Annotated in this window: 94 protein-coding genes, 3 tRNA genes and 1 riboswitch; of the genes, 58 read left to right on the top strand and 39 right to left on the bottom strand. The window is 61.4% G+C overall.

What is annotated here, in order from left to right:
* Positions 1–362 precede the first annotated feature (362 nt).
* Positions 363–558, top strand: a riboswitch (cobalamin riboswitch).
* A 176-nt stretch (positions 559–734) separates the two neighbouring features.
* From DNK06_RS20110 to DNK06_RS20080, 7 genes are read left to right on the top strand one after another with little or no spacing between them, the layout of a single operon-like run.
* Positions 735–1,751: an ABC transporter substrate-binding protein gene (locus DNK06_RS20110; RefSeq protein WP_131181768.1), complete on the top strand. Its 1,017-nt coding sequence runs from the start codon at positions 735–737 to the stop codon at positions 1,749–1,751.
* Positions 1,751–2,782 carry a FecCD family ABC transporter permease gene (locus DNK06_RS20105; RefSeq protein ID WP_207390028.1) on the top strand — a complete coding sequence of 344 codons (1,032 nt, stop codon included), beginning with the start codon at positions 1,751–1,753 and terminating at the stop codon, positions 2,780–2,782. Before DNK06_RS20110 ends, DNK06_RS20105 begins: the two co-directional genes overlap by 1 nt.
* Complete coding sequence (locus DNK06_RS20100; RefSeq protein WP_131181766.1) at positions 2,779–3,546, top strand: ABC transporter ATP-binding protein; 768 nt, start codon at positions 2,779–2,781, stop codon at positions 3,544–3,546. The genes DNK06_RS20105 and DNK06_RS20100 overlap by 4 nt, the downstream gene beginning before the upstream one ends.
* A 15-nt stretch (positions 3,547–3,561) precedes the next feature.
* Positions 3,562–4,002 (top strand): pseudoazurin, encoded by a 441-nt coding sequence (locus DNK06_RS20095; RefSeq protein WP_131181765.1) that lies wholly within the window; start codon positions 3,562–3,564, stop codon positions 4,000–4,002.
* Positions 4,003–4,035: 33 nt separating this feature from the next.
* Positions 4,036–5,247: an MFS transporter gene (locus DNK06_RS20090; RefSeq protein ID WP_131181764.1), complete on the top strand. Its 1,212-nt coding sequence runs from the start codon at positions 4,036–4,038 to the stop codon at positions 5,245–5,247.
* A 9-nt stretch (positions 5,248–5,256) separates the two neighbouring features.
* Positions 5,257–6,615 carry an OprD family porin gene (locus tag DNK06_RS20085; RefSeq protein WP_131181763.1) on the top strand — a complete coding sequence of 453 codons (1,359 nt, stop codon included), beginning with the start codon at positions 5,257–5,259 and terminating at the stop codon, positions 6,613–6,615.
* A 45-nt stretch (positions 6,616–6,660) separates the two neighbouring features.
* The gene (locus DNK06_RS20080; protein WP_165493674.1) at positions 6,661–7,047 is read left to right on the top strand and encodes a hypothetical protein; all 387 of its coding nucleotides are present in this window, start codon (positions 6,661–6,663) and stop codon (positions 7,045–7,047) included.
* Between the two features lie 19 nt (positions 7,048–7,066).
* Here the strand turns inward: DNK06_RS20080 and DNK06_RS20075 are convergent, their stop codons facing one another.
* The 3 genes from DNK06_RS20075 to DNK06_RS20065 all read right to left on the bottom strand — a co-directional run bounded on the left by DNK06_RS20075 (position 7,067) and on the right by DNK06_RS20065 (position 10,088).
* Positions 7,067–8,206, bottom strand: coding sequence for a mechanosensitive ion channel family protein (locus DNK06_RS20075; RefSeq protein ID WP_131181762.1), 1,140 nt, complete (start codon positions 8,204–8,206; stop codon positions 7,067–7,069).
* A 149-nt stretch (positions 8,207–8,355) separates the two neighbouring features.
* Entirely contained in the window at positions 8,356–8,763 is a 408-nt protein-coding gene (locus DNK06_RS20070; RefSeq protein ID WP_131181761.1) for a hypothetical protein, read from the bottom strand.
* 320 nt (positions 8,764–9,083) lie between these two features.
* Positions 9,084–10,088, bottom strand: a complete 1,005-nt coding sequence (locus DNK06_RS20065) for an NADP-dependent oxidoreductase (protein WP_131181760.1) — start codon at positions 10,086–10,088, stop codon at positions 9,084–9,086.
* A 188-nt stretch (positions 10,089–10,276) separates the two neighbouring features.
* Between DNK06_RS20065 and DNK06_RS20060 the strand changes: the two genes are divergently transcribed.
* Complete coding sequence (locus DNK06_RS20060) at positions 10,277–11,176, top strand: bile acid:sodium symporter family protein (RefSeq protein WP_131181759.1); 900 nt, start codon at positions 10,277–10,279, stop codon at positions 11,174–11,176.
* Positions 11,177–11,425: 249 nt separating this feature from the next.
* On the opposite strand, the gene dapF is transcribed toward DNK06_RS20060, so the two are convergent.
* The 4 genes from dapF to DNK06_RS20040 form a co-directional block, all read right to left on the bottom strand.
* Positions 11,426–12,292 carry a diaminopimelate epimerase gene (gene dapF / locus DNK06_RS20055; protein ID WP_131181758.1) on the bottom strand — a complete coding sequence of 289 codons (867 nt, stop codon included), beginning with the start codon at positions 12,290–12,292 and terminating at the stop codon, positions 11,426–11,428.
* A 46-nt stretch (positions 12,293–12,338) separates the two neighbouring features.
* Complete coding sequence (locus tag DNK06_RS20050) at positions 12,339–13,532, bottom strand: benzoate/H(+) symporter BenE family transporter (protein WP_131181757.1); 1,194 nt, start codon at positions 13,530–13,532, stop codon at positions 12,339–12,341.
* On the bottom strand, positions 13,532–14,146 hold the full coding sequence (locus tag DNK06_RS20045) for a LysE family translocator (protein ID WP_131181756.1): 615 nt from the start codon (positions 14,144–14,146) through the stop codon (positions 13,532–13,534). Before DNK06_RS20045 ends, DNK06_RS20050 begins: the two co-directional genes overlap by 1 nt.
* A 96-nt stretch (positions 14,147–14,242) precedes the next feature.
* Positions 14,243–14,689 (bottom strand): MarR family winged helix-turn-helix transcriptional regulator, encoded by a 447-nt coding sequence (locus DNK06_RS20040; RefSeq protein WP_131181755.1) that lies wholly within the window; start codon positions 14,687–14,689, stop codon positions 14,243–14,245.
* Positions 14,690–14,769: 80 nt separating this feature from the next.
* Between DNK06_RS20040 and DNK06_RS20035 the strand changes: the two genes are divergently transcribed.
* Together DNK06_RS20035 and DNK06_RS20030 are read left to right on the top strand one after the other, a co-directional pair.
* The gene (locus DNK06_RS20035) at positions 14,770–15,936 is read left to right on the top strand and encodes an aminotransferase-like domain-containing protein (RefSeq protein ID WP_131181754.1); all 1,167 of its coding nucleotides are present in this window, start codon (positions 14,770–14,772) and stop codon (positions 15,934–15,936) included.
* A gap of 38 nt (positions 15,937–15,974) precedes the next feature.
* On the top strand, positions 15,975–16,577 hold the full coding sequence (locus tag DNK06_RS20030) for a glutathione S-transferase family protein (protein ID WP_131181753.1): 603 nt from the start codon (positions 15,975–15,977) through the stop codon (positions 16,575–16,577).
* 241 nt (positions 16,578–16,818) lie between these two features.
* Here DNK06_RS20030 and DNK06_RS20025 read toward each other — a convergent pair whose 3' ends face one another.
* Positions 16,819–18,936, bottom strand: coding sequence for a heavy metal translocating P-type ATPase (locus DNK06_RS20025; RefSeq protein WP_242674726.1), 2,118 nt, complete (start codon positions 18,934–18,936; stop codon positions 16,819–16,821).
* Between the two features lie 415 nt (positions 18,937–19,351).
* On the opposite strand from DNK06_RS20025, the gene cadR reads away from it, so the two are divergent.
* From cadR to DNK06_RS20010, 3 genes are all read left to right on the top strand, one after another.
* Complete coding sequence (gene cadR, locus DNK06_RS20020) at positions 19,352–19,798, top strand: Cd(II)/Pb(II)-responsive transcriptional regulator (RefSeq protein ID WP_131181752.1); 447 nt, start codon at positions 19,352–19,354, stop codon at positions 19,796–19,798.
* A 60-nt stretch (positions 19,799–19,858) separates the two neighbouring features.
* A complete protein-coding gene (locus tag DNK06_RS20015; protein WP_131181751.1) occupies positions 19,859–20,236 on the top strand; it encodes a hypothetical protein in 378 nt (125 codons plus the stop codon).
* Positions 20,237–20,341: 105 nt separating this feature from the next.
* A complete protein-coding gene (locus DNK06_RS20010; RefSeq protein WP_242674724.1) occupies positions 20,342–20,842 on the top strand; it encodes a cupredoxin domain-containing protein in 501 nt (166 codons plus the stop codon).
* Positions 20,843–20,893: 51 nt separating this feature from the next.
* Here DNK06_RS20010 and DNK06_RS20005 read toward each other — a convergent pair whose 3' ends face one another.
* The gene (locus DNK06_RS20005) at positions 20,894–21,271 is read right to left on the bottom strand and encodes a glutaredoxin family protein (protein WP_131181749.1); all 378 of its coding nucleotides are present in this window, start codon (positions 21,269–21,271) and stop codon (positions 20,894–20,896) included.
* 120 nt (positions 21,272–21,391) lie between these two features.
* Here DNK06_RS20005 and DNK06_RS20000 point away from each other — a divergent pair, with 120 nt between their 5' ends.
* Positions 21,392–21,625, top strand: coding sequence for a DUF3820 family protein (locus tag DNK06_RS20000; RefSeq protein ID WP_131181748.1), 234 nt, complete (start codon positions 21,392–21,394; stop codon positions 21,623–21,625).
* 21 nt (positions 21,626–21,646) lie between these two features.
* On the opposite strand, the gene DNK06_RS19995 is transcribed toward DNK06_RS20000, so the two are convergent.
* A complete protein-coding gene (locus DNK06_RS19995) occupies positions 21,647–22,510 on the bottom strand; it encodes a universal stress protein (RefSeq protein ID WP_131181747.1) in 864 nt (287 codons plus the stop codon).
* 304 nt (positions 22,511–22,814) lie between these two features.
* On the opposite strand from DNK06_RS19995, the gene DNK06_RS19990 reads away from it, so the two are divergent.
* Positions 22,815–23,414: a MiaE family protein gene (locus DNK06_RS19990; protein WP_131181773.1), complete on the top strand. Its 600-nt coding sequence runs from the start codon at positions 22,815–22,817 to the stop codon at positions 23,412–23,414.
* Between the two features lie 48 nt (positions 23,415–23,462).
* On the opposite strand, the gene lpxH is transcribed toward DNK06_RS19990, so the two are convergent.
* Both lpxH and DNK06_RS19980 read right to left on the bottom strand, forming a co-directional pair.
* Positions 23,463–24,185, bottom strand: coding sequence for a UDP-2,3-diacylglucosamine diphosphatase (gene lpxH, locus DNK06_RS19985; RefSeq protein WP_131181746.1), 723 nt, complete (start codon positions 24,183–24,185; stop codon positions 23,463–23,465).
* Entirely contained in the window at positions 24,182–24,676 is a 495-nt protein-coding gene (locus DNK06_RS19980; RefSeq protein WP_131181745.1) for a peptidylprolyl isomerase, read from the bottom strand. The genes lpxH and DNK06_RS19980 overlap by 4 nt, the downstream gene beginning before the upstream one ends.
* A gap of 183 nt (positions 24,677–24,859) precedes the next feature.
* On the opposite strand from DNK06_RS19980, the gene DNK06_RS19975 reads away from it, so the two are divergent.
* From DNK06_RS19975 to DNK06_RS19965, 3 genes are all read left to right on the top strand, one after another.
* Positions 24,860–26,527, top strand: coding sequence for a glutamine--tRNA ligase/YqeY domain fusion protein (locus DNK06_RS19975; protein ID WP_131181744.1), 1,668 nt, complete (start codon positions 24,860–24,862; stop codon positions 26,525–26,527).
* Between the two features lie 203 nt (positions 26,528–26,730).
* On the top strand, positions 26,731–28,113 hold the full coding sequence (gene cysS / locus DNK06_RS19970) for a cysteine--tRNA ligase (protein ID WP_131181743.1): 1,383 nt from the start codon (positions 26,731–26,733) through the stop codon (positions 28,111–28,113).
* A 78-nt stretch (positions 28,114–28,191) separates the two neighbouring features.
* Positions 28,192–30,198, top strand: a complete 2,007-nt coding sequence (locus DNK06_RS19965; protein ID WP_131181742.1) for a UvrD-helicase domain-containing protein — start codon at positions 28,192–28,194, stop codon at positions 30,196–30,198.
* Here the strand turns inward: DNK06_RS19965 and DNK06_RS19960 are convergent, their stop codons facing one another.
* Complete coding sequence (locus DNK06_RS19960; RefSeq protein WP_131181741.1) at positions 30,199–32,028, bottom strand: sigma-54-dependent Fis family transcriptional regulator; 1,830 nt, start codon at positions 32,026–32,028, stop codon at positions 30,199–30,201.
* Between the two features lie 264 nt (positions 32,029–32,292).
* Here DNK06_RS19960 and DNK06_RS19955 point away from each other — a divergent pair, with 264 nt between their 5' ends.
* The 6 genes from DNK06_RS19955 to DNK06_RS19930 all read left to right on the top strand — a co-directional run bounded on the left by DNK06_RS19955 (position 32,293) and on the right by DNK06_RS19930 (position 38,249).
* The gene (locus tag DNK06_RS19955) at positions 32,293–33,387 is read left to right on the top strand and encodes an ABC transporter ATP-binding protein (protein ID WP_131181772.1); all 1,095 of its coding nucleotides are present in this window, start codon (positions 32,293–32,295) and stop codon (positions 33,385–33,387) included.
* Positions 33,387–34,487 carry an ABC transporter ATP-binding protein gene (locus DNK06_RS19950; RefSeq protein WP_131181740.1) on the top strand — a complete coding sequence of 367 codons (1,101 nt, stop codon included), beginning with the start codon at positions 33,387–33,389 and terminating at the stop codon, positions 34,485–34,487. The genes DNK06_RS19955 and DNK06_RS19950 overlap by 1 nt, the downstream gene beginning before the upstream one ends.
* A complete protein-coding gene (locus tag DNK06_RS19945; protein ID WP_131181739.1) occupies positions 34,484–35,347 on the top strand; it encodes a carbohydrate ABC transporter permease in 864 nt (287 codons plus the stop codon). The genes DNK06_RS19950 and DNK06_RS19945 overlap by 4 nt, the downstream gene beginning before the upstream one ends.
* A 7-nt stretch (positions 35,348–35,354) precedes the next feature.
* Positions 35,355–36,155: a carbohydrate ABC transporter permease gene (locus DNK06_RS19940; protein WP_131181771.1), complete on the top strand. Its 801-nt coding sequence runs from the start codon at positions 35,355–35,357 to the stop codon at positions 36,153–36,155.
* Between the two features lie 11 nt (positions 36,156–36,166).
* Entirely contained in the window at positions 36,167–36,439 is a 273-nt protein-coding gene (locus DNK06_RS19935) for a DUF2160 domain-containing protein (protein WP_131181738.1), read from the top strand.
* A 67-nt stretch (positions 36,440–36,506) separates the two neighbouring features.
* Positions 36,507–38,249, top strand: coding sequence for an ABC transporter substrate-binding protein (locus tag DNK06_RS19930; RefSeq protein WP_131181737.1), 1,743 nt, complete (start codon positions 36,507–36,509; stop codon positions 38,247–38,249).
* 37 nt (positions 38,250–38,286) lie between these two features.
* Here the strand turns inward: DNK06_RS19930 and folD are convergent, their stop codons facing one another.
* Positions 38,287–39,141 carry a bifunctional methylenetetrahydrofolate dehydrogenase/methenyltetrahydrofolate cyclohydrolase FolD gene (gene folD, locus DNK06_RS19925; protein ID WP_131181736.1) on the bottom strand — a complete coding sequence of 285 codons (855 nt, stop codon included), beginning with the start codon at positions 39,139–39,141 and terminating at the stop codon, positions 38,287–38,289.
* A gap of 267 nt (positions 39,142–39,408) precedes the next feature.
* Between folD and DNK06_RS19920 the strand changes: the two genes are divergently transcribed.
* The 9 genes from DNK06_RS19920 to DNK06_RS19880 all read left to right on the top strand — a co-directional run bounded on the left by DNK06_RS19920 (position 39,409) and on the right by DNK06_RS19880 (position 48,348).
* Positions 39,409–39,485 (top strand) — tRNA-Arg (locus DNK06_RS19920).
* A gap of 39 nt (positions 39,486–39,524) precedes the next feature.
* Positions 39,525–39,600, top strand: a tRNA-His gene (locus DNK06_RS19915).
* Positions 39,601–39,666: 66 nt separating this feature from the next.
* A tRNA-Leu gene (locus DNK06_RS19910) sits at positions 39,667–39,751 on the top strand.
* A gap of 127 nt (positions 39,752–39,878) precedes the next feature.
* Positions 39,879–41,189, top strand: coding sequence for a trigger factor (gene tig, locus DNK06_RS19905; RefSeq protein ID WP_131181735.1), 1,311 nt, complete (start codon positions 39,879–39,881; stop codon positions 41,187–41,189).
* Positions 41,190–41,283: 94 nt separating this feature from the next.
* Positions 41,284–41,925: an ATP-dependent Clp endopeptidase proteolytic subunit ClpP gene (clpP, locus tag DNK06_RS19900; protein WP_070887516.1), complete on the top strand. Its 642-nt coding sequence runs from the start codon at positions 41,284–41,286 to the stop codon at positions 41,923–41,925.
* Between the two features lie 109 nt (positions 41,926–42,034).
* Positions 42,035–43,315, top strand: coding sequence for an ATP-dependent Clp protease ATP-binding subunit ClpX (clpX, locus tag DNK06_RS19895; RefSeq protein WP_131181734.1), 1,281 nt, complete (start codon positions 42,035–42,037; stop codon positions 43,313–43,315).
* Positions 43,316–43,464: 149 nt separating this feature from the next.
* Positions 43,465–45,861, top strand: coding sequence for an endopeptidase La (gene lon / locus DNK06_RS19890; RefSeq protein ID WP_131181733.1), 2,397 nt, complete (start codon positions 43,465–43,467; stop codon positions 45,859–45,861).
* Between the two features lie 136 nt (positions 45,862–45,997).
* Entirely contained in the window at positions 45,998–46,270 is a 273-nt protein-coding gene (hupB, locus tag DNK06_RS19885) for a nucleoid-associated protein HU-beta (RefSeq protein WP_003239952.1), read from the top strand.
* Between the two features lie 218 nt (positions 46,271–46,488).
* Positions 46,489–48,348 (top strand): SurA N-terminal domain-containing protein, encoded by a 1,860-nt coding sequence (locus DNK06_RS19880; protein ID WP_131181732.1) that lies wholly within the window; start codon positions 46,489–46,491, stop codon positions 48,346–48,348.
* A 132-nt stretch (positions 48,349–48,480) separates the two neighbouring features.
* On the opposite strand, the gene DNK06_RS19875 is transcribed toward DNK06_RS19880, so the two are convergent.
* From DNK06_RS19875 to gloB, 7 genes are all read right to left on the bottom strand, one after another.
* Entirely contained in the window at positions 48,481–50,094 is a 1,614-nt protein-coding gene (locus DNK06_RS19875; RefSeq protein WP_131181731.1) for an ABC transporter ATP-binding protein, read from the bottom strand.
* Position 50,095: 1 nt separating this feature from the next.
* Positions 50,096–51,115, bottom strand: coding sequence for an ABC transporter permease (locus DNK06_RS19870; protein ID WP_131181730.1), 1,020 nt, complete (start codon positions 51,113–51,115; stop codon positions 50,096–50,098).
* A gap of 1 nt (position 51,116) precedes the next feature.
* Entirely contained in the window at positions 51,117–52,205 is a 1,089-nt protein-coding gene (locus tag DNK06_RS19865) for a microcin C ABC transporter permease YejB (RefSeq protein WP_131181729.1), read from the bottom strand.
* Positions 52,206–54,056: an extracellular solute-binding protein gene (locus DNK06_RS19860; RefSeq protein WP_131181728.1), complete on the bottom strand. Its 1,851-nt coding sequence runs from the start codon at positions 54,054–54,056 to the stop codon at positions 52,206–52,208.
* Entirely contained in the window at positions 54,053–55,885 is a 1,833-nt protein-coding gene (locus DNK06_RS19855) for an extracellular solute-binding protein (protein ID WP_131181727.1), read from the bottom strand. Before DNK06_RS19855 ends, DNK06_RS19860 begins: the two co-directional genes overlap by 4 nt.
* A gap of 107 nt (positions 55,886–55,992) precedes the next feature.
* Positions 55,993–57,561: a LysM peptidoglycan-binding domain-containing protein gene (locus DNK06_RS19850; protein ID WP_131181726.1), complete on the bottom strand. Its 1,569-nt coding sequence runs from the start codon at positions 57,559–57,561 to the stop codon at positions 55,993–55,995.
* A gap of 100 nt (positions 57,562–57,661) precedes the next feature.
* Positions 57,662–58,435: a hydroxyacylglutathione hydrolase gene (gene gloB / locus DNK06_RS19845; protein WP_131181770.1), complete on the bottom strand. Its 774-nt coding sequence runs from the start codon at positions 58,433–58,435 to the stop codon at positions 57,662–57,664.
* Between the two features lie 74 nt (positions 58,436–58,509).
* On the opposite strand from gloB, the gene DNK06_RS19840 reads away from it, so the two are divergent.
* The 7 genes from DNK06_RS19840 to nudC all read left to right on the top strand — a co-directional run bounded on the left by DNK06_RS19840 (position 58,510) and on the right by nudC (position 66,405).
* On the top strand, positions 58,510–59,271 hold the full coding sequence (locus tag DNK06_RS19840; protein ID WP_131181725.1) for a class I SAM-dependent methyltransferase: 762 nt from the start codon (positions 58,510–58,512) through the stop codon (positions 59,269–59,271).
* A 30-nt stretch (positions 59,272–59,301) separates the two neighbouring features.
* Positions 59,302–59,754, top strand: a complete 453-nt coding sequence (gene rnhA, locus DNK06_RS19835) for a ribonuclease HI (protein WP_131181724.1) — start codon at positions 59,302–59,304, stop codon at positions 59,752–59,754.
* Complete coding sequence (gene dnaQ, locus DNK06_RS19830; RefSeq protein WP_131181723.1) at positions 59,747–60,490, top strand: DNA polymerase III subunit epsilon; 744 nt, start codon at positions 59,747–59,749, stop codon at positions 60,488–60,490. The genes rnhA and dnaQ overlap by 8 nt, the downstream gene beginning before the upstream one ends.
* Before the next feature lie 115 nt (positions 60,491–60,605).
* On the top strand, positions 60,606–62,876 hold the full coding sequence (locus DNK06_RS19825; protein ID WP_131181722.1) for an Orn/Lys/Arg family decarboxylase: 2,271 nt from the start codon (positions 60,606–60,608) through the stop codon (positions 62,874–62,876).
* Between the two features lie 189 nt (positions 62,877–63,065).
* Positions 63,066–63,878 (top strand): crotonase/enoyl-CoA hydratase family protein, encoded by an 813-nt coding sequence (locus DNK06_RS19820; protein ID WP_131181721.1) that lies wholly within the window; start codon positions 63,066–63,068, stop codon positions 63,876–63,878.
* Between the two features lie 38 nt (positions 63,879–63,916).
* Positions 63,917–65,575 (top strand): FimL-related protein, encoded by a 1,659-nt coding sequence (locus DNK06_RS19815; RefSeq protein WP_131181720.1) that lies wholly within the window; start codon positions 63,917–63,919, stop codon positions 65,573–65,575.
* Positions 65,575–66,405: an NAD(+) diphosphatase gene (nudC, locus tag DNK06_RS19810; RefSeq protein WP_131181719.1), complete on the top strand. Its 831-nt coding sequence runs from the start codon at positions 65,575–65,577 to the stop codon at positions 66,403–66,405. The genes DNK06_RS19815 and nudC overlap by 1 nt, the downstream gene beginning before the upstream one ends.
* On the opposite strand, the gene DNK06_RS19805 is transcribed toward nudC, so the two are convergent.
* Positions 66,373–67,158: a TSUP family transporter gene (locus DNK06_RS19805; protein WP_131181718.1), complete on the bottom strand. Its 786-nt coding sequence runs from the start codon at positions 67,156–67,158 to the stop codon at positions 66,373–66,375. The genes nudC and DNK06_RS19805 overlap by 33 nt on opposite strands.
* 98 nt (positions 67,159–67,256) lie before the next feature.
* Here DNK06_RS19805 and DNK06_RS19800 point away from each other — a divergent pair, with 98 nt between their 5' ends.
* Positions 67,257–67,904 carry a hypothetical protein gene (locus DNK06_RS19800; protein ID WP_131181717.1) on the top strand — a complete coding sequence of 216 codons (648 nt, stop codon included), beginning with the start codon at positions 67,257–67,259 and terminating at the stop codon, positions 67,902–67,904.
* Positions 67,905–67,928: 24 nt separating this feature from the next.
* Here DNK06_RS19800 and DNK06_RS19795 read toward each other — a convergent pair whose 3' ends face one another.
* The 4 genes from DNK06_RS19795 to DNK06_RS19780 form a co-directional block, all read right to left on the bottom strand.
* Positions 67,929–68,696 (bottom strand): SDR family oxidoreductase, encoded by a 768-nt coding sequence (locus DNK06_RS19795; RefSeq protein ID WP_131181716.1) that lies wholly within the window; start codon positions 68,694–68,696, stop codon positions 67,929–67,931.
* 27 nt (positions 68,697–68,723) lie between these two features.
* A complete protein-coding gene (locus tag DNK06_RS19790) occupies positions 68,724–69,791 on the bottom strand; it encodes a phosphotransferase family protein (RefSeq protein WP_131181715.1) in 1,068 nt (355 codons plus the stop codon).
* Between the two features lie 198 nt (positions 69,792–69,989).
* Positions 69,990–70,301 (bottom strand): SCP2 sterol-binding domain-containing protein, encoded by a 312-nt coding sequence (locus DNK06_RS19785; RefSeq protein ID WP_042552596.1) that lies wholly within the window; start codon positions 70,299–70,301, stop codon positions 69,990–69,992.
* Between the two features lie 58 nt (positions 70,302–70,359).
* Positions 70,360–71,058, bottom strand: a complete 699-nt coding sequence (locus DNK06_RS19780) for a histidine phosphatase family protein (protein WP_131181714.1) — start codon at positions 71,056–71,058, stop codon at positions 70,360–70,362.
* 209 nt (positions 71,059–71,267) lie between these two features.
* On the opposite strand from DNK06_RS19780, the gene sohB reads away from it, so the two are divergent.
* Both sohB and DNK06_RS19770 read left to right on the top strand, forming a co-directional pair.
* Positions 71,268–72,287 carry a protease SohB gene (gene sohB / locus DNK06_RS19775; protein WP_131181713.1) on the top strand — a complete coding sequence of 340 codons (1,020 nt, stop codon included), beginning with the start codon at positions 71,268–71,270 and terminating at the stop codon, positions 72,285–72,287.
* Positions 72,288–72,324: 37 nt separating this feature from the next.
* The gene (locus DNK06_RS19770) at positions 72,325–73,317 is read left to right on the top strand and encodes a YhdH/YhfP family quinone oxidoreductase (protein WP_131181712.1); all 993 of its coding nucleotides are present in this window, start codon (positions 72,325–72,327) and stop codon (positions 73,315–73,317) included.
* A 63-nt stretch (positions 73,318–73,380) separates the two neighbouring features.
* On the opposite strand, the gene DNK06_RS19765 is transcribed toward DNK06_RS19770, so the two are convergent.
* The 3 genes from DNK06_RS19765 to DNK06_RS19755 form a co-directional block, all read right to left on the bottom strand.
* Positions 73,381–73,878 (bottom strand): DUF934 domain-containing protein, encoded by a 498-nt coding sequence (locus tag DNK06_RS19765; RefSeq protein WP_131181711.1) that lies wholly within the window; start codon positions 73,876–73,878, stop codon positions 73,381–73,383.
* Positions 73,862–75,520: a nitrite/sulfite reductase gene (locus DNK06_RS19760; RefSeq protein ID WP_131181710.1), complete on the bottom strand. Its 1,659-nt coding sequence runs from the start codon at positions 75,518–75,520 to the stop codon at positions 73,862–73,864. The genes DNK06_RS19765 and DNK06_RS19760 overlap by 17 nt, the downstream gene beginning before the upstream one ends.
* Positions 75,521–75,978: 458 nt before the next feature.
* Positions 75,979–76,443: an OsmC family protein gene (locus tag DNK06_RS19755; RefSeq protein WP_131181709.1), complete on the bottom strand. Its 465-nt coding sequence runs from the start codon at positions 76,441–76,443 to the stop codon at positions 75,979–75,981.
* Between the two features lie 114 nt (positions 76,444–76,557).
* Between DNK06_RS19755 and DNK06_RS19750 the strand changes: the two genes are divergently transcribed.
* Genes DNK06_RS19750 through DNK06_RS19740 form a run of 3 tightly spaced genes read left to right on the top strand, consistent with a single transcriptional unit; the run spans position 76,558 to position 78,681 of the window.
* Positions 76,558–77,487, top strand: coding sequence for a ZIP family metal transporter (locus DNK06_RS19750; protein ID WP_131181708.1), 930 nt, complete (start codon positions 76,558–76,560; stop codon positions 77,485–77,487).
* 57 nt (positions 77,488–77,544) lie between these two features.
* Entirely contained in the window at positions 77,545–78,339 is a 795-nt protein-coding gene (locus DNK06_RS19745; RefSeq protein WP_131181707.1) for a substrate-binding periplasmic protein, read from the top strand.
* 39 nt (positions 78,340–78,378) lie between these two features.
* Entirely contained in the window at positions 78,379–78,681 is a 303-nt protein-coding gene (locus DNK06_RS19740; protein WP_131181706.1) for a DUF1883 domain-containing protein, read from the top strand.
* Positions 78,682–78,778: 97 nt separating this feature from the next.
* Here the strand turns inward: DNK06_RS19740 and DNK06_RS19735 are convergent, their stop codons facing one another.
* Genes DNK06_RS19735 through metH form a run of 3 tightly spaced genes read right to left on the bottom strand, consistent with a single transcriptional unit; the run spans position 78,779 to position 83,331 of the window.
* Entirely contained in the window at positions 78,779–79,291 is a 513-nt protein-coding gene (locus tag DNK06_RS19735) for a hypothetical protein (protein ID WP_131181705.1), read from the bottom strand.
* Positions 79,292–79,309: 18 nt separating this feature from the next.
* Positions 79,310–79,624 carry a DUF5629 family protein gene (locus tag DNK06_RS19730; protein ID WP_131181704.1) on the bottom strand — a complete coding sequence of 105 codons (315 nt, stop codon included), beginning with the start codon at positions 79,622–79,624 and terminating at the stop codon, positions 79,310–79,312.
* Positions 79,621–83,331: a methionine synthase gene (gene metH / locus DNK06_RS19725; RefSeq protein WP_131181769.1), complete on the bottom strand. Its 3,711-nt coding sequence runs from the start codon at positions 83,329–83,331 to the stop codon at positions 79,621–79,623. The genes DNK06_RS19730 and metH overlap by 4 nt, the downstream gene beginning before the upstream one ends.
* A gap of 207 nt (positions 83,332–83,538) precedes the next feature.
* Between metH and DNK06_RS19720 the strand changes: the two genes are divergently transcribed.
* The 5 genes from DNK06_RS19720 to DNK06_RS19700 all read left to right on the top strand — a co-directional run bounded on the left by DNK06_RS19720 (position 83,539) and on the right by DNK06_RS19700 (position 89,804).
* Positions 83,539–85,818 (top strand): fatty acid cis/trans isomerase, encoded by a 2,280-nt coding sequence (locus DNK06_RS19720; protein WP_131181703.1) that lies wholly within the window; start codon positions 83,539–83,541, stop codon positions 85,816–85,818.
* 139 nt (positions 85,819–85,957) lie between these two features.
* Positions 85,958–86,989 (top strand): acyltransferase family protein, encoded by a 1,032-nt coding sequence (locus tag DNK06_RS19715; RefSeq protein ID WP_131181702.1) that lies wholly within the window; start codon positions 85,958–85,960, stop codon positions 86,987–86,989.
* A gap of 59 nt (positions 86,990–87,048) precedes the next feature.
* A complete protein-coding gene (gene nfuA, locus DNK06_RS19710) occupies positions 87,049–87,633 on the top strand; it encodes a Fe-S biogenesis protein NfuA (RefSeq protein ID WP_070883354.1) in 585 nt (194 codons plus the stop codon).
* Positions 87,634–87,840: 207 nt separating this feature from the next.
* Complete coding sequence (locus DNK06_RS19705) at positions 87,841–88,842, top strand: response regulator (RefSeq protein WP_131181701.1); 1,002 nt, start codon at positions 87,841–87,843, stop codon at positions 88,840–88,842.
* A gap of 5 nt (positions 88,843–88,847) precedes the next feature.
* Positions 88,848–89,804, top strand: coding sequence for a sensor domain-containing diguanylate cyclase (locus DNK06_RS19700; protein ID WP_131181700.1), 957 nt, complete (start codon positions 88,848–88,850; stop codon positions 89,802–89,804).
* 4 nt (positions 89,805–89,808) lie between these two features.
* On the opposite strand, the gene DNK06_RS19695 is transcribed toward DNK06_RS19700, so the two are convergent.
* The 6 genes from DNK06_RS19695 to DNK06_RS19670 all read right to left on the bottom strand — a co-directional run bounded on the left by DNK06_RS19695 (position 89,809) and on the right by DNK06_RS19670 (position 95,342).
* Positions 89,809–90,972, bottom strand: a complete 1,164-nt coding sequence (locus DNK06_RS19695; RefSeq protein WP_242674727.1) for an MFS transporter — start codon at positions 90,970–90,972, stop codon at positions 89,809–89,811.
* Positions 90,959–91,210, bottom strand: coding sequence for a DUF1272 domain-containing protein (locus DNK06_RS19690; protein ID WP_131181698.1), 252 nt, complete (start codon positions 91,208–91,210; stop codon positions 90,959–90,961). The genes DNK06_RS19695 and DNK06_RS19690 overlap by 14 nt, the downstream gene beginning before the upstream one ends.
* A complete protein-coding gene (locus DNK06_RS19685) occupies positions 91,203–92,213 on the bottom strand; it encodes a GlxA family transcriptional regulator (RefSeq protein ID WP_131181697.1) in 1,011 nt (336 codons plus the stop codon). Before DNK06_RS19685 ends, DNK06_RS19690 begins: the two co-directional genes overlap by 8 nt.
* Positions 92,214–92,309: 96 nt before the next feature.
* Entirely contained in the window at positions 92,310–93,335 is a 1,026-nt protein-coding gene (locus tag DNK06_RS19680; protein ID WP_131181696.1) for a DNA topoisomerase IB, read from the bottom strand.
* A gap of 294 nt (positions 93,336–93,629) precedes the next feature.
* On the bottom strand, positions 93,630–93,899 hold the full coding sequence (locus DNK06_RS19675; protein WP_131181695.1) for a hypothetical protein: 270 nt from the start codon (positions 93,897–93,899) through the stop codon (positions 93,630–93,632).
* A 363-nt stretch (positions 93,900–94,262) separates the two neighbouring features.
* The gene (locus DNK06_RS19670) at positions 94,263–95,342 is read right to left on the bottom strand and encodes a patatin-like phospholipase domain-containing protein (RefSeq protein ID WP_131181694.1); all 1,080 of its coding nucleotides are present in this window, start codon (positions 95,340–95,342) and stop codon (positions 94,263–94,265) included.
* Positions 95,343–95,457: 115 nt separating this feature from the next.
* Here DNK06_RS19670 and DNK06_RS19665 point away from each other — a divergent pair, with 115 nt between their 5' ends.
* Genes DNK06_RS19665 through DNK06_RS19650 form a run of 4 tightly spaced genes read left to right on the top strand, consistent with a single transcriptional unit; the run spans position 95,458 to position 98,069 of the window.
* Positions 95,458–95,766 (top strand): PepSY domain-containing protein, encoded by a 309-nt coding sequence (locus DNK06_RS19665; RefSeq protein ID WP_131181693.1) that lies wholly within the window; start codon positions 95,458–95,460, stop codon positions 95,764–95,766.
* Entirely contained in the window at positions 95,766–96,080 is a 315-nt protein-coding gene (locus DNK06_RS19660; protein WP_131181692.1) for a PepSY domain-containing protein, read from the top strand. The genes DNK06_RS19665 and DNK06_RS19660 overlap by 1 nt, the downstream gene beginning before the upstream one ends.
* 1 nt (position 96,081) lies before the next feature.
* Complete coding sequence (locus DNK06_RS19655) at positions 96,082–96,750, top strand: response regulator transcription factor (RefSeq protein ID WP_131181691.1); 669 nt, start codon at positions 96,082–96,084, stop codon at positions 96,748–96,750.
* The gene (locus tag DNK06_RS19650; protein ID WP_131181690.1) at positions 96,747–98,069 is read left to right on the top strand and encodes a sensor histidine kinase; all 1,323 of its coding nucleotides are present in this window, start codon (positions 96,747–96,749) and stop codon (positions 98,067–98,069) included. Before DNK06_RS19655 ends, DNK06_RS19650 begins: the two co-directional genes overlap by 4 nt.
* A 21-nt stretch (positions 98,070–98,090) precedes the next feature.
* On the opposite strand, the gene DNK06_RS19645 is transcribed toward DNK06_RS19650, so the two are convergent.
* Positions 98,091–98,687, bottom strand: coding sequence for an NADPH-dependent FMN reductase (locus DNK06_RS19645; RefSeq protein ID WP_131181689.1), 597 nt, complete (start codon positions 98,685–98,687; stop codon positions 98,091–98,093).
* A 240-nt stretch (positions 98,688–98,927) separates the two neighbouring features.
* On the opposite strand from DNK06_RS19645, the gene DNK06_RS19640 reads away from it, so the two are divergent.
* The 3 genes from DNK06_RS19640 (at position 98,928) to DNK06_RS19630 (ending at position 103,274) form a co-directional block, all read left to right on the top strand.
* A complete protein-coding gene (locus DNK06_RS19640) occupies positions 98,928–100,244 on the top strand; it encodes a Na+/H+ antiporter family protein (RefSeq protein ID WP_131181688.1) in 1,317 nt (438 codons plus the stop codon).
* Between the two features lie 191 nt (positions 100,245–100,435).
* The gene (locus DNK06_RS19635) at positions 100,436–102,118 is read left to right on the top strand and encodes a methyl-accepting chemotaxis protein (protein ID WP_131181687.1); all 1,683 of its coding nucleotides are present in this window, start codon (positions 100,436–100,438) and stop codon (positions 102,116–102,118) included.
* Positions 102,119–102,209: 91 nt separating this feature from the next.
* Positions 102,210–103,274, top strand: coding sequence for an AI-2E family transporter (locus tag DNK06_RS19630; RefSeq protein ID WP_131181686.1), 1,065 nt, complete (start codon positions 102,210–102,212; stop codon positions 103,272–103,274).
* Positions 103,275–103,433: the final 159 nt, after the last annotated feature.

Genomic DNA, 103,433 nt, shown 5'->3' with positions numbered 1-103,433 from the left:
TGGTGGCCCGGAGCACCTGATGCTCCCTTGCTGAGGCCTGATACATAGATGCAACCGGGTTTCTCTGTTCAAAGCGGGTTGACAGGTAAAGGCGAGTCCATACATAGGATGGGTGAAACCCATCAATTTCCGATGGGTTTCACCCATCCTACGACCGTCCGCTTGCGCCTTATCCCGGACGGTGGCTTGTCTAGCAGTCGAGCCGGGCGCGATAAACGCGTTGCATTATTGTTATAATATAACAATAATGGCGACAAGGAGTTTCACTACGTCATCCGTCTGCTGCCCGCTATTTTTCCCGTGCTACCGGGAAAGACAGCAACAACCCGCGGCAAATGGCGCTGCCGTGACGTGACTCGATCGTTTAAGATGCCGCCGCCGGTTTCCGCGAGGAATCAATAGGGAATCCGACGCCACCTCATGTGGCGAAACGGAACTGCCCCCGCAACTGTAGGTACCGAGCATGGCTGCATTCGTGTCACTGGAAGCGATTCCGGGAAGGCCGCAGCAGTGCGTCGACGTACCAGTCAGGAGACCTGCCGGCATAGGGTCTGATCAGCTGCGACGCAGCGGTGGTCGGTCGCTGCAATCGAACCAGCCGGCGGGGTGTCCGGGAGGGGCATCCGTAATCACCTTCCGTAAGGGACAGGTGTGGCCATGGCCGCTTGGCGTGATGTGTTCTCCAGCCTGCGCACTGCCGTTTATGCGTATTCGTTGTTTTGGAGATCACCCGCATGCTCATGTCTCGTTTCGCCGTTTTCACCGCCGCCCTTGGCCTGTCTTCCATGGCGCTGGCCGCCAGCCCGACCCAATACCCGCTGACTATCGACAACTGTGGCCATGCGCTGAGCTTCGCCGCTGCGCCGAACAACACCGTGACCATCGGCCAGGCCGGCACCGAGATCCTCTATTCCCTGGGGGTTGGCGAGCGTCTGGCTGGCACTTCGCTGTGGTTCAGCAACGTGCTGCCCGAATTCAAGGCGCAGAATGACAAGGTCGAGCGCCTGGCCGACAACGACCCGAGCTTCGAGTCGGTGATCAACAAGCGCCCTGGCCTGGTGGCCGTGCAGTTCGAGTGGATGGTCGGCGAGCAGGGTGTGGTTGGCACTCGCGAGCAGTTCCACAAGCTGAAGATCCCGACCTACATCCTGCCATCCGACTGCGAAGGCAAGGACAATCTGGTCGGTGCCGACGGTACGCGTCTGCAGCCGTTTCAGATAGAAAGCCTGTACAAGGGTATTCACCAACTGGCCGAGATCTTCGACGTGCAGGGCGAAGGCGACAAGCTGGTCAGCAACCTGCAGGACAGACTCGGCAAGGCGGTTGCTGGCGTCGAACAGCGTCAGGCCAAACAAATCTCCGCCGCCTTCTGGTTCTCCAGTGCTGATCTGGATCTCGATCCCTACATGGCCGGGCAGAAGGGCGTCGCTGACTACATGATGAAATCCCTGGGCCTGCGCAATGTGGTCGAGTCCAGCGAGGAGTGGCCAACCGTGGGCTGGGAAACCCTGGCCAAGGCCAACCCGACCGTGCTGGTGCTGGCGCGCATGGATCGCCGCCGTTTCCCGGCCGACGATGTGGAGAAGAAGCTCGAGTTCCTGCGCAACGATCCGGTGGCCAAGCACATGGATGCAGTGAAGAACGGCCGTATCGTGATCCTCGATGCCGACGGCATGCAGGCTTCGCTGCGCATGATCGCCGGCATCGAAACCCTGGCCAAGGCCGTTGACGGGTTCGATATCCAGAAATGATGGCTCGCGGTACTCACCTGTTCCTGCTGACGCTCATTTGCCTGCTGTTGCTGGCCGTGGCGGTGGTCGCTGGTGTGGCGCTGGGCGAAACCCGGATTCCGTTATCGGTGGTGTTCCAGGTGCTGGCCAACAAGCTGTTCGGCACTGGCTTCGTGCTCGATCCGATCGACCAGGGCATCGTCTGGAACTACCGCCTGACCCGCGCCCTGGTCGCGGCCTGCTGTGGCGCCGGACTGGCGGTATCCGGCGTGGTGCTGCAGGCGCTGCTGCGCAATCCGCTGGCCGATCCTTATCTGCTCGGGATTTCCGCAGGGGCCTCCACCGGCGCGGTTTCGGTAGCGCTGCTGGGGCTGGGCGCGGGGATGCTGTCGCTGTCCATGGGCGCCTTTATCGGCGCCATCGCCGCCTTCAGCCTGGTCGCGCTGTTGGCCCGCGCTGCCGGTGGCGACGCCATGAATGGCACTGGGCAGATCATTCTCGCCGGTATCGCCGGTTCCCAGCTGTTCAACGCCGTGACCTCGCTGTTGATCACCAAATCAGCCAGCGCCGAGCAGGCCCGCGGCATCATGTTCTGGTTGCTCGGTAACCTCAGCGGAGTCAATTGGCACGATGTGGCGCTGGCCGTGCCCGTGGCCCTGGCCGGTGTGTTGCTGGTGGCCTGGCATACCCGGGCGCTGGATGCCTTCACCTTCGGCGCCGAATCGGCGGCATCCCTCGGTGTGCCGGTACGCCGGGTGCAGGCCACGCTGATCGCCAGCGCGGCGCTGGTCACCGCGGTGATGGTGTCGATCGTCGGCTCCATCGGCTTCGTCGGCCTGGTGATTCCCCATGCCGCGCGTTTACTGGTTGGCGTGCGTCATGGTCGGCTGGTGCCGGTCAGTGCCCTGATCGGCGCAATATTCCTGATCGCCGCCGATGTGTTGTCGCGCACCGTTATCAAGGGCCAGGTGCTGCCCATCGGCGTGGTCACCGCGCTGATCGGCGCGCCGGCCTTCGCGGTGATCCTGGTGCGTGGGAGGCGGCCGCGATGAGCACGGTGCTGCAGTGCAGCGATCTGGGCTGGTCGGTGAAAGGGCGCGCCATTGTCGCCGGCGTCGATCTGCAACTGCGTCAGGGCGAGACACTCGGCCTGATCGGCCCCAACGGTTCCGGCAAGTCGACCCTGCTCAAGCTGCTGTCCGGCATTCGCGTGCCCGGCACTGGGCAGGTGCGGCTGCAGGGCAGGCCGCTGGCGCGACTGAGTCGTCGCGAAGTGGCCCGGCAGTTGGCCTTCGTCGAGCAGCAGGCAGAGACCGGCGACGCGGTGACGGTACGCGATGCGGTCGAGCTGGGCCGCACGCCCTGGCTGTCGGCCTTGCAGCCCTGGTCGGCCGAGGACGAGCAAATCGTCCTTCAGGCGCTGGCCGATGTGGACATGGCCGAAATGCCGGAACGTGCTTGGAGCACGCTTTCCGGTGGCGAACGTCAGCGCGTGCACATTGCCCGGGCCTTGGCGCAGAAACCGCAGATCCTGCTGCTCGACGAGCCCACCAACCATTTGGATATCCAGCATCAGCTGTCGATTCTCAACCTGGTACGCACGCTGCCGGTGACCACGCTGATCGCCTTGCACGACCTCAACCAGGCGCTGGAATGCGACCGCCTCGGGGTCATGCAACGTGGTCGCCTGGTGGCGCTGGGCGCTCCGGCCGAGGTGCTGACTACCGAGCGCTTACGCGACACCTTCGGCGTACGTGCCCGCTACCTGGTCGACCCTGAAGACGGGGCCCGGGTGCTGCGCTTTCAACCTATCTGATACGAGTCGTTCGCTATGCGCGTTTCCCCGTTTTTCACTCTGCTCGCTACTCTCCTGTTCGTGATTCCGGCGCTGGCCGAAACCCATGAGGTCAAGATGCTCAACCGCGGAGAGTCCGGCTCGATGGTCTATGAGCCTGATTTCCTGGCCATCGCCCCTGGCGACAGCGTGAAGTTCATCGCCACCCACCCGACCCATAACGCTGCGAGCATCCCCGGTTTCCTGCCGCAGGGCGCCGAGCCGTTCAAGGGCAAGATCAACGAAGAGATCGAGGTGACCTTCAGCGAGGCCGGCCTGTATGGCATCCAGTGTATTCCGCACCTGGCCATGGGCATGGTGATGCTCATCCAGGTCGGCGACCAGCCAGCCAGTGAGGCGCAGATTCCGGCATCGCTGCCGGCGCGGGCCAAGCAGCGCTTCGAACGGATCGTCCAGCGTGAGACCCAGCTACCTTGAACTCGATGAGCCAGTCATGAGCGGTCAGCAACCATGAGCCGAGTGTTGAACACCTTCGCCAGCCTGTCCCCCGCGGCGCGGGTACTGGTGCTCAACAGCCTGGCCTTCAACTTCGGCTTCTACATGCTGGTGCCGTACCTCGCCGGTCACCTCAGTGACACCCTTGGGCTGGCCGGTTGGGCAGTAGGCCTGGTGCTCGGCATCCGGGTGTTCAGCCAGCAGGGGCTGTTCCTGTTCGGTGGGTTGCTGGGTGACCGGATCGGCTACCGGCGCGCCATCCTCATCGGCTGTCTGGTGCGTTGCGTGGGTTTTGCCGTGCTCGGCTTTTCGGAAAGCCTGGCGGTGCTGTTGCTGGCTGCCTGCGTCAGTGGCTTTGCCGGTGCTCTGTTCACGCCTTGCGCCCAGGCCTACCTGGCCGACGAGTGCCAGGACGTACAACAGCGTAAGCGTGCGTTTGCCTTGCAGAACATGGCCAGCACCGCCGGCATGTTGCTTGGGCCGCTGGCGGGCTTGCTGCTGATCGGCATCGACTTCGCGGTATCCGGCAGTGTGGCGGCCGGGCTGTTTCTGCTGATGACGCTGGTGCAGTGGCGCTTCCTGCCGACCAAGGAGCTGGTATCGGGCGATGAGCCGGTGACCATGCTACGCCAGTGTCTGGAGATGCTGCGGCAGGGGCCGTTCCAGCGTTTCGCCTTGCTGGCCGCGGCCTATCCGCTGCTGTTCCACCCGCTGTATCTGGCGATCCCGGCCTACAGTCACGCTCACGGCGGCGGTCAGGCGTGGATCACCCGGGTATTCGTGATCACCGCGCTGGTCGGCGTGCTGCTGCAGATGCCGATCAGCGCGCTGCGCCAGCGCTGGCTCAGCGAGGGGCAGGGCATGGGCCTCGGGTTGGCATTGATGGCCGCCAGTTACTGTCTGCTGGCCGAGCCCTTGGCGAGTCTGCTGAGCCCGCAATGGGCCGTTCTGCTGATGGCGGCCTTGCTCAGCCTTGGCAGCCTGCTGGTGTTGCCGCTGCTCTCGGCCCATGTGCCGTACTACGCACGCCGCGGCCAGTTGGCCGCCTATTACGGTTTCTTCGCCGGTGTCGGCGGCCTGGCCGCGTTGCTCGGCAACGTGCTGATCGGTCGTCTGTTACCGGCTGACCAGGCGCCCCCGCAAATATTGTGGTGGGCACTGGTCTGCATCGGTTTGGGCGCCGCGATTGGACTGTCCCGGCATATGGGGCGATTGCCCCGAGATTAAGGAGTGCCAATGAACAGGCTGTACTCGACACTGATCGCTGCAAGCGCATGCTGTCTTTCCCCGCTGGCCATGGCGGCGCCGCAGAGCGCTCAGTCGCAATCCGCCGGTTTTATCGACGATACCAGCTGGAGCTTGCTCAACCGCACGGTCTTTGAAAACCGCGATTACCGTAACGGCGGCCGCAGCAACGGTGCGCGTAATGCCTACAAGCCGCGGGCCGAGCGCAATGGCTATGCAGAGGAGTGGGGCTACGGGCTGATGGGTGAGTTCAAGTCCGGGTTCACCCAGGGCACGCTCGGCTTCGGTGTGGACGGGCACCTGTACCTCTCTCAGAAACTCGACGGTGGCGGTGGCCGCGCCGGCAAGCTGCGCCACCTGCCGGTGGACAACGAGGGCTACGATCAGAATGACGCCGCTCGTGGCGGCGCGGCGCTCAAGGCGCGGCTGTCGTCGACCTGGCTGCGCTACGGCGAGCAGCGGGTGAAGACGCCGATCTTCTCCTCGTCCGACAGCCGCCTGCTGCCCGAGACCCACACCGGCTGGTTCGTCGACAGCCGCGAGTTCGACGAGCTGACCCTGGTCGGCGGGCATTTCACCGGTTCGGCGGATCGCAACTCGCGCAGCAACGACAACCCGTTGGTGATCAACTACGCCGACCCGTCGATGCGCCTGGGCGATGCCTTCAGCTTCGTCGGTGGCAGCTACAGCGGTGTGCCGGGGCTGTCCGTCAGCCTCTACAGCGGCGAACTGGAAGACAGCTGGCGCACGCATTACCTGGGCAGCAGCTACAGCCATGCCCTGGCCGAGGACAAGGCCATCGCTGTCGACCTGCACTTGTACCGCAGCAGCGACACCGGCAAGGCACTGGCCGGCAGGGTGTCCAACACCACCGGCAGCCTGCTGCTCAGCTACAGCCAGGGTTACCACAAGGTCGGCCTGGGTTATCAGAAGGTCGATGGCGATACGCCGTTCGACTACGTCACCCGCGGCGCCATCTGGCTGGGCAACGCGGTGCAGCTGTCGGACTTCAACGCACCAAACGAGACGTCCTGGCAGTTGCGTTACGACTACGACCTGGCCGCAGTCGGCGTACCGGGACTGAGTGCCGGCGCCGCCTACATCCGCGGCAGCGGCATCGACGGCAGCGATGTCGATGTCACAGGCAGTTACGCCTGGCTGGGCTACGGCAAGGGCGGCAGGCACTGGGAGCGCGACCTCAACCTGCGCTACGTGGTGCAGTCCGGTGCGGCCAAGGATCTGACGATGCTGCTGCGTCACAGCCTGCACCGCGGCAATGCCGCCCAGGCCGAGGGCGATGTCGATCAGGTACGGCTGTCGCTGGAGTATCCGCTGAGCGGAAAGCTGTAGTGCGTTAGCATTGGTGCTATTTCCTCTGGAGGTGTTCGCGTGTCGATCCGTCTCAAGGCAGTTACAGGCGTGCTGATCGCATTGTGTTGGACGCTACCGGTGCAGGCCGCCTTCATGCTGCCCGGCGATGCCATGCGCTGTACCCGAAGCGCCACTGTGCTCAATTGCACGGATCGTTTCGGCAATCACTACGGCATCGTTCAGCAAGGCAATGACACCCTGATGCGTGGTTTCGATGCCATCAGCGGGCAGACCTGGGCACAGACCAGTACCACTTACGGGCGTCTGCAGCTATTTACCGGTGTCAGCAGCAGCGGCGAGCTGTGGGTGGGCTCCAGCCGGCGTATCGGCTGGAATGTGGTCAGCCGGCTATCCAGTTCCAAGGGCGAGCGTGATCGGGTCAATTGCAACCGCATGACAGGTTGCCGTTAGTCCACCTCGCAATCCGACTTCAGCTGAACCGTGGCAGTCGCTGATCGTGCTCTGCCGAATCATCCTGCTGCTCATGCTGAGGCAATCCGGCGACTTTCAGTGTGGGCATCTTCTCGCCAACCAGACGCAGATCACGACGGGGCAGGGCGAAGCGCACATCCAGTTCGCGCAGGGTATCGAGCAGTTGCAGGTTGATCTCCTGCTGGATGTCCATGTACTGGTTGTAGTCCGAGCTCTGCACGATGTAGACCACCTCGAAGGTCAGCTGGCTCTCGTCGAAACCGAGAAAGTGCGCACGGTCGAACTTGGTTTTAGGCGTGGCGCGGATGATGTCGCCAACTCGCTCGGATACCTGGCGCACCCTGTCGCTCGGGGTGTCGTAGCTGATGCCGAATGTGAAGACGATGCGCCGTGTATCCATGCGTTTGTAGTTGTGCACGATCTGCCGCAGCAGGTCGGCATTGGCGCATACCACCTGCTCGCCACTCAGGCTGCGAATGCGCGTGGTCTTCAGGCCGATATGTTCGATGCTCCCGGCCACTTCGCCGAAAACCACGAAATCACCGATCTCGAACGGCTTGTCGACGCCGATCGACAGCGAGGCAAATACGTCGCCGAGCACCGTCTGCACCGCCAGCGCTACGGCGATACCACCAACCCCCAGGCTGGCCACCAGCGCGGTGATATCCACGCCCAGGTTGGCGAGGATCGACAGCAGCATCACCGACCACACCACGATCAGCACCATGATGCTGATGATGGTGGTCATTACCGGGTTGAACCCCGTGCCGCCATGTTTACCGACCGACAGGCTGCGCGACCACAGACGTACACCGGTGTCCACCCACAGGGCAATCTGCAGGGCCAGGGCGACGAACCAGGTATGACTCAGGGCGGCCTGCCAACTACCGGGAAGATCCGGCACGCGCAGTGCCAGCAGCAGCGAGAAGGCGAGCAGCAGCAGGCGACTGGTACGCCCTATCACCACCGCGAGAAAGTGCGGCCAGTTGCCGTCCTGGCCTTTCGACCAGGCGACCAGGCGCTTGTGGAGGATACCGACTACAGTGCGCAGCACGGTATAGATCACCGCGGTCGCGACCACCACGATGCCGACGCCGAGCCATAAGTCGCGATCGAGCCAGATGTTCCACTGTTCCATTCGGGGTCTCCTGAAAAGGCCAATAGTTTTCTGTAGGCCTCAGGGAGGAGAAGTTCCCCCTAATGGTTCGGATGGTTGGCTGGCGCCGCGGCTGCTGATCGGTTCAGGTCGCGCTTCCAACCTGGCGGTTTTTTCGCTTATGTGGACGATCAGATGGTTGTGGATTGGCCGAGCAGCTCTTGAAAACGCAGCGGCTGGACCTGACGAATCACCATCAGGGCACCGATGGTGCGTGCTGGCGTAGTCGACAGCGAGGTGGTGGGCATGGCTGTGTGTAACTGGCTCTGCCACGTGGCGACCAGTGCGCTGGCCTCGTTTCCCGTCGCCAGCAGTTCGGCGATGCTGGCCTGCACTCCCATCTGCGCGGCCAGTCTTACGGAATGCGTCAGCAGGGCTTCAGCCATCTCATGCTGCTCGACCGGGCTGGCGGCTTCGAAGCGTAGCAACCATTCGCTCATGGATCTCCGGGACAGTGCCGCGCTACCGCGAAAGCGCTGTACAAGCAGATAAGCGGAGCCGAGAAGCACAATGGTTATTACAGTGAAAGCGAGTTCCATCAGGGCTCCGGGCACGAAGGATCAGTTTGCCCCGATGGGCGATCAGCATGGCCGCGAAACTACCCGAACAGCGTGTAGTGCCTCAAGTAGTTTCATGGCTTTTGGCCATTTTTCGTTCCGGAGTGGCGTGCGGGCACCGCCATGTGGCATGGCAGAAAATCGATATGGCTGGGGAAATAGGCCGCTGCAATGCACGTCGCGAATGAAGCTCTGGGTTGGTTCATGCTGAGCGCTTTGCGTGCGGTAGCCAAGCATTAAGGCGGATGCATGTGGCGCTTGGGCCATCAACGGGCGACGAGGTGGCCGCCCGTTGATGGATATCAGACCTTGAGCACCAGCTTGCCGAAGTTTTCCCCCTTGAACAGCTTGAGCAGGGTTTCCGGGAAGGTTTCCAGACCTTCGACGATGTGCTCCTTCGATTTGACCTTGCCGCTGGCCAGCCAGCCGCCGATTTCCGCTGCCGCGCTGCCGAAGTTGGCGGCGTGATCCGTCACCACGAAGCCTTCCATGCGTGCACGATTGACCAGCAGCGACAGGTAGTTGGCCGGCCCCTTGACCGCTTCTTTGTTGTTGTACTGGCTGATGGCACCACAGATGACGATGCGTGCTTTCGGCGCCAGTCGGGTCAGTACCGCGTCCAGGGTGTCGCCACCAACGTTGTCGAAGTACACATCGACGCCCTTGGGGCATTCGCGTTTGAGGGCTTCAGGCAGCGACTCGCTCTTGTAGTCGATGGCCGCATCGAAACCCAACTCGTCGGTCAGGTAGGCGCATTTCTCCGCGCCACCAGCGATGCCGATCACCCGGCAGCCCTTGAGCTTGGCGATCTGCCCGGCAATGCTGCCCACCGCACCGGCTGCACCAGAGAGCACCACGGTATCGCCGCTCTGCGGCGCGCCGACGTCGAGCAGGGCGAAGTAGGCGGTCATGCCCGTCATGCCGAGGGCCGACAGGTAAACCGGCAACGGCGCACGCTTCGGGTCGACCTTGTAGAAGCCCTTGGGCTCGCCGAGGAAATAGTCCTGTACGCCCAGGCCACCGTTGACGTGATCGCCGACAGCGTAGTCCGGGTGCTTGGAAGCGACCACCTCACCCACGCCCAGGGCGCGCATCACATCGCCCAGACCCACCGGGGCAATGTAGGACTTGCCTTCGTTCATCCAGCCGCGCATGGCCGGATCGAGCGACAGATAGAGGTTCTTGACCAGAATCTGTCCTTCGCCGGGTTCGCCGACCGGCTTTTCCACGTAATCGAAGGTATCGCGGCTAACCATGCCGGTTGGACGCTTGGCGAGCAGGAACTGGCGGTTGAGCTGAGTGGACATGGGAGGCCTCCGTTGAAATAAGCAGTGGTGAGTGGTGATAAGTCTCGGACTGCAATTGGGCAAGGATGTCGCAGTGGCCGAATGTCCATTGATCCACCGAAGTGATGGGCAGGGCAGCGTGATCGCGCAGATCGCTGGTTGCCCGCTACAGTGAGCAGACGGCCGATTGCCAACACGGAGATGTGACGATGACCGCGAGCCCCTTGCTGAGCCTGTTTCTCCCCCTGGCCCTGGGCATCATCATGCTCGGTCTGGGGCTGTCCCTGACCCTGGCGGATTTCGCCCGGGTGGTGAAGTACCCCAAACCGGTACTGATCGGGTTGTTCTGCCAATTGCTGCTGTTGCCGGTAGCCTGTTTCTTCATGGTGCAGGCATTCGGCCTGGCGCCCGCCCTGGCGGTGGGCATGATGTTGCTGGCCGCGTCGCCCGGCGGTACGTCCGCCAACCTCTACAGCCACCTGGCCCATGGCGATGTCGCGTTGAACATCACCCTGACCGCGGTGAACTCGGTCGTCGCGGTGCTGACCATGCCCTTTATCGTCAACCTGTCGCTGGCCTACTTCATGGAGGGGGATCAGGCGATCCCGCTGCAGTTCGCCAAGGTGGTTCAGGTGTTCGCCATCGTGCTCGGGCCGGTGGCCATCGGCATGTTCCTGCGCAGTCGCTTTCCAGGCTTCGCCATCCGCATGGAAAACCCGGTGAAGATCATCTCGGCACTGTTCCTGCTGCTGATCATCATCCTGGCACTGGTCAAGGACTGGCAGACGGTGCTCGATTACGCTCCGGTGGTCGGCGCGGCGGCTTTGGCGTTCAACCTGCTGAGCCTGGCGGTGGGCTACTTCGTGCCGCGTCTGCTCAAGCTGAGCCTGCGCCAGGCCATCGCCATCGGCATGGAAATCGGCATCCACAACGGCACCCTGGCCATCGCCCTGGCGCTCAGCCCGGTATTGCTCAACAACAGCACCATGGCCATTCCCGCTGCGCTGTACAGCATCATCATGTTCTTCACTGCTGCGGCGTTCGGCTGGTGGGTCAACGTGGCCCATGGCAAGCAATTGGCGGCGGAGGCAAGTGCCGTCGCCAAGTAGCGACTGATTCAAGGCAGAAGTGGACGTTCGATTTGGTGGGCTGAAGCCCACCCCATAGCCCACGTGCCCCGGTAGGGTAGGCTTGTAGGGTGGATGACGCTCTTTTCATCCACCATTGCGATCGCAGAGCGGTGGGCGGATCGGGCCGCGTAGGCAAGCGTCGTCCACCCTACGAACTAGCCTTGCGATAGCAAGCGATGGCATTTACATAGCGTTGCCGGTTAGATCGCTTCGCTGGCAAGCCAGCTCCTACGAGTCGTGAGGTGGATGGCGATCCGCTTCAGCCGCCGAAATAACACTGCTGTTGGCCAATACGCTGTCTGCGATCATCCCTGAAAAACTGCGTTCTACCGGCCCGGTAAGAAAGACCGATCCGGTGCCGTCCCAATGAACCGTCACCGTTCCGCCATCACATTCCACGTCGATGGTGTCGTCCAGCAAGCCGCGACGAATACCGTTAACAGCGGCACCGCACGAGCAGGAACCTGAACCGAGCGGGATACCACCCCAACGCTCCCAGATGCGCAGTCGAATGTGTTTTCGATTGAGGATCTGCACGAAGTGCACATTCGTTCTATGGAGGAATAGGGGGTTGCTTTCAATCGCTGGCCCGAGCGTCGCAATATCGAGCGCTGTCAGGTCGTCCACGAAATAGGTGCAGTGCGGATTGCCCATGCTGCAAGTCGCAGGATCGCCTTCAAGCGGTAGGGCGGCAGTATCGTGCTCCTGAGCCAGGGGGATATCTGCCCAACCGAACAGCGGCTCCCCCATGTTGACGGAAATGGTGCCGGCTGAGGTTCGTTCGCAAGTCAGCAGGCCACGGCTGGTTCGCAGCACGAGCGACGTCGTATTCGATTCACGCATCAGTAAATCCGCGGCACCTCGTGTTGCACTACCACACGCATCCAGCAGCGAGCCATCGGCATTCCAGAACATCAGGTGCGCGCTTGCATCATCGCAATCGAGTATCACGGCGAGTTGATTGAATCCGATACCACGGTACCTATCACCCAGGCGCCGAGCCAGAGTAGCTGTCATCGGATTGGCCGAGTTTCGCGAGTCGACCACGACGAAATCATCGCCGTTGGCGTGCATTTTATGAAAGCTCAACGGCATGGACAGATCCTCAGTGCGGCGCGGGTACCGGTGCGTTAACGGCCAGTCAGGCGCGTTTGCAGCCATTGAGTATCGCCAGCGTCAGCAGGCCGGCGACGATGCCCCAGAACGCCGAACCCACGCTGAACAATGTCATGCCGGAGGCGGTGACGAGGAAGGTGATCAACGCGGCTTCCCGTTCTTTCGGCTCGTTCATGGCCTGAGTCAGGCCGCCGATGATCGAGGCGAACAGCGCCAGGGCGGCGATGGACAGGATCAGCGCCTTGGGCAGCGCGGCGAACAGGGCCGCGAGGGTGGCGCCGAACAGCCCGGCGATGCCATAGAACACCCCGCACCAGATCGCCGCCGTGTAACGCTTGCGCGGATCCTCATGGGCCTCGGGGCCGGCACAGATCGCCGCGCTGATGGCCGCCATATGGATGCCGTGCGAGCCGAACGGTGCCAGCAGGATCGACACCAGGCTGGTGGTGTTGAGCAGCGGCGATGCCGGAACGTCATAGCCGTTGGCGCGTAGTACGGCCATGCCGGGCAGGTTCTGCGAAGCCATGGCGACGATGAACAGCGGGATGCCGATGCTGATCGCCGCGGCGATGGAAAAGCTCGGTGTCGTCCATTCCGGGGTCGCCAGTTGCAGTTCGAACTGGGAGAAATTCAGCAACCCCAGGGTGCCAGCCAGAACGCAACCGACCAGTAGCGCTGCCAGTACGGCGTAGCGGGGCAGCAGGCGCTTGCCGAGCAGATAGGCGAACAGCATGGCGAGCACCAGCAGTGGTTGCTGCTCGGCGGCCACGCAGATTTCCAGAGCGATCTTGAACAGCACGCCGGCCAGCAGAGCCGCGGCGATGGAGCCAGGGATGCGCCGCATGATGCGGTCGAAGCTGCCGGTCAGACCGCAGATCAGAATCAGGGCGGAGCACAGGATATAGGCGCCGATCGCTTCACTGTAAGGCACGCCGGGCAGGCTGGTGATCAGCAATGCCGCGCCGGGCGTCGACCACGCGACCATGATGGGGGCGCGGTAGCGTAGGGACAGGCCGATGCAGGTCACCGCCATGCCGATCGACAGCGCCCAGATCCACGAGGAAATCTGCCCGGCGCTGAGCCCGGCAGCCTGGCCCGCCTGGAACATCAGCACCAGGGAGCTGGTGTAGCCGGTAAGCATGCCAATGAAGCCCGCTACCACGGCGGACGTCGAGGTATCGGCCAGCGGGCGCAGGCGAGGGCGGCTGCTCTCGAGCATTACAGCACTCCTTTCATGTCGGCGAAGATCGGATACAACGAGGCCACCAGCAACACCGCCATGCCGATATTGAAGGCACGCAGCACGCGTGGGTTACGCAGCCAGTTGCGCAGCAGCGAGCCTGCCACCGTCCACAGCCCTACGCTCGGGCAGTTGACCAGCGCGAACAGCCCAGCGATCAGCAGCACGTTGACCAGGAAATTTTCCTGCGGCGTATAGGTGGTGATGGCGCCAATAGCCATGACCCAGGCCTTGGGGTTGACCCACTGAAAGGCGGCAGCCTGGAGAAAGGTGAAGGGTTTGCCGCGTTCACCGCCAGCGCTGTCCGGCGCACCGGAGCCCGCTATCTTCCAGGCCAGATAGAGCAGGTAGGCCGCTCCCAGGTAACGCAGCAGCGTGTACAGCGCCGGCACTTGCTCGAATACCTGCCCCAGGCCGAAGCCCACGCACATCACCAGTACCATGAACCCCAGGCTGATGCCGAACATGTGCGGCACGCTGCGACGCAGGCCGAAGTTCACCCCGGAGGCGAGCAGCATCATGTTGTTGGGGCCAGGCGTCACCGAGGTGACGAAGGCAAAGGCGATAAAGGCGATCAGCAGTTCCGGGGTCATGGCGAGTTCTCGTGGTTGAACCCGCACGATAAGGGCTGCCGAAGCGACCGTCGCGGTACAGAGGCCACTATAAGCAGCCATACAGTCATGCAAGGATCAGTCTGGTGTGCGACCTGTACCGCTCAGCGCCTTGTTCACCGCCAGCCAGCCATCGACCGCGTGCTTGCCGCTTTCGTCGAAGGCGCGCTGCAACAGCTTCACCTGTTCGCGGCGTAGCGCCCGTTCCAGGTTGGCGCCTTCGGCGGTAAGGCCGAGCAGGCGTTTGCGCTTGTCATCTTCGGCAGTGACGCTCTGCGCCAGATGCATCTCCAGCAATTGGCGCAGGGGAATGCTCAGCGCCTGCTTGCTCACCCCCAGATAGCCGAGCAGTTCCTTGACACTCAACCCCGGATGACGGGCGATGAAGAACAGGATGCGCTGGTGCACCCGCGACAGCCCGCGGCGCGCGAGCATTTCATCGGCCTTGGCGGTGAATGCCTGGTAGCCGAAGAAGAAGGCTTCCATGGCCGCTTGTTGAGCAGCTGAGTTTTTAAGGTCAATCATGTTGACGTATGTGTCTCGGGCATCGTACTTTCGGTCAACCAGTTTGACGTAATTTAACCGACTTATCACCCGGTGACATCATGGCCTTCTCCGAACGCATTGCCCGCCTGAAAAGCTCCCTGATCCGTGAGATTCTCGCTGCAGCGCAGCGCCCGGAGGTGATGTCGTTCGCCGGTGGCCTGCCTGCCGAGGAGATGCTGCCCAAGCTCGACTGGTCGCAGATGCCCGGCAGCATGGGGCAGTACGGCATGAGCGAGGGAGAGCCCGCGCTGCGCGAAGCCATAGCCGCCGAAGCCCGCGCATTGGGGGTGCCGTGTGAGGCGAGCCAGGTGCTGATCGTCAGCGGCTCGCAGCAAACCCTGGATCTGGCCAGCAAGCTGTTCATCGATCCGGGTACCAGGGTGCTGCTCGAAGCGCCGACCTACCTGGCCGCGCTGCAGGCTTTCCAGCTGTTCGGCGCCGACTGCGTGGCTGTGCCGCAGGAGGCCGATGGCCCGCAATTGCAGGTGCTCGAGGAGCGGCTCGAGCGCCAGCGCCCGGCGTTCGCCTACCTGATTCCGACGTTTCAGAACCCCAGTGCGGTGCGCTACAGCGAAGCCAAGCGTGACGCCGTGGCAGCCTTGCTGGATCGTTATGGGGTGACGCTGATCGAGGACGAACCTTATCGCGAGCTGGTGTTCGACGCCGGCAGCGCCACGCCCATCGTCAGCCGCCTGCGCAAGGCCAGCTGGATCTACACCGGCACCGTCTCCAAGACCCTGCTGCCCGGTTTGCGCGTCGGCTACCTGATCGCCACGCCGGATCTCTTTCCGCACCTGCTGCGCCTCAAGCAGTCGGCGGATCTGCACACCAATCGCGTGGGCCAGTGGCAGGCACTGCAGTGGCTGGGCACCGAGCGATACCGCGAGCACCTGGCCGAATTACGAGATTTCTATCGCCTGCGGCGTGATGCGATGCAGGCGGCACTCGTCGAACATTTCAGTGACCTGGCTGAGTGGCAGATTCCCCAGGGCGGTCTGTTCTTCTGGCTGCGTCTGAAGCAGCCCCAGGACACTCGTTTGCTGCTCGACGCTGCACTGGCGCAGAACGTGGCATTCATGCCGGGCGAGCCGTTTTTCATCGACCCTGATCGCGAGCCGGGTTACCTGCGGCTGAACTTCAGCCATGTGGCACCGGAGCGCCTGGGTGAAGGGCTGCGCCGGCTGGCGAGTGTGGTGCGTCAGGGATTGGCTGCGGACGCGGCGTGACTATTGGCTAAAGCATCATCGGACTTGAGGAGGCGAACATGTACAAGGTTTATGGCGACTACCGCTCCGGCAACTGCTACAAGGTCAAGCTGATGCTGACCCTGCTCGGCAAACCGTTCGAGTGGGTGCCTATCGATATTTTCAAGGGCGAGACGCAAAGCCCCGAGTTCCTGGCCAAGAACCCCAACGGCAGGATTCCGGTGCTGGAGCTGGAAGATGGCACTTACCTTTGGGAGTCCAACGCCATCCTCAATTTCCTCGCCGATGGCAGCGAGTTCCTGCAGACCGAACCACGCCTGCGCACCCAGGTGCTGCAGTGGCAGTTCTTCGAACAGTACAGCCACGAGCCTTACATTGCCGTGGCACGCCGCATTCAGTGGCTCGAAGGTATGCCGGCCGAACGCGCCGAGGAGTACAAGGTGTGCCAGGTGCGCGGCCACAAGGCGCTGCGGGTCATGGAGCGTCAGTTGCAGCAGACGCCTTATCTGGTCGGTGATCGTTATTCCATCGCCGACATCGCCCTGTATGCCTATACCCACGTGGCCCACGAGGGTGGCTTCGATCTGAGCGGTTACCCAGCGCTCAATGGCTGGCTGGATCGCGTCGCCAGCCATCCGCAGCATGTGACCATGCAGGGCTGAGCCTGGAGGGGTGGTCGTGCGGGCAAGCCACCAGGCAGATAGTAGGCGTTGCGATCATGGTGGGTTACGGTGCAGCGCCAAATATCACGCGGCTTTCAGTTTGTAACATGCACCTAACCCACCCCTACGGTTCGCCAGCGCTCACTTGCACAGCTCGTAGGATGGGTGAAACCCATCGGAAAAGTGATGGGTTGCACCTGCGCGGCCCGACCCATCCTACGGGTTTCGGTCTTCCCAGCGCCTATTTGCGCAACAGTCGCAGCCCGTTGAGCACCACCAGCAGGCTTACGCCCATATCGGCGAACACGGCCATCCACATGGTGGCGTGACCGGTAATGGTCACGGCCAGGAAGATCGCCTTGATACCCAGTGCCAGGGCGATGTTCTGCTTGAGGATCGTCGCGGTCTGCCGGGACAGGCGGATGAACGTCGGAATCTTGCGCAAGTCATCGTCCATGATCGCCACGTCGGCGGTTTCGATGGCCGTGTCGGTGCCGATCGCCGCCATGGCGAAGCCGACATCGGCGCGGGCCAGGGCAGGGGCGTCGTTGATGCCGTCGCCGACCATGGCGACCACACCTCGCTGGCCGAGCAGGCCCTCGACCGTCGCCAGCTTGTCGGCGGGCAGCAGGTCGCCGCGGGCTTCATCGATACCGACCTGAGCGGCGATGGCCTGGGCGGTGTGCTGATTGTCACCGGTGAGCATCAGGGTTTTGATGCCCATGTCATGCAGGGTGGCGATAGCCTCGCGGCTGCTGGCCTTGAGCGTATCGGCGACCGCGAACAGGGCCAGGGCGCGGTTCTCGTCACTGAGCAGAATCACCGTCTTGCCCTCGCGCTCGAGCCCATCGAGCTGGGCTTCGATTTCGGCCGAGCACAGGCCCAGCTCTTCGAGCAGGCGATGGTTGCCCAACTGGTAGCGCTGGCCGTCGATCACACCGCGTACGCCACGCCCGGGCAGGGCCTCGAATGCCTGTACTTCACTCAGCGCGACACCTTGCTCCTGCGCTGCCTTGGCCACTGCCTGCGAAACCGGGTGATCCGAGCGTGCAGCGAGGCTGGCGGCCAGTTCGCGATACGGTTCTGCGTCGCTTTCTATCAGCGCCTGGTAATCGGTCTGCAGCGGTTTGCCATGGGTGAGGGTGCCGGTCTTATCCAGTGCCAGATGGGTGATGTGCCGGCCGTTTTCCAGGTACACGCCGCCCTTGACCAGAATGCCCTTGCGCGCTGCCGCCGCCAGGCCGCTGACGATGCTTACCGGCGTGGAGATCACCAGGGCGCACGGGCAGGCGACCACCAGCAATACCAGCGCCCGGTAAACCCACTCGTACCAGCCGCCGTTGAGTAGCAGCGGTGGCACTACTGCCACGGCCAGGGAGAGCAGGAACACCAGGGGGGTATAGATGCGTGCGAAGCGGTCGACGAAGCGCTGGGTCGGCGCTCGCGCGCCCTGGGCTTCTTCCACGGCCTTGATGATGCGTGATAGAGCGCTATTGCTGGCGGCGGTGCTGACCCGGTATTCCAGGGCGCCGCTCTGGTTGATGGTGCCGGCGAACAAGGTGTCGCCCACACTTTTCTCGATGGGCAGGCTTTCACCGGTGATCGGCGACTGGTCGACCGTCGAGTGGCCCTCGAGCACCTGGCCATCCAGGCCAATGCGCTCACCGGGGCGCAGCCGAACCACGCTGCCGATGGCCACCTGCGCCACCTCCAGGGACTGCCAACTGCCGTCCGCCTGGCGTACCGTGGCCTGTTCCGGGGTCAGCGCCATCAGGCCGCGTATGGCGTTGCGCGCGCGATCCAGGGATTTCGCCTCGATCCGTTCGGCAATCGCGAACAGCACCATGACCATCGCCGCTTCCGGCCATTGGCCAATCAGGATGGCGCCGGTCACGGCGATGCTCATCAGTGCATTGATGTTCAGGTTGAGGTTCTTCAGGGCGATCCAGCCCTTCTTGTATACCTCCAGCCCGGACGCCAGCACGGCGCCCAGGGCCATAAGCGCAACCACCCATTCCGGTGCTGCATCGGTGAAGTGCACCACCTCGGCCATGAATGCCGCCACGCCAGCGAGTATCAGCCGCCACGGCAGCCCACTCTGGGGTTGCTCGGGAGCGACAGGCGGGCTTTCGCCGCCTTCCGGTTGTGGAGTGAAGCCCAACTCGCGTATGGCCTGCAGCGCAGGCTCGAGGTCGTCCGGGTTGTGGCGGATGGTCAGCACCCGCTGCATCAGGTTGAACTGCAGTGCCTCGATGCCGGGCTGCCGAGCGAGTTTGTCGGTGATCAAACGCTCCTCGGTGGGGCAATCCATCTGCTCGATGCGCACCCGGGTCTCGGCTGCCAGTGGCAGGGCCTGCATGCCCAGGCTGGCGATGGTCTCGACCAGCAAAGGCGCTGCGCCCGCCTGGTGCTCGACGAGCAGGGTACGATTGAGCAGGTTGAACTGCATGGCGTGCACTTCGGGCAGGTGCTGCAATTTGCCACGTATCAGGCCTTCCTCGGTCGGGCAGCACATCTGCTCGATACGCAGTGTGCTGCTTTCCATGGCAGGGCTGAGGTGCGCAGTCCCAGGCTCAACGATCTGGGTGATCAATGGAGTGCCTGCGTCGCAGCAGGACGATGCCGTCCCGGCAGCGCAGCACGAGTCCTGGGGGCGAGGGGGCTTGGGGGTGTGATCGTGATCGCAGCAGTTCGCCATGGTGCTTCTCCGAATATCTTGTTGCAGAGTGAACACCCTGTAGCCACTATAGGGTCAAGCATTGGAGGAACAGAGCATGAAAATTGGCGAATTGGCGGCGGTCACCCAGTGTCAGGTGGAGACCATTCGGTATTACGAGCGCGAAGGGCTGCTGCCCGCGCCGCAGCGTAGCGAGGGCAACTACCGGCTGTATCGGCCCGAACACGTCGAACGGCTGACCTTCATCCGTAACTGCCGCACGCTGGACATGACGCTCGACGAGATTCGCGAGCTGCTCAGCCTGCGTGGTCAGCCTGCGGAAAATTGCGAAGCCATCAACACCCTGATCGACGAACACATCGAACACGTCAACGCGCGCATCGCCAGCCTGCAGTCGCTACAGGAGCAACTGGTCGAGCTGCGCAACAGTTGCCTGGCTGATCAACAATCGGCGCCCTGCGAGATCATTCGCCAGCTCAGCACCAGCGACAATCTGCATGCCGACAAGGATGTATCCCATGTCGGGCGCAGCCATCAGCATTAGTCGCATGGCCACAATTTGGGCATAATCGTGCTTCCCTTACCGCCGCGTGCTCAGCATCCGATGTCTTCCCGGCCACTGCGTGTTCTGCTGCTCTGTCTGCTGATGCTGGCCTTGCCCGCGCAGGGCATCGCCGCGGTCGGCATGCAGGCAGGTATGGCGCTCTCGGCCGGTGGGCATGGCCATGGCATGCACCTGTCCGGCGCTGCGCATTCCTGCGGCGCGGCCTGCAGCCACCACGAGGCGGCCAGCGATCAGAAAGCTCCAGGGCATGCTACCTGTAGTCTCTGCGTGTTCTGCGTCGGCGTGGTTGCCTTGAATCCCGCCATTGCCGCTCCCACCCAGTTGCCGCTGGATCGACCTCTGGCTGCCTGGCACGAGCACTTCATCGGGCATATCGCCGACACCCCGGATCGTCCTCCCCGTCATCTCATCGGCTGAATCCTTCTTTTCGAACCAGCGTGTGACGGCCAGCAACTGACTGTCACGCGACCTGCGTGCCTGGAGGCACGCCGATGAGTATTCAACGAGGCAAACACGATGCGAATGACGACAACCCTGATGAGCGCCCTGGCGCTTGCCGCTTTCCTTCAAGCCCCACTGGCCACCGCGGGTGATCACGCTCACGGATCCGGCCACCAGGCCGGTCACGGCGCGGGCAGTGCCGAGCAGAAACCCTGGGGAACCCCAGGGGACGCAGCCAGGGCGACGCGCACGGTGGAAATCCGCATGAATGACCAGATGCGCTTCGTGCCGGACAAGCTGGAGGTCAAGGAGGGCGAGACGGTGCGTTTCGTGTTGCATAACGACGGGCAACTGCTGCACGAGTTCGTGCTGGGCGACAAGGCGTATCTGGACGAACATGCCGCGATGATGCTCCAGCAACCGACCATGGCACACACAGGCATGGACATGCTGCACGTGCAACCGGGCGAGCAGGGCGAAGTGGTGTGGACGTTCAACCGTGCCGGCGCCTTCGACTTCGGCTGTCTGATCGCCGGGCATTACCAGGCCGGGATGGTCGGCCAGGTCGGCGTGGCCGAATAAACGCCTCGCTGCTGCGGCACGAGCTGTTTCGTGCCGCAGTTTCTGCGCGCCTTATGCCGGTGAAATGGCGAAGCGCTGTTCCAGATAGGCTGCAATGGCCTTGGATTCGTACAGCCAGGTGCTCTGGCCGTTCTCTTCGATACGCAAGCATGGAACCTGGATCTTGCCACCCTGTTCGGCAAGGGCCTGGCGATGTTGTGGGTCGTTCTTGGCGTCACGCAGGGCGACGGGCACATTCAATCGATGCAGCTTGCGGCGGATCTTCACGCAGAACGGGCACGCGTTGAACTGATAAAGAGTCAGGTCGCTGGCTGCCTGTTCGACCGCAGCCTGGGCAACCGGCGTGCGTTTCAGCTTGGCCGGACGAGTGGCGAGGTCGCCGAGGACGATCAGTTGGCCGAGGCCGAGTCGAAGCGCCTTGATAATCATGCTGGGTTACCTGCAAATGTTGAACGGCGCGCAGCTTACCCGAGTTCACCCTGCTTGACCCAGCCGTTGTCGGGTCTTTCCGGCATAATCGACGAACGTGAAACTGCTCTGGCCGATTCGATGAAACCTGAAGACCTGCAACTGCTGGTAACCCGCGAAATGCCGTTCGGCAAGTACAAAGGGCGCCTGATCGCCGATCTGCCGGGCAATTACCTCAACTGGTTCGCCCGCGAGGGGTTTCCCGATGGGGAAATCGGACGGCTGCTGGCGCTGATGCAGGAAATCGATCACAACGGTTTGTCGCCCTTGCTCGATCCATTGCGCAGCAAGCCGCGTCAGCCTTTGCGCGGCTAGGGTTACAGATTCGCTGACCTCTCAGCGCTGACTGGCCAGCTCTTCCAGATGCTCGATGATGCTGTCGGGCTTGAGCACCAGAATGTCACTTTCCAGGATGTCGAGGATGACCTCGGCGGTGTTGCCGATCAGCGCACCGCTGAAACCGGTGCGTGCGACAGTACCGATCACCGTAACGGCCGCGTGCAGCTGGTGGGCGAAATGCGGAATCAATACGTCGGCCGGGCCTTCGGCGATATGCAGATGCTCATCGTCGATATCGTAGGCGTCCTGAAATGCCCGGCATTGTTCGCGATAGCGCTCTTCGATGGTTTCGCGCAGTTGGAAGGTCGGATCGGCAGCCGCCAGCATCGGCGATGGATGAGCACTGATCACGTGTAGCGAGGCCTTGGCCAGATTGGCGATGTCGTAGCCGTGGTCGATGATGCTGGTGTGCAGGGCGCGGTGCTCGTCGTCGGCATTGCCCACGTCGACCGCCGCCAGTACGGTGCCGCCCGTCCAGGGCGTCTCGGTTTTAACCAGCAGCACCGGGCAGGGGCAGTAGCGCAACAGTTTCCAGTCTTCGGGGGTCAGCAGTGCCTTCTTCAGTGGGTTGTCGGGTTTGTGCTGCTTGATCACCAGGCCGCAGCCCTCGGCCTGCTGGGTGACGATGATGGTTTCCTGGGTACTGCCGTGCCAGGCCTGTTGCGCGCTGGCGCTGTGCCCATCCTGTTCCAGGGTATTGCACAACTGGCGCAGATAACCGCTGTGATCCTCGACGTTGTCACAGACCAGTAAATGCAGATGGGACTGCGTCACCCCGGCGATCAACCTGGCGCGCTTGAGCGCCAGCCCTTCTGCGTGATTGGGTTGAATGACCACGAGAATGCTGCGGATGGCTTGCATGGTGTGTCCCTCTGGCGTGCGGCTGGTCGTTATCAATATAGATGCCGTACTCCAGGCAAGTTCTTGACCGGCATCAAGCGGGGCGGCTGGTGGTTGTCGTTGACGGCTTTATAATGGCCGGCTTCACGTCCGGTGCGTCCTGCTCATCCACCTGCAAATGCCTGCATACCTTGCGGTTTGCCGTGGGGAGGCAAGGGCTTCGGACTTTTCGCCACCTCGTCGCTTGTGGGCTATGTCCGTGTCATCTCCAGTCACAGTTTCAGATCAGTCATCACCTGCTGGCCGCCCGCGCACATCGCCGAGCCTGCCGGAAATCCATGATTTTCTCGGTTGCCGCACGCCCCGGGCCTGGGTCGATGCCGCCTTGGCCAACCAGGAAATCATGCTGATCGACCATAAGAACTGCGAGTTCAAGGCTGCCAGCACGGCGCTCAGCCTGATGGCCAAGTACAGCTGCCATGCAGACCTGATCAACATGATGTCGCGGCTGGCCCGCGAGGAACTGGTGCACCACGAGCAGGTGCTGCGCATCATGAAGCGCCGCAAGATTGGCCTGCGTCCGGTTTCCGCCGCGCGTTACGCCTCGGGGCTGCGCAAGGTGACGCGTAATCACGAGCCACAGAAACTGGTCGACACCCTGGTGGTCGGTGCCTTTATCGAAGCACGCAGCTGCGAACGCTTCGAGGCGATCGTGCCGCACCTGGACGAAGAGCTGGGCAAGTTCTACTTCGGCCTGCTGAAGAGCGAAGCGCGACACTTTCAGGGTTACCTGAAGCTCGCCTATCAGTATGGTGATGCGGCAGATGTCGACCTGGCCATCGAGCGGGTGAGGGCGGTCGAGCAGGTACTGATCGAGTCGCCCGATACGGAGTTTCGCTTTCATAGCGGCGTGCCGCAGGCGTAGCCTGGATCAGCCGACGGCGTAATCCGGGAGCGATCTCAACGGCGCCATTCACTGCAGAGCGAACGGCGCCTGATTGAAACCGTTTTCATCGATCTGCAACGCCCAACCCTGTTTATCCCAGTCGCCCAGGACGATTCGGCGTGCCGGTTGGCCATCGACCTGCAATTCATGGCTGGCAGGGCGGTGGGTATGGCCGTGGATCAGCGTCCGTACGCCATGATCCGCCATCACCCGCTGCACTTCCTCGGGCGTGACGTCAACGATATCGCTGGCCTTCATGCGAGTCTGCGAGCGGCTTTCCGAGCGCAGCTTGCGCGCCAGTTTATGGCGTGTGTTCAGCGGCAGGTTGCGCAGGACGAACAGACTCAGGGGGTTGCGCAGCCAGCGGCGCATCTTCATGTAGCCGACGTCCAGGGTGCACAGGCTGTCACCGTGCATCAGCAGTACCTTCTCCCCGGCCAGAATCACTTCATGCGGATCGCTCAGCAGGGTACAGCCGGCCTCACGGCAGAATGCCTTGCCGAGCAGGAAGTCACGGTTGCCGTGCATGAGGTAGATACGTGTGCCGCTGTCGCTCAAACGGCGCAGGGCCTGGGCAATGCCGCGTTGGAAGGGCGTCATGGCGTCGTCGCCGATCCACACTTCGAAAAAATCGCCAAGAATGTATAGCGCCTCGGCCTGACTGGCCCGAGTGTCGAGGAAATGCAAGAACGCCCGGCTGATATCCGGGCGCTCCTCTTCAAGATGCAGGTCGGAGATCAGCAGGATCACTCGACGATCTCGGCCTTCTCGATGATCACGTCTTCCGCTGGCACGTCCTGATGGCCGGATTTCATGGTGGTGGCGACGCCCTTGATGGCTTCGACCACGTCCAGGCCTTCGACCACCTCACCGAACACCGCGTAGCCCCAGCCCTGCACGGTCGGTGCACTGTGGTCGAGGAAGGTGTTGTCGGCAACGTTGATGAAGAACTGCGCGGAGGCCGAGTGCGGCTCCATGGTGCGAGCCATGGCCACGGTGCCGGTTTTGTTGCTGAGGCCGTTGTTGGCTTCGTTCTTGATCGTCGCTTTGGTCGGTTTCTGCTTCATGCCCGGCTCGAAACCGCCGCCCTGGATCATGAAATTGCCGATCACGCGGTGGAACACGGTGCCGTCGTAATGGCCGCTCTTGACGTATTCTTTGAAGTTGGCCACGGTCTCCGGCGCTTTGTCTTCGAACAGGTTGAGGGTGATGACGCCGTGGTTGGTGTGCAGCTTGATCATGTGCTTAATCGCTCTGTCGAGAAAATCCCGGGGCCGCTCCCGGCTCGGTACAGACATTTATGTCGCCCGAAGGTCAGGGAGCAGGCACCAAGGCCTGTCAGGGGGTTGACAGCTTGGGCTATGATAAGCGCTTTGTTTTAGTCGGCCTACCCTGTGCCGCAATCCGCACGCGCTAAGGACACCATGAGCAAGCCCACCGTCGAAAAAGCCGCCAACTTCCTGCGTCCCCTCGTTCAGGCTGACCTGGACGCTGGCAAGCATGCCAAGATCATCACCCGTTTCCCGCCGGAGCCCAACGGCTATCTGCACATCGGCCACGCCAAGTCGATCTGCCTGAACTTCGGCCTGGCCCAGGAATTCGGTGGCGAGTGCAACCTGCGTTTCGACGATACCAATCCGGCCAAGGAAGATCAGGAATACATCGATGCCATCAAGGCCGATGTCGAGTGGCTGGGCTTCAAGTGGGCCGGCGAGGAGCGTTACGCCTCCAATTACTTCGACCAGTTGCACGACTGGGCCGTCGAGCTGATCAAGGCCGGCAAGGCTTATGTCGACGATCTGTCGCCGGACGAAGCCCGCGAATACCGTGGCACCCTGAATACGCCCGGCAAGGACAGCCCCTACCGCGAGCGCAGTGTCGAGGAAAACCTCGATCTGTTCGCGCGCATGAAGGCTGGCGAGTTCCCGGATGGCGCCCGCGCTCTGCGCGCCAAGATCGACATGGCCTCGCGCAACATGAACCTGCGCGACCCGATCCTCTATCGCATCCGCCACGCCCATCACCATCAGACCGGCGACAAGTGGTGCATCTACCCCAGCTACGACTTCACCCACGGTCAGTCGGACGCCATCGAAGGCGTGACCCACTCCATCTGCACCCTGGAGTTCGAGGATCATCGCCCGCTTTACGAGTGGTTCCTGGCCAACCTGTCGGTGCCGGCGCAGCCGCGTCAGTACGAATTCGCCCGGCTCAACCTGAACTACACCATCACCAGCAAGCGCAAGCTCAAGCAACTGGTCGACGAGAATCACGTCAACGGCTGGGACGACCCGCGCATGTCGACGCTCTCCGGCTATCGACGCCGTGGCTACACCCCGGCCTCGATCCGTACCTTCTGCGACATGATCGGTGTCAACCGCGCTGGCGGTCTGGTGGATATCGGCATGCTGGAATTCGCCATCCGCGAAGACCTGGACGCCAATGCCTCGCGTGCCATGTGCGTGCTCAAACCACTCAAGGTGGTGATCACCAACTACCCGCAAGGCCAGGTCGAGAACCTGGAGTTGGCGCGTCATCCCAAGCAGGATATCGGCGTGCGTGCGCTGCCGTTCTCCCGCGAGATTTATATCGACGCTGGCGACTTCGAAGAAACCCCGCCAGCCGGCTACAAACGCCTGATCCCCGGTGGCGAAGTACGCCTGCGCGGCAGCTATGTGATCCGCGCCGACGAGGCGATCAAGGATGCTGACGGCAACATTGTCGAGCTGCGCTGCAGCTACGACGAGAACACCCTGGGCAAGAACCCGGAAGGGCGCAAGGTCAAGGGCGTGATCCACTGGGTGCCGGCCGCCGAGAGCGTCGAGTGCGAAGTGCGCTTGTACGATCGCCTGTTCCGTTCGGCCAACCCGGAGAAAGCGGAAGAAAGCGGCAGCTTCCTCGACAACATCAACCCCGACTCCCTGATCGTGCTCAAAGGATGCCGTGCCGAACCATCGCTGGCCCAGGCGAAAGCCGAGGATCGCTTCCAGTTCGAGCGTGAAGGCTATTTCTGCCTGGACGCCAAGGATTCGAAAGCCGATGCGCTGGTCTTCAACCGCACTGTCACCTTGCGCGACTCCTGGGGCCAATAACGGCTGTCAAATTGCTGCGCTCGATCATGCTGCGTTGGAGCGAGGATCAGGAAAGTGCTTGCACTAACGCCCGAGAGGGCGGCCCGAAGGGCGAGCGGAGCGAGTACTGCTCATGTACTTCAGTACACTCCGCTTCCTCACCTCGCTCCGCCTTGCCTGATCTTCGCTCGCTGCTTTGAAAGCCGTTCTTAAGGAATTTAAAGATGCTGTCGATCTACAACACCCTGAGCAAGGTCAAGGAACCGTTCAAGCCGCTGGTCGGTAACCAGGTGCGCATGTACGTGTGCGGCATGACCGTCTACGACTTCTGCCACATCGGCCATGCCCGCGTGATGGTCGCGTTCGACGTGGTCACCCGCTGGCTGCGTCATCGCGGTTACGACGTGACCTACGTGCGCAACATTACCGACATCGACGACAAGATCATCCGCCGTGCCAATGAAAACGGCGAGCCGTTCGAGGCGCTGGTCGAGCGCATGATCGCGGCGATGCATGAGGACGAGGCGCGCCTGTCGGTACTGCGTCCGGATCAGGAACCGCGCGCCACCGGCCATATAGCCGGCATGCACGAGATGATCCAGACCCTGATCGACAAGGGGTACGCCTACGCACCGGGCAATGGCGACGTGTATTACCGCGTCGGCAGGTTCAAAGGTTACGGCAAGCTGTCGCGCAAGAAGATCGAAGACCTGAAGATCGGTGCGCGCATCGAGGTCGACGAGATCAAGCAGGATCCGCTGGACTTCGTTCTGTGGAAAGGCGCCAAACCAGGCGAGCCAAGCTGGGCGTCGCCCTGGGGCGCTGGCCGGCCGGGCTGGCACATCGAGTGCTCGGTGATGTCCACCTGCTGCCTGGGCGAGACCTTCGATATCCATGGCGGCGGTCCGGATCTGGTGTTCCCGCACCACGAGAACGAGATCGCGCAGAGCGAAGCGGCGACCGGCAAGCTGTACGCCAACGCCTGGATGCATGCTGGCGCGGTGCGTGTGGATGGCGAGAAGATGTCCAAGAGCCTGGGCAACTTCTTCACCATCCGCGAAGTGCTGGAAAAGTACCATCCGGAGGTGGTGCGCTATCTGCTGGTGTCCAGCCATTACCGCAGCCCGATCAACTACTCGGAAGAAAGCCTCAAGGAAGCCAAGGGTGCCCTGGAGCGCTTCTACAACGGCCTCAAGGGTTTGCCCGAGGTCGCTGCAGCCGGTGGCGAAGCGTTCGTCGAGCGCTTCGGCGCGGCGATGGACGATGACTTCAACTCGCCGGAAGCCTGTGCGGTACTGTTCGAGATGATCCGCGAGGTCAATCGCCTGCGTGAAAGCGACTTGCAGGCCGCTGCTGGTCTGGCCGCTCAGCTCAAGCAACTGGCCGGTCTGCTCGGCGTGTTGCAACTTGAGCCGGACGCCTTTCTCAAGGCCGGCGCCGAAGGCAAGGTCGATGCTGCCGAAGTGGAGGCGCTGATCGCTGCGCGCCTGCAGGCCCGTGCCGAGAAGAACTGGGCCGAGTCCGATCGCATCCGCGACCAGATCACCGCCCTGGGTGTGGTGCTGGAGGATGGTAAGGGCGGTACCACCTGGCGGCTTGCCGAGTAGTCATCGCTGTACCGAAAAGGCCGCTGATGCGGCCTTTTCGTTTTCTGATGCGCGCATCGAATTCGCTACGGAAACATCATGTTAAAGCGTTACAAACTTCTGCTTTCCACTACGCTGGCCCGTTACTTCCCGCGTACGACGGCGTACCTGCTGGCCGAAAAACACGCCGCCGCCGAGCGGCTGAAGTCTGCTGCAAAAGCCAAGGGCAAGCCTGCCCCCAGAAAGAAAACGACATCTACAAAGCGCGCAGGGAAGGGTGCCAGTCCTGTAAAGAATGGCCGGGAGCCATTCTTGACGTCGCGTAGCGACGGCCCGCAGGGGCGCGGCCAGGGAGGGCCTGCGACAAAAAAGCCCGTTAGGCGCGCGAGCGCCGGCATTTACTCTGCGGCCGCCATGAAAGTTACCGCGGCCCAGGAACAGGCCATGCGTGACACCGTCGCGCTAGCCGTTGCTGGCGGTGTGATTGGTGCGCCTTCCGACGAGCAGTGGGCGATGATTGTTGGACGTCAGCCACTGACGCGGATCTTCGCCGGTGCAGGGTCGGGCAAGTCGACTACCCTGGTGCTGCGTGTGGTCTTTATGCTTTGTCACCTAAATATCGAGCCCGAACGGTTGACGGTGATCTCCTTTACCAACGCATCCTGCGCCGAGCTGCGTGAGCGTCTGCTGAGGGTACTGGCGTTCTGGCAGTCACCCATCGATGAGCGTGCCGTGCGCCAATGTGTGCGTACCTTTCACTCCGCGATGGGGATACTGGCACGTCAGGTGCTGGGCAATCCGGCCTGGTTCGAGCAGCTTGGTGACAAGCAGGCCTCGTCCAGCGAGCCGGATAATCCCCTGGCAGTCGGACGTCTGGGGGCCGCGCAAAGTCGCCTGCTGAAAGAGGTGTATCAGGTTTGTTACGCCGACGATCCGGCGTTTCGCTCGCAGGTTCACGAGTTGCTTGGCTCGCCTGCACCGGATGAGCAGAAGGCGCTGCCAAAGGCGCCAATGCAACCGTTCAAACTGGTGGGAGAGCTGCACGCTGCGCCGCTGTTCGAAGTGTTTTACGGCCAGGCAGGCTTTATCGAGAGCATTGGCATCCGCATCGACCAACTGGCGGTGGACGCGGTGCCCTGTTCGGCTCAAGAACGTATGTTTCTCCTGGCATTGCAGGTTTTCTGGCAGGCGTTGCAGCAGCGTCTTGGCCAGCAGGGCCTGATGACCTTCAATGGCGCCTTTCAGCAACTGACCCAGATGCTCGATGAAGGTGACGGGCGGTTGTCCGCCGATGCACTGGCGGCCTTTTCGCATCTGTTGATCGACGAGTTCCAGGATGTATCGCCGCAGATCGTGCAGTGGCTGCAGGCCGTGCATCGGCGTCTGAGCGGCGCGGCAACTGCGGTGAGCCTGATGGCCATTGGTGATGACTGGCAGTCGATTTATGGCTGGCGCGGCAGTTCGCCGGAATTGTTCATGGCTTTCGATCGGCACTTCCCGAGCAAAGGCAAGGGCAAGAGCGCGGTGCTGATGTTGCAGGCGAACTACCGCTCCATCGAGCCGGTGATTCGTGATGCCGAGTCCATTCTGCGCGATGTGGCTTTCAAGCAGGAAAAGGCCACTGCGGCTATCAAGGCCGCGCCTGTTGGTGGACACGGTGTGCAGTTGCTGACGCCCTTCGATCTGACCCGGCAAATGCCCGATCTGCTACGCGAAATTGAGGCCCAGTGCGACTACGCCAGCGCCATCGGCTCGACGGAGCGTACGGCAGTCTTGTTGCTTGGTCGGCGTAACGAGACGCTCAAGGAGGTTCAGTCCGGGCTCGACCGCAAGCTCCCGGTGAAGGCATACACCATTCACCGCGCCAAGGGTTTGCAGGCGGAGGTGGCGATCATCATCGACGACTGCCTGCCACCGATGCCCCATCCATTGCGCAACGCCCTGTATGCGCATTGTGGTTTCTTCACCAACAGTTACGACCAGGCGATGGCGGACGAGAGTCTGCGTCTGGGCTACGTGGCGGTGACCCGGGGCGTCAGCCGGGTACTCTGGTATGCGCGCAAGCCTCAGGGAGCCAGTGCGCTGTTGCACAGCCGGCGCGGCTAGCTAGGCGTGCATACCCTGTTGGCGCAAGCGTTTGTAGAGCGTGTTGCGGCTGATGCCCAGTTGCCTGGCCAGGTGCGAAAGGTTGCCGCCGCAAGCGCGCAGTAGACTGGCCAGATCGTCATCCCGCACGGTGGGCGGTGCCGGCTTCTGCTCGGGCAGGTCGACGAAGAAGTCCTCGGGCAGGTGCTCGATGCGTACCGGCTGATTTTCGGCCAGCGCCAGGGCGACCTGTATCACGCTGCTCAGTTGGCGCAGGTTGCCCGGCCAGGGGTGGCGCATGAACAGTTCCAGCACTTCGCTGGCGATGATCTTGCTCTGATCCGGTTCGCGGTAGCGATCCCATAGATGCTGGAACAGCGCCAGTTTGTCGCTGCGCTCACGCAGCGGCGGCAGCGCCAGGTTGAGGCCGCTGACACGGTAGTAGAGGTCAGAGCGGAAGCGACCTGTATCGACGTCCTGACGCAGTGGCCGGTTGGTCGCGGAGACCAGGCGGATGTCCACCGGCTGCGGCTCGCCACCTCCAAGCGGCTGCACGCAGCGTTCCTGCAATACGCGCAGCAGGCGCGCCTGGGCGTGTAGGGGCATGTCACCGACCTCGTCGAGAAACAGCACGCCCCGGTGTGCCTTGCGGATCAGGCCGAGGCTGCCTTTTTGACTGGCGCCGGTGAAGGCGCCTTTTTCGTAGCCGAACAGCTCTGCCTCGACCAGTTCGGCCGGAATGGCCGCGCAGTTGACCGCCACCAGCGGTTGGCTGGCGCGTGAGCTGGCACCGTGCAGCGCCCTGACGAATACTTCCTTGCCGGCCCCGGTTTCGCCCTGGATGAGGATCGGGATGTCCTTTTCCAGCATGCGCCGTGCCTGATGTACGGCTTTATCGAGACAGGCGTCGCCGTGGTGGATCGCCTGCAGGTCAGGTTCACCGTGCCGCACCGGATCTGGTGCGGCACGCCAGGTTCGGGAGCGAACCGGGCGGCGCTGGGCGGGGCGGTGCAATTGTCCATGAAAGCGGTAGCGCCCGCCGGCCAGCAGGGCGAATGGCTGCCGCTCGGATTGCCCGAGCAGTTGTGGCAGGGGCAGGTCGAACAACTCATCCAGTGACGCCCCCGTTGCGTCCAGCCCAAGCAGGCGTTCGGCACGGCGGTTGGCGCACAGCACCCGACCTTGCTCGTCGACGATCAGCAGACCGGCCCAGGGACTGCCCAGATTGCTCAGGCTGGTGTTGAAACTCAGCTGAAAACAGTCCTCACGAAACAGATTGAGGATCAGCCGGTTCTCCACCGACTGACTCATCATCCGAACCATGCCCAGGGTGTGCGAGGGCGGCAGATAGCGATCGCTGGACACGTCGAGCACGGCGATCAGGCGCCGTTGCGCGTCGAAGATCGGTGCTGCCGAACCACTCATGAAACGGTTGGCCTTGAGGAAGTGCTCGTCGTGCTGGATGTGCACCGCCTGCCTGCAACTGAGCGCAGTGCCTATGGCATTGGTGCCTGTGTGGCGTTCCAGCCAGCTGGCACCGCTGACGAATCCGGCCGCCTGATCCTGTGTGGCGAAGCGTTGCTCGCCCCAGGCGTGCAGCACGTGGCCGTCACCGTCGGCAAGCAGAATTAGGCAGTTGGAGTTGGCCAGGATGGTGCCGTAGCAGGGCAGGACTTCCTGGTGAGTGGTCTGCACCAGGGCCTGCTGGCGTTCGAGCAGGGCCGCCACCTCGTCACGTGACGGCAGGCTGAAGCGGGGAACACTGTGGTGGCTGAGGCCGAATTCGCGGCAGCGTGACCAGGACTCCTGAATCACGGTGTCGTGCGGCAGCGGGCGTGCGGCTTCGGACATGGCGAGGGTCGATCCTTCCTTATTGTTGTTATGGCGTCGGGGGTACCGGGCTGCAGTGAGTGTTGTCGATGACTGTTCAATGTCAACAGACATGCTGTTCAGTTGTTCAGTGCCATCTGTTCAGCGTGCTGCCGTGAACATCGCGAACGACTTTGCAAATAAGAAAAAATTTCAATAAATACAATTTGTTACGCGTGCTGGAGTGGTATCTGGCACGGAACTCGCCTGATGCCTGGTACTGACCACTGGGCAAAGGAGCCAGGCATGGCGTTGGTGCTGGAACATGTCACGCGTATCGTCGACCGGCAGCCGTGGATCGAAGACGTTTGTCTGAGCTTCGCCGCGGGCTCCTTCCATGTGCTGCTGGGCCGCACCCTGGCCGGGAAAACCAGCCTGATGCGCCTGATGGCCGGGCTGGATCGCCCCAGCAGTGGCCGCATCCTGCTGGACGGCAAGGACGTGACTGGCGTGCCGGTGCGCCAGCGCAACCTGTCCATGGTCTATCAGCAATTCATCAATTACCCGACCCTGAACGTGTTCGACAACATTGCCTCGCCCTTGCGTCAGGCAGGGGTGAGCGCCGCCGAGATCGACGAGCGGGTGCAGGCCACAGCCCGCATGCTGCGCATCGAGGGACTGCTCAAACGCTTTCCGCTGGAGCTTTCCGGCGGTCAGCAGCAGCGTACGGCCATGGCTCGGGCACTGGTCAAGGATGCTTCGTTGATCCTCTTCGACGAACCGCTGGTCAACCTCGACTACAAGCTGCGCGAGGAACTGCGCCAGGAAATGCGCGAGCTGTTCCAGGCGCGTGACTGTGTGGCCATCTACGCCACCACCGAGCCCAACGAGGCGCTGGCTCTGGGCGGCACTACCACCATTCTCCACGAAGGCCGGGTGGTGCAGAGTGGCAGCACTACCGAGGTGTATCACCTGCCGCAGCAGGTGCTGGCTGCCGAGCTGTTCTCCGAGCCGCCGATCAACCTGATGCCTGGGCGCATCGGTGCCACCGAGGTCAGCTTCGCCGACGCCGTGCACTTTCCCCTCAATGGCGACCTGCAGAACATCCCTCTGGGCGATTACCGATTTGGGGTGCGCCCCAGTCACATTGGCCTGGTGCCCTCTCGGGACGACGACCTGGAGCTGGCTGTGACCGTGGAACTGGCCGAGATCAGCGGCTCGGAGACCTTCCTGCACGTGCGTCACGAGCAGTTCTCCCTGGTGCTGCATCTGTCGGGGGTGCACGAGTACGACGTGGACACCCCGATCCTGATCTATGTACCAACCCACAAGCTGTTCGTATTCGACGCTCAGGGGCAGCTGGTTCAGGCACCCACTCGGCGCGCGAGGAGGGCTGCCTGATGGCGCAGATTCAGCTGCGCAACCTTGCGCACAGCTACGCCAGCAAGCCTGCAGGCGCAGAGGATTATGCCATCCGCGAACTCAATCACGCCTGGGAACAGGGCGGTGCCTACGCGCTTCTGGGGCCGTCGGGTTGCGGCAAGAGCACGTTGCTGAACATCATTTCCGGGCTGATCACACCTTCCAGCGGTGAGGTGCTGTTCGACACTCGCACGGTCAACGAGCTGTCACCCCAGGCACGCAACATCGCTCAGGTTTTCCAGTTCCCGGTGGTCTACGACACCATGACGGTGTTCGACAACCTGGCCTTTCCGCTGCGTAACCAGGGCATGGACGAGACCCGGGTGACCAGCAAGGTGCAGGAGATCGCCGAGGTGCTCGATTTGCAGCCGCTGCTGTCACGCAAGGCACGCAACCTCAGCGCCGACGAGAAACAGAAGGTCTCCATGGGGCGCGGGCTGGTGCGTGATGACGTTTCGGCGATCCTTTTCGACGAGCCGCTGACGGTGATCGACCCGCACCTGAAGTGGAAGCTGCGGCGCAAGCTCAAGCAGATTCACGAGCAGTTCAACATCACCATGGTCTACGTCACCCACGACCAGCTGGAGGCCTCGACCTTCGCGGACAAGATAGCGGTGATGTACGGCGGTCAGATCGTCCAGTTCGGTACCCCGCGGGAACTGTTCGAGCGTCCGGCCCACACCTTCGTCGGCTATTTCATCGGCAGCCCGGGCATGAACCTGATCGAGGTCGAGCGTTGCCCGGGCGGGGTCTGTTTCGACGGCATCGAGGTCTCGCTGTCGGCAGGCCTGTTGCGGCGCCTCGAAACCCTGCAGGGCCACCGACTGCAATTGGGTATCCGCCCGGAGTTCGTGCACCTGCACGATGCTCCCTATGACGACGCGCTGTGCGGCGAGGCGGTGCATGTCGAGGATCTTGGCACCTACAAGATTCTCACCCTGCGCCTGGGCGAGCGTTTGCTCAAGGCGCGGCTGCAGGAGGATCAGGCAGTGCCGGCCGAGCAGGTCTACCTGAGCTTTCCGGCGCAGTGGCTGATGCTCTACGCGGACGATTATCTGGTCGAGGAGGAGGGCGCATGAAGGTACAGGACAACCGTGCCTGGTGGCTGGTGCTGCCGGTGTTCCTGTTGGTGGCCTTCAGCGCCATCGTGCCGGTGATGACCGTGGTCAACTATTCGGTGCAGGACATCTTCGATCCTTCCACGCGTTACTTCGTCGGCCTCGACTGGTACCGCCAGGTACTCCAGGATCCGCGCCTGCACGACTCACTGCTGCGGCAGTTCGTGTTTTCCGGTTGCGTGCTGCTGATTGAAATACCTCTGGGCATCGCCGTGGCCCTGTGCATGCCGACTCGCGGGCGCCTGGTATCGCTGTGCCTGATCCTGCTGGCTGTGCCGCTACTGATTCCATGGAACGTGGTGGGCACCATCTGGCAGATCTTCGGGCGCGCCGACATCGGCCTGCTGGGCTGGTCGCTCAATGCCCTGGGCATCGACTACAACTATGCCTCCAACACCCTGGATGCCTGGGTCACGGTACTGGTGATGGATGTCTGGCACTGGACCTCGCTGGTTGCCTTGCTGTGTTATTCCGGGCTGCGAGCGATCCCCGACGTCTACTACCAGGCCGCGCGCATCGACCGTGCTTCGCCCTGGGCGGTGTTTCGCCATATCCAGCTGCCGAAGATGAAGAGTGTGCTGCTGATCGCGGTGATGCTGCGCTTCATGGACAGCTTCATGATCTACACCGAGCCCTTCGTGCTCACCGGCGGCGGGCCGGGCAACGCCACTACCTTCCTCAGTCAGACGCTGACCAAGATGGCCATCGGTCAGTTCGACCTGGGCCCGGCGGCGGCTTTCTCACTGGTGTACTTCCTGATCATTCTGCTGGTGTCCTGGCTCTTCTACACCGCCATGACCCATGACGACGAGCGCCGCTGAGGAGAACATGGGCATGCGCAAGGGGTTGCTGCTGACGCTCTATATCCTGTTCCTGCTGGTACCGGTGTACTGGTTGCTGAACATGTCGTTCAAGACCAACACCGAAATTCTCGGTGGCCTGTCGCTCTGGCCCCGGGAATTCACCCTGGACAACTACCGGGTGATTTTCACCGATCCGGCCTGGTACGGCGGCTACCTCAACTCGCTGTACTACGTCACCCTCAACACCCTGATATCCCTGGCAGTGGCTCTGCCGGCAGCTTATGCCTTCTCGCGTTACCGATTCCTGGGCGACAAGCATCTGTTCTTCTGGCTGCTGACCAATCGCATGGCGCCGCCAGCGGTGTTCCTGTTGCCGTTCTTTCAACTGTATTCATCGATCGGCCTGTTCGACACCCACATCGCTGTGGCCCTGGCCCACTGCCTGTTCAACGTGCCGCTGGCGGTCTGGATTCTCGAAGGCTTCATGTCCGGGGTGCCCAAGGAAATCGACGAGACCGCCTATATCGACGGCTACAGCTTCCCGCGTTTCTTCGTCACCCTGTTCATCCCGCTGATTCGCTCCGGCATCGGCGTCACGGCGTTCTTCTGCTTCATGTTCTCCTGGGTCGAGCTGCTGCTGGCGCGCACCCTGACGTCGGTGGATGCCAAGCCGATCGCGGCGGTGATGACCCGTACCGTATCGGCCTCCGGCATCGACTGGGGCGTATTGGCCGCGGCCGGAGTGCTGACCATCCTGCCGGGCGTACTGGTGATCTGGTTCATACGCAATCACGTGGCCAAGGGCTTCGCCCTTGGTCGGGTGTAAGGAGGCTACGCATGCAGTGGATGGCCTGGACTCTGCCGACCGCCGTGTTCTTCGCGTCGGTCGGATTGTTGCTGGTGCTCATGAGTGTGTGGGAGCTGCGTTCGCCGAGTGTCAGGCGCAAGGGCTTCCTGCCCATTGCCACGACCCGTGGCGATCGGCTGTTCATCGGTCTGCTGGGCAGCGCCTATCTGCATCTGCTGGTTATAGGTGCGACCGACTGGCCGGTATGGATCGCGTCCGTGGCGGCGCTGGCCTGGTTGCTGCTGGTGATGCGCCGGGGGTGAACGGCCCGGCCGGGCGCCGCCAAGGCGCGGCTGGTCGGGCTTTGTCTGATAATCAATGGAGGTGTCTATGTTCGACGATAACAACAAGATTCGACAGGGCATGGCGTTGTCGGCGCTGCTGGCGTTGTGTGCCAGCGCGCCCCAGACCTGGGCCGACGCGCACGAGGACGCGGCCCGTAGCTGGATCGGCAAGGAGTTCACCCCATCCACGCTGACCCCGGAGGAGCAGTTCAAGGAGATGCAGTGGTTCATCAAGGCCGCCGAGCCGTTTCGCGGCCTGTCGATCAAGGTCGTCTCCGAGACCCTGACCACCCACGAATACGAGGCCAAGGTGCTGGCCAAGGCCTTTACCGAGATCACCGGCATCCGCCTGACCCACGACCTGATGCAGGAAGGCGACGTGGTCGAGAAGCTGCAGACGCAGATGCAGTCCGGGCGCAACATCTACGATGGCTGGGTCAATGATTCCGACCTGATCGGCACGCACTTTCGCTATGGCAAGACGGTGTCGATCACCGACATGATGGCCAATGAAGGCAAGGACGTGACCTCGCCAACCCTGGATCTGCAGGATTTCATCGGCATTTCCTTCACCACCGGCCCGGATGGCAAGGTCTACCAGCTGCCCGACCAGCAGTTCGCCAACCTCTACTGGTTTCGCGCCGACTGGTTCGAGCGCCCGGAGCTGAAGTCCAAGTTCCAGGAACTCTACGGCTATGAGCTGGGTGTACCGGTGAACTGGTCGGCCTACGAAGACATCGCCGAGTTCTTCAGCAAGCACGTCAAGGAAATCGACGGCAAGCGTGTCTACGGCCACATGGATTACGGCAAGAAGGATCCGTCCCTGGGCTGGCGCTTTACCGATGCCTGGTTCTCCATGGCCGGTGGCGGCGACAAGGGGCTGCCCAACGGCCTGCCGGTGGACGAGTGGGGCATTCGCGTGGACGGCTGCCGCCCGGTGGGCTCCAGTGTTGCGCGTGGTGGCGACACCAATGGGCCGGCGGCGGTCTACGCGACCCAGAAATACGTCGACTGGATGCGCGCCTATGCGCCGTCCGAGGCACAGGGCATGACCTTTTCCGAATCAGGGCCAGTACCCGCCCAGGGGCACATCGCGCAGCAGATATTCTGGTATACGGGCTTCACCGCCGACATGACCAAGCCAGGCTTGTCCGTGGTGAACGAAGACGGCACGCCGAAGTGGCGCATGGCGCCATCGCCCAAGGGGCCGTATTGGGAAGAAGGGATGAAGCTCGGCTATCAGGACGCCGGTTCCTGGACGTTCCTGCATTCCACGCCGGAGAAACAGCGCCTGGCGGCATGGCTGTATGCCCAGTTCGTGACGTCGAAGACGGTATCGCTGAAGAAGACCCTGGTCGGCCTGACGCCGATCCGCGAGTCGGACATCAACTCCCAGGCCATGACCGACGTGGCGCCCAAGCTTGGCGGATTAGTGGAGTTCTACCGCAGCCCGGCCCGCGTGCAATGGACGCCTACCGGCACCAACGTACCGGACTATCCGCGTCTGGCGCAGCTCTGGTGGCAGTACATCGCCGAAGCTGCCAGCGGCGACAAGACGCCTCAGGAAGCCCTCGATGGCTTGGCCGAAGCCCAGGACACCATGCTGGGTCGTCTGGAGCGCTCCAACGTGCTGGGCGAGTGCGGGCCCAAGCTCAATGAACCACGTGATCCGCAATACTGGTTCGATCAGCCGGGCGCGCCCAAGCCGAAGCTGGCAAACGAGAAACCGAAGGGCGAGACGATTGCCTACGAGGAACTGCTCAAATCCTGGGAGCAGGCACGCAAGTGAAAGAGCAGGGAGCGGCAGAGGCTGCCGCTCCCGATGCTCAGGCGTGCAGGTGTTCGGCCGCGTGCAGGGTGTTCTCCAGCAGGCAGGCGCGGGTCATCGGGCCGACGCCACCTGGAACCGGAGTGATCCAACCGGCGCGGGGCAGGGCAGTCTCATAGATCACGTCGCCAATCAGCTTGCCGTCGGTCTGACGGTTGATGCCTACGTCGATGACGATGGCGCCTTCCTTGATCCACTCGCCCTTGACCAGCCCGGGCTTGCCCGCCGCGACCACGACGATGTCAGCCTGGCCTACATGACCGGCCAGATCCTTGGTAAAGCGGTGAGTCACGGTCACGGTACAGCCACCGAGCAGCAACTCCATCGCCATGGGGCGGCCAACGATATTGGAAGCACCCACTACCACGGCATGCAGGCCATAGAGGTCGACGCCAGTGCTGGCCAAAAGGGTCATGATGCCTTTGGGTGTGCAAGGGCGCAGCAGCGGCATGCGCTGGGCCAGGCGGCCGATGTTGTAGGGATGGAAACCGTCCACATCCTTGTCCGGGCGGATGCGCTCCAGTAGCAGGGATGAGTCGAGGTGCGCCGGTAGCGGCAACTGCACCAGGATACCGTCGATGGTCGCGTCTTCATTCAGTGAGTCGATCAGGCTCAGCAATTCGTCCTGGCTGGTTTCGGCGCTCAGGTCATAAGCGCGGGAAACGAAGCCGACTTCCTCGCAATCCTTGCGCTTGTGCGCGACATAAACCTGAGAGGCGGGATCGCTGCCGACCAGGATCACCGCCAGGCCGGGGGCGCGCAGTCCTTGCTGACGCCTTTCGGCGACGCGCTGGGCGATCTGCTGGCGGATATTGGCGGCAATCGCTTTGCCATCTATCAGTTGTGCGGTCATTGCGCTCGGTTAACCATTGAAAGGGAGTGAAAAAGGACGCGCATTCTCGCATGGCATTAAGGAAGGGCAAAGGCGCCAGACAGCAGATTTGGTGTAACTCCTTTATCTAACTGAATTTTTTAGATTTGGGTGTTGACGACTCAGGGGTGCCTCTATAAGATGCGCACCACTTGGCGAGCACAGCAAGTGACAGGGTAAAGCGGCAAAGGCAGCAACGAAAGTGGCCGCTCTAGCCGAAACTTGAAGTCTGCTCTAGTGGATGGATAAGTGCCCGTAGCTCAGCTGGATAGAGCATCCGCCTTCTAAGCGGATGGTCGCAGGTTCGAGTCCTGCCGGGTGCGCCACTAGGTGAATCGGCACAAGTAAAGCAGCAAAGCAATATGGTGGGCGTAGCTCAGTTGGTAGAGCACAGGATTGTGGCTCCTGGTGTCGAGGGTTCGATCCCCTTCGTCCACCCCATATTCTGAAAGCGCCAGGCCCTTAAGAGCCTGGCGTTTTTGTTTGTAAAAAAAAATGTATTACCACGCGGACGTGGTGGAATTGGTAGACACACTGGATTTAGGTTCCAGCGCCGCAAGGCGTGAGAGTTCGAGTCTCTCCGTCCGCACCATCTTTAAGCGCCCCTCCCGTTTGCCACCTGCATCTAGGGTGACTTCTGCAACACCTCCCTCTAGAATGCATGCCCTTAAATGGGGTCGGTAAACGGCCGGCATACGTCTGTGCAACGAGGAATATCCATGCAAGTTTCTGTTGAAAGCACTTCCGCTCTCGAGCGCCGCATGAGCATTACTGTGCCGGCCGAGCGTATCGAGACTCAGGTCAACAAGCGTCTGCAGCAGACTGCACAGAAGGCCAAGATCCCTGGTTTCCGTCCTGGCAAAGTGCCAATGAGCGTGATTCGTCAGCGTTTCGAGGCTGATGCGCGCCAGGAAGCTGTAGGTGATGTCATTCAGTCCTCCTTCTATGAGGCCATTGCCGAGCAGAAGCTCACTCCTGCTGGTCAGCCTTCGGTCGAGCCGAAAGTGCTGGAGAAGGGCAAGGATCTGGAATTCATCGCTACCTTCGAAGTCTTCCCGGAAATCAAGGTCGGTGGTCTTGAGGGCATTGCCATCGAGCGCCAGCAGGCTGACGTGGCTGACTCCGATGTCGACAACATGCTGGATATCCTGCGCAAGCAGAATACCCGCTTCGAAGCTGTCGAGCGTGCTGCCGAGAAAGACGACCAACTGAACATCGACTTCGTTGGCAAGATCGACGGCGAGGCCTTCGCTGGCGGTTCCGCCACCGGCACCCAGCTGGTGCTGGGCTCCGGCCGCATGATCCCGGGCTTCGAAGACGCCCTGATCGGCGCCAAGGCTGGTGAAGAGCGGGTGATCAATCCGACCTTCCCCGAGGACTATCAGAATCTCGATCTGGCTGGCAAGACTGCCGAGTTCACCGTAACCGTGAACAGCGTCTCCGCTCCGCAGCTGCCAGAGCTGAATGACGAGTTCTTCACTCTGTTCGGCATCAAGGAAGGCGGTCTGGAAGGCTTCCGCACCGAAGTTCGCAAGAACATGGAGCGTGAGCTGCGCCAGGCGATCAAATCCAAGATCAAGAACCAGGTAATGGACGGCCTGCTGGCTGCCAACCCGGTCGACGTGCCGAAAGCGCTGATCGCCAACGAAGTGAACAATCTGCGCGTGCAGGCCGTTCAACAGTTCGGTGGCAACATCAAGCCTGATCAACTGCCGGCCGAGCTGTTCGAAGAACAAGCCAAGCGCCGTGTGTCCCTCGGCCTGATCGTTGCCGAAGTGGTCAAGCAGTTCGAACTCAAGCCAGATGACGCCCGCGTCCGTGAGCTGATCCAGGAAATGGCTTCGGCCTACCAGGAGCCAGAGCAGGTCGTGGCGTGGTACTACAAGAACGACCAGCAACTGAACGAAGTTCGTTCGGTTGTACTGGAAGAGCAAGTTGTAGATACTGTTTTGCAGAAGGCCAATGTGACTGACAAATCGGTCTCTTACGAAGAAGCAGTCAAGCCGGCAGAAGCTCCGCAGGCCGCCTGATTCCTTCACCTCGTTCGAGAACACCATAAGCCAGCCTCAGTGCTGGCTTATGCGTCTTCGAGACATGACTTTTATTAGGGAGCGAGTGCTGGAAATGTCGCACAATCCTTTCATGCAGCAAATGTCCGATATCCAGGCCGCAGGCGGTCTGGTTCCCATGGTCGTCGAGCAGTCCGCACGTGGCGAGCGCGCCTACGACATCTATTCGCGTCTGTTGAAAGAGCGGGTGATCTTCCTGATCGGCCCGGTCGAAGACTACATGGCCAACCTGGTGGCCGCGCAACTGCTGTTCCTTGAGGCCGAAAACCCGGACAAGGACATCCACCTGTACATCAACTCGCCAGGCGGTTCGGTGACTGCCGGTATGTCGATCTACGACACCATGCAGTTCATCAAACCTGACGTGTCGACTACCTGCATCGGTCAGGCCTGCAGCATGGGCGCCCTGTTGCTGGCGGGTGGCGCTGCGGGCAAGCGTTACTGCCTGCCGCACTCGCGCATGATGATTCACCAGCCGCTGGGCGGTTTCCAGGGCCAGGCCTCGGACATCGAAATCCATGCCAAGGAAATCCTCTTCATTCGTGAGCGCCTGAATCAGGTGCTGGCCAATCACACCGGCCAGCCGATCGAAGTGATCGCCCGTGACACCGATCGCGACCGTTTCATGAGCGGCGAGGAAGCCGTCAACTACGGCCTGATCGACAAGGTACACAGCCGTCGCGAGCAAATCGGCTGAAGAGGGAGGCACGCTGACCGGCAATGATCGGTCAGCTGCACATCGGGCTTGAAAATGCCCCGGTTTGGCTCCATCTTGTGTTTTAAGCCTACGGTATTGGATTGATCGAATGACTGACACCCGCAACGGCGAGGACAACGGCAAGCTGCTTTATTGCTCCTTCTGCGGCAAAAGCCAGCATGAAGTGCGCAAATTGATTGCTGGCCCCTCGGTTTTTATCTGCGACGAGTGCGTCGACCTGTGCAATGACATCATCCGTGAGGAGGTGCAAGAAGCCCAGGCCGAGAGCAGCGCGCACAAACTGCCGGCCCCCAAGGAAATCAGCGCGATCCTCGATCAGTACGTGATCGGTCAGGAACGGGCCAAGAAGATTCTGGCGGTCGCGGTCTATAACCACTACAAGCGCCTCAACCAGCGCGAGAAAAAGGACGATGTCGAGCTCGGCAAGAGCAATATCCTGCTCCTCGGCCCGACTGGCTCGGGTAAGACGCTGCTGGCTGAAACCCTGGCGCGTCTGTTGAACGTTCCTTTCACCATCGCCGACGCGACCACCCTGACCGAAGCCGGCTACGTGGGTGAAGACGTCGAGAACATCATTCAGAAGCTGCTGCAGAAGTGTGATTACGATGTCGAGAAGGCCCAGATGGGCATCGTCTACATCGATGAAATCGACAAGATTTCCCGCAAGTCCGACAATCCGTCCATCACCCGTGACGTATCGGGCGAGGGCGTGCAGCAGGCACTGCTGAAGCTGATCGAAGGCACTGTTGCCTCCGTTCCGCCTCAGGGTGGCCGCAAGCATCCCCAGCAGGAGTTCCTGCAGGTCGACACGCGTAACATCCTGTTCATCTGCGGTGGCGCTTTCGCCGGCATCGAGAAGGTGATCCAGGGGCGCTCCACCAAGGGCGGCATCGGCTTCAGTGCCGAGGTTCGCACCAAGGATGTCGAGAAGAAGATTGGCGAGTCGCTGCGCGAGATAGAGCCGGACGACCTGGTCAAGTTCGGTCTGATTCCCGAGTTCGTTGGTCGCTTGCCGGTCATCGCAACGCTGGAGGAGCTGGACGAGGCTGCGCTGGTGCAGATTCTTACCGAGCCGAAGAACGCGCTGACCAAGCAGTACGGCAAGCTGTTCGAGATGGAAGGGGTGGATCTCGAATTCCGTCCTGACGCGCTCAAGGCCGTGGCTCTCAAGGCACTGGAGCGCAAGACCGGTGCCCGTGGCCTGCGCTCGATTCTCGAAGGTGTGCTGCTCGACACCATGTATGACATTCCGTCGCAATCGGACGTCAGCAAGGTGGTCATCGATGAAAGTGTCATCGATGGCAGTTCCAAACCGCTGCTGATCTACGAAAACATCGAGCCGCCTGCCAAGGCAGCGCCTGACGCGTAACGCGTTTGTCATCTGTTGAAAGCAAGGGGCCTGCGGGCCCCTTTGCTTTTACCGACAGCAGTGCTTGTTTTTTCTTGGGGCTACCCCCATCTTAGGGCCAAGGGTACTCCCACCGTTTACGGCCGCAAGGCCGCCGTAGAGCCAAAATCATGAAGACAACCATCGAATTGCCTCTCCTGCCTTTGCGCGATGTCGTGGTCTATCCGCACATGGTCATCCCGCTTTTCGTAGGCCGCGAGAAATCCATCGAAGCGCTCGAAGCGGCGATGAATGGGGAAAAGCAGATCCTGCTGCTGGCCCAGAAGAATCCCGCTGACGATGAACCGAGTGAAGAAGGGCTCTACCGAGTCGGTACCGTTGCGACCGTTCTGCAGTTGCTCAAATTGCCCGATGGCACCGTCAAGGTGCTGGTCGAGGGCGAGCAGCGCGGCGAAATAGAGCAGTTCATCGAGGCTGACGGCTATAGTCGTGCCGAAGTCCAGTTGCTCGACGAGATCGACGCGCCAGAGCGTGAAGCCGAGGTGTTCACCCGCAGTCTGCTTAGCCAGTTCGAACAATACGTTCAGCTAGGCAAGAAAGTGCCTGCCGAGGTGCTGTCATCGCTCAACAGCATCGATGAGCCAAGCCGCCTGGTCGACACCATGGCGGCGCACATGGTGCTGAAGATCGAGCAGAAGCAGGAAATCCTCGAGATCGTCGATCTGCCGACCCGTGTCGAGCATGTGTTGGCCCTGCTGGATGCCGAAATCGACCTGCTTCAGGTTGAAAAACGCATTCGCGGCCGCGTGAAGAAACAGATGGAGCGCAGCCAGCGCGAGTACTACCTGAATGAGCAGATGAAGGCCATTCAGAAGGAGCTGGGTGACAGCGAGGAAGGGCACAACGAGCTCGATGAGCTCAAGCGCCGCATCGAGAATGCCGGGCTTACCAAGGAAGCCTACGGCAAGGCCCAGGCTGAGTTGAACAAGCTCAAGCAGATGTCGCCGATGTCCGCTGAAGCCACGGTGGTGCGTTCCTACATCGACTGGCTGGTGAACGTGCCGTGGAAGGCGCAAAGCAAGGTGCGCCTGGATCTGACTCGCGCCGAAAGCATTCTGGATGCCGATCATTACGGCCTCGAAGAGGTCAAGGAACGCATCCTCGAGTATCTCGCCGTACAGAAGCGCGTGAAGAAGCTCAAGGGGCCGGTTCTCTGCCTGGTCGGCCCGCCTGGCGTTGGCAAGACGTCTCTGGCCGAATCCATTGCCAGCGCCACCAATCGCAAGTTCGTGCGTATGGCCCTGGGCGGCGTGCGCGACGAAGCGGAAATTCGCGGCCATCGCCGTACCTACATTGGTTCGATGCCCGGGCGCCTGATCCAGAAAATGACCAAGGTTGGCGTACGTAATCCGCTGTTCCTGCTCGACGAAATCGACAAGATGGGCCAGGACATGCGTGGCGATCCTGCCTCTGCACTGCTCGAGGTGCTCGATCCGGAGCAGAATCACAACTTCAACGACCATTACCTCGAAGTCGACTACGACCTCTCGGACGTGATGTTCCTGTGCACCGCCAACTCCATGAACATCCCGGCTGCGTTGCTGGATCGTATGGAGGTGATTCGTCTGCCGGGTTATACCGAAGACGAGAAGGTCAATATCGCCGTCAAATACCTCGCGCCCAAGCAGATTCAGGCCAATGGCTTGAAAAAAACCGAGTTGGAGTTCGAGGACGAGGCGATCCGTGACATTATTCGTTACTACACCCGAGAAGCGGGTGTGCGGAGTCTGGAACGGCAGATCGCCAAGGTTTGCCGGCGTGCGGTCAAGCAGCATGCCAAGGAAAAACGCTTCCATGTGCTGGTCACGGCCGACTCGCTGGAAGACTTCCTGGGCGTACGCAAGCATCGCTATGGCCTCGCTGAGCAGCAGGATCAGATCGGTCAGGTAACCGGTCTGGCGTGGACTCAGGTCGGCGGCGAGCTGCTGACAATCGAGGCCGCGGTGGTGCCTGGCAAGGGCAATCTGATCAAGACCGGTTCGTTGGGCGATGTGATGCTCGAATCGATCACAGCCGCGCAAACAGTGGTGCGCAGCCGTGCGCAAAGCCTGGGTGTGGCGCCGGATTTCTACGAAAAACGCGACATCCACATCCACATGCCGGAAGGGGCGACACCGAAGGATGGCCCGAGTGCGGGCGTCGGTATGTGTACCGCGCTGGTGTCGGCATTGACGCAAATTCCAGTGCGCGCCGATGTCGCGATGACCGGAGAAATCACCCTTCGCGGTCAGGTTCTGGCGATCGGTGGCTTGAAGGAAAAACTGCTTGCGGCGCATCGCGGTGGAATCAAAACCGTGATCATTCCCCAGGAAAATATTCGCGACCTCAAGGAAATTCCGGAGAACATCAAGCAAGACCTGCAGATTAAACCGGTCAAATGGATTGACGAGGTCCTGCAAATTGCGCTGCAATACGCCCCGGAGCCCTTGCCAGACGCGGCTCCGGAGTTGGTTGCAAAGGATGAAAAACGCGAGTCTGATTCCAAGGAGCGAATCAGCACGCATTAGCCGGGTGGCTTCCTTGACACAATTTTAGAGCCCTTGCTATAAAGCGGTTCTTACCGTGTCGGCAGAGCCATCCAGCACCCGATTCGCTTCCATTAAAATCAAGAAACAAACTCAACCGAAATTAAGGGGACTTAGAGTGAACAAGTCGGAACTGATCGATGCCATCGCTGCATCTGCTGATATCCCGAAAGCTGTTGCTGGCCGTGCGCTGGACGCAGTGATTGAATCCGTTACTGGCGCTCTGAAAGCTGGTGACTCCGTCGTACTGGTGGGTTTCGGTACTTTCGCTGTCAAAGAGCGCGCTGCTCGCACTGGTCGCAACCCGCAGACTGGCAAGCCGATTAGCATCGCTGCTGCCAAGATCCCTGGTTTCAAAGCTGGTAAAGCCCTGAAAGACGCCGTTAACTAAGCGTCTTCGGGCCTTTGCCCGCCGGGTCGGCTAACCCCGGCTCGGTTGTGGGGCGGCAATAAGACCATCAGGTCTGTCACACCGGGGATTGTAGATTTGATGATCCCGATCCGCTTCGCACGTTACGAGAAGGCGCATCCCAGGATGCGCCTTTCTTCTATCCGGATTTTACCCACGCTGCGCGGCCATTTTTAGTACGTGGTCGTTCTGGGGGAAGCATGCTGCAAAATATCAGGGACAATTCACAGGGTTGGATTGCCAAAACCATCATCGGCCTGATCGTCGCCCTGTTGGCGCTGACCGGGGTCGATGCCATCTTCACCGGTAGTGGCAACAGTCAGAATGCCGCCAAGGTGAATGGCGAGGCGATTAGCCAGAACGAACTCAATCAGGCTGTGGAAATGCAGCGTCGTCAGCTGTTGCAGCAGCTCGGCCAGGAATTCGACCCTTCACTGCTGGATGAGAATCTGCTGCGTGACGCTTCGCTGAAAGGTTTGATCGAGCGCTCCCTGCTGCTGCAGGGCGCTGCGGATGCCAAATTCGCCTTTTCTCAGCCTGCACTCGACCAGGTGATCGTACAGACGCCTGAATTCCAGGTGGATGGCCGCTTCAATGCGGATCGTTTCGACCAGGTTATTCGTCAGCTCGGCTACACCCGCATGCAATTCCGTCAGATGCTCGAGCAGGAGATGCTGATCGGTCAGCTGCGTGCCGGTCTGTCCGGCAGCGGTTTTGTCACAGACGAAGAAGTGGCGGCATTCGCCCGGCTGGAGAAACAGACCCGTGACTTCGCGACTCGTACCATCAAGGTGGATACCGATGCGGTGCAGGTCAGCGATGACGACGTCAAAGCCTACTACGATGCTCAGCAGTCTCAGTTCATGAGCCCGGAGCAGGTGGTTCTGGAATACGTCGAGTTGAAGAAAGATGCATTCTTCGCGGATATTTCGGTCAGCGACGACGAGCTGAAAGCCGCGTACGAGTCGGAAATCGCCAACCTGGCTGAGCAGCGTCAGGCGGCGCATATCCTCATCGAAGTCGGCGGCGACGTCAGCGACGAACAGGCCAAAGCCCAGATCGAAGACGTGCAGAAACGCCTGCAGCAAGGCGAAGACTTCGCTGCACTAGCCAAGGATTTCTCCCAGGATCCAGGTTCCGCCAGCGATGGCGGTGATCTCGGCTACGCTGGCAAGGGTGTATACGACCCAGCCTTCGAGGATGCTCTCTACGCATTGAACAAAGACGAAGTATCGGCGCCGGTACGCAGCGAATTCGGCTGGCACCTGATCAAGCTGTTGGGTGTGCAGGCTCCTGAAGTACCGTCGCTCGCCAGCATGCAGGAAAAGCTCGAGGCCGATCTCAAGGCTCAGCGTGTCGAGCTTCGTTTCGTCGAAGCGACCAAGCAACTGGAAGACGCCGCGTTCGAGTCCTCGGATCTGCTGCAACCAGCCCAGGAATTGGGTCTTAAGGTGCAGACCAGTGAGCCCATTGGTCGCCAGGGTGGCGAAGGTCTTGCCGGTAACCGCCAAGTGCTGCAGGCTGCCTTCAGCCAGGAAGTGCTGGAAGACGGTAGCAACAGCGGCGTCATCGAGCTCGACCCGAGCACCCTGGTGGTGATTCGCGTCAAGGAGCACCGCAAGCCGCAACAGCTGACGCTGGAGCAGGTGAGCGACAGCATCCGCGATCAGCTGACCCAGACCCGTGCCAGCGAGGCTGCCAAGGCCGCTGGTGAGGCATTGGTCGCCGAGCTGCGTGATGGCAAGGCGCAGGCGGAAGGTTCGGAGTGGCAAGTGGTGGAAGCCGCCACGCGCAATCAGGAAGGTGTCGACCCGGCTGTGCTGCAGGCGCTGTTCCGCATGCCCAAGCCTGCTGGTGAAACCTCAGAGTTCAGTGGTGTAACGCTGGGCAATGGGGACTTCGTGGTGGTACGCCTGAAAGGCGTCAGCGAACCTGAGGAAGCGCTGAGCGAAGAGGAGAAGACGATGTACCGTCGTTTCCTCGCCTCACGCAGCGGCCAGCAGGACTTCGCGGCTTTCCGCAAGCAACTGGAGAGCAAGGCAGACATCGAGCGCTTCTAAGCGCAACTGCCTGCTTCACTAAACAAAGGCCCCGATTTCGGGGCCTGTGTGCTTCGGCTCGCTTATCTCAGAGCAAAGAAAAGGCCCCGCGTCGCAAGATGGCGGGGCCTTTTACATGCCGCCATGGCAGGCCTACGCGCTGCTAGCCGGCGACAGGAACGCAGCTTCCAGCAATTGCTGGGTGTAGGGGTGCTGCGGAGTCTGGAAGATCGACTCAGCGTCACCTTGCTCGACCACCTGGCCTTGCTTGACCACCATCAGCTGATGGCTGAGCGCCCGTACCACCGCCAGATCATGGCTGATGAACAGATAGGTCAGGTTGTATTTGGTCTGCAATGAGCGCAGCAGCTCGACTACCTGGCGCTGCACGGTGCGATCCAGTGCCGAGGTTGGCTCATCCAGCAGGATCAATGCCGGCTTGAGCACCAGGGCGCGAGCGATAGCGATACGTTGCCGCTGCCCACCGGAGAACTCGTGGGGATAGCGGTGGCGGCTTTCAGGATCCAGGCCTACTTCCAGAAGCGCTTCGATAATGGCCTGTTCCTGCTCGGCATCGTTGCCGATGCCGTGAATACGCAGACCTTCGCCGACGATCATGCCTACCGTCATACGCGGGCTGAGGCTGCCGAAGGGATCCTGGAACACCACCTGCATCTGCCGCCTGAACGGACGCACCTGATTCTGCGACAAGCCATCCAGAGAATGCTTGTCGAAGCGAATACCGCCCTGGCTGCCGATCAGGCGCAAAATCGCCAGCCCCAGCGTGGATTTACCCGAGCCGCTCTCGCCGACGATGCCCAGGGTCTGGCCGCGTTGCAGACTGAAATTGATGCCGTCCACTGCCTTTACATGATCCACGGTACGGCGGAGCAGGCCTTTCCTGATTGGGAACCAGACGCGCAGATTCTCGACTTCGAGCATGGTCTCGGCAGTTTCCGTGTCCACCGGATTGCCATCCGGCTCCGCCGCCAGCAACTCGCGGGTATAGGGATGTTGCGGGTTGTTGAACAACGCTTCGCAGTCAGCTTGTTCGACCAGCTCACCGTTCTGCATCACGCAAACGCGTTGGGCGATACGCCGTACCAGGTTGAGATCATGGCTGATGATCAGCATGGCCATGCCCAGACGCGCCTGCAGATCCTTGAGCAGTTCGAGAATTTTCAACTGCACGGTGACGTCCAGAGCGGTCGTCGGTTCATCGGCGATCAACAGCTCCGGCTCGTTGGCCAGGGCCATGGCAATCATCACGCGTTGACGTTGCCCCCCGGAAAGCTCGTGGGGCAGGGCCTTGAGGCGCTTCTGCGGCTCTGGAATGCCAACCAGCTCCAGCAGCTCCAGGGTGCGCCGGGTGGCTGCCTTGCCGCTCAGCCCCTTGTGCAGGGCGAGTACCTCGTTGATCTGCTTCTCGATGCTGTGCAGCGGGTTCAGCGACGTCATCGGCTCCTGGAACACCATGGCGATACGATTGCCACGGATACCACGCAGCTTCTTCTCGCTGAGTTTGAGCAGATCCTGGTCGGCGTAGTGGATGCTGCCGTTAGGGTGCTGAGCCTGCGGGTAGGGCAGCAGGCGCAGGATCGAGTGAGCGGTGACCGACTTGCCGGAGCCACTTTCGCCGACCAGTGCCAGGGTTTCGCCGCGGCGAATGTCGAAGCTGATGTTGTTGACGACCTGCCGATGGCTGTCGCCATTGACGAATGCGACGGACAGGTCACGCACTTCGACGAGGTTTTCGGGATGGGACATCTTATTTCCTCGGGTCGAAGGCATCGCGGGCGGCCTCGCCGATGAATACCAAGAGGCTGAGCATGATGGCCAGCACGGCGAAGGCACTCACCCCTAACCAGGGTGCCTGCAGATTGGATTTGCCCTGCGCCACCAGTTCGCCGAGGGACGGTGAGCCGGCCGGCAGGCCGAAGCCGAGGAAGTCCAGAGCGGTGAGGGTGCCAATGGCGCCCGTGAGGATGAAGGGCAGGAACGTCATGGTCGAGACCATGGCGTTGGGCAGGATATGCCGGAACATGATCGAGCCGTTACGCATGCCCAGCGCGCGTGCGGCGCGCACGTACTCCAGGTTGCGGCCGCGCAGGAACTCGGCACGCACCACATCCACCAGGCTCATCCAGGAAAACAGCAGCATCAGGCCCAGCAGCCACCAGAAGTTCGGTTGCACGAAGCTCGCCAGGATGATCAACAGGTACAGCACCGGCAGGCCGGACCAGATCTCCAGGACGCGCTGACCGGTCAGATCCACCCAGCCGCCGTAGAAACCCTGCACGGCGCCAGCCGCGACGCCGATCACCGAGCTGGCCAGGGTCAGGGTCAGGGCGAACAGCACGGAAATGCGGAAACCGTAGATCACCCGGGAAAGCACGTCGCGGCCCTGATCATCGGTACCCAGCCAGTTGTCCGCCGAGGGCGGCGCGGGGGCGGGGACTTTCAGCTCGTAGTTGATGCTGGAGTAGCTGAACGGGATCGGCGGCCAGACCATCCAGCCATCCTTCTGCTCGATCAGATCCTGGATGTACGGGCTCTTGTAGTTGGCTTGCAGGGGGAATTCGCCACCAAAGGTGGTTTCCGGGTAGCGCTTGAGCACCGGGAAGTACAGTTCGCCGTCGTAGCTGACCACCAGGGGTTTGTCGTTGGCGATCAGCTCGGCACCCAGGGTCACGAAGAACAGGGCGAGGAAGATCCACAGCGACCACCAGCCGCGTTTATGGGCCTTGAAGCGTTCGAAACGGCGTTGATTGAGCGGGGAAAGTGCCATGTCAGCCCTCCCTGCTTTCGAAGTCGATGCGCGGATCGACCAGGGTGTAGGTGATGTCGCCAATCAGTTTCACGACCAGCCCCAGCAAGGTGAAGATGAACAGGGTGCCGAAGACCACCGGATAGTCGCGGTTGATCGCCGCCTCGAAGCTCAGCAGACCGAGACCGTCAAGGGAAAAGATCACCTCGATCAGCAAGGATCCGGTGAAGAAGATGCCGATGAAGGCCGCCGGAAAGCCGGCGATGATCAGCAGCATGGCATTACGGAAAACGTGACCGTAGAGCACGCGGGTGTTGCTCAGGCCCTTGGCCCGGGCGGTGGTCACGTACTGCTTGTTGATCTCGTCGAGGAAGCTGTTCTTGGTCAGCAGGGTGAGGGTGGCGAAGTTGCCGATCACCAGGGCCGTCACCGGCAGTGCCAGGTGCCAGAAATAGTCGAACAGCTTGCCGCCGAAGCTAAGCTCGTCGAAGTTGCTCGAGGTCAGCCCGCGCAGCGGGAACCAGTCGTAATAGCTGCCGCCAGCGAACAGCACGATCAGCAGGATGGCAAACAGGAAAGCCGGTATCGCGTAACCGATGATGATCGCCGAACTGGTCCACACATCGAATGCGCTGCCATGCCGTGTCGCCTTGGCGATGCCCAGCGGAATGGACACCAGGTACATGATCAACGTACTCCATAATCCAAGGGAAATGGACACGGGCATCTTCTCCATGACCAGATCGATGACCTTGGCGTCGCGAAAGAAGCTTTCACCGAAATCCAGCTGGGCGTAATTCTTGAGCATGATCCAGAAGCGTTCCGGCGCCGACTTGTCGAAGCCGTACATCTTCTCGATCTCGGCGATCAGCTCGGGGTCGAGACCCTGAGCGCCACGGTAATTGGAACCGGCCGCCGCTACCTCACCGCCACCGCCGCCGGATATACGCCCCGTGGCGCCGCCAGAGGCAGCATCGAATCCTTCGAGTTTGGCGATCATCTGCTCGACCGGGCCGCCAGGGGCTGCCTGGATGATCACGAAGTTGATCACCAGAATGCCGAACAGGGTCGGAATGATCAGCAGCAGGCGCCGCAGGATATAAGCCAGCATTCAGCGTTCTTCCTGCTCGGTGGTGGGCTTCTCTTCAGGCGTTACCACTTCGCCGACCGGCTTTTCCTGCCACCAGGTCATCAGGCCGTAATCGTACAGTGGCGATTTTTCCGGGTGCCCGAAGCGCTTCCAGTAGGCCACGCGGTAGGCGTCGACGTAATAGTTCGGCACCACGTAGTTACCCCACAGCAGAACGCGATCCAGGGCGCGGGTGTGAGTGATCAGCGACTCGCGCGAGTCGGCGCGGATCAGGCCGTCGACCAGTTGATCGATGGCCGGATCGCGCAGGCCGATAAGGTTGCGGCTGCCCGGGTTGTCGGCGCTGCTGGAGTGCCAGAACTCGCGCTGCTCGTTGCCCGGTGAGCTGGATTGCGGCCAGATCGCCGAGGTCATGTCGAAATCCCGCGAACGCAGGCGGTTGATGTACTGGGAAACGTCGACGCGGCGAATCTGCAGGTCGATCCCCAGTTCCGCCAGGTTACGCTTGAACGGCAGAATCACCCGCTCCAGGTTGGCCTGGTGATTGAGAAACTCGAACGCCAGCTGGTTGCCATTGGCATCGACCATCTTGTCGTTCTCGATGCGATAGCCGGCCTCTGTGAGTAGCTGATACGCGCGACGGGCCTGGTCGCGGATGATGCCGCTGCCGTCGCTGACCGGCGTCTTGAAGGGCTCGGTGAATACCTGCTCGGGGATCTGCCCGCGTAGCGGCTCCAGCAGTTTCAGCTCCGCTTCGCTGGGCAGGCCGGTGGCGGCCATTTCCGAGTTCTCGAAGTAGCTGTGGGTGCGTTTGTAGGCGCCGTAGAACAGCTGCTTGTTGGCCCATTCGAAATCGAACAGCAGCGCGATGGCTTCACGCACGCGCGCATCCTGGAACAGTGGCTTGCGGGTATTGAAGACGAAGCCCTGCATGCCAGCCGGGTTGCGGTTGGGGAAAGCCTCCTGCACGAAGCGTCCGGCGCGCAGAGCCGGTGAGTTGTAGCCGGTGGCCCAGTCCTTGGCCGAGTACTCGAGGTTGACGTCGAACTGCCCGGCCTTGAACGCCTCCAGCGCGACCGCCATGTCGCGGAAGTACTCGACGCGAATTTCGTCGAAGTTGTATTGGCCACGGGCCACGGGCAGATCCTTGGCCCACCAGTCCTTGACCCGCTCGAAGCGAATCGAGCTGTTCGGCGAGAAACCGGCGATGCGGTAGGGGCCGCTACCCAGGGGGGGTTCCAGGCCGCCGCGGGAGAAGTCGCGGCTGGCCCACCAGTGCTTGGGCAGCACAGCCAGTTGGCCGAGAATCAACGGCAGCTCGCGGTTGCCGGCATGCTTGAAGTTGAAGCGCACGGTGCGCTCGTTCTCGGCCACGACTTCTGCGACATCCGCGTAGTAGTGCCGGTACATGGGGTCGCCATGCTCGAGCAGGGTATTGAAGGTGAAGATCACGTCCTCGGCGGTGACGGGTTCACCATCGTTGAAGCGCGCCTTGGGATTGAGGAAAAAGCGCACATAGCTGTCGTCCGCAGCCTTTTCGATTTTTTCGGCCAGCAACCCGTACTCGGTGAATGGCTCGTCCGGCGAATGGTAGGTCAGGGTGTCGTAGATCAGGCCCAGGCGATCCGCCGAGTTGCCCTTGGGGATGAACGGGTTGAAGCTGTCGAAGCCATTGAGGCCAGGCAGGCGCAGGATGCCACCCTTGGGCGCATCGGGGTTTACGTAGTCGAAGTGTTTGAAGTTGGCCGGGTACTTCGGCGGCTCGCCGTAAAGCGTCAACGCGTGTTGCGGGGCGGCCTGGGTCAGGCTGGCAAGGCCGAGCAGCAGCAGGGCGCTGCCGTGCATCAGGAATGAGCGCAGTGGACGCGTCATCGGGCGTTCTCCGTGGTTTTCAGCCACCAGGTGCGCAGACCCAGCGTGTAGGGCGGCGTGGTGACGAATGCAAAGCGGTTGCGGTACGCCAGGCGGTGATAGTCGATGTACCAGTTGGGAATGGTGTAGTACTGCCAGAGCATCACTCGATCCAGGGCGCGGGTGGCGGCCACCTGTTCGTCGCGGCTGCGGGCAGAGAGCAGCTTTTCGAGCAAGGCATCGACCACCGGGTCGTTGATGCCGGCGTAGTTCTTTCCGCCTTTGACGCTGGCCTGGCTGGAATGGAAGTACAGCGACTGCTCCAGGCCCGGGCTGAGGGTTTGCGGCAGGGTCAGCAATATCATGTCGAATTCGAACTGATCCAGACGTTGCTTGTACTGGGCGCGATCCACCGTTCTCAGGTTGGCCTGTATGCCGATGCTCGCGAGGTTTTCGGTGAAGGGTTGAAGAATGCGCTCGAGATTGGGATTGACCAGCAATATCTCGAAGCGCAGCGCCTGTCCCTTGTCGTTCAGCAAGCGCTGGCCAGAGGGCTTCCAGCCTGCATCGGCCAGTAGACCGAGAGCGCGGCGCAAGGTTTCCCGGGGGATGCCACGGCCGTCGGTGACCGGCATCTGGAATGGCTCGGTGAACAGCTGGGGCGGTAGCTGGGCACGAAAGGGCGACAGTAGCAGCCATTCCGCGCCCTCCGGTTTGCCCTTGGCGGAGAATTCGCTGTTGGGGTAATAGCTGGCGGCGCGGGTGTAGGAGCTGTTGAAGAGGGTGCGGTTGGTCCACTCGAAATCGAACATCAGGCCCAGGGCTTCGCGAACGCGTACATCCTCGAAGGTGCCGCGGCGCATGTTCATGAACAGCGCCTGAGTCTGGGTGGGAATCTGATGAGGGATCTCCGCGCGAACCACGTCACCGCGGGTGGCCGCAGGAAAGCGGTAGTTGTTGGCCCAGTTCTTCGCCTGCTGTTCTATATAGAGGTCGAATTCCCCGGCCTTGAAGGCTTCGAAGGCGACGTGGCTATCGCGGTAGAAGTCCACTTCGACCCGATCGAAGTTGTACTTGCCACGGTTGACCGGCAGCGATGCCCCCCACCAGTCATCGACCCGTTCGAAGCTCAGGCTGCGCCCCGGGTTGACCCGGGTTATGCGATAGGGGCCACTGCCCAGTGGCGGCTCGAAGGTGGTGGCCTTGAAGTCACGATCCTTCCAGTAATGCTGCGGAAGTACCGGTAATTCGCCCAGACGCAGGATCAGCAGCGGATTGTTCGAGCGCTTGAGGACGAAGCGCACGCGGTGGCGATTGAGGATATCGACCCGCTGCACTTCCTGCAGGTTGGTACGGTACTGCGGGTGACCTTCCTTGAGCAGCAGCCGGTAGGAGAAAGCCACATCGTAGGCGGTGATCGGCTTGCCGTCATGAAAGCGTGCCTCTGGGCGCAGGTTGAACACCACCCAGCTGCGATCCTCGCTGTATTCGACGGAACGGGCAATCAGTCCGTAGCTGGAGGCAGGTTCGTCGCCGGAAGGATCGTATTGTCCGGTACCGACCATCAGCGGCTCGTTCAGCTCGTTGACGCCGTACTGCAGAAAGTTGGCCGTGGCGACCGGGCTGGTGCCCTTGAAGGTATAGGGGTTGAGTGTGTCGAAGCTGCCGGAGGCCATGATCCGCAGGGTGCCGCCTTTGGGCGCCTCCGGGTTGACCCAGTCGAAGTGGGTAAAGCTGGCGGGATACTTGAGCGTGCCGAACTGCGCATAGCCATGGCTTTCGCTGAGCGTTGCCAGGGCCGGGAAGCTGGTGGCCAGGCCGAAAATCAGCGAGAGGAGAGGGCGTCTCAAGTGCAATATCCGATCCGGGGCGGCAAAGGTTTCCGTACAGTAACAGCTTGTCTGTACAGGAAAAAGGCCGGCCCCGGCCACTTGCATCAAGTGTGTTGCAATGGACTTCAGTTAGGCAGGCGCAGGGTCAGTACCTGGCCCGGCTTGAGTGCCTTGCCGGTGCGTGGATTCCAGCTCTGCAGGTTCTTCATCTGCACGTTGAAGCGCTTGGCGATCAGGTGCAGCGAATCGCCTTTGCGCACCTTGTAGTAGGTCACGTCATCACGCTCCAGCTGAGCGATGGCCTGGGTAGCCGCCGTGCCCGTACCCTGCAGCTTGAGATTCTGACCGACCCGCAGAGCATTGCCCTTGAGCGCATTCCAGCGCTGGATTTCGCTGACAGAGACATTGTGCGCCTTGGCGATTTGCCACAGGTTGTCGCCTTTACGCACCTGATAGCTACGCGATGCGGATGCGACGGCGGTGTTGGTGGTGCGCTGCGGCGTTGAGTCCGGCACCGGCTGCCCCATGGCCGGCAGGCTGAGGTGCTGGCCGATTCGCAAGGTATTGTCAGCGAGCTGGTTGAGCTCCTTGATGCTGGCGACGCTCAGTTCGTAGCGCTTGGCGATGCCGTGCAGGTTATCGCCCGGGCGCACCACGTATTCCTGCCAGTTCTGCAGATCCTGAGGTTTGAGGGTCGACAGGTTGGCGGTCAGCAGTTCGACCTTCTCGGTCGGCACCAGCAGATGCTGCGGGCCGTCGACGGTGATGCGTTTCTTGAAGGCCGGATTGAGCAGGTAGAGTTCGTCTTCGTCCACTTCCGCGAGCGCGGCGATACGCGACAGATCCATGCGCTGCTTGAGCTCAACTTCTTCGAAGTAGGGCTCGTTGGCGATCGGGCTCAGGCTCACGCCGTAGGCGTCGGGCGCCATGATCACCTGGGACAGGGCGAGCAGCTTGGGAACGTAATTCTGGGTTTCCTGGGGTAGCGACAGGTTCCAGTAATCGGTCGGCAGACCGAGTTTCTGGTTGCGCTCGATGGCGCGGCTGACCCGACCTTCACCGGCGTTATAGGCTGCCAGCGCGAGGAGCCAGTCGCCGTTGAACATCTCGTGCAGGCGGGCCAGGTAATTCATGGCGGCCTGGGTGGATGCGGTGACGTCACGACGACCGTCGTACCAACTGGTCTGACGCAAATTGAAGTGGCGCCCCGTGGACGGGATGAACTGCCACAGGCCCACGGCATTGGCCGACGAATAGGCGAAGGGGTTGTAAGCGCTTTCGATCATCGGCAGCAGTGCCAGCTCCATCGGCATGTTGCGTTCTTGCAGGCGCTCGACGATGTAGTGGATGTACGGGTTGCTGCGCTCGCCGGACTTTTCGACGAAGGACGGGTTGCTGGCGAACCACAGGCGTTGCTGCTCGATGCGCGGATTGACGCCGATGTTGTCTTGCAACTGGTAGCCCGCGCGCACCCGCTCCCAGACGTCCTTGGGCTGTTCGGCCTGCACCGGCCCATTGATCCACAGCGGTTCGTGCGGCGCTTTGCTGCTCAAATCGACCGCGATGCCTGCGTCAACGGTCTGTTGATCCAGGCTTTGGCAGCCGCTGAGAACGGCAAGGATGGCCACGGCAAGCGCCAGGCAGCGCAAGGCCAATGCCTTTGAATTCAATGAGTTGCAAGGCTGCGAAGGCATTGGTTGGTGGGGGCGTCCTGGATCGAAAGTCGGGGGATTCTAGAAACCGATCCAGGGGTGGTCAAGTTTTGATCAGAGTTTTTGCGGCCCAGTCGGCGCTTCAGAAGTGATCCTTCCAGGCACGTAGAGCTGCGAATACCTCGGCCTCGTCGTCTATCGTGCGCCCCTCGCGGCTGGCGATCATTTCTTTAACCGATGTTTCGGCGCCACGCAGAAACGGGTTGGTGGCGCGCTCCAGTTGTAGCTGCGAAGGCAGACTGATACGGCCTTGCTCGCGCCATTCGGTGACCTGTCGCAGGCGCTCGGCGATAGCCGGGTTCTCAGGTTCGACGGCCTGGGCGAAGCGCAGGTTGCTCAGGGTGTATTCGTGGGCGCAGTAAACAAGGGTATTGTCCGGCAGCGCGGCGAGGCGTTGCAGCGAGTGGTGCATCTGCGCGGGTGTGCCCTCGAACAGTCGACCGCAACCAGCGGCGAACAGGGTGTCGCCACTGAACAGCCAGTGATGATCGTCCTGGTAGAAAGCGATATGGCCGAGGGTATGGCCCGGTACGTCGATCACCTGCAGGGGCAGGCCAAGTACCTCTATACGCTCGCCATCGACCAGCGCCTGATCGCGGGCGGGGATGTTCTCTTTAGCCGGGCCATAGACGCGAGCACCGGTCTCGCGGCGCAACTGTTCGACGCCACCGACATGGTCGGGGTGGTGGTGGGTGATGAGAATGTCGCTCAACGTCCAGTCGGGATGTGCCTGCAGCCAGGCCTGCACAGGCGCCGCGTCACCGGGGTCGACTACGGCGACACGTTTGCGCTGCTCATCCTGCAACAGCCAGATGTAATTGTCTGAAAATGCGCTCAGGGCTTCGATCTTGATCATCAGGTGGTCGCCAAGCTGGGGACAAAGGTGCATCTTAGGTGTCATTGTTGAAGATGGCTACGCAGGTATTTCCCATGAGCGACAATCCTTTTGCCCAGGCGGATGCCGATTGGCTCCAACTAATCGGTGCTGCCCGACAGTGGTTCACCAGCCCGTTGGGGCGTCTGCTGCTGGAACAGGAGCAACGCCTGCTGGATGAAGAGCTGGAACGCTTCTTCGGCGGCTATCTGGTGCATTACGGCCCTTGTGCCGAAACCTCTATCGAGACCCGGCAGATTCAACGCAGCGTGCGCCTTGGCGCGCCCTTCGAGGGGGTCGAGATCGTTTGCGAGGAACAGTCCTGGCCGCTGGTCGAGCATGCTGCCGATGTGGTGGTGCTGCAGCACGGCCTGGACTTCTGCCAGTCGCCCCATGGCCTGTTGCGGGAAGCCGCGCGCAGCGTGCGCCCGGGCGGGCATCTGCTGGTGGTTGGCATCAACCCGCTGAGTGCCTGGGGGGTACGCCATCTGTTCGCCCATGACATCCTTCACGACGCACGCTGCATCGCCCCCGGGCGTCTTGGCGACTGGCTCAACCTGCTCGGCTTCGCGCTGGAGAAACGGCGCTTCGGATGTTATCGTCCGCCGCTTGCTTCCGCTGCCTGGCAGGCTCGGCTGGGGCCCCTGGAACGCTGGGGCGGCGCCTGGCAGTCGCCGGGTGGTGGTTTTTACGTATTGGTGGCGCGCAAGCTGGTGGTCGGCCTGCGTCCACTGCGCCAGTCCCGTCGCGAACCGATGGGCAAGCTGGTGCCCATGCCGGTAGCCAAGGTCAGCCGTCGCGATAGCGAAGCGTCCTGAGCCGGCAACATCGATAGATAAAGGCGCTGCATGTCCGAACAAGTTGAGCTTTACACCGACGGTGCCTGCAAGGGCAATCCTGGCGTCGGTGGCTGGGGCGCATTACTGGTATTCCAGGGTGTGGAGAAGGAGTTGTGGGGCGGTGAGGCCGTGACCACCAACAACCGCATGGAGCTGATGGGCGCGATTCGCGGCCTGGCCGAACTGAAACGCCCCTGTGACGTGCGCCTGGTCACTGACTCGCAGTACGTCATGAAGGGGATCCAGGAATGGATGCCCAACTGGAAGAAGCGTGGCTGGAAAACCGCCGCGAAAGAACCCGTGAAGAATGCCGACCTGTGGCAGCAACTGGACGAGCAGGTCAGCCGACACAACGTGACCTGGCAATGGGTGCGCGGCCATATCGGCCACCCCGGCAATGAGCGAGCGGATCAACTGGCCAACCGCGGCGTCGAAGACATCAGGAGCATGAAGCGTGCGTAGAGTCGTACTGGATACTGAAACCACCGGTATGCCGGTGAGCGATGGCCACCGGGTCATCGAGATCGGCTGCGTCGAAGTCGAGGGCCGTCGCCTGACCGGGCGCCATTTCCACGTGTACCTGCAGCCGGATCGTGACATCGACGAAGGCGCCATCGCGGTTCACGGTATCACCAGCGAAGACCTCAAGGACAAGCCGCGCTTCAAGGAAGTCGCCGACGAGTTCTACGAGTTCATCAAAGGCGCACAACTGATCATCCACAACGCGCCGTTCGACGTGGGCTTCCTCAACAATGAGTTCGCCCTGATCGGTCAGCACGAGCGGGCGGATCTCGCTTCCTACTGCGACGTGCTCGATAGCCTGCAGATGGCCCGCGAGCGTCATCCGGGTCAGCGCAACAGCCTCGATGCGCTGTGCAAGCGCTACGGCGTAGACAACTCTGGCCGTGAACTGCACGGCGCCTTGCTCGACTCGGAGATTCTCGCCGACGTCTACCTGGCGATGACCGGTGGGCAGACCAATCTGTCCCTGGCGGGCGATGGCTCGGAGGGCGACGGCAATGGTCGTCAGCAGCCGACGCCGATTCGCCGTTTGCCGGCCGATCGGGCACGAGGCGCAGTGATCGCCGCCAGTGCCGAAGACCTGGCGGCGCATGCCGCGCGCCTGGCCGCGATCGAGAAATCCGCTGGCGCCCCGGCGTTGTGGGCTCAGCTGGAGCAGGGCACTTCCGCCTCCTGAGCAGCGAATTGCGACCTTTTCGTATAGCTCCGCCTGCGAGGGGTTCCGTCCTTTCCGGCGAGCCTCTACCCTGAGGACACAGCGGGCCAATCCCGTATGACCTCAGGTGTAGCTGATGTACAAAGACCTCAAGTTCCCCGTACTCATCGTTCATCGTGATATCAAGGCCGATACCGTGGCCGGTGAGCGGGTACGAGCCATCGCCCAGGAACTGGAACAGGACGGTTTCACCATCCTCTCCACCGCCAGCTCGGCGGAAGGGCATATCGTCGCCTCGACCCATCATGGCCTGGCCTGTATCCTGGTCGCTGCCGAGGGTGCCGGGGAAAATCGCCATTTGCTGCAGGATATGGTCGAGCTGATTCGCATCGCCCGCCGGCGTGCGCCGCAACTGCCGATCTTCGCGTTGGGCGAGCAGGTCACCATCGAGAACGCGCCGGCCGAAGCCATGGCCGACCTCAACCAGTTGCGCGGCATCCTCTATCTGTTCGAGGACACCGTGCCGTTTCTGGCCCGACAGGTGGCACGGGCCGCACGTAATTACCTCGACGGCCTGCTGCCGCCATTCTTCAAGGCGCTGGTGCAGCACACCTCACAGTCCAATTACTCCTGGCATACACCGGGCCACGGCGGTGGCGTGGCCTATCGCAAGAGCCCGGTAGGGCAGGCATTCCACCAGTTCTTCGGTGAGAACACCCTGCGTTCCGACCTTTCGGTATCGGTGCCCGAACTGGGCTCGCTGCTCGACCACACCGGCCCGCTGGCCGCCGCCGAGGAGCGCGCTGCGCGCAATTTTGGCGCCGACCACACCTACTTCGTGATCAATGGCACCTCGACCGCCAACAAGATCGTCTGGCATTCGATGGTCGGCCGCGACGACCTGGTGCTGGTGGATCGCAACTGCCACAAGTCGATCCTCCACGCGATCATCATGACCGGTGCCATTCCGCTGTACCTGTCCCCGGAACGCAACGAGCTGGGTATCATCGGGCCGATTCCGCTGAGCGAGTTCTCCCGCGAGTCGATCCAGGCCAAGATCGATGCCAGCCCCCTGGCGCGCGGTCGTGAGCCCAAGGTCAAGCTGGCGGTAGTGACCAACTCGACCTACGACGGGCTGTGCTACAACGCCGAGCTGATCAAACGTACCCTCGGCGATTCGGTAGAAGTCCTGCATTTCGACGAAGCCTGGTACGCCTACGCCGCCTTCCACGAGTTCTACGCCGGCCGTTACGGCATGGGCACCACCCGTGAGGCGGGTGGCCCCATGGTGTTCACCACCCATTCGACTCACAAGCTGCTGGCGGCCTTCAGCCAGGCGTCGATGATTCACGTGCAGGATGGTAGCGCGGGCACCGGCGTGCGCAAGCTCGACCGTGACCGCTTCAACGAAGCGTTCATGATGCATATCTCCACTTCGCCGCAGTACGGCATCATCGCCTCGCTGGACGTGGCTTCGGCGATGATGGAGGGGCCGGCGGGGCGTTCGTTGATCCAGGAAACCTTCGACGAAGCCCTGAGTTTCCGCCGCGCGCTGGCCAATCTCGGCCAGAGTCTGAGCAGCGAGGATTGGTGGTTCAGCATCTGGCAGCCACCGCAGACCGAAGGTGCCGACGACGTGTCGACGCCGGACTGGCTGCTGCAGCCAGAGGCCGACTGGCATGGTTTCGGCGATGTGGCTGAGGACTACGTACTGCTCGACCCGATCAAGGTGACCCTGGTGATGCCCGGCCTGACCGCAGGCGGACGCCTCGATGAGCGCGGTATTCCCGCGGCGGTGGTCAGCAAATTCCTCTGGGAGCGCGGCCTAGTGGTCGAGAAGACTGGCCTGTACTCGTTCCTGGTGCTGTTCTCCATGGGTATCACCAAGGGCAAGTGGAGTACGCTGCTGACCGAGTTGCTGGAATTCAAGCGCAGCTATGACGCCAACCTGCCACTGAACGCCGTATTGCCCTCCATCGCCCGTGAAGGCTCTGGTCGCTATCAGGGCATGGGCCTGCGCGACCTGTGCGATGCCCTGCATGACTGCTACCGGGAAAACGCTACGGCCAAATCGCTCAAGCGCATGTACACAGTGCTGCCACAGATCGCCCTGAAACCCGCTGACGCCTATAACCAGCTGGTACGTGGCGAGGTGGAAGAAGTGCTGGTCGATGAGGTGCAGGGGCGCATCGCCGCGGTGATGCTGGTGCCTTACCCGCCGGGCATCCCCCTGATCATGCCGGGCGAGCGCTTCACCACGGAAACCCGCTCGATCATCGACTATCTGCGCTTCGCCCAGGCCTTCGAGCAGCGCTTTCCAGGCTTCGATGCCGACGTGCACGGGCTGCAGCGTCACGAGGGCGAGCAGGGCAGCTATTACACGGTGGATTGCATCGTCGAGGGGTGAACCCGGTTACAGGCGTCATGTTGGAACATTCGCTTGGGCGAGGCGTGCTGCACGTCACACCCGGCGTGATCGACTTTCAGGCGCTGCTTGCTATAGTTGCGCGGTTGTAAGCAGCTGCCGCCACGGGGGCGTTTGAGCCGCCATAAGAAGACTCCTAGCGCACAGCGCTTCTTGCCGAGGATGACCGCCATGTCCGAGTACCAGGCTTTTCGTGTCGAGTTGGTGGACAAGGTCGCCCATGTGGTGATCAACCGTCCGGACAAGATCAATGCCATGAACGCTGCGTTCTGGACGGAAATCATCGAGATTTTCCGCTGGGTCGACGAGACGGATGAGATCAGGGCTGTGGTGCTGTCCGGCGCCGGGCGACACTTTTCCTCGGGTATCGACCTCAGCCTGCTGGCGCAGGTCGGTACTCAGCTGGGCAAGGACGTGGGGCGCAACGCACAGACGCTGCGGCGCAAGATTCTCGAACTGCAGGCCTCGTTCAAGGCCGTCGATCAGTGCCGCAAGCCGGTGCTGGCAGCAATTCATGGTTATTGCCTGGGGGGTGCCATCGACCTGGTGTCGGCCTGCGACATGCGTTATTGCGCCGAGGATGCCCAGTTCGCCATCAAGGAGATCGATATCGGCATGGCCGCCGATGTTGGCACCTTGCAGCGTCTGCCGCGCATCATCGGCGACGGCATGCTTCGCGAACTGGCGTTCACTGGCCGTACCGTCGGCGCCGCAGAGGCCCGTGAGATCGGTCTGGTCAATCAGGTGTTCAGCGATTTCGATGTACTGCTCGCTGGCGTGATGGACATTGCTCGGGTGATCGCCGCAAAATCTCCGGTTGCCGTGCGCGGCACCAAGGAAATGATCCGCTATATGCGCGATCATCGCGTCGACGACGGGCTCGAGTACGTCGCGACCTGGAATGCCGCCATGCTGCAATCCGCCGATCTGCGTGTGGCCATGGCGGCCCATATGAGTAAGCAGAACCCCGAGTTCGCTGATTGATTGCGGCTTTATCACCTGTGCGGGAGGCACAATAGCGAATGGTTTCTGGAGCATCGTCACTGGGGCTGGTTCGCGACGAACTGTTCGCCACGATCGAAGAGGCCGAAGCGAGCCTCGAGCAGTTTATCGTCGAGCGCAATAACGGCGGCTTGCTGCAGCAAGCCGTGGACAATCTTCAACAGGTGCGCGGCACGCTCAACCTGATTGAACTCACCGGTGCCGAGTTGCTCGCCCAGGAAGTGCTCGATCAGGCCACCGATATTCCCGCAGGCGTGGGTTCGGAGCGTGACATCCAGTTGGCGGCGCTGAGCAATGCTCTGCACGTGCTGCGCCGTTACCTCGAAAGCCTGGACGTGCATCGCCAGGAAATGCCCGAACTGCTGCTGCCGGCGATCAATGATCTGCGCCAGGCCTGTAAGCAGCCGCCATTGCCGGAAAGTTTCTTCTTCAGCGTACGACTCGATCAGACCAGGCCGCGCATGATCCCGCCGGCTCTGGACGCAGCCGCCAAGGAAAATGAAGGTCGCCGCCTGCGACAGATGTACCAGGTGGGGCTGCTTGGCTTCATTCGCGAACAGAATCCCGCAGCCAGCATGAAGCTGATGGGGCGGGCGATGAAGCGTCTTGACGGGCTGTTCGCCAACGAGCCGCGTGGTCGTCTGTGCTGGCTGAGTGCGGCGGCCCTCGAGGCGCAGAACGATGGCCAGCTATTGCCGCGCAAATCGCGCAAGCAACTGTTCTCGCGGATCGACCGGGAATTGCGGCAGATGCTCGTCAATGGCGCGTACGAGCCGCCACGCAGCCTGCTCAAGGAATTGTTGTATCTGGTGGCACTATCCGGTGGCCGAGGGGCGCTGGCTGGTGAGGTACGCGAGTTGTTCGGTATCACCGCGCTGCCGTTCACCGATCACCTGCTGGAAGAGGAATATCAGCGTCTCTCCGGGCCCGGCAAGGCCGTGATGCGTTCGCTGAGCTCGGCCATTCGCGAGGAGCTGGCCAGCGTCAAGGATCTGCTCGATCTGATCGAACGCGGCACCTTGCAGGAGGATGGATTGACCAGCCTGCATGCTCTGCTGGGCAAGCTGAGCAAGACACTGGCCATGGTCGGCCTGAGCTCTGCCGGCAACTCCCTGGCCAACCAGTTGTCCACTGTCGCCGGCTGGTGCGAGGGCGCTGCGGCCGAGCCAGATGAGTTGATCACCCTGGCGGATGCCGTGCTCTATGTCGAAGGCATGGTCGCGACGCTCGAGCGTGGCGAACGAGTGACCACGCCACGCCCGGAGCCGGAGACTTGCACCTTCGCTCAGCATCAGCTCTTCGAAGCGCGAGTCGTGGTGCTGGACGAAGCACGAGCCGGCCTGGCCCTGGCCAAGCGTGCGATCACCGCTTACCTCGAAGCGGCTGGCGATCGCATGCACCTGTCCAACGTGCCATTCAGCCTGCAGGCGGTGCGTGGCGGCCTGTGGTTTCTCGGCCAGGAGCGTGCGGCGGCGTTGGTCGGCGCCTGTGCTGACTATATCCAGACGCAGATGCTCGATGCCGAGCAGATGCCTGCCGAGGCCCGCCTGGAGGTGCTCGCCGATGCGCTGAGCAGCCTTGAATATTACCTGGAGGCCGATACCGAGCTGGCACAGCCGAGCGTGCTGGATCTGGCCGCCGAGAGCGTGCGCGCCCTGGGTCTAGAGGTGGCGGCCTGATGCTCCAACGCTGGCTGCCCGAGTTGCTCGATTGCCGACAGCCTGGCGGCCTGGTACTGGCTCACCACCGTCAGCATTTTCTGGCCGATGCCAATGGCCTGCTGTTTCCCCGAGACTGGTTGAAGAATCAGGGGCTGCCGGTGATTGCCGAGCACGGCCTGGGACAATTTCGTGGCGAGCCGCTCTATCTTCTGGAACTGGAGCACAAGGCCGAGCTGCCGGGATGCAGTTGGCAGGGACTGCGCCAGGTCATGCTGGAAGGTGATGCCGAGCTGTTCCAGATGCTTGGCTATGCAGCACAGATCGGCACCTGGGCCAGTGACAACCGTTTCTGCGGTGGCTGTGCCACTGCGATGGAAGCGGTCGCTGGCGAGCGCGCGATGCATTGCCCGCGCTGTAATCTGCGCCAGTACCCGCGTTTGTCGCCGAGCATGATCGTGTTGGTCACCCGTGGCGACGAGGTTCTCCTGGCCCGCTCACCGCGCTTCGTCACCGGTGTCTACAGCACCCTGGCCGGCTTCGTCGAGCCCGGCGAGTCGGTGGAGCAGTGCGTCGCGCGGGAAGTGCGCGAAGAAGTGGGCGTGGAGGTTTGCGACATCGAGTACCAGGGCAGCCAGAACTGGCCGTTTCCGCACTCTCTGATGCTGGGCTTCCATGCCCGCTATGCCGGTGGTGAGATCGTCAGGCAGGAAGAGGAGATCGAAGACGCGCGCTGGTTCTCCATACACGAGTTGCCGCCTCTGCCCGCGTCTCGATCCATCGCCCGTTACCTGATCGATCTCTATGTGGCGCGCCGCTTAGGCGCCAGTGAACCAGTGCTGCCAGACTAGCCGCGTAGTCAGCCCCAAGACCACCAGGATGAACACCGGGCGGATGAACTTCGATCCACCGCCAATCGCCGTGCGCGCGCCAAGGAAGGCGCCGCCCATCAGCGAAAAGCCCATGCACAGCCCCAGTACCCAGGCCACCTGGCCGGCCGCGATAAACACCGCCAGCGCGCAGGCATTACTGATGAAGTTCATCGAGCGTGCCACGCCACTCGCGCGAACCAGATCCAGCGGGTACAGCAGCAGCGTGCTGACCGTCCAGAATGCGCCGGTTCCCGGACCCGCCACGCCATCGTAAAACCCCAGGCTGAGGCTTTGCGGCCACTGACGCTTCCTGGCGATAGGCAAATCGGCATCCAGCGGTGCGCTGGGCGTTTTTCCGAACAGCAGATAGAGACCGCAAGCGAAGACCACCACCGGCAGCATCTGGTTGAGCCATTCGGCAGGCATCCAGTGCACCAGTACGGCCCCGGTAATGGCACCAATGGCGGTGCCGATCATTGCGTTGCGCCACTTGGCCGGGGCGAACAGCTTGCGCCGATAGAAGGCGTATCCCGCGGTGCCGGAGCCGAACGTGGCGCAGAGTTTGCTGGTGCCCAGCACCAGGTGTGGTGGCAGGCCGGTGGTGAGCAGGGCAGGAATGGTCAGCAAGCCGCCGCCCCCGGCGATGGCGTCGATGAACCCGGCGATGAAGGCGACCAGGGCGAGCAGTAGCAGCGTCGTGGGGTCGACGGCCATTTCGAAGGGGAAAGACATAAAAGGCGACCTGTATCCGATTGTGCGGTGTCGGCGCTATTCGCAGAGGAAAGCGCTGCGCATAATGCCGACATTTTCATGCACAAGGAATTGATTCCATGCAGTACAACGGTCTCGCCTGGGTGACGGCTCTGCTGGCGTTGCTGGTGGTCTTCGTCGCGTTACGTATCCTGTTCGGCGGCCGCTGGTTTCTGGCCTGGCTACGTGGCACCTGTGGCCTGGTTTTTCTTGGCGTGGCCGTGTTGGTCGGGTTGCTGGCCTATGACCTCAGCCGTTACGATCCCTGGCCTGCCGACAAGCCACTGCTGACCCTGAGCTTCCATCGCACTGGCAACCTCTACCAAGTCGATATCCGCGAGGACGGCGCCGAACGCAGCGTCACCCTGGAGGGCGATCTGTGGCAGCTGGATGTACGTCTGTTGCAATGGAAGGGACTGGCGGAGCTGATCGGCCTGCAGCCGGGCTATCGCCTGGAAAGGCTCAATAGCCGCTTCCTGGCCATCGAGCAGCAAGCCCAGGCCCGTTACACCCAGGTGGAACTGACCCAGAGCCTGTATGGCGTCGATCTGTGGCGCTGGCTGCGCCTGAGTCAGCGCGATCTGTTCATGTTCGACGCCCAGGCCCGTCGAGTGACTTATCTACCGATGGCTGACGAAGTGGTGTTCAACATCAGCCTGACGCCCACCGGCTTGCTGGCCCAGCCGATGAACCAGGCCGCTCACAAGGCGCTGCAGGATTGGCAGTGAGGCGCTGAGCCTCACACGCCGTTCTCAGGACAGGAAGCCGCCGTCGACATTCAGCGATACGCCGGTGGTGTAGCTTGACGCATCACTGGCCAGATACAGCACCGCGCCTGCCATTTCGCTTGGGTCAGCCACCCGCTTGAGCGGAATGCGTTGCAGGGCGAAGTTGAGGATCGCCTCGTTCTTGGTCAGTGCCGACGCGAAGCGGGTATCGGTGAGGCCCGGGAGCAGGGCATTGCAGCGGATGCCGAACTGCGCGCATTCCTTGGCGAACACTTTGGTCATGCTGATCACCGCGGCCTTGGTGACCGAGTAGATGCCCTGGAACTCGCCAGGCGATACGCCATTGATCGACGCCACGTTGATGATGCTGCCGCCGCCACTTTCCTTCATCAGTTTGCCGCCCTCGATGGACATGAAGTAGTAGCCGCGGATATTCACGTCGACGGTTTTCTGGAAGGCACCGAGGTCGGTATCCAGCACGTTGCAGAACTGTGGGTTGGTGGCAGCGTTATTGACCAGAATGTCGAGGCGACCGAAGCGCTCGCGAATCTGGGCGAATACCGCCTGGATCTGCTCCATCTCACCGATATGGCAGGCCATCGCTACGGCCTTGCCGCCTTTGGCATTGATGGCGTCTGCCACGGCCTGGCAACCGTCCAGCTTGCGGCTGGCGACGATCACCTGGGCGCCTTGCTGGGCCAGCAGATGAGCGATTGCTTCACCGATCCCGCGGCTGGCACCGGAAACGAAGGCAATCTTGCCATCGAGGTCGAACAACTGGGTCTTGGACATGGCATGAGCCTCTTGGAATGGGTGGCGTCAAAGTGACGAGCGAGCGATGACCCCCAAGGCCATCTGTTCCAGCAATGCGTTCATCTGCACGAAGGAGGCGAAGCGTTTGTCGGCGGTCTGACCGTGGTAGTAGCGGTAATAGATCTGCTGGACGATTCCGGCGAGGCGGAACAGGCCGTAGAGGTAATAGAAGTCGAAGCACTGGATCTCGATTCCAGCCCGCTCGGCGTAGTAATCGACGAAGGCCTGGCGGGTCAGCATGCCGGGGGCATTGCTCGGTTGGCGGCGCATCATCTGCACTGCAGGTGGATCGCCTGCCTCGATCCAGTAGGCCAGCGTGTTGCCCAGATCCATCAGCGGATCGCCAAGCGTGGTGAGCTCCCAATCGAGCACGCCGATGATGCGCATGGGGTCGCCCGGATCGAGGATCACATTGTCGAAGCGGTAGTCGTTGTGCACGATTGCCGGGCGCGGGTGGTCGGCCGGCATCTTCTCCCGCAACCAGGTTCTGACTTCCTGCCAGAGCGGTGCATCCGGCGTGCGGGCGTTATCGTAGCGCTCGCTCCAACCGCTGATCTGACGCGCGACGTAGCCCTCCGGCTTGCCAAGGTCAGCGAGGCCACAGCTGTCGTAATCGACCTGGTGCAGCTCTACCAGCCGGTCGATGAAACTCTTGCACAGGGTAGTCGTCTGCGCGGACGTGAGCTTCAGTTCGGCGGGCAGATCAGCACGCAGGATGATGCCCTCGACCCGTTCCATGACGTAGAACTCGGCGCCGATTACCGACGGGTCGGTGCAATGCACGAAGGCTTGCGGGCAATAGGGGAATGCCTCCCTCAGCTTGTTGAGGATGCGGAATTCGCGGCCCATGTCATGGGCGGATTTCGCCTTGCTGCCAAACGGCGGGCGACGCAGCACCAGCTCCTGATCGGCATAGCGCAGCAGATAGGTGAGGTTCGAGGCCCCGCCGGGAAACTGGCTGATCTGCGGTTCGCCGCTCAAGCCGGCGATATGGGCCTTGAGATAGGCATCGATGGCGCGGGCGTCGAGCTCCTCGCCCTGACGAATGGCGCTGGATCGGTCGGTAAGTGTCATCCCTATCCCTTTTATTTGTCGTTGGCGGTGATGATCGAGCCAATCTAATCAGCCCGCGTCGGTGCTACAAGCACATCACCCGTTTATCGATGTGGTTGTTGGTAGCGAATCAAGATCGCTGATGCGCCGATCGGCAGACCAAAAAAAACCGGAATCGTCGGACTCCGGTTTTCTGTGCTGCACCCGTTCGCGTCGTTCTCAGACTGGGAACAGTTCGCTCAGCTTGAGCGCCAGCATCATGTCGCCTTCGGCGCGCAGCTTGCCGGCCATGAACGCCTGCATGCCATCGGTTTCACCGGTGGTGATGCCTTTGAAGGTTTCCTTGTCCATGATCAGCGTGACGTTGGCATCCGGGCTGTCGCCCTGTTTGACGTCACAGGTGCCGTCCTTGACGATCAGATAGTGGTTGTCGGCATCTTCGATGTTGAACTGGAAGACCAGATCCAGGCCCTCGGCGGCGCTGGGGTTGAACTTGGCCTGCATGGTTTGGACGATGTCTGCGACGCTCATGGTGGTTTCCTTTGTTTTCAGGTTGTTCTGCACCCTCACGGGTACCGTTTGCCGAGGCTCAGCGATAAGTGATGAGCGACGGCGTATTCAACAGCTGCAGATGGGCGTGACTGTTGAACGAAGCCAGGGTCACCCGCTCGCCCTGAAACTTCAGGCAGCTTAGCGAGGTGTTGGCGATTTGCCAGTTCATTGCAAAGGCGCTGGCGACCGGCATGCCGGTCAGCAGGTGCAGCAAAGCCGTGATGGTGCCGCCGGAGGTGAACACGGCGATCTGCTCTCTGGACGTTGCCCGAGCGAGCAGGCGCTCCAGGCCACCGCCCACCTGGTCGAGAAAAGCCTGCCAGCTCTGCAGTGCCGGGGCGTCGTAGTCGCCACCGACCCAGGTCTCCAGCAGGCGCACGAACAAGCGCTGGAATTCGGCACGGTTGTGCGCCGCGTTACGCATGATTTCGACGGCTTTCGGTTCATGGGGCTGCAGGGCCGGGAGCAGGGTGCGGATGACCCCTTCGGCATCGAACTCGTCGAATGCAGGATCGGCTTCCAGCGCGGGGGCTTCGTCCAGTTGCTCCAGTACCAGGCGGCCGGTATGGGATTGCCTGAGCAGGCTGCCGCTGATGGCGCGATCGAGATGTAGGCCGGTTTGCGCCAGGTGACTGCCGAGCAGTCTGGACTGGCGTTCGCCCAAGGGCGAGAGAACGTCGTAATCCTCTGCACCGAACGAAGCCTGGCCATGTCGAATCAGGTAGATGCTGCCCACGTCCGCTGCAACCCTGGAACCTTGAATGTTTGGCGAGGGTAGGAGGGTTGGCCTGAGGCTGTCAACGAAAAATCATACGTTTGTTTGAATTCGTCAGGGCGCGCCCGTCGAAAGCCGCGAACCTATCTGGCCGTGGTCAGGCGCCGCCGGTATGCTTGGGCAACGCAAGGCCTCTACGGGAGGCCATCGATTGGAAATAGGGGAAATGTGTGGAGTTTCTTGCTGATTACGCAGGGTTTCTGGCCAAGACGGTAACCCTGGTGGTGGCCATCATCGTCGTTCTGGTTGCGCTTGTTGCCATACGCAGCCGTGGCCGCCGCAGCGGTGGCCAATTGCAGGTGACCAAACTCAACGATTTCTACAAGGCGCTGCGTCAGCGCCTCGAGCAGTCGATTCTGGACAAGGATCAACTCAAGGCGTTGAGCAAAGAGGAAGCCAAGTCGGCCAAGCAGGCGAAGAAGAAGCCGCAACAGAAGTCCCGGGTCTATGTGCTGGACTTCGACGGTGACATCAAGGCTTCGGCTACCGATGGCCTGCGTCATGAGATCACTGCGCTGCTGAGCCTGGCCACGCCGCAGGATGAAGTGGTGCTGCGCCTGGAAAGTGGTGGCGGCATGGTGCACAGCTACGGGCTGGCCTCCTCGCAGCTGGCGCGCATCCGCCAGGCCGGTGTGCCGCTGACGGTGTGCATCGACAAGGTCGCGGCCAGCGGCGGCTACATGATGGCCTGCATCGGCGAGAAGATCATTTCCGCGCCGTTCGCCATCCTCGGTTCGATCGGCGTGGTGGCCCAACTGCCCAACGTCAATCGTCTGCTGAAGAAGCACGATATCGATTTCGAGGTACTGACCGCCGGTGAGTACAAGCGTACCCTGACGATTTTCGGCGAGAACACCGAGAAGGGGCGGGAAAAATTCCAGGAAGACCTGGAAACCACCCACGAGTTGTTCAAGAACTTCGTTGCCCGTTATCGCCCGCAACTGGAGATAGACGAGATCGCCACTGGCGAGGTGTGGCTGGGCATGGCGGCGCTGGAGAAACAGCTGGTCGATGAACTGAAGACCAGCGATGAATACCTGGCCGAGCGTGCCCGTGAGGCCGATCTGTTCCAGTTGCACTTCGTGCAGAAGAAATCCCTGCAGGAACGTGTCGGTCTGGCTGCCAGTGTGGCGCTGGATCGCTTTGCCCTGACCTGGCTGAGCCGTCTCGGTCAGCAGCGTTTCTGGTAACCCGCACCTTCCGCCGCGGCGGATGAAGGAGGTTTGGATGACGAGTTTTTTCGCTCTGCAGGCAGCGCCTGACGCAGGTGGCACCTTTGAACAGCAGGTGGTCGAGCGCAATATTGCCGATTTGCCCGCGGGCGAGCTGCTGATCCGCGTTCAGTACTCTTCTCTCAACTTCAAGGATGCGCTATCGGCCAGTGGCCAGCGCGGTGTCAGCCGTCATTACCCGCATACGCCTGGCATCGATGCAGCCGGCGTGGTCGAGCATTCCAGTGCTGCCGAGTTCAGCGAGGGGGATGAGGTGATCGTCACGGGTTACGACCTGGGCATGAACACCGCCGGCGGTTTCGGTCAGTACATCCGCATTCCGGCGGGGTGGGCGATCAAGCGGCCTCAGGGGCTGTCGCTGCGCGAAGCGATGATTCTCGGTACGGCGGGTCTGACCGCTGCGTTGTGTGTCGACAAGCTGGAGCGCGTCGGGCTTTCTCCGGATGATGGCCCGGTGCTGGTGACCGGTGCGACAGGCGGCGTTGGCAGCATCGCCGTGATGTTGCTGAGCGCCCTGGGTTACCAGGTGGCTGCCGCGACCGGCAAGGCGAAACAGGCCGATCTGCTGACCCGCTTGGGCGCCAGACAGATCGTTCCACGTCTCGAGTTGCAGAGCGGTTCCGAGCGGCCCTTGCTCAGGGAACAATGGGCTGCTGCGGTGGATACGGTCGGCGGTGAGATTCTCTTCAACGTGCTCAAGTCCACTCGATATGGCGGTAGCGTCGCCTGCTGTGGGTTGACTGCTGGCGTCGAGTTCCAGGCCAGCGTGCTTCCGTTCATCCTGCGGGGCGTGAATCTGCTGGGTGTCGATTCGGTCGAGCTGCCGCTGGTGGTCAAGGCGTCGATGTGGGACAAGCTGTCGCTGCAATGGAAATTACCGAATCTCGATGATCTGGTAACCGAGGTTGGCCTGGCAGAGTTGCCCGAGGCGATCACTCGAATTCTGCAGGGTGGGCAGGTCGGGCGGGTATTGGTCAGGCTGGATTGACGTTTGCCAGGCCCTGAGTGAGCTGCATGAAAAAGCCCCGCCAATTGGCGGGGCTTTTGCTTTTCAGGCGCGGCGTCTGAACAGGGGGTCAGGCTGGTCGCTGGAGGCCTGATACACCTCGGAGAACTCCTCGAAGGCTTTCAGCGCGTCTTCGGGATCCTTGTCTTCGCGCAGGGCGAAGGCATCGAAACCGCAGCGCTTGAGCGCCCACAGCTGGTCGCGCAACACGTCGCCAATGGCGCGCAGCTCGCCCTTGAAGCCGTAGCGGGTGCGCAGCAGATAGGCGGAGGAGGAGTGGCGACCGTCGGTGAAGGCCGGGAAATTCAGGGCGATGACCTGAAAGTCGTCCAGCGAATCGACGATGGATTCGATCTCTTCCTCGGCATCCAGCCATACGCCCAGGCCACCATCGCGAGCTTTCAGCGCGTTGCCATGCTCCAGCCAGAGCGCCAGTGGGACGATCAGGTCGTCGCAGTTGGACAGCTCTTCGAAGGTGGTTTCCTTCGGCAGCAGGTGCCAGCTTTCGTCGACGATCTGGCCGTTCTTAATGATTCGCTGCATATACGCGCTCCTTGAACGGGGCGACACCGATACGGCGGAAGGTGTCGAGGAAGCTCTCTTCTTCGGTGCGTTGTTCGACGTAGACGTTGACGATCTTGTCGATCACGTCCGGCATGTCGTCCTGGGCGAAGGATGGGCCGAGGATCTGGGCCAGGCTGGCGTCACGACCCGAGCTGCCGCCAAGGGACACCTGGTAGAACTCCTGGCCTTTCTTGTCCACGCCGAGGATGCCGATGTGGCCCACGTGGTGGTGGCCACAGGCATTCATGCAACCGGAGATATTGAGGTCGATGTTGCCGATGTCGAACAGGTAGTCGAGGTTGTCGAAGCGACGCTGGATGGCTTCGGCGACCGGAATCGACTTGGCGTTGGCCAGGGAGCAGAAGTCGCCACCCGGGCAGCAGATGATATCGGTCAGCAGGCCCACGTTCGGTGTGGCGAAGCCCTGCTCGCGCAGTTCGCCCCACAGGGTGAACAACTGCTCTTGCTCGACATCGGCGAGGATGATGTTCTGGTTGTGGCTGTTGCGCACCTCGCCGAAGCTGTAGCGGTCGGCCAGCTCGGCGATGGCGTCGAGCTGCTTGTCGGTCACGTCACCCGGCGCTACGCCAGTTGGCTTGAGCGACAGCGTTACGGCGACATAACCCGGTTTCTTGTGGGCGAAGGTATTACGCTCGCGCCAGCGGGCGAAGCCTGGGTGCTCGTTGTCGAGCCCGGCGAGGAGGGCGTCCTGATCCTGCAGCGCCTTGTAGGCCGGATCGACGAAGTGAGCGGCGACGCGCGCCACTTCTTCATCGGTCAGGGTGGTCGGGCCGTCTTTCAGGTGTGCCCACTCGGCATTCACACGTTCGGCGAACACCTCAGGGGTCAGCGCCTTGACCAGGATCTTGATGCGCGCCTTGTACTTGTTGTCACGACGGCCATAGCGGTTGTACACGCGCAGGATGGCGTCGAGGTAGCTGATCAGGTGCTTCCAGGGCAGGAATTCATTGATGAAGCTGCCGACGATCGGGGTGCGGCCCAGGCCGCCACCGACCGATACGCGGAAACCCAGTTCGCCGGCGTCGTTGTTCACCGCTTCCAGGCCGATGTCGTGCACCTCGATGGCGGCACGGTCGCCGACCGCGCCGTTGACGGCAATCTTGAACTTGCGCGGTAGATGGCTGAATTCCGGGTGGAAGGTCGACCACTGACGGATGATCTCGCACCAGGGGCGCGGATCGATCAGCTCGTCCTTGGCGACACCTGCGAACTGGTCGGTGGTGGTGTTGCGGATGCAGTTGCCGCTGGTCTGGATCGCGTGCATCTGCACGGTGGCCAACTCGGCGAGAATCTCCGGAACGTCTTCGAGTTCGGGCCAGTTGAACTGGACGTTCTGACGGGTGCTGATGTGGGCATAGCCCTTGTCGTAATCGCGGGCGATCTGCGCCAGTTTGCGAACCTGAACGGACGACAGCAGGCCGTAAGGGACGGCGATGCGCAGCATGGGCGCGAAACGCTGAATGTACAGACCGTTCTGCAGGCGCAGCGGACGGAATTCTTCACCGCTCAGTTCGCCACTGAGATACCGGCGGGTTTGATCGCGGAACTGCTTGACGCGGTCCTCGACGATTTGTTGGTCGTACTGGTCGTAAACGTACATGGAGAATCCTGTTATCAGGCTGCTTGCCAGATCGGTGAAAGGCTACTGCGCGCAGCTGTGCGGTATGGAAGTCAGCGTCGAGACGGTTGACCGCTCGTTTACTGAGTTCGTCCCTGGCTAGCCGACGCTCGCAACGTTCTCGATGATCTGTTACAGCAAATCTGCGCGCACGGCCGCGCACTCCAGGCGGAGCCGAGGGAAGATACCAGTTCAGGTTTATGCGCAAAAGTGAAGTTTTAATATATGAAAAGAACTTTTAGTGCTAAGTCAGGAAGCATGCATAACTGCGCCGGTCGGTGGAATGAAAAAGCGTCTCCTGAGCCAGGATCAATTGCTTGCCAGTGCAGGGTTGTTATCGAGAACGGCTCGCAATAACCCGGAAAAACAAGACCTTGCAGATAAGATGAGTGCTGATCGGTATGCTCATCACAGGGCCTGATGGAGTTGGCGACTCGTGATTAAAGGATCGGTTCGCAGCGCACTGGGCAGAGCACCGAGTTCGCCAGAAAACAGGCATCGTGCGCCGAGTGATGTAGCGCGTGCACCTCGGCTTCGTCGGGCAGTTTGGCACCACTGAAAAATACCTGTGGGCGCAGCACTATATCGGTCATGGCCAGACGGCCTTGCTCATTGCGTGCCAGAGTACCCTGGGCCTCATCTTTATAATGATCGACCTGAAAACCCTGCTTCGCCGCCAGTGACAGGAACCACAGCATATGGCAGCTCGAGAGCGAGGCGACAAAGGCTTCCTCGGGGTCGACAGCGCTGACATCGGACATAGGCTGCGGCACTACATCGGGAGAGGAGGAAGCGGGTACTTCCAGGCCGCCGTCGAACTGCCAGTGATGGGCTCGGCTGTAACGGTTATCGAGAAAAGGTTGTTCGCCGCGTAGCCAGATGATGGTGGCACTGTGTTGAGCCATGCTGATAATCGCTCCGCAAAAGTTAAGGTGAAACGTCAACAGACCCTAGAATGTCGCAACTATTAAGCGCGTCCTTAAGGCTTTGCTCAGGTTTTTAGACGTATGAGAGGTTCCATGCAAACACTTCCACAGTCGAACAACAGTTTCCTGCAGGCTTGGCTAACGCAGGCGCGAGCCTCGCCCTGGATTGCTGCCGGGCTGGGAGTCGCGCTGCTGGTAGTGTTGCTGCTACTGATAAGCAGCCTGTTCAATGTCTTCGATGAGGGGCACCCGGAGCGCATACGCAATGCGCTCTATGGTGGTGGAGCGGGATTCGCCGCAACGGCATTGGGGGCAATGGCTGCCTTGGCGTTGGGCACCATCAGCGTGAAAACCCAGGACAGCCTGTTGGGCTTCGCCGCCGGCATGATGCTCGCCGCGAGCTCCTTCTCGCTGATTATTCCGGGCCTGGAGGCTGCCGAGAGCATCACCGGTAGCGGCATGCTCGGCGCCGCGACAGTGGTGGTGGGGTTGACCCTTGGCGTTCTGCTGATGCTTGGCCTCGATCATTTCACTCCGCATGAGCACGAGAGCACTGGGCGGCTTGGGCCGCAGAGCGAGCGCCTGAACCGGGTATGGCTGTTCGTGTTCGCCATCACTCTGCACAACCTGCCGGAAGGTATGGCCGTTGGCGTTGGTTTCGCTGGCGACGACATGACAGTGGGGATTCCTCTGGCGACCGCCATCGCCATCCAGGACATTCCCGAAGGGCTTGCCGTAGCGCTGGCGCTGCGCAGCACTGGCCTGTCGGCGTTCCATGCGGCGCTGATCGCCGCTGCCAGTGGGCTGATGGAGCCGCTGGGAGCGTTGGTCGGCGTTGGCATGTCCAGCAGCTATGCGCTCGCTTATCCCGTCGGCCTGGGCTTGGCGGCAGGCGCGATGCTGTTCGTGGTTTCCCATGAAATCATCCCGGAAACCCATCGCAACGGTCATCAAACACCTGCGACTCTAGGGCTGATGGGGGGCTTTGCTGTGATGATGTTCTTGGATACGGCATTGGGCTGATTGGCGTTTGCCTATACCTGATGCACACTGCGCCGGTCGATCAGATATGGGGTTCGCGTGCGGATAAGTGATGTCATTGCCCGTAGTCGTCGGGCTGGCTGTGCACTCCTGCTGACCGGCGCGCTGGGCGGCGCAGGCAACGTGCAGGCCGAACCGTTGAATGTTTATGTCGGCCAGGGGCAAATGCCATTTGCCGACGGCACGGCTGTGCGAGCGGGGCTGTTTGGCGATCTGATGCGTGAATTGTGCGTGCGCACCGAGCAGCAGTGCGTTTTTCGCAGCGTGCCCTGGCGCCGAGTGCTGAGCCTGGCGAGCGACGATGAGCACGGGATCGTACTGAATCTGGGGCGTACCGCAGAGCGTGAGGATGATTTCGTCTGGTTGCTCGACGTGTTGCCCACTCCCTATGTGTTGGCCAGCGTGGGGCGTTCTTTCGACAGCCTGGCAGATGCATTGAAGGCAGGCCCGGTAGCGGTCATGGCGGGTACGCCGCGAGCTGACGATATCAACGCCATGCGCACGGATGAGCAGCGGGTGGTCGAAGTCACCGACCCTGAGCAGGCCGCTCAACTGTTGCAGAGTGGCCGTGTGGTTGCCTGGTACGAAATCGATCTGCGGGCCATCTATTTGTGGCGCGAACTGGGTTACGGCGCGCCTCTGCTATTTGGCAAACCGCTCAGCCGCACACGCAGTCATATCGCCGGCAGCCTCAGGCTCGAAGGTGCAGAGGGCTTAGGTTCGCGGATGAGCGACGCCTTTGCTGAGATGTGCAGAGACGGCACTTGGCAGCGCATATTGACGAGCTATCTTGGGTTGGAGAAGTCACAGGCTTTGCTGTCCGACGGCTGGTGAGTCATGCTATCGCCCTGAAAATACCGCGTGGAGCATCTGATGAAGTACATACACCAGCGCGAGCACCTCAACGAAGACGATCTGGTCGTTATCGAATGCTCGCAACCCTGCAATATCCGCCTGATGAACGACGCGAATTTTCGCAGTTTCAAGAACAGCGGCCGGCATACCTACCACGGCGGTGCTTTCGATAAATTCCCGGCCAAAATCACCGTGCCTAGCAGCGGTTTCTGGAATATCACCATCGACACCGTGACCCGCAAGGCGATCAGCGTCACCCGCAAACCGACCTTGAAGCACTCGATCAAGATCGTGCGCAGATCCTCGTCCCAGCTGTCGTGATCCTCAGCGGATGACCCTGGCTTTGTAGGAGCCGGCTTGCCGGCGATAGCGATAGCCAAGGATCGCCCGCAAGGCTAGGCGCCCCCGCGGCTCCTAATCAGTTGCGCACTTGCAGAGCATCGAACAAAGTGTCGTATAGCGCCTCGATGGATTCTATCCTTGTGAAGCTTGCACGCGGTACGACCCGGATATGAGGGCGCTCCGCCTTGATGCCTTCCATGTTTGCTTTGGTATGCCTGGCGGTTTTGAACGCTTCCAGGCTCGCCAGCGGTTTGCCCGCCAAGCCGCCAAAGAACAGAAAAGGCCCCAGCGTCAGGGTTGCCTCGTCAAACTGAATCCAGATCACGCAGCCAGAAGGTTTCAGCCCCAGGGCGAGGTGTACCTTCTGGTTTGCGGTGGTCGCTGACAATGCTGAGGTCTTGAGCTGAATGTGGCGAACGACACCGCTGACTTCCAGAACGATGTCGTGACCCGAGCGGTCGATCAGTGAATGGGATACTTCCAGGGTCGCTCCGTGCTTGAGCCATGACAGCTTGAGCATTTCCCCGATGAAAAGGTGTTCGATCAGCTTTTCACGGTATACGGATTGATGGGTATTCAGGAGGCTCATCGGTAGCGGGCTCGGCCGTTAATCCGCCTCTACGCCTATGGCCGTCAGGCAAATCAGGCGGTGTTCGCCCAGCATCCAGCTGTCATCGGCAGCTCGATACTCGGCTTCCATCACCGCGTTATAGCTGAACTGCCAGCGTTTGCGCTCGCGACCGTCCTGCACTTCGATGTGCAGGACGGTGGCTTCGCTGGCGAATGGCTCATCCGCTTCGGCGGCAGTGTCGGCCTGGTCGAGCAGGGCATCGTCGAGCCTGAAGTCGAAAGCATGCAGGCCGTCGATTTCCAGCATGTCGGCGGTTTCCAGTTGGTCGAGCAGGTAAGGTTGATCACTCATTCGTCATACCCCAGGTTGGGTGCCAGCCAGCGTTCACTGACGGCAATGTCCTGCGCCTTGCGCTCGCTGTACTGCTCGATCTGATCCTTGTCGACCTTGCCGACGGCGAAGTATTGCGCCTCTGGGTGGGCGAAGTACCAGCCGCTGACGGCTGCGGCCGGGAACATGGCGTAGTGCTCGGTGAGGAATACGCCGCTGCGGCCAGCCTTGTGGTACTCGGCCTCGGGGTCGAGCAGGTTGAACAGGGCCTTCTTCTCGGTGTGATCCGGGCAGGCCGGGTAGCCGGGAGCAGGGCGGATGCCCTTGTAGGCTTCCTTGATCAGATCTTCGTTGCTCAGGTGCTCGTCTGGCTGGTAGCCCCAGTATTCCTTGCGCACGCACGCGTGCAGCCACTCGGCACAGGCTTCGGCGAGGCGGTCGGCCAGAGCCTTGACCATGATCGAGTTGTAATCGTCGCCCTTGGCCTCGTAAGCCTTGGCCACTTCCTCGGCACCGATGCCGGCGGTGGTGATGAAGCCCCCCACGTAATCCGTGATGCCACTGTCCTTCGGTGCGACGAAGTCGGCGAGGGACAGGTTCGGCTTGCCGTCCGGCTTGATGGTCTGTTGACGCAAGTGGTGCAGGGTGGCCAGGGGCTGGCCATCGTCGCCGTAGACTTCGATGTCGTCGTCGCGCACCTGGTTGGCTGGCCAGAAACCGAACACGGCGCGGGCCTTGATCAGTTTCTCGTCGATCAGCTTTCTGAGAATCACCTTGGCATCGTTGAACAGGCTGGTGGCGGCTTCGCCAACCACTTCATCGGTCAGAATGCGTGGGTACTTGCCAGCCAGATCCCAGGAGATGAAGAACGGCGTCCAGTCGATGTACTCGGCCAGCACATTGAGGTCGATGTCATCCAGCACCTTCACGCCGGTGAAGCTCGGCTTCGGCGCGGTATAGCCGATCCAGTCGAACTTCGGCTTGTTGGCGACGGCCTTGTCGTAGGGCAGGCGCTCGGTGCGCGAGGCGCGGGCCGAGGTGCGTTCGCGCACCACCACGTAATCGTCGCGAGTGCGCTGCACGAAATCGGGTTTGAGTTCCTTGGACAGCAACTGAGTCGCCACACCCACGGCTCGCGAGGCGTCGGTGACGTAAACCACGGCATCGTTGCTGTACTGTGGGTCGATCTTCACCGCCGTGTGTGCTTTGGAGGTGGTGGCGCCACCGATCATCAATGGCAGCTTGAAGCCCTGGCGCTGCATTTCCTTGGCAACGTGCACCATCTCGTCCAGCGATGGCGTGATCAGGCCGGACAGGCCGATGATGTCGCACTTTTCTGCGATGGCGGTTTGCAGGATCTTCTCCGCCGGCACCATCACACCAAGATCGACGATGTCGTAGCCGTTACAGCCCAGCACCACGCCGACGATGTTCTTGCCGATGTCATGCACGTCGCCCTTGACCGTGGCCATGAGGATCTTGCCCTTGGCCTCCGGCTTGTCGCCTTTTTCCAGTTCGATGAACGGGATCAGGTGCGCAACGGCCTGCTTCATCACGCGGGCGGATTTGACCACCTGGGGCAGGAACATCTTGCCCGAGCCGAACAGGTCGCCAACGATGTTCATGCCGCTCATCAGCGGGCCTTCGATGACCTCAATGGGGCGCGCACATTGCTGGCGGCACTCCTCGGTGTCTTCGACGATAAAGGCGGTGATGCCTTTGACCAGCGCGTGTTCCAGACGTTTGTCGACCGGCAGCGAGCGCCATTCTTCGTTCTCGACTTCCTTGGTCGCGCCGCCGCCACGGTAATTGTCGGCGATCGCCAGCAGCGCGTCGGTGCCGCCTGGAGTGCGGTTGAGTACGACGTCCTCGACCCTGTCGCGCAGCTCTTTGGGAATCTCGTCGTAGATCTCCAACTGGCCGGCGTTGACGATGCCCATGGTCAGGCCATTCTGGATCGCGTAGTAGAGGAACACCGAATGGATCGCTTCGCGCACCGGGTTGTTGCCGCGGAACGAGAAGGACACGTTGGATACGCCGCCAGAGGTCAGCGCATAGGGCAGATGGTCGCGGATATAGGCACAGGCCTCGATGAAGTCCACCGCGTAGTTGTTGTGTTCCTCGATACCGGTGGCGACGGCGAAGATATTCGGGTCGAAGATGATGTCTTCCGGCGGAAAGCCCACTTCATTGACCAGAATGTCGTAGCTGCGCTGGCAGATTTCGCGCTTACGGGCTGCGGTGTCGGCCTGGCCGACTTCGTCGAAGGCCATCACCACCACGGCGGCGCCGTAGCGTTTGCACAGCTTGGCGTGATGCTTGAACTGCTCGACGCCTTCCTTCATGGAGATCGAGTTGACGATGCCCTTGCCCTGGATGCACTTCAGACCGGCTTCGATCACTTCCCACTTGGAAGAGTCGATCATGATCGGCACGCGGGAAATGTCCGGCTCGCCGGCGATCAGGTTGAGGAACCTGACCATCGCCGCCTTGGAGTCGAGCATGCCCTCGTCCATGTTGATGTCGATCACCTGGGCGCCGGCTTCCACCTGCTGCAGGGCGACTTCCAGGGCCTCGGTGTAGTTCTCTTCGCGGATCAGCCGGGCGAACTTCGCCGAGCCGGTGATGTTGGTGCGCTCGCCGACGTTCACGAACAGCGACTTGCGGTCGATGGTGAACGGCTCCAGGCCGGACAGGCGGCAGGCTTTGGGGATATCCGGGATCTGCCGCGGCGGATACTTGGCGACCGCTTCGGCGATGGCCTTGATGTGCCCCGGTGTGGTGCCGCAGCAACCACCGATGATGTTGAGGAAGCCGCTCTGGGCGAACTCTTCGATGACCGCGGCGGTTTGCGCCGGGGTTTCATCGTACTCGCCGAAGGCGTTGGGCAGACCGGCGTTGGGGTGAGCCGAAACGTGAGTGCCGGCCTTGTTCGACAACTCTTCCAGATAAGGACGCAGGTCGGCGGCGCCGAGGGCGCAGTTGAGGCCCACGGAAATCGGCTTGGCGTGGGCGACCGAGTTCCAGAAAGCTTCGGTGGTCTGCCCGGACAGCGTGCGGCCTGAGGCGTCGGTGATGGTGCCGGAGATCATGATCGGCAGCTCGACGTCGTCTTCGTCGAACACCTGCTGCACGGCGAAGATCGCCGCCTTGGCGTTGAGGGTATCGAAGATGGTCTCGATCAGGATCAGGTCGGCACCGCCCGCAATCAGGCCGCGGGTGGCTTCGGTGTAGTTGTCCACCAGTTCGTCGAAGGTGACGTTGCGGTAGCCAGGGTCGTTGACGTCCGGAGAGATCGAGCAGGTACGGCTGGTCGGGCCGAGCACGCCAGCGACGAAGCGCGGGCGATCCGGGGTTTCCCGGGTCTTGGCATCTGCCACTTCACGGGCCACACGGGCGCCAGCCAGGTTCAGCTCATAGGCCAGCTTTTCCATGCCGTAGTCGGCCTGGGACACCTGGGTGGCGTTGAAGGTGTTGGTTTCCAGGATGTCGGCACCAGCATCCAGGTAGGCGCGCTCGATCTCGGCAATGATCTGCGGCTGGCTGAGCAGCAGCAGGTCGTTGTTGCCCTTGACGTCGCTCGGCCAGTCGGCGAAGCGCTCACCACGGTAATCCCTCTCTTCCAGCTTGTAGCTCTGGATCATGGTGCCCATGCCGCCGTCGAGAATCAGGATGCGATCCTTGAGGGCTTGCTGAAGTGCTTGGAGGCGGGCGCTACGATCTGACAGGGGCATGGAAAAGGCTCTGAACGGGAGGCTACGACAAGAGCTGCGATCATAACAAAAGTTGGCGCTTTTTCTGCGCTGCACCCTTGTGCATGAATTATGTTCATGTTGACCTGGCAGCCAGGTTCGTTACTTTTTGGCATATGCAGGCATGGCGATGGCACAAACGAGACGGTTAAAATGGCCGGCTATTTTTGTGGAATTGCGACCATGCATTACCGGCTGCTGTTGAGTGTTTGTCTTGCCTTGATCAGCCCGCTGGTGATGGCGCAGTCCGTTTCCTACAGCCGCGATATCCAGCCGATATTTACCCAGAACTGCGTGGCCTGCCATGCCTGTTACGACGCGCCGTGCCAGCTCAATCTGGGCAGCGGCGAGGGTGTCGTGCGGGGCGCCAGCAAGGCCACGGTTTACGACGGCACGCGCAGCAAGACCCAGGCCACCACACGGCTGTTCATCGACGCCCATGGTGAGCCGGCCTGGCGCCGCAAGGATTTCCACTCGGTGCTTGAGCAGCAGGGCGGCCAGGCTGCGCTGATGGCGCGCATGCTCGAACTGGGCCACGCCACACCCTTGCCGGCCAACAGCAAGTTGCCGAAGGAACTGGCGATAGGTATCGACCGGGTCAACCAGTGCCCGTTACCGGGGGAGTTCGATGCTTTTGCCGGCAAGAACCCCATGGCAGGCATGCCATTCGCCGTGACCGGGCTCACCGAGCAGGATTATCAGACCGTGCAGCGCTGGCTGGAGCAGGGGGCTCCAGTCGATGAGCAGGCACTGCAGCCCAGTGCTGGCGAAGCACGGCAGGTCGCTGAGTGGGAGCGCTTTCTCAATGCACCAGGTGACGAACAGAACCTGGTAAGCCGCTGGCTGTACGAGCACCTGTTTCTCGCTCACCTGCATTTCGAGGGTGGCGAGCCCGGGCATTTCTTCCAGATGGTGCGCTCGCGCACACCGAGCGGCGAGCCGGTGGACATCATCGCCACACGGCGTCCCAATGATGACCCCGGCACCACTGTCTATTACCGCCTGATGCCGATTCAGGGCGTGATCGTTCACAAGACCCATATCACCTATCCGCTCAGCGCAACGAAACTGGCGCGGGTCAAGTCGCTGTTTTTCGGCAGCGACTGGCAGGTGAGCCTGATGCCGGGCTATGGGATACAGCGCCGCTCCAACCCGTTCGAAACCTTCGAGGCGATTCCGGCCCAGGCGCGCTATCAGTTCATGCTCGATAATGCCGAATACTTCGTGCGCACCTTCATTCGCGGGCCGGTGTGTCGCGGACAGATCGCCACCGACGTGATCCGCGATAATTTCTGGGTGGTATTCCAGGATCCACAGCACGACCTGTACATCACCGACCCCGCCTATCGCGGTGAAACCACGCCGTTGCTGTCGATGCCTGGCCAGCTCGACGAGATCGGCGACCTGCTTGGCTTGTGGCGCGCCTATCGCAACAAGCGCAACGACTACGAAGCCTTGCGTACCTCGGGCTATGCCGAGGCTCCGGCACCTGACTGGTCGCATATCTGGCGCGGCAACGATAATGCGCTGCTGTCGATCTTCCGCCAGCACGATAGCGCTTCGGTGCGCAAAGGGTTGGTCGGCGAGATTCCGCAAACCCTCTGGTGGATGGACTATCCGCTGTTGGAGCGTACCTATTACCAGTTGGTGGTGAATTTCGACGTGTTCGGCAACGTCTCGCACCAGGCGCAGACGCGCTTGTACTTCGACCTGATCCGCAATGGCGCCGAGCAGAACTTCCTGCGCCTGATGCCCGCCGGCGCGCGCTTGGGGCTGTTCAGCGACTGGTACCAGAACAGCGGCAAGCTCAAAGCGTGGATGGATTACTACCCGCTGGACAAGAAAACCCCGAGTGGTCTACCGCTGCCCGGCGAGAATCCCAAGCGGCAATTCGGCGAGCAGTTGCTGCAGCGTTTCAGTACGCTCAATGCGCGGCCCGATCCGATCAACCGCTGTACGGGTGAGCACTGCTACCGCGACGGCCTGCCTGCCGATCTGCGTCAGGCGGAGCAGGCGCTGAGCCGCCTGGCATCACGGCCTGCCTCGCAACTCAAGGTGATCCATCAGTTGCCCGAAGCCACCTTGCTACATGTCGAGGCCGGCGATGGTCGCCGTGAGCTCTACAGCCTGTTGCGCAACCGTGCCCATAGCAACGTGGCGTTCATGTTCGGTGAGGCATTGCGCTACCAGCCACGCCTGGACACTCTGACTATTTACCCGGAAGTGATGACCAGCTACCCGAACTTCATGTTCTCGGTGTCGGCCACTCAAGTGCCTGATTTCGTCGCGTCACTGGAGCAGGTGAATGATGCCGCTACCTTAGAGAGAGTGGTCGAGCGCTGGGGTATCCGTCGTACCCATCCGCAGTTCTGGCGCTATTTTCACGATCTGACGGCGCATATCCGCGAACACGATCCGCTGGAGGCGGGCGTGCTGGATATGAATCGCTACCAGAACCTCTGATTTCACGGCGAGCCGGCAGGCGTCATGCTGGCCCGGGTATTTCTCTCGACCTTTCTCCCGCCGCTGCGGTCGGACGCTGTGGCAGCCTGATTCAGGGCTGCCCCGTACCGGTTTCAACGAGAGGGAGAGTAGCGGTTTTATGCTGATTTCAGTGCAGGCATTACGGGCGTTGGCAGCCTGGGTAGTAGTCTTTCACCATGTCATGCAGGTGTTTTTCGATTTCAAGGCAGATAGTTTCATGGGCTCTCTGTTCGCCGACAAGGGCGCCGTGGGCGTCGATATCTTCTTTATCATCAGCGGGCTGGTGATCTATCTCTCCACTCAGGGCAAGGCCATCACGCCATGGCGTTTCATGCTCAACCGTGCACTGCGTATCGTGCCGGCATACTGGCTGTATTCGCTGATTGCCGCGCTGATCATCGCTTTCGCCAATCCAGTGATGCCGACCCAGGAGTTCGAGCTGCAGCATCTGATGATGTCGCTGCTGTTCATTCCCGCGCAGAACCCCGCTGGTTTCGGCCTGTATCCCACTCTCAATGTCGGCTGGACGCTGAACTACGAAATGTTCTTCTACCTGCTGTTCGCGCTGGCATTCATCGTGCCCGAGCGCTTCCGGCTGTTACTTATCACCAGCACATTGCTGGTCTTCGGACTGCTGGCGACGCAGCCGTGGATCAGCGATTTCTACCGCAACAGCATCGTCTACGAGTTCCTCTTTGGTGTGCTGCTGGGCATGGTCTACAGCCGCGGCTGGATTCGCCAGGGCCTGTGGCTGCCGCTGTTGCTGATCGCCGGCTCGCTGCTGACCATCTATCACCTGGACAACTCCATGCGCCTGTTGCACTGGGGCGTGCCGAGCGCATTGATCGTCGCGGCCTGTATCGCCATGGAACCCTGGTTCAAGGACAACCGTCTGTTGGCGCGGATGGGCGATTGCTCGTATTCGGTGTACCTGCTGCATGTGATCGTACTGTCGCTGGGCTGGTACCTGCAGGCCAGCCTGGATCTCAACCCGTATCTGGTGATTGCCACCTGCATGCCGCTGATCGCCCTGGCATCCTGGGGCAGCTACGAGCTGATCGAGAAGCGTTTTTTCGTGCATGCCAAGATCTGGATCAGTGAGCGAGCAGGCAATGATCGGCTTCAGGCACTATCCCGAGTAAAATGGTAGGACTTTATCCAGGGGCGCCATTTGGCGTACACTTCACCACATGACCGTGAGGAGTTGCCATGAGCACTATTACCATTACCGATGCCGCCCATGATTACCTGGCAGACCTGCTGAGCAAGCAGAACACTCCGGGAATCGGCATCCGCGTTTTCATCACCCAACCGGGAACCCAGTACGCGGAAACCTGCATCGCCTATTGCAAGCCCGGCGAGCAGAAGCCCGAAGACCAGGCCATCGGCCTGGCCAGCTTCACAGCCTGGATCGACGCCGTCAGCGAGCCGTTCCTGGAAGACGCCGTCGTCGACTACGCCACCGACCGCATGGGTGGCCAGCTGACCATCAAGGCGCCGAATGCCAAGGTGCCGATGGTCAATGAAGACAGCCCGCTCAACGAGCGCATCAACTACTACCTGCAGACCGAGATCAATCCTGGTCTGGCCAGCCATGGCGGCCAGGTAACGCTGATCGACGTGGTCGACGAAGGTATCGCCGTGCTGCAGTTCGGTGGTGGCTGCCAAGGCTGCGGCCAGGCCGACCTGACGCTCAAGGAAGGTATTGAGAAAACCCTGCTCGAGCGCATTCCCCAGCTCAAAGGCGTGCGTGACGTGACCGATCACAGCAATCGGGAAAACGCGTACTACTGATCGGCGTGTTTGCAGGCACACAAGGCGACTTCGGTCGCCTTGTTGGTTTTGCAGGGTGTGCCCGTTCACAAAGCAGGATTAAAGTAAAAGCGTGATGGCGTTTTGCTACAATTTGCCTGAAACGCTCTAGGATGGGGCCATCGTTGTCGGCATTTTCACCGCAACGTAATAAAGCCGGAAACAGGCTCACCTTCTTGGGGCGTATTGATGCCGAAAGCATCTCTTCTCGTGTGCGACGATTCGAGCATGGCTCGCAAACAGCTATTGCGAGCCTTGCCCGCGGCCTGGCCGGTGACGGTCAGCCAGGCCAGCAACGGACAGGAAGCTCTAGAGCAACTGCGCGCCACGCATTTCGATCTGTTGTTGCTCGACCTGACCATGCCGGTGCTCGACGGCTATGGCGTGCTGGCCGCGCTCAAAGCGGAGGGCCGTGCCCAGAAAGCCATCGTGGTATCCGGTGACGTGCAGGAAGAGGCCATACGCCGCGTGCAGGAACTCGGTGCACTGGCCTTCCTGAAGAAGCCGGTCGACCCGGAGCTGCTGCTTCGGACGCTAGGCAAGCTGGGTTTTCTAGATGCGCCTGCCGCACTCACGGCACCGGCTGCAGTTGCACTGAGCGAGCCCACGGTGTCGTTCCGTGATGCCTTCCGCGAGGTGGTCAACGTCGCCATGGGCCAGGCAGCAGCGCTGCTCGCCCGGGTACTGGGCGTGTTCGTGCAGTTGCCGATCCCCAACGTGAATATCCTCGAAGTCAGCGAGTTGCATATGGCTCTGGCCGACGCCCAGCGTGGCAACGGGCTGACCGCGGTATGTCAGGGCTATATCGGCGGCGGCATCTGCGGCGAGGCGCTGTTGATCTTCCACGATTCGGAAGTGGCCGACATGGCCAGGCTGATGCACTGGCAGCAGCAGAGCTGCTCGTCCATGGAAATGCTCCTGGACATGTCCAGCGTGCTGATCGGCGCCTGCCTGAGCGGTCTCGCCGAGCAGCTCGACCTGAGCTTCTCCCAGGGTCACCCCCAAGTGCTGGGTGAACATGCCTCCATCGATGAGCTGATCCGCATCAACGGCCAACGCTGGCGCAAGACCCTGGCGGTAGAAGTCAGCTACAGCATTGAAGGGCATAACATCCATTTCGACCTGCTGTTGCTGTTCACCGAAGACTCGATGCCGCTGCTGAACAGCAAACTCGACTACCTGATGGGATGACAGACATGGGCGCGAACATGGATTTGAACGAATTCCACTGGCTGCTGGCGATCGTGCAGAGCATCGACGTCGGTGTGGTGGTGCTGGATCGCGACTACCGGGTCGAGGTGTGGAACAGTTTCATGGTGAACCATTCCGGACGCACGGCGCGCGAGGCGTCCGAGCGATCGTTCTTCGAACTGTTCCCGGAGGTCGAGGAAAGCTGGTTTCGCCGCAAGGTGGAAAGTGTCGCCACCCTCGGTACGCCAGCCTTCACCATCTGGGAGCAGCGACCCTACCTGGTGCGTTTCAAGAACTACCAGCCGATCACCGGTCTGGAAGATTTCATGTATCAGAACACCACCATTCTGCCGCTGCAGGCCACCAACAGTAGGATCGAACACCTGTGTCTGATCATCTATGACGTCACCAGTGTCGCGGTGAACAAGCGCCAGTTGCAGTCGATGAACGATCAGTTCAAGCACCTGTCGCGTACGGATCGGCTGACCGGCCTGAACAATCGCGGGCATTGGGAAGAAGAACTCAAACGCGAGCATGCCCGCCACCGGCGTTATGGCAGCAGCGCCTCGCTGGTGATCTTCGATATCGATCATTTCAAGAAGGTCAACGATACCTACGGCCACCAGGCGGGCGATAGCGTGATCCAGAGCCTGGCCAAGGTGGTGCGCGAGCAGATTCGCGACACCGATATCGCCGGGCGCTACGGTGGTGAGGAGTTCGTGGTATTACTGCCGGATGTCGATGCGGCGGGCGGGCGCATCTTCGCCGAACGCCTGCGTGGCGTGGTCGAGCGCCTGCAGATCAGCCACGAGGGGCAGGTGATTCCCTTCACCATCAGTCTGGGCGTGGCGGATCTGAGTCGGCCCAGCCATGACCATCAGCAACTGATCGAGTGGGCCGATCAGGCGTTGTACAGCTCCAAGCGCAACGGCCGCAACCAGGTGACCGTTTTCGGCGCTTGATGGCTCAGCCTGTTACCGGTGGACGCGTAGCCGAGCGGGCCAGCAGGGCCACGACGGCGATTGCCAGCACCGGCAGCATGGCCAGATTCACCAGGTTCCAGCCCAGCCCGGTGATCAGCGCGCCGGAAGCGAATGCGGCGCAGGCCGCAACGCTGCCGTTAGCCAGTTCCATCAGTCCCTGTGCCCGTCCACGCTCCTCGGCACTGTGGGCGCTGACAAGCAACGTAGTGCCGGCTACCAGCATGAGATTCCAGCCGATCCCCAGTAGCAGCGAGGAAATCAGGAAATACATCTGTGCCTGGCCTATCAGTGCGACCAAGGCGCTGCAGCTCAATAGCGCGATGCCGGTCGCTGCTACACGTCGACCGCCGAGGCGATCCACCAGCGGGCCAGCGATCAATGCTGGCAGAAACATGCCCAGCATGTGCCACTGGATCACCTGTGCAGCACTTTCCACGGACAGGCCGCAAAAACTCATGGCCAGTGGTGTGGCGTTCATCACCAGGATCATCAAACCATGGCCAATGGCGGTAATGATCAGCGCGGAGCGAATTGCCGGACGCGCCAACAGTGTCCGCATATCGCCACGCGGAGCGACCGGGATCGCTCCTTCACGCAGTGCACTCAGCAACAAAAGCCCCAGTAGCGCCAACACGGCCAGCAACAGATAGGCCCCAACGAAGGGGGTACTCAGCGCATTACGCGCCCACAGCGTCAAGGTAGGTGCAAGTAGCGCGGCGCAGACACCACCACCGATCACCCAGGCTGCAGCGCGACCTTTATGGGCTTCATCCACCGTCTCCAAGGCTGCGAAACGGTAGTACATGGCCGAAGCCTGGTAAACGCCGATCGGCAGGGCTCCCAGGCAAAACAGATTGAAGTCCGCCAGCCAGACGCCCAGGGCGCTGATCAGCCCACCAAGGATGCCGGCTGCGGCCCCGAGCGTCAGCCCGGGACGTCGGCCGTGACGCTGCATGAACAGTGACAATGGATGAGTGGCCATCAGGTTACCCAGCACCAGCAGAGCCAGAGGCAAGGTTGCCAGACTGTTGTACGGCGACAGTTGCATACCGATCAGCGCAGTGAGTGTGATGCCGATCAGCGAGCAGCTCCAATACAGCGCCTGAGCGAAGAACAGGATCAGCAGCGCACGGTTACGCAATAGCAGCATCACATCCTCCCGCTTTGAGTACCCGCAACGTCGACGGTGGATTGGCAGACAGCTTCTCGGCCGGGCGGATTGGCCGGCGCAGCAGTTCGCCCATGCAGTTCGGGCAGTGGCCACGCAGGTGGGTGTCGGCGCACTCACTGCAGTAGGTGCATTCGAACGAGCAGATGCGCGCTTCGCTGGACTCCGGTGGCAGGTCGCGGTCGCAGCATTCGCAGTTGGGGCGCAGTTCAAGCATGGGAGCTCTCCTGACCGAAACGTTCGGCGTATTCCTGGGGGCTGATGGACAGATGTTTGTGAAAGACCCGGCGCAGGTTTTCCGGATGGCCGAACCCCGTCAGACGAGCGACCGTACCGATCGATGCCTGGGCGTCCTGGAGCAGGGCGCGGGCCGCTTCCAGGCGGATGCGTTCCACATAACGCGCAGGGCCGATCCCTAATTCCTTGGCGAAAACGCGGGACAGGGTGCGAGGTGCCATCTTTGCTTCGCTGGCCAGCGCTTCCAGGGATAGATCGCCGCCCAGATTGACGGGAATCCAGTCCAGCAATTCGGCAAGACGTGGCGTACGGCTGGGCTCGGGAGCGAGCAGGGCGCTGAATTGTGCCTGGCCGCCGGGACGGCGCAGGAACATCACCAGACGCCGTGCCACGGCCAGCGCCATGCTGCGTCCCAGATCGGCTTCCACCAGCGCCAGGGCAAGATCGATACCCGCCGTCACGCCGGCGGACGTGAACAGGTGCTGGCTGCCATCGGCTGCAGTGGGGTCGTAGGTATGCAGGCAATCGGCATCCACCCGCAACCTGGCGTGCTGACGCAGTGTGTCGATATCGGCCCAGTGAGTGGTTACCCGCTGGCCGTCGAGCAGCCCTGTACGAGCCAGGATCAGCGCGCCCGAACATACCGAACCGAGCCTGCGGATATGCGGCTCGGCGCTGCGCAGCCAGGCCAGCAAGGCCTGGTTCTCGCACTGCGTCGTTTCGCCGATACCGCCGGGAATCAGCAGGGTATCCAGCCCGGCGGGATCACAATTGCTCCAGGCCGCGTCGGCCATCAGGCGCATCCCGGAGGAGCTAGCTACCGGCCCGGCCCGTTCGCCGAGTATCAGCAGTCGGTAAGCATCGCCCAATCCCTGGCGATTACGCTCCACATTGGCGGAGGCGAACACCTGCAGCGGGCCGACTACATCCAGGCTCATGAAGTCCGGATAGATCAGGGCGGCGATGCATTTGATGTCGTCCATGGCGATCCCTCAGGAAAGATGGACAGAGTGTGCGCGGGCGAGAGAGTGGCGGCAATGACATTAACCCCACATATCTCGCCACTCTATGGGCGTGGCTCAGGCGCTGGGGAGCTTTTCCAGAAAGCGCATCAGCAGGCTTTCTTCCGAGCGCAACCCCTTGCGGGCCGCTGCCAGGCGTAGATCGGAAAGATCGCCAGCGTGGAAGGCATCGATCAGCGCTGGGTGGATATAGCATTTGCGGCACACCGCCGGGGTGTTGCGCAGCTCCTCGGCGACCAGCTTGACCATTGCCGCCACATGCTTCTTGGCCGAGCTTTCCGGCTGCCATTCGAGCTTGCGCAAGAGCGACAGCGCCAAGGCACTGCCGGCCCAGGTGCGGTAATCCTTGGCAGTGAAATCGGCACCCGTCAGCTCGCGCAGGTAATCGTTGATGTCAGTGGAGGTCACGGTATGGCGGTCGCCCTGCGCATCGAGGTACTGGAACAGGTGCTGTCCCGGAAGCTCCAGGCAGCGCCGGATGATGCGTGCCAGGCGCCTGTCGCTGACTTCCACTTCATGCTCGATCCCGCTCTTGCCTCGAAAGTGGAAACGAATGGCGCTGCCCTGCACCTCGACGTGGCGGTTGCGTAGGGTCGTCAGGCCGTACGAGCGATTTTCCTTTGCATAGCGTACGTTGCCGATGCGGATCAGGGTGTTGTCGAGCAGGGTGATGACCGTTGCCATGACCTTTTCACGACCATGCTCGGGTAGCAGCAAGTGCTGCTCCACTGCCTGACGCAATTTCGGCAGGGCTTTGCCGAACAGCAGCAGATTGGCGTACTTGTCGGTGTCGCGTACTTCACGCCAGCGTGGGTGATAGCGGTACTGCTTGCGCCCGCGGGCATCGCGGCCGGTGGCTTGCAGGTGGCCTTTGGGATCCGGGCAGATCCATACGTCGACGTAAGCGGGCGGTATGGCTAACGCATCGATGCGGGCCACCTGCCGGGTATCGCGAATACGCTCCCCGCTGGGATCGAAATAGCAGAATTTGCCGCGAAGTTTGCGCCGAGTGATGCCAGGGCCACTGTCATCGACGTAATGCAGGTCACTCGGTAGTTCGGGGATTAGCGGTGAGTCGGTCATCGACGGTTCGCCGATACAGCACCAGGGGCGGAAGCGACAGTGATGCCAGCAAGGTGGTGAACGGCAGAATGCGTCAGCGGAGACAGCGGTATTTTAATGACGTTGTACATGCCGGCCAGCTCGTTGCGACGGATAAAGACTTAGCCAGCCGAATACGGCGGGAAGTTCAGTCTTTTCCAGGTGCGGTGAGCCAATCGGTAAAGCGGAAGGGAGATGTTTCAATACCGAGACAAGTTGCCGCACCAAAGGTACGGCAACTTTCATGGGAGCAATGAAAGGCGAGCGATTAACGCTCTATTCCGGCATGCTCCACGGGGCGAGGTCGAAACCTTTGCGGCTCAGCTCGTCGCGGGATTTTTTCAATGCCTTGGCCAATTCTTGCGGATCGCTGTAAATGCTGCTGGTGAGTTGCGTGCGATCGATCAGGCGAGTGCTGGTGCGGTCTACGACCGTCAGGCTCAGTACGCCGGTGCCATCCTGGGGTGTCCAGGCGACACAGTGAAAAGGTTGAAAGGCACGATCGGCAATCAGCAGTGCATCATTGAAACGCAGCGAAGCGTTCATGGGGTCGGTTCTCCGAGGTTTTCCCAATGATTCATAGTGTCAGCGATGTGTTAACGCTGACGTTCATAGCTGTTGATGATCCGATGAGCCCTGCAAGTCACATCCAAATGAATTAATTTTTCAAAAAAATGAAAATTAAATTGTGAAGTTGACGAGCATCAAAGTTTTCAAGGGTTAGAACAGTCAGTTGCTTTACCAACCATTGAAACGACACCAACACTTAATAGGAAAATAACGCAGAGCGTCGGTTCCATTTGGTTCCGGTTTTTTTATCAATAGCGGCAAATGTTTAGGTGCAGTGATCGAATTGCTGCCAGTTTTCCGACATTGCTTGGGTCGACGCTGCCAAGGGCATGCTGGGGCTCAAAGAGGCTGCAGATGATCGGCTAGGTGGCCGCTTTCAACCAGCTCGAGAAATTCGTCACCCAGACGCTGGCTTTCATCCATCGCCAGGCGCCAATAGCGCTCGCGCCCGGCATCGTCGCCCAGAAAACGGCTGAAATCCTTGCGATCCGGCAGCTTGCCGTAGGGTAGGCGTGCCAGGTATTCGCGAGACGGAGCCAGCAGCAGGACATCCTGCAGGCGCGTGGCGTCACCGCGACGCCAGGGCATGCCCTTGTCGAACCAGCCGGGGATGATGCGATCGGTAAAGTGCGGGTACAGCACGATGCCGTCACCGCTGTAAGGCAGATCCAGATGATAGTCGAGCAGGCCGCCGTCGCGGTACGTGCCGGGGCCGGCGCCGGGAATGTCACGCACGCCTTGCATCACGAAGGGAATCGAGCCGGAAGCCAGCAGTGCATGGCGAAGATTGCCGACATCCAGAGGCAAGCAGCGCGAAGGGAAATCGGTGAGTGGGTGCAGTGGTGGGGCCAGACGTGCGTCGTGCAGGATCACCCGTTCGAAGTGACGGGCCAGGCGAGGGCGGCCCAACAGGTTGCTGCCTATCACCGACGAGAGTCCCAGCCCCAGCGTACGTCGCCCGTCCTCGGCAAGCCGACCATGGCTTTTCACCACGACGATATTGAGCCGGTAATGGGCGTTGTCGAGCACCGCGGCATCCTGCTGTTGCAACAGCTCGTCGAGCATCTGCGTACAGCGGCGCGACACCTCGACCATGCTCACGCCCTTGGCGAAGCGCATGCCGGTATAGAGCTCGCCCAGGCGCCGCAACGCCACGGCTGGCTCAGGCAAACAGGCACTGGCGAAGCGCCAGGAACCAATCGAAGCGCCGATCAGCGAACGCTCCCGCGGAACGCGTGCCAGCCAGTCACCGAACAACGCGATATCCAGGCCTTGAATACCGAGCGCCTTGGGGCCACCCGCGGCACCCGGCAATGTACCGACATCCGCCGGTTGCAGATTCTGCTCGCGGATGCGCGCAAGAGCGCGGCGGCCGGCTTTGAGGGTAAGGGCGGGATACTTGATCTGAATGGCACTCATACCGGTCTCCAGGTGTGAGGTGCCAGTATAGGGCGCGGACAGTATGCGATTCAGTTTGAATTAAGTCGCCTCCCTTAATCTGAACATCGTCGAAACAGATAACCGGGAGATCACCGTGAAGAAACTGACTGCATTGTTCGCTGGCGCTGCCCTGACGGCCACCGCCGGTATCGCCCAGGCCCGTGACCTGGGGCCGGATGAGGCGCTGGAATTGTATGAAGCCGGCACCATCCAGTCCTTCGAAAAGCTCAATGAAGCTGCCCTTGCCCAGCATCCGGGCGGTAAACTGGAGGACACCGAGCTCGAGGAGGAATACGGTCGCTATCTCTATCAGGTAGAAGTGCGTGACACCCAGGGTCGCAAATGGGATGTCGAACTGGATGCGACCAATGGCACCATCCTCAAGAACCATCAGGATGATTGATGAAAGGCACCCCGGTTTTACGCTTCATTTCCATCGTGCTGCTGGTGACGCTGACCTGCGCCGCCAGCGCGCGGGATCTGGATCAGGACGAGGCGCGGGATCTGCGCCTGAGCGGCGTGATCCTGCCGCTTGACCAGTTGATGCGCGCAGCGCTGGAGCGCTACCCCGGCGCGACACTGCTCGAGGCCGAGCTGGAGGAAGAAGACGACGTCTTCGTTTACGAAGTGGAACTGCTGACCCAAGAAGGCGTGGTTCGCGAATTGGAACTGGACGCCCACGATGGGCGGATACTGAAGGACGAGGTAGACGACTGACATGCGCCTGTTGCTGGTGGAAGACCATGTTCCTCTTGCTGATGAGCTGACCGCCTCGTTGATCCGGCAGGGCTATGCGGTGGACTGGCTGGCCGATGGCCGCGATGCCGCCTACCAGGGCGCCAGCGAGCCTTATGACCTGATCATTCTCGACCTCGGTTTGCCCGGCAAACCGGGGCTCGAGGTGTTGCAGGAGTGGCGCAAGGGCGGCCTCGTTACCCCGGTACTGATCCTTACCGCGCGCGGCTCCTGGGCCGAGCGTATCGAAGGGCTGAAGGTCGGTGCCGACGATTACCTCACCAAACCTTTCCATCCCGAAGAGTTGCAGCTGCGCATTCAGGCCCTGCTGCGGCGTGCTCGTGGCCTGGCCAATCAGCCACAGTTGCAGGCTGCTGGCCTGCATTTGGATGAAGGCCGGCAATGCGTCAGCCGTGGCGATCAGGAAATCGAACTGACCGCCGCGGAGTTTCGCCTGTTGCGCTACTTCATGCTGCATGCCGGGCAGATTCTCTCCAAAAGCCACCTGGCCGAGCACCTCTACGACGGTGAAACCGAGCGTGATTCCAACGTCATCGAGGTTCACGTCAATCATCTGCGCCGCAAGCTCGGGCGTGAGGTGATCGAAACCCGCCGCGGCCAGGGCTACCGGTTCAGCGGTAGCGCCGCTTGAGGTCGATTCAGCGGCGCCTGAGTCTCGGGCTGATCAGCGTCCTGCTGGTCATTGGTCTGCTGCTGGCGCAAACCTGCCTATGGTTGTTCGATAACAGCCTGCGCCGCTACATGCAGTCCGGCCTGGAGGAGGAGGCGCAATCGCTGCTGGTCGCGCTGGTGCGCGGGCCTTCGGGCATCCAGCTGGATGAGTCGCGGCTCAGCGCGGCTTTTCAGCGCCCTTATTCCGGTCTTTATTTCCGTATCGACTTCGCCGACAAGAGCTGGCGTTCGCGCTCGCTGTGGGACAGCGAACTGCAGCCCAGCGATGTGGATGGCCTGCAGCCCGAACTGCAGGACGGGCCCCAGGGGCAATTGCTGGTGGCCTACCGCGGGGAGTACCGGCGATTTGGCCAACAATTGACCATCTCCGTGGCGCGTGACTACACGCCCGTGCTGGAAAGCTTCCGGCGCGTGCAACGCATCGGCCTCGGCCTGGGGCTTGGCAGCCTGGCGCTGATTCTGTTGCTGCAGCGCCTGGCCGTCAGCCGGGCGCTGCGCCCGCTGGAACAGACACGAGTACAGATCGCCCAACTGCAGGAAGGCCAGCGTTCCGAACTGGATGAAAGGGTGCCCGAGGAGCTGGAGCCCCTGGTCGAGCAGATCAACCATCTGCTGGCCCACACCGAAGAAACCCTGAAGCGCTCACGCAACGCCCTCGGCAACCTCGGGCACGCCCTGAAGACGCCGCTGGCGGTGCTGGTCAATCTGGCTGCTCGGGACGAACTGCGCGCCCACCCGGAGCTGCGTGACAACCTGATCGAACATCTGCAACAGATCGAGCAGCGTATCGCTCGTGAGTTGGGGCGTGCCCGCTTGGCCGGCGAAGCCTTGCCCGGTGCTCATTTCGATTGCCAGGAAGAACTGCCGGGATTGTTCGCGACTCTGGGCATGATCCACGCCAGTGACCTGAAGCTGAGCTGGCAGACCACACCGCCAGACTTGCGCTTGCCGCGCGACCGCGAGGATCTGCTGGAACTGCTCGGTAATCTGCTCGATAACGCCTGCAAATGGGCTGACAGCCAGGTACGCCTGCATATCGAGCGCACGGCCGAGGCCTATGTTCTCACGGTCGATGACGACGGCCCGGGGATCGAAGGCGAGCGTCGTGAGGACGTGCTCAGCCGTGGCATTCGCCTGGATGAGCAGACCGCCGGACACGGCCTGGGGCTGGGCATCGTGCGCGATATCGTCGACGCCTGGGGCGGCACGATATCGCTGCATGACAGTGATCTGGGTGGGCTCCGCGTCAGGGTCGGACTGCCGCTGCGCACGCGCTGAACGGCAGCTCGACCAGCCCGCTTACATGCCGTTGGTGAACGCCGGATCACTGAGATCGATGTTCGCACGCACCGGTTTCAGGGCTTCACCGTACTGAGCGAGGATGTCCAGGGTGTAATCGATACGCGCACGAATGCGGATGTCGTCTTCACTGACCGGTTGCTCGTCGTTCAGCACCTTGGTCACCTGGCGGATGATCAGGTGCTCCGGCAGGTAGTTCACGCGACAGTTCTTGTAGCTCGAGCTGCGCAGCTCGGCGATCGGGCTGCCGCCGCCAATGCCCGAAGAAACGCCGACCAGCAGACCCGGCTTGTGCGCCAGTTCGGCCTTGCTGGCATAGATGAAGAAGTTCTTGATCGCCGGCCCGGCCATACCGTTCCACTCGGGAGCGATCACCACCACCGCATCGGCACTTTTCAGACGTTGGCTGTAGTCCGGCCAGGTGCCTTTGTCTTCGGCCGGCCACAGGGGCAGGGGGCCTGTGCCCAGATCGATGATCTGGCTCAGTTCGGCGCTGGTCTTGCCCAGCGTGATCAGGCGTTGGCGCAGAAAGTGGGCGATTTTTGCGGATTGGCTGTCAGGGCGGCTTGAGCCGGCAACCAGGACGATATCGAGCATGTGGATCCTCCATTGATAAAAGGCGTGAGGCTAATGCCCGTTGCCAGAAGCGGGAAAGACGTTTGTGCTATTTGCTTAGAACCGTTCTTGCGGTGCGTTCGATAAACCTTGTGGCCATTCTCGTGCGGATTTTTGACACCCAAGTCAGCTTCCGGCAGAGTGCGACGCTTTTTGTGGACAGCCACCCTTGGCTGCCACCCCAACGGGCCGTCGCTTGCGCGGTGATTCCAGGAGCCTTTCATGAACGCAGTTATCGCCGCCGTCGGCATCATGCTGATTCTCAGCCTTTGCCGGGTGCACGTGGTGGTGGCGCTGATCGTCGGCGCTCTGGCAGGCGGGATGATCGGTGGTCTGGGCATCGAAGGCTCACTGGCCGCGTTCAACAAAGGTCTGGGTGGTGGTGCCACCGTGGCGCTTTCCTATGCCTTGCTGGGGGCCTTTGCCGTGGCGATCGCCAAGTCGGGGCTGGCCCACGCGCTCGCCGACAAGGCACTGGTCATGGTCGGGCGGCAGGATTCGCGTGGCGGCGGTTCGCTGAAGTGGATGCTGGTGGGGCTGCTGTTGGCAGTCGCGATTTCTTCGCAGAACATCCTGCCGATCCATATCGCCTTCATCCCGTTGCTGGTGCCACCGCTGCTTTTCGTCATCACCCGGTTGCAGATCGACCGACGACTGATCGCCTGCGTGCTCACCTTCGGTCTGATCACGCCCTACATGTTCCTGCCGGTGGGTTTCGGCAACATCTTTCTCAACGAAATCCTGCTGGCCAACGTGGTACGCAGCGGAGTGGATGTGACAGGCGTGAACGTCAGCCATGCCATGCTGATCCCGGCCATGGGGATGGTCACGGGTCTGTTGCTGGCGCTGTACAGCTACCGTCGCAAGCGCAGTTACGACTTGGCGCTGGTCGAGCGTACCGAGCGCGTGGATGTCGCTTACAACCGCCGCAGCCTGGTGGTAGCGGGTGTGGCCGTGGCCATCGCGTTCGGCGCGCAACTGTGGCTCGATTCGATGATCATCGGCGCGCTGCTCGGTTTCGTGGTGTTCTCCGCTTCGGGCATCGTGCGCTGGAAGGAAACCGACGATCTGTTCACCGAAGGCATGAAGATGATGGCGATGATCGGTTTCATCATGATCGCCGCCTCGGGTTTCGCTGAAGTGATGCGCGAGACCGGCGAAGTCAAAGGGTTGGTGGACGCCAGCGCCGCGTGGATCGGCGACAGCAAGGGCCTGGGCGTGCTGATGATGTTGCTGGTCGGCCTGCTGGTGACCATGGGCATCGGCTCGTCGTTTTCCACGGTGCCGATCATTGCCGCGATCTTCGTACCGCTCTGCATGCAAATGGGCTTCAGCCCGCTGGCCACGGTATGCATCGTCGGCACCGCCGGCGCCATTGGCGATGCCGGTTCGCCTGCCTCGGACTCGACCCTGGGCCCGACCGCCGGCCTCAATGTCGACGGCCAGCACAACCATGTCTGGGACACCGTGGTGCCCACCTTCCTGCACTACAACCTGCCGCTGCTGGTGTTCGGCTGGGTCGCCGCGATGGTGCTGTGACGGCTGCGCATCGCTCATGCAGCGTTAAAAAGGCTGGAGGCGCCAGCCGCTAAACCACTTGCATCCTGAAGCGAGCCTTTGAGCGGGGTCATGATGTGCCCGTTCGACGGTTGGGTTTAACGTTCTCGACGGGGCTGCCGATATGGATGGTAGCTCCGTTGTATTTCGTATGGCTCACAAGGAAAACAAAAATGCGCCTGACCTTGAAATCGAAAGTCGTTCTGTTGGCTCTGATCCCCGTATTGCTGTTCGCTGTGGTGCTCAGCGGTGCTGCGGCCAAGGTGCTGTACGGTTTGGCCGAGCAGGAGGTGGAAGAAACCCGCAGCCGCCTGCTTGAGGAAAAACGCAGCGAACTGCAGAACTACATGTCCATCGCACTGGGATCCGTACAGCAGTTGTACGACGCGGCGCCCAATGGCGATCTGGCCAGTCGCGAGCAAGCCATCGCCATTCTGGCGAAGATCAAGTACGGCGAGGATGGCTACTTCTTCGGCCATGATTCCAATGTGGTGCGACTGTTCCGCAGTACCAGCCCGGTGGACGTCGGCAACGATCTTTCGAATCGGCGCGATGTAAACGGCGTGTACATCAACCGCGAACTGGTGCGCGTTGCCAAGGACAACAGCTACTACGTCAATTATTCCTCGCCGTTGCCCAGTAACGAGGCGGTGCAGGTGCCCAAGCTCGCCTACAGCTACTACCTGCCGAAATGGGACATGGCCATCGGTACAGCGCTGAATCTCGACGGCGTCGAGGCACAGATCGCCGGGGTGCAGGAAGAAATCGACCAGCGTGTAGGCACCATCATCACCAGTATCATGGTTATCGGCGGGGTGTTGCTGGTGGTGTTCGGCGTGGTCGGTCTGATCCTCAGCAACACCTTTCTGCGTCCGTTGCAACAGATCAAGGCCAACCTGGACGACATCGCCGCCGGCGAGGGCGATCTGACCCGGCGTCTGCCCATCGACAGCAACGACGAGCTGGGAGAGCTGGCCGGCTCGTTCAACCGTTTCGTCGAGAAGGTGCATGGTCTGGTGCGGCAGATCGTCGAAATGACCGGCCAGTTGACCGAGCTGGTCGGCCAGGTCTCCGCCCAGGCCCAGCGTTCGGAACAGGCCATGGAGCGTCAGCGCCATGAAACGGATCAGGTCGCCACAGCCATCAACGAGATGTCCGCCGCGGCCCACGAAGTGGCGAAGAGCGCCCAGGGCGCTGCAGAAGCCGCACAGCAGACGGATCGCGAAGGCCAGGCGGCCAAACAGGTGGTGGACGGCAGCATCGCACGTATCCACTCTCTGGTCGGCGACATTCGCGGCAGCGGCACATCTCTCGATAACCTGCAGAAGGACGTGCACTCGATTGTCAGTGTGCTCGACGTGATCCGCTCGATCGCCGAACAGACCAACCTGCTGGCCCTCAATGCGGCCATCGAAGCCGCGCGCGCCGGCGAGGCTGGCCGTGGCTTCGCCGTGGTCGCCGACGAGGTGCGGGCGCTGGCCAGTCGTACCCAGCAAAGCACTCAGGAGATCCAGGGCATGATCGACCGACTGCAGAGCGGCACGCGGGACGCGGTCAACGCCATGCGTCAGTCCAGCGATGCCGGCGACATCACCAGCGAACAGGCCAACAAGGCCGGCACCTCGCTGGATGCCATCGCCGGGCTGATCGGTACCATCAATGCGATGAACGCGCAGATCGCCAGCGCCGCCGAGGAACAGACCGCAGTGGCCGAGGAGATCAACCGCAGCGTGCATCAGATCGCTGGAGCGGTGGACAGCGTCGCCGACGAAACCCGCCAGGGCGCGCAGACGGCACGCAGTCTGGCGCAGTTGGGGCAGGGCCTGGAGCAGTTGGTGCGTCAGTTCAGGATCTGAGCAACGTGGGCAGGGACGCCTTCAAGAAGTTTCTCGCACTTTGTCTGGGCCGCAGGTGACTAATGGGCATACCCCATCCTGTGATCCGAACATGCCGACTACCTCCCTCGAAAAGAAAACCTTCATCCTCCTGCTCGTCCTGGTGACGATCGCTTTTTTCTGGATCCTTTTGCCATTCTACGGCGCGGTGTTCTGGGCGGTGGCACTGGCGGTGGTGTTCGCGCCCCTGCAGCGGCGCATGGCCCGGCGCATCGGCGGGCGTGGCAACCTGTCGGCTTTGCTGACGCTGGTCATCTGTCTGCTGGTGGCGATTTTGCCGGTGATTTTCATTACTTCGGCAATGGTGGCCGAAGGCACCAGCCTCTATCAACGCATCGAGTCCGGCGAGCTGGATGTCGGTGCCTACGTCACCAGTACCAAGGATATGTTGCCAGCGTTCCTGCAGCAGCAACTCGACCGCTTCGGCATGGACGATATGGATGGCCTGCGTGAGCAGATCTCCAGCAGCGCCGCGGCTGGCAGCCAGTACCTGGCGACCAAGGTGTTCGCCATCGGCCAAGGCACTTTCCAGTTCATCATCAGCTTCTTCGTCATGCTTTATCTGCTTTTTTTCCTGCTGCGCGATGGGCAGGAACTGGTGCGCGATATCCGCATGGCCATTCCGCTGGGCGAAAACACCAAGCGTCGCTTGCAGATCAAGTTCACCCGGGTGGTACGCGCCACGGTGAAAGGCAATATCGTCGTTGCTGCGGTACAGGGCGCTTTGGGCGGCTTGATCTTCTGGGGGCTGGGCATTTCCAGCCCGTTGCTGTGGGGCGTACTGATGGCCTTTCTGTCGCTGCTGCCGGCGGTCGGGGCGGGCCTCGTCTGGGCCCCGGTGGCCATTTACCTGTTTCTCAACGGCAGCATTTGGCAGAGTGTGGTGCTGACCCTGTTCGGTGTGCTGGTGATCGGCCTGGTAGACAACATCCTGCGTCCAATTCTGGTCGGCAAGGACACCCGCATGCCCGACTACCTGATCCTGATTTCCACCCTGGGCGGCATGGCACTGTTTGGCCTGAACGGCTTCGTTCTCGGCCCGCTGGTCGCGGCGCTGTTCGTTGCCAGCTGGAACCTGTTCAGCGCTGGCAAGAAGACGGTCAGATTGCCGGAATAACGCGACGTCGAAAGAAAAAACGGCTGCCCCAGGCAGACTGTGTGAAAACCTAGCAGTCTGAAGGCGAGTTGAAGACAATGCCTCTATCGGTTGATAGGGGCATTGTCGTTTATGGGCTATATCCAGGGCGAAGGTCGCGAGCAAAGCAGCCTGTTTCCG

The sequence above is a fragment of the Phytopseudomonas daroniae genome (assembly GCF_004327285.1).
In the GTDB taxonomy this organism is placed as follows: domain Bacteria; phylum Pseudomonadota; class Gammaproteobacteria; order Pseudomonadales; family Pseudomonadaceae; genus Aquipseudomonas; species Aquipseudomonas daroniae.
Note: the sequence above shows the minus strand (reverse complement) of the source record. Positions and strands in the feature narration are given on the sequence as shown.

What these genes read in the sequence shown, in the direction of transcription:
- DNK06_RS20110 (WP_131181768.1), top strand. Translation starts at nt 735, where the DNA reads ATGCTCATGTCTCGTTTCGCCGTTTTCACCGCCGCCCTTGGCCTGTCT.
- DNK06_RS20105 (WP_207390028.1), top strand. Translation starts at nt 1,751, where the DNA reads ATGGCTCGCGGTACTCACCTGTTCCTGCTGACGCTCATTTGCCTGCTG.
- DNK06_RS20100 (WP_131181766.1), top strand. Translation starts at nt 2,779, where the DNA reads ATGAGCACGGTGCTGCAGTGCAGCGATCTGGGCTGGTCGGTGAAAGGG.
- DNK06_RS20095 (WP_131181765.1), top strand. Translation starts at nt 3,562, where the DNA reads ATGCGCGTTTCCCCGTTTTTCACTCTGCTCGCTACTCTCCTGTTCGTG.
- DNK06_RS20090 (WP_131181764.1), top strand. Translation starts at nt 4,036, where the DNA reads ATGAGCCGAGTGTTGAACACCTTCGCCAGCCTGTCCCCCGCGGCGCGG.
- DNK06_RS20085 (WP_131181763.1), top strand. Translation starts at nt 5,257, where the DNA reads ATGAACAGGCTGTACTCGACACTGATCGCTGCAAGCGCATGCTGTCTT.
- DNK06_RS20075 (WP_131181762.1), bottom strand. Translation starts at nt 8,206, where the DNA reads ATGGAACAGTGGAACATCTGGCTCGATCGCGACTTATGGCTCGGCGTC.
- DNK06_RS20070 (WP_131181761.1), bottom strand. Translation starts at nt 8,763, where the DNA reads ATGGAACTCGCTTTCACTGTAATAACCATTGTGCTTCTCGGCTCCGCT.
- DNK06_RS20065 (WP_131181760.1), bottom strand. Translation starts at nt 10,088, where the DNA reads ATGTCCACTCAGCTCAACCGCCAGTTCCTGCTCGCCAAGCGTCCAACC.
- DNK06_RS20060 (WP_131181759.1), top strand. Translation starts at nt 10,277, where the DNA reads ATGACCGCGAGCCCCTTGCTGAGCCTGTTTCTCCCCCTGGCCCTGGGC.
- dapF (WP_131181758.1), bottom strand. Translation starts at nt 12,292, where the DNA reads ATGCCGTTGAGCTTTCATAAAATGCACGCCAACGGCGATGATTTCGTC.
- DNK06_RS20050 (WP_131181757.1), bottom strand. Translation starts at nt 13,532, where the DNA reads ATGCTCGAGAGCAGCCGCCCTCGCCTGCGCCCGCTGGCCGATACCTCG.
- DNK06_RS20045 (WP_131181756.1), bottom strand. Translation starts at nt 14,146, where the DNA reads ATGACCCCGGAACTGCTGATCGCCTTTATCGCCTTTGCCTTCGTCACC.
- DNK06_RS20040 (WP_131181755.1), bottom strand. Translation starts at nt 14,689, where the DNA reads ATGATTGACCTTAAAAACTCAGCTGCTCAACAAGCGGCCATGGAAGCC.
- DNK06_RS20035 (WP_131181754.1), top strand. Translation starts at nt 14,770, where the DNA reads ATGGCCTTCTCCGAACGCATTGCCCGCCTGAAAAGCTCCCTGATCCGT.
- DNK06_RS20030 (WP_131181753.1), top strand. Translation starts at nt 15,975, where the DNA reads ATGTACAAGGTTTATGGCGACTACCGCTCCGGCAACTGCTACAAGGTC.
- DNK06_RS20025 (WP_242674726.1), bottom strand. Translation starts at nt 18,936, where the DNA reads ATGCAGGCCCTGCCACTGGCAGCCGAGACCCGGGTGCGCATCGAGCAG.
- cadR (WP_131181752.1), top strand. Translation starts at nt 19,352, where the DNA reads ATGAAAATTGGCGAATTGGCGGCGGTCACCCAGTGTCAGGTGGAGACC.
- DNK06_RS20015 (WP_131181751.1), top strand. Translation starts at nt 19,859, where the DNA reads ATGTCTTCCCGGCCACTGCGTGTTCTGCTGCTCTGTCTGCTGATGCTG.
- DNK06_RS20010 (WP_242674724.1), top strand. Translation starts at nt 20,342, where the DNA reads ATGACGACAACCCTGATGAGCGCCCTGGCGCTTGCCGCTTTCCTTCAA.
- DNK06_RS20005 (WP_131181749.1), bottom strand. Translation starts at nt 21,271, where the DNA reads ATGATTATCAAGGCGCTTCGACTCGGCCTCGGCCAACTGATCGTCCTC.
- DNK06_RS20000 (WP_131181748.1), top strand. Translation starts at nt 21,392, where the DNA reads ATGAAACCTGAAGACCTGCAACTGCTGGTAACCCGCGAAATGCCGTTC.
- DNK06_RS19995 (WP_131181747.1), bottom strand. Translation starts at nt 22,510, where the DNA reads ATGCAAGCCATCCGCAGCATTCTCGTGGTCATTCAACCCAATCACGCA.
- DNK06_RS19980 (WP_131181745.1), bottom strand. Translation starts at nt 24,676, where the DNA reads ATGATCAAGCTGCACACCAACCACGGCGTCATCACCCTCAACCTGTTC.
- DNK06_RS19975 (WP_131181744.1), top strand. Translation starts at nt 24,860, where the DNA reads ATGAGCAAGCCCACCGTCGAAAAAGCCGCCAACTTCCTGCGTCCCCTC.
- cysS (WP_131181743.1), top strand. Translation starts at nt 26,731, where the DNA reads ATGCTGTCGATCTACAACACCCTGAGCAAGGTCAAGGAACCGTTCAAG.
- DNK06_RS19965 (WP_131181742.1), top strand. Translation starts at nt 28,192, where the DNA reads ATGTTAAAGCGTTACAAACTTCTGCTTTCCACTACGCTGGCCCGTTAC.
- DNK06_RS19960 (WP_131181741.1), bottom strand. Translation starts at nt 32,028, where the DNA reads ATGTCCGAAGCCGCACGCCCGCTGCCGCACGACACCGTGATTCAGGAG.
- DNK06_RS19955 (WP_131181772.1), top strand. Translation starts at nt 32,293, where the DNA reads ATGGCGTTGGTGCTGGAACATGTCACGCGTATCGTCGACCGGCAGCCG.
- DNK06_RS19950 (WP_131181740.1), top strand. Translation starts at nt 33,387, where the DNA reads ATGGCGCAGATTCAGCTGCGCAACCTTGCGCACAGCTACGCCAGCAAG.
- DNK06_RS19945 (WP_131181739.1), top strand. Translation starts at nt 34,484, where the DNA reads ATGAAGGTACAGGACAACCGTGCCTGGTGGCTGGTGCTGCCGGTGTTC.
- DNK06_RS19940 (WP_131181771.1), top strand. Translation starts at nt 35,355, where the DNA reads ATGGGCATGCGCAAGGGGTTGCTGCTGACGCTCTATATCCTGTTCCTG.
- DNK06_RS19935 (WP_131181738.1), top strand. Translation starts at nt 36,167, where the DNA reads ATGCAGTGGATGGCCTGGACTCTGCCGACCGCCGTGTTCTTCGCGTCG.
- DNK06_RS19930 (WP_131181737.1), top strand. Translation starts at nt 36,507, where the DNA reads ATGTTCGACGATAACAACAAGATTCGACAGGGCATGGCGTTGTCGGCG.
- folD (WP_131181736.1), bottom strand. Translation starts at nt 39,141, where the DNA reads ATGACCGCACAACTGATAGATGGCAAAGCGATTGCCGCCAATATCCGC.
- tig (WP_131181735.1), top strand. Translation starts at nt 39,879, where the DNA reads ATGCAAGTTTCTGTTGAAAGCACTTCCGCTCTCGAGCGCCGCATGAGC.
- clpP (WP_070887516.1), top strand. Translation starts at nt 41,284, where the DNA reads ATGTCGCACAATCCTTTCATGCAGCAAATGTCCGATATCCAGGCCGCA.
- clpX (WP_131181734.1), top strand. Translation starts at nt 42,035, where the DNA reads ATGACTGACACCCGCAACGGCGAGGACAACGGCAAGCTGCTTTATTGC.
- lon (WP_131181733.1), top strand. Translation starts at nt 43,465, where the DNA reads ATGAAGACAACCATCGAATTGCCTCTCCTGCCTTTGCGCGATGTCGTG.
- DNK06_RS19880 (WP_131181732.1), top strand. Translation starts at nt 46,489, where the DNA reads ATGCTGCAAAATATCAGGGACAATTCACAGGGTTGGATTGCCAAAACC.
- DNK06_RS19875 (WP_131181731.1), bottom strand. Translation starts at nt 50,094, where the DNA reads ATGTCCCATCCCGAAAACCTCGTCGAAGTGCGTGACCTGTCCGTCGCA.
- DNK06_RS19870 (WP_131181730.1), bottom strand. Translation starts at nt 51,115, where the DNA reads ATGGCACTTTCCCCGCTCAATCAACGCCGTTTCGAACGCTTCAAGGCC.
- DNK06_RS19865 (WP_131181729.1), bottom strand. Translation starts at nt 52,205, where the DNA reads ATGCTGGCTTATATCCTGCGGCGCCTGCTGCTGATCATTCCGACCCTG.
- DNK06_RS19860 (WP_131181728.1), bottom strand. Translation starts at nt 54,056, where the DNA reads ATGACGCGTCCACTGCGCTCATTCCTGATGCACGGCAGCGCCCTGCTG.
- DNK06_RS19850 (WP_131181726.1), bottom strand. Translation starts at nt 57,561, where the DNA reads ATGCCTTCGCAGCCTTGCAACTCATTGAATTCAAAGGCATTGGCCTTG.
- gloB (WP_131181770.1), bottom strand. Translation starts at nt 58,435, where the DNA reads ATGATCAAGATCGAAGCCCTGAGCGCATTTTCAGACAATTACATCTGG.
- DNK06_RS19840 (WP_131181725.1), top strand. Translation starts at nt 58,510, where the DNA reads ATGAGCGACAATCCTTTTGCCCAGGCGGATGCCGATTGGCTCCAACTA.
- rnhA (WP_131181724.1), top strand. Translation starts at nt 59,302, where the DNA reads ATGTCCGAACAAGTTGAGCTTTACACCGACGGTGCCTGCAAGGGCAAT.
- DNK06_RS19825 (WP_131181722.1), top strand. Translation starts at nt 60,606, where the DNA reads ATGTACAAAGACCTCAAGTTCCCCGTACTCATCGTTCATCGTGATATC.
- DNK06_RS19820 (WP_131181721.1), top strand. Translation starts at nt 63,066, where the DNA reads ATGTCCGAGTACCAGGCTTTTCGTGTCGAGTTGGTGGACAAGGTCGCC.
- DNK06_RS19815 (WP_131181720.1), top strand. Translation starts at nt 63,917, where the DNA reads ATGGTTTCTGGAGCATCGTCACTGGGGCTGGTTCGCGACGAACTGTTC.
- nudC (WP_131181719.1), top strand. Translation starts at nt 65,575, where the DNA reads ATGCTCCAACGCTGGCTGCCCGAGTTGCTCGATTGCCGACAGCCTGGC.
- DNK06_RS19805 (WP_131181718.1), bottom strand. Translation starts at nt 67,158, where the DNA reads ATGTCTTTCCCCTTCGAAATGGCCGTCGACCCCACGACGCTGCTACTG.
- DNK06_RS19800 (WP_131181717.1), top strand. Translation starts at nt 67,257, where the DNA reads ATGCAGTACAACGGTCTCGCCTGGGTGACGGCTCTGCTGGCGTTGCTG.
- DNK06_RS19795 (WP_131181716.1), bottom strand. Translation starts at nt 68,696, where the DNA reads ATGTCCAAGACCCAGTTGTTCGACCTCGATGGCAAGATTGCCTTCGTT.
- DNK06_RS19790 (WP_131181715.1), bottom strand. Translation starts at nt 69,791, where the DNA reads ATGACACTTACCGACCGATCCAGCGCCATTCGTCAGGGCGAGGAGCTC.
- DNK06_RS19785 (WP_042552596.1), bottom strand. Translation starts at nt 70,301, where the DNA reads ATGAGCGTCGCAGACATCGTCCAAACCATGCAGGCCAAGTTCAACCCC.
- DNK06_RS19770 (WP_131181712.1), top strand. Translation starts at nt 72,325, where the DNA reads ATGACGAGTTTTTTCGCTCTGCAGGCAGCGCCTGACGCAGGTGGCACC.
- DNK06_RS19765 (WP_131181711.1), bottom strand. Translation starts at nt 73,878, where the DNA reads ATGCAGCGAATCATTAAGAACGGCCAGATCGTCGACGAAAGCTGGCAC.
- DNK06_RS19760 (WP_131181710.1), bottom strand. Translation starts at nt 75,520, where the DNA reads ATGTACGTTTACGACCAGTACGACCAACAAATCGTCGAGGACCGCGTC.
- DNK06_RS19755 (WP_131181709.1), bottom strand. Translation starts at nt 76,443, where the DNA reads ATGGCTCAACACAGTGCCACCATCATCTGGCTACGCGGCGAACAACCT.
- DNK06_RS19750 (WP_131181708.1), top strand. Translation starts at nt 76,558, where the DNA reads ATGCAAACACTTCCACAGTCGAACAACAGTTTCCTGCAGGCTTGGCTA.
- DNK06_RS19740 (WP_131181706.1), top strand. Translation starts at nt 78,379, where the DNA reads ATGAAGTACATACACCAGCGCGAGCACCTCAACGAAGACGATCTGGTC.
- DNK06_RS19735 (WP_131181705.1), bottom strand. Translation starts at nt 79,291, where the DNA reads ATGAGCCTCCTGAATACCCATCAATCCGTATACCGTGAAAAGCTGATC.
- DNK06_RS19730 (WP_131181704.1), bottom strand. Translation starts at nt 79,624, where the DNA reads ATGAGTGATCAACCTTACCTGCTCGACCAACTGGAAACCGCCGACATG.
- DNK06_RS19720 (WP_131181703.1), top strand. Translation starts at nt 83,539, where the DNA reads ATGCATTACCGGCTGCTGTTGAGTGTTTGTCTTGCCTTGATCAGCCCG.
- DNK06_RS19715 (WP_131181702.1), top strand. Translation starts at nt 85,958, where the DNA reads ATGCTGATTTCAGTGCAGGCATTACGGGCGTTGGCAGCCTGGGTAGTA.
- nfuA (WP_070883354.1), top strand. Translation starts at nt 87,049, where the DNA reads ATGAGCACTATTACCATTACCGATGCCGCCCATGATTACCTGGCAGAC.
- DNK06_RS19705 (WP_131181701.1), top strand. Translation starts at nt 87,841, where the DNA reads ATGCCGAAAGCATCTCTTCTCGTGTGCGACGATTCGAGCATGGCTCGC.
- DNK06_RS19700 (WP_131181700.1), top strand. Translation starts at nt 88,848, where the DNA reads ATGGGCGCGAACATGGATTTGAACGAATTCCACTGGCTGCTGGCGATC.
- DNK06_RS19690 (WP_131181698.1), bottom strand. Translation starts at nt 91,210, where the DNA reads ATGCTTGAACTGCGCCCCAACTGCGAATGCTGCGACCGCGACCTGCCA.
- DNK06_RS19685 (WP_131181697.1), bottom strand. Translation starts at nt 92,213, where the DNA reads ATGGACGACATCAAATGCATCGCCGCCCTGATCTATCCGGACTTCATG.
- DNK06_RS19680 (WP_131181696.1), bottom strand. Translation starts at nt 93,335, where the DNA reads ATGACCGACTCACCGCTAATCCCCGAACTACCGAGTGACCTGCATTAC.
- DNK06_RS19675 (WP_131181695.1), bottom strand. Translation starts at nt 93,899, where the DNA reads ATGAACGCTTCGCTGCGTTTCAATGATGCACTGCTGATTGCCGATCGT.
- DNK06_RS19670 (WP_131181694.1), bottom strand. Translation starts at nt 95,342, where the DNA reads ATGAGTGCCATTCAGATCAAGTATCCCGCCCTTACCCTCAAAGCCGGC.
- DNK06_RS19660 (WP_131181692.1), top strand. Translation starts at nt 95,766, where the DNA reads ATGAAAGGCACCCCGGTTTTACGCTTCATTTCCATCGTGCTGCTGGTG.
- DNK06_RS19655 (WP_131181691.1), top strand. Translation starts at nt 96,082, where the DNA reads ATGCGCCTGTTGCTGGTGGAAGACCATGTTCCTCTTGCTGATGAGCTG.
- DNK06_RS19645 (WP_131181689.1), bottom strand. Translation starts at nt 98,687, where the DNA reads ATGCTCGATATCGTCCTGGTTGCCGGCTCAAGCCGCCCTGACAGCCAA.
- DNK06_RS19640 (WP_131181688.1), top strand. Translation starts at nt 98,928, where the DNA reads ATGAACGCAGTTATCGCCGCCGTCGGCATCATGCTGATTCTCAGCCTT.
- DNK06_RS19635 (WP_131181687.1), top strand. Translation starts at nt 100,436, where the DNA reads ATGCGCCTGACCTTGAAATCGAAAGTCGTTCTGTTGGCTCTGATCCCC.
- DNK06_RS19630 (WP_131181686.1), top strand. Translation starts at nt 102,210, where the DNA reads ATGCCGACTACCTCCCTCGAAAAGAAAACCTTCATCCTCCTGCTCGTC.